Origin of the sequence: Alteromonas portus, assembly GCF_005117025.1 — a bacterium.
GTDB lineage: Bacteria > Pseudomonadota > Gammaproteobacteria > Enterobacterales > Alteromonadaceae > Alteromonas > Alteromonas portus.
The window spans coordinates 1-115,343 of record NZ_SWCO01000009.1; the positions used below are offsets into that span (position 1 = coordinate 1).

Here is a 115,343-nt window from a genome sequence, read left to right on the forward strand (position 1 = left end):
AAAGGTAGTAGAGACTTACTTCAGGAGGCTTGCTGTTTTGCTTTTCCCCCGAAGCGGATGCGCATTTTAGGGAAATGAGCGCTCACGTCAACAAGTATTTTGAAAAAAACCTTATTTTTCGATCGTTTGCATAAACAATGTGCAATACGTTCATAAAAACCACTAATTCACCGCGCTTTTCACGATCTATAAGGTTAGTTAATTGGTAAGTCACGCTGTGTACTATAAATTAATAGAACAGTATTTGAACGTGTACGTGGATTATTGAGGGGTTGGCATGAAGGTTTCTGAATTTAAAACCGCTGGAAAACTCATAACGGGTCTTGGCGCTATAAAAGCCCTCACTGATGAAATGTCGAGATTATCCATAAAGGAATGTGCCATCGTTACTGACAAAGGCGTCTCTTCATCTGGTCTTCTTGATCAACTACTCACACTATTACCCTGTTCACCCATACTTATTATTGATGACATTCCACCAGAGCCTGAAGTAAATATCATAGAAGATAAGTTAGCGATACTTCGAGAGAAGCAAGCAGACGGAATAATTGCTCTTGGTGGAGGTAGCGCTATTGATAGTGCAAAAGTACTTGCAGCTACATACGACCATACTGGCCCCCTCAGTGAACTCTTCGGAGAAAATACGCTTTCGAAACGCCTTTTGCCGCTTATTGTTATCCCTACTACCGCTGGTACAGGTTCAGAAGTTACCAACATTGCTATCTTGTCAGATCCGAAAGCACAGATGAAAAAAGGAATTGTTAGTCACTGCCTGTTACCCGATGTTGCTATTGTTGCACCTGAGATGACAAAAACGTGCCCACAGTCCATTACAGCAGCAAGCGGTATAGACGCATTCGTTCACGCGCTTGAAGCTTATACAAGTGTAAATGCTAGTCCGATTACCGATGCTCTGGCAGAGAAAGCACTGAAGCTTATCTTTAATTCATTACTTCACGCTTATAATAATGGTGAGAACTTATCAGCACGTGAAGATATGGCCACCGGCAGTTTAATGGCGGGTCTTGCGTTTGGTAATGCAGGCGTGGGGGCAGTACATGCCTTAGCTTATCCATTAGGGGGACGGTTTCATTTGTCACATGGCATGAGTAACGCGGTAATGCTACCTCATGTATTGAAAGTAAATGCGCCGTTCTGCCAAGACAAACTTTATTGTGTGGCTAAGCTTTTGAAGTTATGTGAGCGCCACCACTCAAAAGAGGAAGCAATTAAACTATTATTAGTTGCTATAGAAAAACTGTGTCGCGATGTAGGCATTCCCGCTTCACTCACCCACTTCAATATTCCACCGTCTTGTGTAGGTGAATTAGCAGAAGAAGCGAGTAAAGTAACTCGCCTTCTTCGCAACAACCCCAAACAATTGAGTATTGAAGAGATTGAAGATATCTATCGGCTTGCTTTTTAACGTGGTCTTACCCACCTATTTCAATTCAGCCTTAGTTAACGCTTTTATACTTGCCGTGGTTATAATGGGCACACAGTAACAACATCATAATAGTAGTAATTTTATGAGTGAACTTTTTAGTGCCCTTTCTCGCGCATTAGCCCCCTATTACACCGAAATGAGCATTATGCTTATGGCCACTATTCTAGTGGTGTACGGCGACCTGATTAACGGCCATTTAAAACGCATTCTTGCACCATACCATTTCATTATTCGCGTTAGTTTGTTTGTAGTGCTGTGTGCTTTCGGCTATGGCGCACTAACTTTGTATGGTGCACCTTTTTTAAAACACACCCTAGCCTACTTGCCTTGGCAGTACCAAGGTGCAGGCTACGTGGCTTCGTTTCTGCTGATTGGCTTTTTGGCGGAAAGGCGAAGGTATGTTTAGCAGCTTTTTTACTCTGTCTTAGTAAAACTAAGCGACCGTTTTACTATATTGCTCTATGTACTTTTTAGGTGGTAGATGCATGACCTTTTTAAAAGAGGTAGAAAAGTAGGCGGCTGTTCCAAAGCCAACATCTAAGCATGTATCTAAAATACTGTTCCCCTCAAGCAGTAGTGGGATGGACTTTTCAATTCTGAAGCGTGAGAGAAATTCGCTGAAATTGTATTCAAACAATTCAGACATTCTTCTATTCAGGCTTCTTGGGCTTATTAAAAGTTGTGAAGCAGCCTGGTCTCTGTTGAATGCTTCATCTTGATAGTTCTTTTCAAGAACAGCGATGAAGTTTAGATAAAATGCCATATCCTTCTCGTTATCAAATTCTGGAATTATTAAGCACCCGAATTTGAAAACGGGAAGCGCACTTTCATCTTCTTCTTTTTCTTTTGCTTCTCTGACCGACAATAAGTGTTCAACACGCAGTATTATTTCTTCATTTGAGGCTGGCTTTGCTAAGAAGTAATCTACCTTTTCCTCTAGCGCTGCTTTCTCCAGTTCAGCTCCTGTTTCAGCAGTGAGCATTAATATCGGAATGTTTGCGTAGCTAGGGTTTTGGCGAATAGCCCTAGTTAAACCAAGTCCATCCATTTCGTGCATCATTTGATCCGTTATTACCAAGTCCACCAAGTAATGTTGCATTACATCTAATGCTTGGACACCATTTCGCGCGACTAGACAGCGATATTTCTCTGAGAAAAGGTCAAAAAGGTAAGAACGGAATTCTCTGCTGTCATCAACAATTAATAGCGATTTCTTATTTGTTTTAGCATCCGCTGGCAAAAGATCTTCAGCGTGGGAATTCACAAAAGCAATATCATCAACCGGCAGCGTTACGGATACTTTTGTTCCGATACCTTTTTGGCTTTGAAGCGCAATCTCTCCTTGGTTTAACTCTACCAGGGTTTTAACCGTAGCCAATCCCACACCGTTTCCATCTAATTTTGTGTTCCCCCTAGCAAACCTTTCAAACACTTTGCTTTGCAAGTTCTCTTCTATCCCCTCACCATCATCATTTACAATAATCTTTAGCGCCTTGCTATCCTGTATTGCGCTAACTTTTATCGTGCCAAGTTCAGGGGTAAATTTGATAGCGTTTTGCACTAGGTTAGCTACTATTTTTTCAAGGCTACCACTAATGAGAGAGACTTCTTTTTTAACCTTTATACGAACTTCTAGATTTTGTCTTTTTTGTTTAGCCAAAGGCTCTAAAGACAACACAATAAAACGGATATTTTCGGGCGAATAGGATTTGTAATAATCCTCCGCTTTAAAAGCAGTAGGAACATTTTGGCTCATTTGGTTAATTAACTGCTCTACCCTTTTCATATTGTCTTGGACACAGATTAACTCTTTCCTCGCCCCTATATCCGCATCAGATATTTTTTCTAACGAGCCATTAATGACTTGAATAGGCGTTCGAAGCTCGGAGGTGATTTCGTTAATGAAACGTTCTTTACTACGCAGCATTTTTTCAAATTTAGAGTGACCATCTGTTATTTCGTACCGCGTTAGATAAGCGTATAGGGTGGTGGATTGAAATTTTTCATAAAGCTTACTGACAATACCTACTTTCCATAAGAAAAAGAGCACGATTAAAATCGCCAAATATAAAGTGATGGCCAAGTAAGACGTCCAAAACGGCGGGGCTATCTCGAATTGTATTGTTACTATTTTTGAAGCATCTTCATTATGCTTGGAGGCTACTTTAAGAGTATGAGAACCAACATCTATGTCTCCTAATGTTAAATTCATCGCTGTTCTATTGTGGGAAACCCAAGCATCATCGTCTAATTTAAACTCAACACCTGCATTCTCATCATACAAATCGCTAATAACAAAGTTGAACGTCACTTCTTCAAAACTATTGTCAAAATAAAAGTCTAGGGTTTCAGGAAAGTAATGAATGTGCTGTCCTTTTTCATCAAGCCACTTAACGTACGTCAGAATAGGTGGTTCTGCTTTGTCAGATAGTATTTCAAGGCTCGAAATTAATGTGTTTTCGTCAAGTAGATAACTGTACTTGTCTCCTTTTACTAGTACTTTTTCACGAAGTATATCGAAGCTTTTATACTCAAAGTCCGTATCGAAAAGCCCGTACTTTCTTCCAACATTGAAGGCTAATTCTCTGGTTCGAGGTTTTATAAAAAGTCCCATATTTGAAGCGACCCAGAGATTTCCACTCTCTGTAACAATTGCCCCGCGAATGAACCTTAGCTTATCTAGGCCCTGAATAGTTGTGCTGTTGACTAAGCCACTTTTTTTATTAATTTGTTTTAGACCTGCTCCAGATGTACATAGTAGATAGGCGTTTTCAAGCTCAACCAAACATTGTAGCCCGAACCAGTTCCCCTCTTCCGCCTTGACTGTCCTCCAATTGAACTTTGACAATTGAAAGTGTACATCATCAAACACATCAAATGCGGCAAGCTCTCCTCCGCTCAGTAGTGCACTGTAGACAATTTTCCGGGGAGCCTTAAATATATCCTTTATGGCCTCATCTTGTATGAAGTAGTAATTGGCACTTGTACCATCGTCAAAGTAAAAATAGAAAGCGCCTTTGTGAACTTCGACCGAGTGTATGAAATCCCTGTTACATAAGTCTGATGGCTCCAGTTCTACAAGACGTGCAAAAAGATCTTCTTGCCATGACGTACAATGCAGATCTTTGCCTATGATTGTTTCACTCAACTCTCCATTGCTTTCATTTATCGCATATAGACCATTTTCAATTCGAACTAAGGTTTCAGTTTCACCAATCACAGATCTTTGAATATTATCCCTTAAAACACTCCCTTTAAATGACACTAGGTTTGTCGATGACTTCGTTCTAGGCAGAGTAATTAATCCCAGTTGTGAGGAGGCAATAAGTAAAGAATCATGAGGGCCAACAGCTATTTTGGTTACTGAGCGAATCGCCTCAGATGTTAGAATGGGACTCATGAATGGAGGTGCTAATAACTCATCTTCTTCAAGAATCAATAATCGTCCATCAGAAACCCAGATTTTATCTTCTTCCGTTTTAATTACATCATTGATGTAAGTACCACTTACTCCCTCTGTAGGAATGTAACGCTCCTTACTTCCAAGAATATAAAGCCCCTCTGGTCCTCCGATGTATAATTCATTGTCGATTACCTTTATGAAGGTCGCGCTAGACAACATGGGAAGCTTGTCTCTTAGCACATACTCATCAATAGTCGAATGGGTTTCTGATATTGCAACATAGCCTTTATTTGACGCTATATGCACTTGGTCTTTCTCGGCGAAAAGTGAGTAAACACCGTTTAACGTCAAAGTTGATAGCCGGGAATTCAATTTTGTTGAATTACCTGAAACTCTGTCTGTTTGTATGACATTATCTATAATGGAAAAATAGAGGTTTTTTGAGGTCATGGTCATGGCCCAAACAGAATTCGACCAATCTTTGTCTGCAAAAAATTGCTCGGCTTCTTTTGTTCTCAAATTAACTCTGAAAACGCCTACGCCATACTCAACGACCCAAAGTTCAGTGCCAACCAAATGGATATCAGAGATAATCCCTGTCGTTTTAGTAGATGTGTTGAATTGTAAGCGCTCAGACTCCTTTCCTATCACTTCGAAAACGCCGTTTTCTGCTGCTATATATACTGCCCTGTTGGAGACCTCTATGTCGCGAATAACACCTGACGGAATTCCATCGAATGAAGTTCGCCCTTCTAGATTCAAGCCAATGCCTTGGCTCACTTTTGGAACAATCAATAAGCAAACTAGGAGAATTAGGACACAAGAATAAGTTTTCTGTAGATATCGATGAGCTGTCTCAGTAGCCATATCTTACATCCTTGTATAACGGTAATTTCTAAGTGCTCACTGGAGCAGGAAAATCAAAAATATAAAGAGGAAGAGACATGAATATCGAACAAAAAACAAACATTCAAGAGCTTACAGAAGAAGATTATACTAAAGTATATGCAGGTACTGGATTACCACTATCGGATGAAGAGCTCTATTCTATTTTGCCAGTTGGTCCAATAAAACCCAAAAAACCTGATGTGAATAATTAACATCTAAACCAACAACCACTTCATCCCAGCATTCTCGGCGGCTTGCTGGTCGTAAATAAAGTCGCCTACATACAGGCAGTCTTCAGGTTGAAGCTGCCATGTGTTCGCCACCATCAATAATGCGGTTGGGTCGGGTTTGGCCGGGGCGTCTTCGCGGGTAAGCACGTAATCAATAGGTATGCTGTTATTGGCCACCTTTATCGCCGTGGCTTGTCGGCAGTTGCGGGTAACTATTGCCATGGGTAAATTGTGTGCCTGCACCTTTTCTACCATGGCTTTGCCAATGGGTAACCATTTAGCGTTTTCTGCATCATTTAGTTCATGCTGCAAAATAGTGTTGTGGGCGTTGGCTTTGGTTTCTGCGCACGCAATAGCGTCTATAAAGGTAAGAATATCTTCGTTTTGTGGGCAGCCTATGTCGGCGCGCATTTGCGTGAAGTTAAGGCTAGACTCTACCAGGGTGCCGTCTAAATCGAATATTACACCTTTAATACCGGTTAAATTCATCTGCTCTACACTCACGCTTTCCTCGTCCTTTTACTTCACTGTTATTTAAAAATTTGGTTAACGCCCACTTAATTGAGTACAGCGCAGATCTTACTCATTAATTTTACCTCTCATATAATGCCATGAATGTGTTAAGCCTTCTGTTACGTTTGCTTAAGGCTTTTATACTCTGGGTTAAAAGTCATTGTAATGATTTAAGTTTACCCCACTGATACCTTGCATTAGCATAGCCGCTCTTTTTACTCGGCTACTTTTTGCCCTTTCTAGTTCGATCGAATTTTTGGCAGGTAATTTATGGGTGTTTTTGCTGCGCTAGGTACAGCGCTTTGTTGGGCAATTGCTGCGCGCTTATTTCGTGGTACGGGTAACGCGTTTTCGCCGCTGACTATGAACTTTTGGAAAGGCTTAATTTCAATTGCCATTTTGGCCGTTGTGCTACTTTTCGTTCAGCCAACCGGACTTACCACCAGCGCAGTGTTGTGGCTATTGCTTAGCGGCCTAATTGGCATAGGCATTGGCGACACCTGTTTTTTTAAAGCTTTGCAAAGCATTGGCGATAGCCAAGCGGTACTGGTAGCCGAAACCCTTGCACCTTTATTTACCGCACTTTTTGCTATGGCCTTTATTGGCGAATGGATTACCTGGCAGCAGTGGGTTGGCGTGGCTGTAGTGCTTTTTTCGGTGGATATGGTCATAAAGGCGCGCAAACGCAGTTCTACTCATGTGTTTGCTACCAGCGGTTATTTGTATGGTGTGGGGGCGGCTTTATGTCAGGCTGTTGGTGCGGTAGTGAGCCGCGACATTTTAAGTACTGGTGACGTCGACGCTGCCAGCGCAGCATTTTTGCGCCTAGTGGGTGGTATGGTGTTTGTAGTGCCGTTGATAGCCTTAACAAAAACACGCTATATGCCCGTTATTAACTACCAAAGCGACAACGGGAAACGGATATGGCCCGCCTTTGTATTAGCCACATTACTTGGCACTACCGCCGCAATTTACTTACAAATGTTTGCATTCGCCTATGCGAAAGCAGCTGTGGTCCAAACTCTTATTGCTACAAGCGCGTTAATGTCGCTAGGCGTTGCATGGGTACTTGGTGAACGGGCAACTAAAGCGACGATTGCATGGTCTGCCGTAGCGCTGGTTGGCGTTGCTATATTAGTTAGCTTTGGCTCACCTGTGCATTAAAGGAATATTTCATATTACTTTTAAGGTAAATGTTACGTTCACAAACAAAATACAAGAAAGGATACAAAAAAACGGTAAGTTTTAAGGGCGTCGTGTAGTAGTTCGTAACTCAAATCGATATTATAACGAAAAAACGAAAACGTTATCCCTTATGGTTCGAAGGTTATATTTAACAGTCTTATCTCTTTTTTGTGTGCTATTCGCTGCTTCTGCATTGGCGAATAGTAATATTGATGCCGTTATCGAAAAAGTTCGCTCGCCCTCGTACGATTGCCCAAGTCAATCGTTGCTGCCAGAACTAGAACAAACGCTCACATTAGAAAGCCTCACACCCCAACAACGTTTTGCTTTGACCGTAGCCAAAGGGCAGTTTTTAATTTGTCGCGGCAAGTATGAAGAAGCAGAAAAGATGCTGCTTAAAGCCATAATGCAAAGCAATATAGATGAAAGCTCGTACGCGTTTGCATCGGCTATTTATCAAATTGGCTTCACTTATGATGCAAGAGAAAACCCGGCGCGCTGTAAATACTACCAACAGGCCCAAGATTTATCTTCACCAGAGCGTCATAGCGATATTTTTACCAGCTCTTCGCTAGGGCTGATTAACTATTGTTCAGAATCTTCATCTCCCGAGATTAAGCTAGGTAAAATGTTTGGCGTGCTTAAACGCTATTCCGACAACGGTAGCCCGGGCGAGTTGGCGCATATCCACAACGCTATCGGTCTTCTCTATGGTAACCTAGAGCAGCACGCGCTGGCCGCCGAGCAGTATTTGAAAGCACATAAAATGGGCCTACTTGTTTACAAAGGTAGCAATAAGGTAAGTATTATTATTAGTGCCATTGTATCGCTGCTAAGCAGCGGTCAAATCGACAAAGCCTATCAAAGTATTTTAGAGCTAGGTGCACTGAATAGCGAAATCAACACGCCGCTCAGTAATTTTTTGTATCAATATGCACTGTCTATCTACCATAGAAAAACGCGTGATTATAATAATCTAGCCTATACCCTTCCTGATCTGGAAGAGGCGACTGCAAATATCTCTAGCTCCCTCGGTCATAAACTGGTTGCTTGGCACAAAGCCGAACTATGTTTACATAACAAAGAGCTCACCTGTGTAAAGCAATATTTAGCTGACATTGGCGCATTAGACAAAATCGTCATTCCAAAAGTCTTCGAGACAAACCTAGATTACTTAAGTTTTAACGTTTCCATGTACCTAGCGTTAAAAGATATTGCTCTAACTAAGGAAGCGCACAACATCTACTCTAAAGAGGTCACGAAGCGACGGGAAGTGGCGCAAGATACCGCTTTAATTGTTGGTGCAGCTAATCTTTATACACGTATTTATGATCTTGAGTCAGCCATTGAAAAAGCCGAAGAACAAAGAAGAAATACCTTATATACCGCTATCCTAGTTTTTTTACTGTTTGTTATTATTACTGGATACGTTTTACGTAAAAAGCACGTTGCACGCAAAGCTATCGACCCGGTAACACTTTTACTTAACGCCGATTCAGCCATCGCACGCATTAATAAACTAGATGCGCCTAAAAAAGGGCGCGCCATTGCTATTGCAATATTTGACATTAGCAACCTACGAGAGATAACGCGTAAAATGGGCTCTACGAAAGGCGATTTTGTATTGCGGCAAATTGCGCAAACATTTCAAAACGTTATCCGAGGCAACGATATTCTGGGCCGCTTTGGAACCGATCAATTCATTTTATGCCTTCACAATATTGAAGAACGAAGCGCGCGACAGTTCTTTGACCGAGTACAAAGCGCGCTAGAAAGCACCTTTGAGAGCGACACCAATGATGACTATTTGGTCGTTGAGTCTCAAATGAGCGTATTTATTGCCACCGAAAAAATTACTGGGCTAAACGACATACTCGATGACATCGCCGTGTCGATTGATATGGGTAACCGCTCAGGCAGCAATTAGTCATTAAGCAATAGACAACGCGCGGCCTGTTACTTATCACGCCGCGCTTAGCTATTTTTTCTACATTCTCCCGCCAGCGTTATTTCATCGACATTGGTCGTAAAGGGCTTTAGCAAAACCAATTCTGTTTTACAGTGGTATAAGCAACGAACAAGGTAAATATAAACATACTGTTTACTGCCACAACTACAGGAAGGTTTAGTGTGACACCAAAGGTTATTTTCTTCGATATTAACGAAACACTTTTAGACATGCAGGCTATTAAAACGGGTCTAGCGTCGGTGTTAAACGGCGATGAGACACTGGTAGATTTATGGTTTGCTAATTTGTTACATCACAGTTTGGTAGATATTGTGTCTGGGCAATTTCACGATTTCATTGATATTGGCGCCGCAGTACTTACTATGGTGGCTCACAGTAAAGGAATAACGGTTGATGAAGCCACCGCCAAAGATACCATCAAACAGCACATCACCCGATTGCCCGCCCACGACGATGTAATTCCCGCATTAAAAGCGCTGCAAAGCGCAGGATTTACTTTGGTCGCGCTTTCTAACTCTTCAAAAGCAGGCTTAGATGCTCAGCTTGAATATGCCAACATCCGCCCGTATTTTTCTCATGTACTAAGTGTAGAAAGCGTTCGAACTTACAAGCCTCACGCTGCGGTTTATCACTGGGCCTGTCAACAGGCTAACGTTAAGAACGAGAACGCTATGATGGTGGCAGCTCATGGTTGGGATGTCAGTGGCGCGAAAGCGGCAGGTATGCAGACTACCTTTGTAGAGCGTTCGGGCAAAATGATGTACCCGTTAGGTCTTGCTCCTGATCACAGTATTAGTTCGCTTCATAAACTAATACCTTTAGTGACTCAGTGACTAGCCTCTTCTTTCCATGCTGTTAAAAACAAAAAAGTCTTACCGTGGTAAGACTTTTTGGCTTCTAAACATTTAGCGATTAAAGCTTTGCTAACTCTGAATGGTTAGCTTTGAAGCCTTTCGTGCTACATGAATTGCGTTTAGTTTCTAATGCACTTAATTGACGTTTAAGCCATGATTTTTGAATACCTGACTTTGCTACGTCCATTTCAGTGCTTACGCGAGTGATTTCTTTTCCGACGTTTACGCATGCTTTCTTGTTCGGTTCAAAACCACCATTAGCCAAAACTGATGAAGAAAACATTAGAGCCGATAGCGCTATTAGCGTTTGCTGTTTCATAAGAGTCCCCAACTACTCGTTATTATCCCAGGTTAGTGTCATACCGTAAGAATGAGCATATATTTGCTCTCAAATCTGTAAGGAATATAGCAGGCCTTTTTTTGTTATTAGGTACAGCAAACTATACGTAGTAATAAAACTTTGACTACTTTGCCACCACTATCACACATAAACCGTTGTCTTTTATATTATTATGGCGACAACGCTTCACCTTACCATTCCACTTACGTATTGATTTTTATATTTTTACGCACTTCCAAGTAAGCCTATCCATAGTATCGGCTTCAGCAACAGCATTCTGAAGCAACGCTACCTACTCGTTAAGCCATGCTATTAAAACACCTAAACTTTTCTGTAACAAGAAAAGTTATAACAATCACTTTACAGTTTTTAGGACAAAATTTGCATTCTGTAAGTATTTACTCACTATTCTTACAAGCGACTACCTGCCGAAAGCTTCTCTACAGTTTGCATTACCGCTTTGCCCATATCATCTAAACTCAATACTTGCTTAGCCACCCCTTTTTCAATGGCGACCTTAGGCATACCAAATACTATGCAACTTGCTTCATCTTGACAGAATGTCTCGCACCCGGCGTTAAATAACTCTTGAAGACCGATGGCGCCGTCACTCCCCATTCCTGTTAACAATACGCCTATTGCGTTGTTACCCGCGCTTTTGCATAGCGAATTAAACAGTACATCCACAGAGGGCTTATGACCCGATACCCTAGGCCCGTCGGTAAGTCTTATTCGGTAATCAGCTCCACTTCTTTCAATTTCCATGTGCTTATCGCCTGGTGCAAGATACGCCTGTCCAGGAAGCAAACGCTCTCCGCCTTTAGCTTCTTTAACCTGCATTTGACAGACAGAGTCTAACCGCCGTGCATAAGTAGACGTAAATCCAGCAGGCATGTGCTGAGTGATCACCGTGGCAGGAGCGTTAGCAGGGAAGGTTCGCAGCACCTCTTTTATGGCTTCAGTACCGCCAGTCGAGGCGCCTATGGCAATGAGTTTTTCTGTGCCCGAGTAACTTATTTTATTTACAGAGGCTGCCTTAGCAGGCGACGCTTTCTTTACTCTTGAACGAGCGGCCGTTCGAATTTTGTCAACGATTAACTCGTGATATTCCGCCATGCCCTGTGCTACACCAATTTTGGGCTTGGCAACAAAATCAATTGCCCCTAACTCTAAAGACCTTAAGGTGGCGTCCGCCCCTTTTTCTGTCAACGTAGAAATCATGACCACAGGGGTGGGCCTGGCATTCATAAGCACTTCAAGAAAGCGTAAGCCATCCACTTTCGGCATCTCAATGTCTAGTGTTATGACATCGGGAGACTTCTCAAGCACTAACTTTTTGGCTACAAACGCATCTGGCGCCGCACCCACCAGCGTCATGTCTGGCTCACTTTTAATGATTTCACTGAGTATTTGGCGAATAAGCGCTGAATCATCAACTACCAACACTTTTATTGTCATGACTAGTCCTCAAATAAATCTACACTGCCGCTTGGCGCTTGCTTCGATAGCTCCCAGCGGTGCTGGCTTTCTCGCTCAATAATTGTTGCGTTGTTGAGTTCGTGAATACGCTTCATTAATACGTTGCCGTTACTTGGAAAAAAGTACACTTTGCGAGCGTACACATCACACAAATCGCTCGCTAAAATTGGTATGCCCTCAGTTTCTAGAAACTGGGTTACAAACTCAGCATTAAATTTACCCACGTCATTTTGAACAAAAGAGGGCACTACCTTCCCTCCTCCAAAAACCTTTGCTTTAAGTCGTTCTTTTTTCGCGCCCACTTTAACAAGCTCGTTTATAAGAATTTCCATAGCGTGCACACCATATTTTGCTGCCATTCCCTGCGCTTGCTCGAATTCGCCTGCCGACTTATTCACAGTAGGCAGCATAAAGTGGTTCATACCGCCAATCCCCGTATGGGCGTCGAACAAACACGCAGCCACGCAAGAACCGAGTACCGTGACTAGCATTTTGTCTTGTGTAGTTACAAAATACTGGCCGGGTAACAGCTTTACCGCTTCTATAGAAAAGCGCTTGTCGTAGTAGCTTATAGGCAGTTCAAAATTGGTCGACGCCACTGTCTCTCCTAATCGACGGGGCGATAAATGGTTTTCCCCACCGGTCTCACAAGATTAGTATACATATTGAAATTTTCAGAATGTCCGGCCATATATAATCCCGTTGGCTTCAGCATGCCGACCATTTTTTGTAGTACTTTTAGCTGCGTTGGCTTATCAAAATAAATCATCACATTTCGGCAAAATATGACGTCGAGCGGCCCTTTCACGTCCCACTTCGCATCGGTGAGATTCAGCTTCTTGAACTGCACCATGTTACGTAATTCGTCCACCACTTTAACTTTGCCTTCATTAGCCCCTTTTCCTTTGTGAAAGAACTGCCTTTGTCGATGTTGGGGTATTTTCGCAATAGACGCTAAGGGGTAAACACCGGCCCTGGCTTTAGCCAGAACTTTGCTGTCTATGTCGGACGCAATAATTTTTACCGGCGTTTTAAAACTTCCGTACGCTTCTGCCACTACCATTGCAATTGAGTAGGGCTCTTCGCCGGTAGAACTAGCTGCGCACCAAATAGTGGTAACGTTATGCTGGCTAAGATAATCAGCCAGGGCAGTAAAGTGATGCGGCTCGCGAAAAAAAGAGGTTAAGTTTGTGGTTAGCGCATTGATAAACTGCTCTAACTCCGACTCGGACGTGTTTACTAAAGCAAGGTATTCATTAAAACTGCGCAGATTTCTTGCCCTAATTCGCCGCGCTAGCCTGCTGTATACCATCGCTTCTTTTGCGTCAGATAAGTTTATTCCTGCTTTTTTAAATAGCATTTGCTGCACGTTTTTGAAGTCCGCCTTTTCAAAGGCGAACTCCCTCGTGCTATCTTGCCTAGAAACAACCGTAGTCATCAGAATGATTCCCACTCTGCTTCGTCAGGCATAGCTGGCGTGAGTGCCTTAGCCTGAGACGCTCGCTGCACATGTGCTGTAGGTAGGCGCTGAGGTTGACGAAAATCACCGTGAGTAAGTGCCGCTATATGCTGCTGGTCATTGTTTAGCCCTTTGCCTACTTCAAAAACAGAAACCCGCTCGTTTAACTGCAAAGACTGCTGCTTAAGACTATCTGCTGCTGCCGCAGCCTCTTCTACCAAAGCGGCATTCTGCTGAGTCATTTCATCCATTTGAATTACGGCTTTACTCACCTCTTCAATACCAGCGGCTTGCTCGGCTGACGCCGCGGCAATTTCTGACATAATGTCGTTCACTCGTTTAATAGAGGTCACCACTTCAGCCATAGTCTCACCGGATTTCACTACCAGCTGGTTACCGCTTGCAATTTTACTCACCGAGTCTGAAATTAACTCTTTGATGTCTTTTGCGGCTTCTGCAGAACGCTGCGCTAAGTTACGGACTTCAGAAGCAACAACGGCAAAACCACGCCCCTGCTCCCCTGCTCGCGCAGCCTCTACTGCGGCGTTCAACGCCAGAATGTTGGTTTGGAAAGCAATCCCGTCGATAACACCGATAATGTCTGAGATTTCCTGAGCAGAGTCATTTATCTGCGTCATCGTGTCCACCACTTCACTGATAACCTCTCCGCCCTGAGAGGCAATTTGACTTGCCTGCGCTGCAAGCCCATTGGCTTGCTCGGCATTCTCGGCGTTAAGCTTAACGGTTCCAGTTAGCTCTTCCATGCTCGACGCTGTTTCTTCAAGACTTGACGCTTGTTGCTCTGTGCGGCTCGATAAGTCTGCATTTCCAGTCGCAATCTCCCCCGAAGCAACATTGATGGTTTCTACCGCTTCATTAATGCTGGTGATAGTACCTCGCATTTCATTAATGAATTGGTTGATTGCTTCACCCAAGACAGCAAAATCTCCGTCTAATGCATGGTCGATATTAACGGTGAGATCGCCCTCTGTAAGCTTAGTCATTACGTGTTTAATTTCATCTACAGCTTGAGTTCGGCCGGTTATATCGGTAGCAAATTTGACGACGCGGAAGGGCTTACCGTTATGGTCTAAGATTGGGTTGTAGGTAGCTTGGATGAAAATCTCTTTGCCGTTTTTGCCAACTCTGCGGTACTCACCAGAAGAGTAGGTGCCGCTACGTAATGCATCCCAAAAGGCAGCATATTCTGGGCTTGCGCGGTGAGTTGGGTCTACAAACATACTGTGGTGCTTACCTTTAATTTCTTCTAGGGTATAGCCCACCGTATTTAAGAAGTTTTCATTGGCATCTTGAATGATACCGTCCATGTTAAATTCAATGACCGCCTGAGACTTTCCAATGGCGGCTAACTGCCCTTCAAAATAGGCATTTTTCACCTTTTGTTCGGTAATGTTGCTGGCGTATTTCACCACTTTTACAACATTACCACTCATATCTAAAATGGGGTTATAGGTTGCCTGGATCCATACGTCAGACCCATCTTTAGCAATACGATGAAATTCCCCTGAGTAAAATTGCCCTTCAGCTAACTTTTTCCAAAAGGCCCGATACTCTTCAGATTCACGCTCTTGTTTGGTAACAAATATACGGTGATGTTTACCCTGGATCTCGTCTAGTGCATACCCAACCGTGGCCAAAAAATTATCGTTTGCGGTCACAATGTTGCCGTTCGGGTCAAACTCAATAACTGCTTGCGATTTACTTATTGCGTCTATCTGCCCGGTGTTAAAAGCATTCTGCAGCTTTTGTTCAGTGACGTCAGATGCATATTTCACCACTTTTGTTGGCTTGCCAAACTCGTCGAAGATAGGGTTATAGGACGCTTGGATCCAAAGCTCACTGCCATCTTTTTTTACCCGTTTGAATTCGCCTGACTTAAACTCACCTTTCTTTAAGTCACGCCAGAAAGCCGAATACTCGGGGCTCATTTTATAATTGGGTTCAACAAACATACTGTGATGCTGACCTTGAATTTCACTCAAGTCATAGCCTGTTGTAGCGCAAAAGTTTTCGTTGGCGTGTTGGATAATACCGTCTAGATTAAACTCAATAACCGCTAACGATTTATCGATGGCGTTAATCTGACCTTCATAATCTGCGTTCTTACGCTTTTGCGCTGTGATGTCGGTAGCAAATTTAACAACGCGTACAATATTACCTAATTTGTCATAGATAGGGTTGTAAGAAGCTTGGATCCAAATTTTGTCACCGTTTTTTGCTACGCGGCAATACTCACCGCTACTGCGTTCGCCATTTCTCAGCCCTTCCCAAAACTGGTTGTATTCGTTAGACACGCCATAATCCGGCAATACGAATAGGCGGTGATGCTTTCCTACAATATCCTCTTTTGAATAACCCGTTACTTTAAGAAAGTTGTCGTTAGCATTCTCGACTATGCCTTCCGGAGTAAATGAAATAATAGCTTGGCAACGGTCTAACCCATCGAGTAAGCTCGATTTATGCTGTAACTCTTGATCGTTTATCCACTCCACCATTGTGCCAAGCTTTTCACCTTCCACGCTTTTTATCGTGGTCAAGTTCAATGTAAAAAGTAAGTCTCCTACAGGCAGTAGAAAGGTATCGCTACTATTACAGGTGTTATACCGCTGACTTAATTCACTGCTATTTGCGAAGAAGCCTGCAATCGAGGTGCCGGTAAAATTTTGAAGGTTGATGTTTGGAAGCGAGCGTGAAAACTGCGCTTCATATTCTGCCGCAAGCTGTTTGAATGCTTTATTAGCAAACGTGATTGTGCCTTCTGCATCGACCAACATTAAGCATGCGGTACTTTCACTTAATGCTTGCTCTTGAAAGCGTGAAAGACTTTGCGCAGCCACCAATTCTTCATTGTGAAATATATTAAAAACACCCATAGCATCACCTATTTTCTGTAGCGCTACGTGTTGGAGCGCTGAATAAAACGTCAAGTAATAAAAAAGGCGAATTCCCTTTCTAAGAATTCGCCTTTAGTTAACTAGAAAGACTCCCACTCATCGTTATGTGGCACTTTTGGAGCTAACTTCTTATTCGTTTTTAGCATGGCCACTGAAGCCAATTTTTTGTCTCTATCTTCTTGCGGTACTTTTTTTGGAACCGCCTGTGCGATATCCGCTTTACCACCAATGTTAAACGTCGATACACGCTCGGATAAATTGCCCGCCTGCTGCTGTAAGCTTTCTGCAGCCGCCGCCGCTTCTTCTACCAGCGCTGCGTTTTGCTGCGTCATTTCATCCATTTGTACTACCGCTTTACTCACCTCTTCGATGCCTGAAGCCTGTTCAGAACTCGCCGCCGCAATTTCCGACATTATGTCGTTTACCCGCTTGATAGAGGTCACCACCTCTTCCATTGTTTCGCCAGACTGATTGACGAGTTTATTGCCCCCATCAATTTTGTTCACCGAGTCTGAAATAAGCTCTTTGATCTCTTTTGCCGCTTCAGCAGAGCGCTGGGCCAAGCTTCGTACTTCTGACGCAACAACGGCAAAGCCGCGTCCCTGCTCCCCCGCTCTTGCTGCTTCAACAGCGGCGTTTAGCGCAAGAATGTTGGTTTGAAATGCAATGCCGTCAATAACACCAATGATGTCTGAGATCTCTTGAGCCGACTCGTTAATTGACGACATAGTGTCGACGACCTGACGAATTAACTCTCCGCCGCGCGAAGCGATATCGCAGCTTTGCGATGCTAAACTGTTAGCTTGTTCCGCGTTTTCAGCGTTGAGTTTTACTGTACCGGTAAGCTCTTCCATACTCGACGCCGTTTCTTCTAGGCTTGACGCCTGCTGTTCAGTGCGACTTGAAAGATCAGAGTTTCCTGTGGCTATTTCAGATGAAGCAGTATTAATGGTTTCTACTGCTTGGTAGATGGAACCAATAGTGCCAGACATTTCGCCAACGAACTGATTTATAGCATCGCCCAATACTTGGAATTCGCCTTCAAATTGCTCATCAAGTTCAGCAGTTAAGTCACCACCAGATAAACGGGTCATCACATCGCTGATAGACCCTATAATACGGCGCATATCATCTATAAAGCGGTTGATTGATGTGCCAAGCTCCCTAAACTCACCGTCAAACTCATGCTCAATACGGCAATCTAAATTACCCTGCACCAATTCATTCATGGCGGTTTTGATATCGCTTATAGCCTGCTTTCTACCGGTGATATCAATGGCATACTTCACTACGCGATGGGGTCTGCCGTTTTGATCCAAGATGGGGTTATAAGATGCCTGGATCCACACCTCTTTTCCGCCTTTGCCTACACGCTTAAACTCGTCAGTGAACTGCACGCCCTGGCGTAACTGTTCCCAGAACTGACTATATTCAACACTGCGCTTGTACTCATCATCTACAAACATACTGTGATGCTTGCCAACAATTTCATCGAGGCTGTAACCAACCGTATTGATGAAGTTTTCGTTGGCATTAAGAATTTTTCCTTCTAGGTCAAATTCAATAACCGCCTGTGCTTTGTTTATTGCTTCAATTTGCCCTTCAAAATATGCATTACGTAATTTTGATGCAGTAATGTCAGTGGCGAATTTCACCACGCGAATAACCTTACCTTCACCATCGAAGACTGGGTTGTAAGTAGCTTGGATCCAAATTTCCTTACCCATTTTGTCAAAGCGACAAAACTCGCCGTTTTGAGGCTTGCCTTCTCTAAGGTCACGCCAAAACTGCGCGTACTCTTCAGAGCGAATGTACTGGTTATCGCAGAACATCTTGTGATGATTACCCACAATTTCGTTAAGACTATAACCAAGCGCATTCAGAAAGTTATCGTTAGCATTTTGGATAACACCATCAGCATTGAACTCTATAACAGCTTGCGCATCGTTTAATACATTTAACATAGTACTTTTGATGAGCAACTCAGACTGGTCGACCCACTCAACCATAGTGCCTATATTTTTGTTGTCTTGGTCGAAAAAGGGCGTAAGCGTGAGTTTGAAGTTCAAATCGCCAATACTAATTGTAGAAGTCATTGTCGATTTTAATTCAGCAAGGATATTGCGCTGATGTGAAGGATTTCGATGAAATTGGTCGATATTCTGACCTTCCAAATTATCAGCAGAAAAACTGGGAAGGACAGCCTGTAATTTCTTTTCGTTCTCTTTGAGCAGAGTTTTCACAGACTGATTAGCATAGATGATGTTTCTATCCGCGTCGGCCATCATGATGCAGCAGGTTGTAGCATCAAGCGCCTGCTTGTTTCTCAATGCTTGGTTTACATCCGTTGCCTTCGTGAAGTCTTCTAACCACGTCATAATTCCCATTTCTTCAGCCCTCAACCGCTTGTGTTTTCGTTTCAACTAAACCCAGTTCATTACTAGTAATTAAGCTCTCAATATTCACTAGAATAACCATGTGCTCTTCTACATCTGCTAACCCGTGAAGGTATTTACTATCAAACGCCACACCGAATTCAGGTGGCGGCAGCATGTCTTCTTCGGATAGGCGAATTACGTCAGAAACCCCGTCAACGACAATGCCAACGATACGGTCGTGAACGTTTAGCATGATGACGATAGTAAAGTCGTTGTAGGTGGCTTCACCCACGTTGAACTTAATGCGCAAATCCACAATAGGCACAATGTCGCCACGCAGATTAATTACACCTTTAATAAAGCTTGGTGCGTTAGCTATCTTGGTGACTTGCTCATAGCCGCGAATTTCTTTCACCGTCGTGATATCTAGGGCGTAGTGTTCCTCGCCCAACACGAAACTTAAAAACTCATTCTCTTTCGACGCACTTACGGCTTGCTGCAGGGCTGCTTCGCTCATAGTGAAACCTCTTCATTCGGAATAGTGGTACAATTTGCCGCTACCGAGTCGGCATCTAAAATCATGGCTACCTTGCCATCCCCCATAATGGTGGCGCCGGCAATTCCTGCGACCTTTTTGTAATGTTGCTCTAAGCTTTTGATCACGACCTGCTGCTGCCCCACTAAAGAGTCCACCAGCACGCCATAGCGTTTCTTGCTGCTTTCCAGAAGCACGACTATGCCTTTGGTTGGTTCAGTAATGCCGTCGTCAACCTGCATAAGGTGGGTCAGCGACACTAATGGCCAATACTGATCTCTAATCCATAGCACTTTGTCATTGCCGAGTGTTTTTACTTGAGAAGCGGTGGGCTGAAAGGATTCGATAACATTAAGTAGCGGAATGACAAAAATTTGGTCGCCTACCGAAACACACATGCCATCTACAATGGCAAGCGTAAGAGGTAAGTGGATATAAAACGCTGAGCCCTCACCCTGCGATGATTCTATTTCAATGCGTCCGCCAATCGATTCTATGTTTCTGCGAACTACATCCATACCTACGCCACGGCCCGATACATCGGTAACCTCAGCTGCGGTAGAAAAACCCGCTTGGAATATAAGCTGCCAAATTTCACTGTCTGGCATGTCGGGCGTAACTGCCAGTCCGTTTTGGGTGGCTTTCTCTAAAATGCGGGCTTTGTTCAAGCCTGCCCCATCATCAATAATGCCGATGATAATGCTGCTGCCTTTCTGCTCTGCACTTAAAATAACCGTACCGTTTTCCGATTTACCTGCCTCGAGGCGCTTTTCAGGGCTTTCGATACCGTGGTCGATACTGTTTCTGACTAAGTGAGTGAGCGGGTCGACCAGTTTTTCGATAAGGCTCTTATCGATTTCAGTGTTGCCACCTTGAATAACTAAGTCGACTTTTTTACCCAGTTTTGACGATAGGTCGCGCACAACGCGAGGGAAACGATTAAACGTCATATTCACCGGCAACATACGCATAGACATCACCGATTCTTGAATTTCACGGGTATTGCGCTGAAGCTCATCTATTGCAAGCTGCAAGCGTTCACCTACTTGCCCTTCAACCTCCTGGCCTACGTTAGAAAGCATGGATTGCGTGATAACGAGTTCACCGACTAAGTTAACCATTGCATCAATTTTGGTAGTGTCTACGCGAATTGATGCGGCTTCTTTTGCTGCTGCCTTTGGCTTAGTTTTTACCGGCTTCACAATGGGCTGTTTTGGTGGGACAGACTGGGTGACCTCTGTTTTTACGGGAAGGTTTTCTGGTTCGAAGAAACCGAAACCTTCATCAACCTTGCTGGTGTCACGGTTTGTTTCTACGTCAGCGTGTGCTTCACTAGATGTCGCTTCATCGTCAAATAGCCCAAAACCTTCTATATCGTCTGCGCCATTTTCACATTGCGCTTGGGCCTCAGACTCATCTTCATCAAAGAATCCGAACCCCTCAATCTCATTCGCTTCATCTTCAGCGTTTTGTTCAGGAGGCTCCTGAGCATCTTGCACCGGCTGCCCTGATGCACTTGCAAGCGTGTCTTCGAGTACTTTAATACTGGCATCAATTTGTTCTTGAGGGAGTTCTGTTTGCTCTTTATAAGCTGATAAGGTGTCTTTGAGTACATCAAGGGTTTGTAGAAAAATATCAACAATATCTGCAGTAACTTGGATTTCTTGGTTACGCGCTTTGTCGAGCAGGTTCTCCATGACATGGGTAAGATTCATTAAAGCGTCGAAGCCAAAGATACCGCTGCCACCTTTTATGGAATGCGCCGCTCTAAAGATACTGTTCAACTCTTCGGGGTCGGGAGCATCCACGTCCAAGGTCATGAGCAACTGCTCCATGTCTTGAAGGTGTTCATCACTCTCATCAAAAAACACACCGTGAAACTGGTTTACATCAATGGTCATGATTGACTCCCATTCGCCCTATTCAAACCAACGCTTAACTAACCTAAAACTCGCTTCATCACATCTAGCAGCTTATTCGGATCGAAGGGCTTCACCATCCATCCTGTAGCGCCAGCCGCTTTCCCTTTCGCCTTCATGTCGTCACCAGCTTCCGTCGTCAGCATGACAATTGGCGTTGAACGAAAGTTAGCCAGACCTCTTAAAGACTTAATCAGCGTGAGGCCGTCCATACGAGGCATATTTTGATCGGTAAGTACGAAATCGAAACGCGCCCCTTGGCATTTGTCTAACGCATCTTGTCCATCTTGGGCCGTAGTTACATTGTAATTTGCTGACTTCAGGGTCATTTCAACCATCTGGCGAATAGACACAGAGTCGTCCACAATCAGTATGCTTTTGCTCATAATTCAATCACCTTTGAATTGTCAAAATTGTTCTTACGTTGCTTTCTGGATGTTTTTCTTGCTGCTAAAAAAGTTCGACGTCGCCTGCATCCATGGAAGTGGCAGAAACTGGGTTGTGATCCGCTTGGCCTTTTTCTGTCAACGAGTGTTGGTAGTTTTCTAGGTTTTCTCGCACTCTGCTTGCGCTTTCAGGGCTCAGCGTCGTCAGCTGTTCTATAACGAACTCGATGATTTCACGAGTGTAAGTAAGGTTTTGCCCGTTTATATCGCCAAACTGCAACCCCCTAATGGCCGCTGCAGTTGAGTCTGCCAACTGCTGTCTGATGGCCTCGAGTTCGCTCGCGCCTTGTATATCTGATTCTGCTTTTTTGATAATGCCTCTAAGCTGTTCACTAATCGTTTCTTTTGCGTTAACTACGTGAGAAATGTCTTGAGACGCAACGACTTCGGCGGTTTCCGTTAGTTTGTCGATAAGCGATTTAATGTTTTCTATTTGGGTTTTTATTACATCGCTGAACTGGGTAGAGCGGGTTGATAGCGCACGGACTTCATCAGCAACAACGGCAAATCCGCGACCGGCCTCACCAGCACGTGCAGCTTCAATGGCAGCGTTAAGTGCTAATAAATTGGTTTGCGAGGAAATATCATCAATTCCGCTTAACGCTTCAATGACGGTGGGCATTGCCTGCTGTATGGTTTGTACTTGGGTTTCTAACGCTCTTGTAGAGTCGGTCATTTGAGTAGTTGACGCTATAAAATGCGTTAGTGTGGAATCAGTATCAGAAGCAAATGTGCGCATTTTATCGGCATAAGCACAGTCGCTGTTATCATCGTCTTTAAGCAGATTGTTGATACTGGTTTCTTGCTGCCCAAGCAACGTTTGAAGTGAAATAAACGATTCGCTCAACGTGGCTACTGCATCGCTTTGCGTGGAGAAAATATCGGAAATATTCGAAGATGTAACAGTGAGAATGTTGCTTGCTTCAGACACTGCAACTTCCAATGACTCGCTATTTACCGAGACGTTTTTTACAGAAGGTTGGTTAACAGCAGTTTGATTCGGTTTGTTATCGACATCAGCCTTAGGATTGTTCGTTACTTTAAGTAAAACAAATAACAAAAAAACGACACATACTGAGCTAAGAGCAAGGCCTAAATGCGCAACGGATGTAAAAGATAAACTCCAACTCGCTAGCATCATCAAAAACGCGACGATGAACGCGTTACTCTTGCTAGAGAAAAAGTTATCTAAATAATTTGATGCAATGGCGACCACGTTTCCACCTCAATTGTAACTGCCATGTAAACAGCTGTACAAAACACGATCAAATTATGGTCTAATTTTCGCTCCCAACAATTATACTTTTGAATATTTTTGTTAACTTATTACTTTAATGACATTTGCGACACCCCAATATAAAGAGTGAGCGTCAGAGGTGAATATCGCGAAGGTATAAGGAAAGCGGTGAGTCGGTGAAAAAAACGGTGGGTTCGCTTTAAACGATAAAGAAACAGAAACCACTCAAAGCCGGCTTCCTGCACCTAAGGCCTCGAGTGTATCAAGTATTGCGTCAGAAATTTCTTCCAAAGGCTTAATAAAGCTAGCGGCTTTCATTTCTACAGCAACCTTTGGCATACCATACACCACGGAGGTTTTTTCATCTTGGCAGAAGGTGATAGAGCCTTTGGTATGCATGTTTTTCAACCCCTTTGCGCCGTCTCGCCCCATACCAGTGAGCAGTACCCCAACAGCATTTCCACCAGCATGCTCAGCGAGCGAGTCGAACATCACATCAACCGAAGGCTTGTGCCCTGACACTTTAGGGCCATCATCAAGGGTTAAGCGGTAGTCTGCGCCACTTCTTTCTACTTTAAGATGTTTATTGCCTGGGGCAAGATACGCGAACCCAGGCAATAAACGCTCTCCACCTTTTGCCTCCCTTACCGTTATTTCGCAAAGGCTATCCAGCCGTTTGGCATAGGTGGTAGTGAAGCCCGGTGGCATATGCTGGGAAATGACCGTAGCGGGCGCATTGCGAGGAAAATGCATAATGACATCCTTTATCGCTTCGGTTCCGCCAGTAGACGCCCCTATACCGATGAGTTTTTCGGTGCCGGTGTAGCGCATGGAAGCATGCTTAGTGCCGCGAGTTTCAGTTGGATGGCCTAACTTGGAGTGAGCTGCAGCTTTAATCTTTTCAATAATTATTGCTGCGTATTCAGCCATACCTTGGGCAACACCTAGCTTTGGCTTTGCTATAAAGTCCACGGCCCCTAGCTCCAATGCGCGCAGAGTTGCATCGGCCCCTCGCTCAGTAAGCGTAGAAATCATTACCACTGGGGTTGGCATTGCCTTCATCATAACTTCTAAAAAACGTAGCCCGTCTACCTTTGGCATTTCAATATCTAAGGTAATGACATCTGGCCTAAATTCTTGAACCATTCGCTTGGCTACGTATGCGTCTGGAGCAGCGCCAACCAATAATAACTCTGGGGCTTGCATCACTATCTCTGAAAGGATTTGACGAATTAACGCAGAGTCATCAACGACGAGGACTTTTATAGGCATGTGACTGTTCCGAAAATGAAATGACACCGGTTTTAGCTTGCTCAGAGAGTAGTACGCGATGCGCAGACTCACGCTCGTATAGCGTGGCATTGTTGAACTCTCGAATTCGCTTCATATAAACATTGCCGTCGGCGGGAAAATAATAAATTTTGCGTGCATAGGTAGACATCAAATCACTGCTTATGAGTGGGATATTGGCATTATCTAAATAGTCTAGAACGAACTCGGCATTTACTCGCCCGATGTCTTGCTGCACAAATCCGGGTAACACCTTTCCCCCACCGAACGCTTTGGCTACCAATTTATTACGACGAGCTCCTAATTGAACAAGTTGATCTATAAGCATGTTCATAGCGTGCACGCCATATTTTGTGGCTAAGCAAGCGTCGAGATTGGTAGTAAAATTAAGATCGGGCAACATAAAGTGATTCATACCGCCAATTTTCTTTTCTTTGTCGAAGATACACGCTGCTACGCAAGAGCCAAGAATGGTCACCAGTGCTTTGTCTGAGGCCGTCGCATAGTACTGCCCTGGCAGAATCTTAACCGCTTCTTTCTGGAGCCGGTTATCAAAATATCGTATGGGGTTTTCATCCTGACTCATACTGCAAGTTCCTTTAAACAACGGGCCGGTAAATTGTTTTTCCCATGGGAGAGACCAGTTCAGGATACATGGTGAAGTTTTCTGAATGCCCCGCGACATACATACCGTCAGCACTCATCAATTTCACCATTCTTGCTAAAATTTTATGCTGAGTGGGCCGGTCGAAGTAGATCATGACGTTTCGGCAAAAAATCACATCTATTGGTGCATCTAAACACCAGTTTGGTGACATTAGATTCAGTGGTTCGAACTGCACCATTTTTCTTAGCTCATCCACCACCCTTACTCTTCCAGTTTGCGAACCTTTACCTTTGTAGAAGAACTGGGTTTTATGATCGTAAGAAAGCTGACTAATACTGTTTTGGGCATAAACGCCTTGGCGGGCCTTCTGCAGTACTTTACTGTCGATATCTGTAGCGAGTATCTGCACGTTGGGAGTAAAAGTGCCAAATGCCGACGCAACAGTCATCGCAATACTGTAAGGCTCTTCACCTGTGCTGCTTGCCGCACACCAAATTCGCTTCGTTTGAGGGCGACTTCGAAGGTAATTAGCTAACGCTTCAAAGTGATGGGGCTCTCGGAAAAATGCTGTGAGGTTGGTAGTGAGCGCATTAATGAAATGTTCCATTTCATCTTTACAGCTTCCTACGTATGCCAAGTATTCTTTAAAGCTGTGTATCTCTAGCGCACGCAGCCGCCTTGCGAGGCGGCTGTAGACCATTGCATCTTTAGAGTCGGCTAAGTTAATGCCCGCTTGTTTGAATAGCAGGCTTTTAACCCGTTCAAAATCTCTTCGGCTATATGAAAATTCCCTTTGCGCTTCCGTGCTTTGCATTGCTGACATACACTAAAAGGCCTCCCAGTCCGACGCATCCGGCGCGGCTGGATTCAGTGCTTTTATCCGCTGTTTAGGCACTTCACGCTCTTTAGGTAATGCATTACTGCCATTTAACGAGCGTGCGGTAGAGGCCTGTTCGAGCTTTCGATTACTGCCTACTTTGAAAACTGATACCCGCTGTGCAAGTTCGCCTGACTGCTGTCTCATGCTGTCGGCAGCCGCTGCTGCCTGCTCTACTAATGCAGCATTTTGCTGGGTCATTTCGTCCATTTGAACTACCGCATTACTCACTTCCTGTATACCGGTGGCTTGCTCAGATGATGCCGCAGCAATTTCAGACATAATGTCGTTAACACGTTTAATTGCAGTGACAATATTAGCCATGGTTTCGCCAGACTTATTCACCAATACATTGCCATCGCCAATTTTATCAACCGACGCAGAGATTAGCGCCTTAATGTCTTTTGCCGCTTCGGCAGAACGCTGTGCCAACGTTCTTACTTCAGAAGCAACGACGGCAAACCCACGACCTTGCTCGCCCGCTCTTGCTGCTTCAACCGCTGCATTTAGCGCAAGTATGTTGGTTTGAAATGCAATGCCATCAATTACGCCGATGATGTCTGAGATGCGCTGGGCAGAGTCGTTAATTTCACCCATGGTATGTACCACTTGTTCAATAACCTTGCCGCCCTCAGACGCCACTTCCGACGCTTGGCTTGCTAATCCTTTGGCTTGGTCGGCGTTCTCTGCGTTCAACTTCACCGTACCCGTTAACTCTTCCATAGCAGAGGCTGTTTCTTCTAGACTAGAAGCCTGCTGCTCGGTACGACTAGATAGGTCGGCATTACCCGTAGCTATCTCGTTTGAAGCAGTATCGATGGTTTCAACAGCAGTGTGAATTTTCACTATGGTGTCGCGCAGTTCACCAATAAAGTGATTAATAGATTCACCAAGTACCTTAAAGTCGCCTTCTAATGGCTCCTCTATTGTTTTCAGTAAATCACCGTCTGTAAGGCTAGCCATAATAGACTTAATGCTTTCAACGGCTAACGTTCTTCCCGTTACATCTGTGGCGTATTTCACTACTCTAAACGGCTTGCCGTTTTGGTCTAAAATAGGGTTGTAAGAGGCTTGGATATAAACTGGTTTTCCCGATTTATCGAAACGCTTATATTCACCGCTTGCATAAACGCCTTGGCGCAGCTGCTCCCAAAATGCTGCGTATTCTGGACTGTTTTTAAAAGCAGGATCTACAAAAATACTGTGGTGCTTTCCTTTTACTTCATCAAGGGTGTACCCCATCGCCGCTAAGAAGTTGCTGTTCGCGTTTAAAATAACGCCTTCCAGATCAAATTCAATAACCGCCTGAGACTTACTAATGGCGTTTAGCTGGCCTTCAAAATAAGCGTTTTTCAACTTGTCTTCAGTGATGTTGGTCGCGTATTTTACCACCCTAAACGGGTTGCCATTCATGTCTTCTATAGGGTTATAAGAGGCTTGGATCCACACACTTTTACCCGTCTTACTAATGCGCTTAAATTCTCCTGAAAAGAACTTGCCTGCTTTAAGTTCAGACCAAAAACGCTGGTACGACTCTGACTGCCGGGTTTCTTCATCTACAAATAACTGGTGATGTTTACCTTTAATTTCGTCTAGGCGGTAACCCATAGTGTTAAGGAAGTTATCGTTAGCAGTAATGATGTTGCCATCTACATCAAATTCAATGACCGCCTGCGATTTACTGATAGCGTTAATTTGCCCTTCAAAATACGCATTTTTTAATTTGTCTTGGGTTACATCGGTAGCAAACTTAACCACTTTAAATGGCTTACCGGTACTATCAAAGATGGGATTGTAAGATGCGCGTATCCATATTTCTTTGCCGCCTTTTGCAACGCGTTTGTATTCCCCCTCGCTGTGCTCTCCGGCTTTTAAGCTTTGCCAAAAAGCGGCATATTCAGCGCTTAACTTATAGCTTGGGTCAACAAACATACTGTGATGCTGCCCTTTAATTTCAGACAGGCTATAGCCCATTGCGGCTAGGAAATTTTCATTGGCATTTAGAATATGCCCCTCAAGATCAAACTCAATTACAGCCTGTGATTTATTAATGGCAGTGATTTGCCCTTCGTAATCCGCATTTTTTTGTTTTTGCGCCGTAATATCAGAGGCAAACTTGATGATGTAATCTACCTCACCCTCTTCATCAAACACGGGATTATAGGTTGCTTGGATCCACACTTCTTCGCCTTGCTTGTTAATTCTGCAAAACTCACCACTGTGTACCTCTCCGCTTTTTAGCTTCTGCCAAAACAGTCTATACTCGTCGCTTTGTGCGTAATCACTGTCAACAAAAATACGATGGTGCTTTCCCACCACCTCACTTTCGCCATAACCCATGGCCGATAGAAAATTATCGTTAGCAGACAAGATTTCGCCGTCTGTGGTAAACGATATCACCGCTTGGCTTCGCATAATGGCATCGACCATACCTTTATTACGTCTGTTTTCAGTGTTGTCCTGCCACTGCGTAACAAAAAGCTGAGTACCGTTCTCGTCCATTGTAGTTACAGCTGAACTTACACAAAAACTATGTTCAGCAAGTGCCACATCCAGCTTGTCATCCCCTCTAGCATGCGTGATCAAATACGACGGGTTTTCTGATATGTTTGAACCAATAGTAATGTCATCTATGTGCTTGCCAGATAGTGTTGATTCACCATCGTTGACAGAAAAGTCCTTTGGGTAGGCTTTTGCCATACGCAGGAATGCGGGAGTGTGAAAGTGAATAACCCCCGACTTGTCGATAACCAACAAGTTTGAGGCACTGGCCTTTAGAATATTCGACTTCAATAGCGCGTCGTGCTTCGCTATTTTTAACTCTTCGCTGTTAAGAAAATTAAATACGCCCATAACTAATATTTCCCAATGTCAGGTGTTTCCGTTTAGTGAAGGACCTTGTAACTACGCGTCGTCTTTTACGCTTTCAGGTGCGACTAAACCCAGCTCTTCGCTGGTAATTAAACTTTCTATGTTCACCAGAATGACCATGTTTTCATCCACATCGGCTAAGCCGTGTAGATACCTGCTGTCAAAAGCTACGCCAAACTCTGGTGGCGGAAGTACTTGCTCTTCAGACAAGCGAATAACATCGGATACACCATCTACCACGATGCCAACAATGCGCTCTTGAATGTTCAGCATTATCACTATTGTGAAGTCGTTATACGTGGCCTCGCCTACGTTAAACTTAATACGCAAGTCCACGATGGGAACGATGTCACCACGTAAATTAATCACGCCTTTTATGAAGGCGGGTGCATTCGCAATTTTGGTAACTTGTTCGTACCCTCTTATTTCCTTCACTGTTGTTATGTCTAAGGCGTAATGCTCATCGCCAAGCACAAAACTCAAGTATTCTTTGTCTTGTCCGCCAGTAACCGCTTGATGCAAGGCAGTTTCACTCATGAAAGTAACTCCTCTATTTGGCTGGAGGTATAGGTTGTAGCAATGGAGTCTGCATCGATAATTAGTGCGACTTTACCGTCACCCATAATGGTTGCCCCCGCTATTCCAGCCACTTTGCGGTAATGCTCCTCTAGACTTTTAATGACTACCTGCTGCTGGCCCACTAGCGCATCAACCAAAATACCAAAGCGCTTTTTACTGCTTTCAAGTAACACCACAATGCCTTCAGTGGGAGAAAGTGCAGCCCCTTCTACTTCCATAAAGTCGTAAAGAGGGACCAAAGGCCAGTATTGGTCTCGAATATAAAGTACAGTGTCGTTGCCCAAGGTTTTCAGCTGTTGCTTTGTGGGCTGGAAGGATTCAATAATATTTAAAAGTGGGATCACAAAAATTTGCTTACCCACCGACACACACATGCCATCGACAATAGCTAGCGTAAGCGGTAAGTGAATGAAGAAAGCTGAGCCTTCGCCAGCGCTCGATTCAATATCGATACGTCCGCCGATAGACTCTATATTGCGGCGCACTACATCCATACCTACCCCTCTTCCTGATACATCGGTAATGGCTTCAGCAGTTGAAAATCCAGGTTGAAATATAAGCTGCCATACTTCTGAGTCAGGCATATCATCAGATACGGCAAGCCCATTACTTCGCGCTTTAGCAAGAATTTTGTCGCGATGAAGACCGCCGCCATCATCAATAATGCTAATAATGATGCTGCCGCCTTTTTGTTCGGCACTTAGAATAACCGTGCCCTTTTCCGGTTTCCCGGAAGCTGCCCGTCGTTCAGGCATTTCGATACCGTGATCAATGCTATTGCGCACTAAGTGCGTAAGTGGGTCGACAATCTTTTCAATTAAACTTTTATCAATTTCTGTGCTGCCGCCCTGTAGCACCAGTTCTACCTGCTTACCTAACTTACCAGCCAAATCTCTTACTAAGCGCGGAAAACGATTAAAGGTTGCGGTTAGCGGGAGCATGCGCATGGACATCACTGATTCTTGAATTTCCCGGGTGTTTCGCTGCAGCTCATCAATAGCAAGCTGTAGCCGCTCACCCACTTGACCTTCAACGTCTTGCCCAATCATAGACAGCATGGATTGGGTGATAACCAATTCGCCCACCAAGTTAACCATTGCATCGATTTTAGTGGTATCTACACGTATCGAGGCCGATTCACGGGCAGTGCTTTTCTTTGCAGAAGGCTTTGCTGCTTGTTTGGCAGGCGTAGGCACAGCGCCATTTTTTGTGGCCTGACCATCGTTAGTTGCAGTTGTTGAATTTGGTCGTCCGCTTACATTTTCGGCATTGCTATCGCTGGACTTATTTAGTGCAGTATTAATGTTGCTAGCTGAGGGTACGTCTTCAAAAAAACCAAAACCTTGGCTTTCCTCTTTTTTAGTGCTTTCGGCGTTTGCTGCCTCAGATTTTACTGCGTGAGAGGCAGTGCTATTGTTGGATGTTTCTTCCTCATCGAAGAACCCAAAGCCGCCGTCGTTTTGCTGTGATAACAAAGGCTTTTCACCGCAATTTTGGTCGGCTGTTTCAGGTACGTCATCAAAAAAACCAAAACCGTCGTCGTTGTCTTGCTTATTCTCATCAAGTTGACCGGAAACAGGCTCATCATCAAAAAAGCCAAAGCCATCGTCAGAATTGTCATTAGCCTGAGTAATTTCGTTGTCAAAGAAACCAAAACTATCGTCCTGTTCACTTTCGCTTTGTGCGCTCGCGCTTACTTCAGGTGCCTCATTATTACCAATTGAGTCAGCGTCTGTGGGTTGCCCGTTAATCACACCGTTAAGTATATTTATGCGCTCATCGATGCTTTCTTGTGGAATTTCAGTTTCATCACGGTAAGCGTTTAAGGTGTCTTTTAAAACGTCGAGGGTCTCTAAAAGCACGTTAACAATGTCAGCCGTTACATTGAGTTCATTGTTACGAGCTTTATCTAACAAGTTCTCCATCACGTGCGTTAAATTCATTAACGCATCAAAGCCGAAAATGCCGCTACCACCTTTAATCGAATGGGCGGCGCGAAAAATGCTATTTAGCTCTTCAGGATCGGGAGACTCGACGTCTAAGCTCATCAATAGCTGTTCCATATCGTCGAGGTGCTCGTCGCTCTCGTCGAAAAATACGCTATGGAACTGTTCAATATCGATGCTCATTCTGAATCCTTCCAGACTTAAAGTATGAGAAGTTGGATTTAACCTAAGACGCGCTTAGTAACATCAAGAAGTTTGTTTGGATCGAAAGGTTTTACCATCCAGCCAGTTGCGCCTGCTGCTTTACCTTTCGCTTTCATATCGTCGCCTGCTTCTGTGGTAAGCATTACAACTGGGGTCCTGCTATATGCTCCTAAGCTGCGCAAGTTTTTAATTAGGGTTAACCCATCCATGCGAGGCATGTTTTGATCTGTTAGGACAAAGTTAAACTGCTGGCTCTTACATTTATCGAGCGCTTCTTGACCATCTTGGGCTGTGGTCACGGTGTAGCCTGCTCCCTTAAGGGTCATTTCTACCATTTGACGAATCGACACCGAATCGTCGACAACTAAAATGTGTTTGCTCATATGCTCACTTCTCCAAAGTATGTCATTACTGACGGTGCTTCCTGTTCCTTTTTAGCTTAGAACAATTCAACTTCTCCCGCGTCCATAGACGTTGCTGATACTGGGTTATGATCATTTTTACCTTTCGCAGCGATCCCTTTTTGATACTCGTTTAATGCACTGACGAAACTCTCGATATTATTAGCATTCAGTGTCGCCAACTGCTCTAAAATGAACGTGATCATGTCTTTGGTATACTGGATATGCTGACCATTGATATCACCAAATTGCATTCCTCTAATGGCCGCGTTTATCGACTCATCAAGCTGTGAGCCTATATCTTCAATTTGTTTTGTTGTTACAAGATCCGCTTCTGCCTTTCTAATGATTTCGGCCAGTTGGTCACTAATGTGTGATTTAGCATTAACAACTTGGGATATATCTTGCGAAGCTACAAATTCTGCTGTGTCGGTGAGCTTATCTACCAAACTACGAATGTTCTCAACCTGGGTCTTAATGACGTCACTAAACTGGGTTGAGCGAGTAGATAACGCGCGTACTTCATCAGCCACAACCGCAAAACCTCGACCTGCTTCGCCTGCCCTTGCCGCTTCTATCGCAGCATTTAGAGCCAATAAGTTAGTTTGCGCGGCGATATCATCAATACCGCTAAGTGCATCTATAACTGTAGGCATAGCCTGCTGAATGGTTTGCACTTGTTCCATTAGATGCTTTGTTGATGAAGACATTTGCTCCGTTGAATCGATGAACTGCGTTAAGGTTCCGTCAGTTTCTTGTGCGAAAGTGCGCATGCGTTCTGAGTAAGATTGTGTTTGCGTACTATCAACGCTCAGTAATGCATCAATACATTGTATTTGCTGTGCAACAAGGGCTTTTAAGCTGCTAAAGGCATTGGATAAGGTTTCAACAGCGTCATCTTGGGTAGACTTGATGGACGATAAATTGCTGTCGCATGTGCTTAAAGACAGAGCAAGCTCGTCGCTCGCTTTTTTAATATCAGTATTACCCGCTTGTTCGCTTTGCCCTAGGGATTCGTTAATTGGATAGATCTCGTCAACTTCATCCGCACTTTTGCTATAAACGAAAGCACTAAAGACAACTACGCCTGTTAGTACCGCAAGCGCTGTGAGCGCGGACACAAAAAAGAACAAAGCCCAAGAAGCAGCTATGCCTACTACACAAAGTACATATATGCTCTTTAAAGCCCCTTGCTGCATTGAAGGTAAGTTATTAGATGACAAAAACACTCTCCTTGAAAAAACACTGCGACTTAACTTCAACAGTACTTTTTCATAATTAAGCACGTTACTTGGTTCACGAATTACAAAGCGCTGGGCACACTCAATGAGCGCCAATAGACAAAAAGCCTAGCGCAAAGGCAACATAACGTTGTTAGCTAAGCTGGGTAACAACGTTATGACTAACTGGCTTTGCACACATGAGATAAGCGTAGTACCCATTTTGAAAAGTAGGCAAGAACATGCATAAGTTTTTTATTAAAAAAAGCGCTCTTTGACTTTAACTGCGTCTAAAAAGCGCAAACTAGTACTTATCAGGCTTGTTTTCAGAGTATTTGGCTTCGTTCCACTATGCGACAAGTGCGCGACTATGCAGGGTGCTCTTTCTGAAATTAAAACATTCAAGTGTGCCTATGACGCACGCCACTCCCTAGTAATTTAGCCATACATGCAATTATTAATTTTTGATTTCGAAAGGTGCTTAGCACCGAATAATAGTGTAGGTGAAGACATATTGTTATTTCTATTCAATGTAATCGAGTCAGATAAGCGTAACGAATTAACTCCCTTTTTAAGTCAAGAAATGCGTCTGGCTTTTTGGCGTAAGCCTTTGGACTATATGCTTAAAAAATATAAGCCAGCTACGAATGAAGTATGGGTTATTGGAGACTGTGAGGAGTCTGAAATTAGTGCAGATAATAGTTTAGGCACGAAAACGGTTCAGATACTTCGAACGGGCGTTAAAAAGCCACTAAAAGCACAATTACATGTGTCTTCGCTTCAAGAGTTTGTAAGTTTGGTACAGATGTCGTAGCGCTTGTGTATCCGTCACTATCAATTACTGGGGGCGTTTATTGGCCTTTAAGTTCTGCTACATGCAGCTTAAATAGTGGAAACTATCTATTCAGTTTCGATTTCATCAATAAGCCCCACCAGGGGGCATTATCATGCTCAAATTCATCTATCTTGTGGATCTATTTATATGACGCTGGTCAATTATGGATCCAGACTATCAGCATCAGGCAAAGGTGTGTATTTGTATCCAGTCAATACCCAAACTCCATTCACATAAGTATAAGACCACTCCCTGGTTCCATCAGCTCTAGTCTGCTTGACTGTTTGCTTATCATCTTCTTCCGGTGCTGGATCAGGATTTGGGACACTGTTAAGAGTTTCAAAAGAACTTTCGGCTCCTTTATTAGACTCTCCTACACCTATACAGAAATGTTTCTTACTTATCAAAGTATAAGGTTCGTCAAGGTCAAAAGTGTTAGTGCTAATTGCTTCATACATTGCATCAATCAGCCCAGAACTAAGAGTAGGGGTGCCTTTTTCTTCTACCACTTCAGTACTACAAACCGTTTTTGCTAAAGTGGAACCAGGAAATGCAATAAATGAAACAACGAAGAGTGATACATAAGTACCTAATTTGACTACTTTTGGCGGCTTCGAACGTGCTCGATGGCTTTTATTCGATGATAGAAAATTATGAATATACTTTGGCATTATAATTAAAACTCCCTCTTAATTTAAATTGTGAAAATCCACAACTAAAGCCTAGTCGTAGCCCATGCAAAACGCATTAAATCAAACCTCAACGATTAAGTGCATGAAATTACTTAGATTAAAAATCAACAAGTGCACCACTCGCTAAGTTAAGTACCCTTTCGTATGCCCTTACGCGGAAACCTTTGTAATGGGAAAAAAATAACACTGCGTTTTCTATAGATGGAAACGGTGGAGCGGTTGTTGGACAGCAACCACTATATCTTTGGTCTTCTAGCAATAGCAATGTTAACCAACAATGGGAACTCACTCGAACAGAGGCAGATTCACCATTTACGAGCAATGCTGGAAACCCTGTTTCGATTTATACCGCGTTTGACGATGGTTGCGGTCATGGTAGTTATCCTGCGACCAATGTTATTGGCGGTAATACCGACTTTTCATCACGGTGAGTTGGTAGTGGCTCGTCATTAAATTTAACGGTTCAGATTAACGAAACCACTACGGTATCAGAAGTTGGCATAGCTTGGGATCGAGGCAATACGCAGGCATACACATTTGAAATATACGCACGCCCAGGAACTAGCGGCTCTTGGACGAAAGTCTTTGATGATGTGAGCAGGTTTTAGTCGCTATTTGTATCTAACTTGCTAGGAAGTGTTAAAAATAGTGTTGATGAAAAAGCGCCAATAGATATGCACACTGCCACTGCTGAGAAAACAAAAAACACCAGGTTTAGATTTACAGGAAGAAAGTCGATAATCGACGTGAAAAATTGTCCAGCGAAGGCTGCCATCGCAAAGAAAGAGAGATTTTTACCTCTATTTTCCTCGTGACTTATTTCTACAGTTGCATGATTGAGTAGTGGTATTGATAGGCCAAAGCCTGTACCCGCGAACGTCGCTGCTAGCATTATTGCCTGTATTTCACTAAAACTACCGAAAACAAACAACGCTGCGCCAAAGCAAAGAAATGAAAGCGAAAGTGTTCTTTTCTCTTTTATCGCTTTAACAAACCTAGGCAATAACGAAGCTGCAACCACAGCAATCAGTGATATATACGATAATATGTAACCGATATGCGCTTCCGAGTAGCCAAGCGCTTCAAGGTGTTGAGGTAAAGAGACGACCATACTGAAAAATAGCGCCATCGCGCATACAGCAAAGCTAAGGATGGATTTGATACCAGAAAAGCTAGACACAACGTCTTTCGCTTTATGATCACTAGTGAAATTTCCAGGCGTTAATATTCTTTGATTACCCGGTACGGAAAAAACAACTAGTAGCGCGCATACTGCTGCAATGCCATACAGTAAAAACGCCGCCTTCCAATGAGCCTGCGCTAGTACCCCTCCAATAAAAAGAAAGATTACGCCGCCGAGCTCGATAGCCATTCCTTGTTTGGCAATCATTTTTAAGCGCGCTTCCCCCTTGTACCATTGAGATATCAGCGCCGTTCCTGCAGCCATAATACCGGCAGCAAACCCGCCCAATATTATGCGATTTGCAGCAATGAGAAATTCACTGCTGAGCAACACAATAGATAGACCTAGCACGCAGTAACTCCATAAGCTAAATAGCAGTGTTTTTCTTGCCCCGTGTTTGTCTATCCAGCGCCCAAATAGCGGGGCAAAAATTATAGCTCCAAGTGCAGGCAGTGTGATGAGTAACGATGGATATTGAGTAAATTGTAGTCCTTTTGCGATGGCAATCAGCCCAGGTGCAACAGCTGCCCCAACCATAATTGTAAGGGTAGCGCATAAAAGCAATGCTAATTCACCGGTGCTCGAAAGATTATTAGAGGCCTTCATAAAGTGCTCCTTTGCTAGTTAAACAGGCCTGCAATGCTAACGTCTTGCTAGCAATCTTTTAAATGATATTATTCAACCTCGCTAATCTCGAAATGGCATAAATCATGAACTTCAAGCACCTTAAAACCTTTATTGAAGTCGCGCAGTGTAAGAGCTTTTCAACCGCTGCCACCCGCCTACATACCGTACAAAGTGCAATAAGCCGCCATATCAATGCGTTGGAAGAAGACTTAAACGTAACCTTGTTATTGCGCAATACCCGCACTGTTGAGCTAACTGAAGTGGGAGAAAACTTCCTGCTACATGCGCAAGCCATTGTTAAACATTGTCGTGACGCAAAAGAAGAAGCGAAGCTAATACAAAGCGGGCGCAAAGGTTTACTGAGAATTGGGTATCTTGGCTCTGCATGCGCTCACTTTCTTCCCGATTTGTTGCGGCGATTTTCAAAGCAGCACGAAAATGTAAAAGTTGAAATTAGTGAAATGACAGTTGCCGAACAGCTTCAGGCCCTTAGCGAAAACGCCATTGATATTGGCTTTTCCCGTCCTATTCCTGATGCTTACAAACCCCTGCTTGAAGAAAAGCGCGTGGCTTATGATCCAGTTCAAGCCGTTGTTTCAGATAAACACGAACTACACACGTTAAACGAAGTTTCACCCGACATTGTAGGGAAGTACCCACTAATATTATTTTCCCGAGCACATGCGACCAAACAGTTCGACAATATTATGGCCTTGTTTTACGAAAGAAACTTAAGTGTAGATGTGGTCAGTGAGCCCCACTCTATGCAGGCTTTACTAATAGAAGTGGCCAGTAGCAACTGTATTGCACTTGCTCCTAGCTGCATACAAAACTTACAGACAAACGGCTGCACGTTTATTCCGTTAAATCCAGGCATGCACGTAGAGCTATGTATGCACTGGTCTACTGAAGCATCGGCTACCACCAACGCTTGGTTAACTTGGTTCAAAGAGAACGAAGAGTCATTTCGGTTATAAATAAATTTATGCATTTTGAAGATAAATCAGTCACATTAATATCATTTCTAGTATAAATTAAGGGCGCGTACAATTTTTCTATCGATAAGATACGGGAGATTGTCTTGCAGCCCACATTTTCAGAGCTAACCAAAAAGCAGCTTTTTCTTTTAGCGTGCGCCGTTGCCGCTACTGCAGCTAACCTTTATTACACCCAACCTATACTGCCTTTAATAGGCGAAAGCCTAGGGGTTAAAGAAAGTGCGCTGGGCGCCATTCCTGCCCTTGCGCAAATAGGGTATGCCATAGCAATTATTTTCATATCACCTTTAGGCGATGTCGTAGTAAGGCGCAAAATCATTGCTCTTCTCTCGGTATTACTCTTTGTCGGAGCGAGCATCGCGTCAGTTTCCAGTCATATCATGATGCTTGGTGTAGCGTGCGTGTTAATTGGCTTAAGTGCCAATATTACTCAGCAGATCATTCCTCTAGTGGGGTCGATGATGCGTGGTGATAAAAAAGGCCCTGCTATTGCTACTGTTATGACGGGGCTGACTGTAGGAATTTTGCTCTCTCGTACCATTAGCGGCACTATAGCGACTCACTTCGGATGGCGCGCGGTTTTTATAATGTCTGCCCTTTTAGCTGGCTTAGTGGGCCTAATGCTTTACCTCATTTTGCCCAATCAGAAGCCTAACCTTTCTATGTCGTATACGGCGCTGTTAAAAAGCTTGCTGCAACTTTTTAAGAAATATAAGACACTTCGAAAGGCTACCTATACTGGCATGATTTGGTTTGCCGCTTTTAACGCACTATGGGCTACATTAGCGCTACACGTCAGCGAAGCTCCCTTTTATTTTAATGCTCAACAAGCCGGTATGTTCGGCATAGTCGCTTTAGCTGGTGTTGCAGGCGCCAAATTAGCGGGTAAATGGGTAAACCAATTAGGGGCAGCAAAAAGCGTTTCCTATTCAATTCTAATTATCGTCTCAGGGTTTGCCCTCTCAGTTTTCACCCAGAACATGCTTTGGGGGCTGGTTGCCAGTATCTTACTTATCGATTTTGGCGTGTTTAGCGCTCAAGTTGCCAATCAAGTCAGAGTGTTTTCCATAGACGCACAAGCACAAAGTCGTGTGAACAGCATATATATGCTGGGCTATTACATTGGCGGCGCTATAGGTTCATCTACTGGCGTGACGCTTTATTCTCTATTCGGGTGGAGCGGTGTTTCAGCAATTGCAGGGGCCGTTTTAATCATAAGCCTTTTCATAAATAGCTTTAGATAAATTCAAATTGGTAATACCAGTTGGTTTGAAGAAAAATACATCAAAACAAAAATAGCCTATATTTTCATTACCTTATACATAGTAATGAAAATTAATATCATTGTTGTTTTGATCTTATTAAATTATGCACTTACATTATGTTAACCAATTTTATACAAATTGGTATTAAATTGGTTATACCTTTTAATAATTAAGTAAGGATTTAATAATGAAAGTTGCCTTTACCCTACCGTGTGCATTGCTAGCTATTGCCGCTACTAATGCACACGCAGCAACCTTTGTGATGGAAAAAAATAACACTGCGTTCTCTATAGATGGAAACGGTGGTGCGGTTGTTGGCCAACAGCCCTACTTATGGAACACGAATCTCAACAATGTTAACCAGCAATGGGTGCAAATTAGTCATGGCGATGGCTATTACTCGTACAAAAAGCAAGATACAAACCTTTGCTGGGACGGTGGAAGCGGTGGCTCCAACGGCCAAGCTATAACTTTAGAACCTTGTGATGCATCGAATTACGATCAGCATTGGGAAAAAATAAAGGTGATCAGCGGTACAGAAATTTATCGCTTCCAGAAGCGCAACGCCTCTGGCTATTCGATTGACGGCGGGAACGGCGCAGCACGACAACAGCCGTTGTATCTATGGTCTTCTAGCAATAACAATGTTAACCAACAATGGGAGCTAACTCGAACAGACGCAGATTCGCCATCTACGGGTAGTAGTGGAAATTCTGTGACAATTAATACCGCTTTTGACGATGGGAGTGGCCATGGCAGTTACCCTGCAACCAATGTCATCGACGGTAATATCAACTTTTCGTCGCGCTGGGCAGGTAGCGGCTCACCAGTAAATCTAACGGTTCAGCTTAACCAAACCACAACAATTTCAGAAGTGGGCATAGCGTGGGGACGAGGCGATACACAAGCATACACATTTGAAATATATGCGCGACCGGGAACCAGCGGCTCTTGGACGAAAGTCTTTGATGATGTGAGTAGCGGCTCTACGTCAAATATCGAAGTGTTCGATATTGATGATATTGCAGCTCAACAAATTCGCATTAAAACATTTTCAAATACAGCAAGCTCTACATGGACAAACATAACCGAAGTTGAGGTCTATGAGGGTGGCTCTGTTACGCCTCCTATTTCAAATCCTTCGTTAGATCCAAGTGCGCCACCGTCATCTAATTTCGATTTGTCTCGTTGGTATTTAAGTATTCAGACTGACGATGACGGTAATGGAAAGGCAGATTCAATTAAAGAAGACGAACTTAACGATGGGTTTGAAGATGATCGCTTCTTTTATACGGCTAACGATGGGGGCATGACGTTTAGAAGCGAAATAGATGGGTATAAAACATCAACCAACACTAGCTATACACGCTCTGAGCTGCGAGAGATGCTTCGGGCCGGTGACACATCTATCGATACGCAAGGCGTTAATAAAAACAATTGGGTATTTAGCTCTGCCCCCTCTTCTGCGCAAAATGCCGCGGGCGGTGTTGACGGGAACATGAAGGCTACTGTTGCTGTTAATCACGTAACTACTACAGGTGATAGCGGGCAAGTAGGCCGTGTAATTATAGGGCAGATACATGCTGATACAGATGAACCTGTGCGCCTTTACTACAGAAAACTACCTGGGCACGACAAAGGTTCTATCTACTTTGCACACGAGCCAGGCAATGGCAATGCTGAGCAATGGTATGAAATGATTGGCTCGCGTTCTAGCTCAGCAAGTGAGCCTAGCGACGGCATTGCACTTAATGAAGTGTTCAGTTACGAGATAGACGTAACGGGTAATACCCTTACGGTTAAAATACTGCGCGAGGGTAAGCCTACGCTAACTGAGGAAGTGGATATGAGCAACAGCGGCTATGATGTTGCCGACGACTACATGTACTTCAAAGCAGGTGTTTACAATCAAAATAATACGGGTGATGGAGATGATTATGTTCAAGCCACGTTTTATGCACTTGATGTAACGCACGACTAGACTATATAAAAAATAGCCAGCTTCATTGCAAGCTGGCTATCTTATTTCATTAGTTCTTTACAGTTCAAAATGGCGCGAGTTACAACAGCGCGCTACTGAGTATTCCCCGGGTAGCACTCCAAAATAGATAAAGGCGTGTCGCTATGACATACGTATTCGAAATTATTCACCCCAGCTGGGCAGAAAAAACGGTCCCACTGTTTTAGCTGTGTGACTTCATCACCTACTCGTATCTCACCACAGCCTTCGGTAACTACACCTAAAAAGAAAGTGGTTCCTTCTCTTGAAACCTGGCTACTCACTGTGGCCCGCTTCACGGTAAAACATGGGGTATTTTCTGGCCCAATCAAAAGAGATAGGTTATTTCCCTTCCCATCATCGTTAATTACGCTGGGGTGGCAACGAAATTCAGTGTCTACCTCATCCTTTGCAACCGGGTCAAAATTAAACACGTCTAGCGCAGTTTCAATGTCGCGCCCCATAAAACGCGCTTGTTCGGGGATAACGTATCCACAGCGTTCGAACTCAAAGCGTACCGCCAAATCTGAAGGTTCCATAATTTCCAGCATTAAAATACCTTCACCAAGCGCATGGGGGCGCCCGCCGGGAATAAGAAAAACATCACCTGGTTTAACCGGAATTTTATCGAAGCAGCTTTCAATAGCGTCTATGTTCTGCGTTTCTATCCACTCTTTGAGTTGCTCTCTTGAAGGAGAGCGCTGAAAGCCCGCATAAATATAGGGTGTCCCAATACCTTCTCGGGTTTGTAATATCACGTACGCTTCGGTTTTGCCTCGCGGCATACCTAAACGTTGTTGCGAAAACTCGCGAGTAGGATGCGCTTGAAAGTGAAGACGGGTTGAGCTGTCTAAATATTTAACTAAAGGAATATCGTCAAGTGAGCGGGGCTCACCGTTTTCTTCACCGAGAAAATGAGCTTGTTTGGTAGCCAGTACATCTTTGAACGCCACCAGTTCATTATTTTCGTTAGGCACCATAGCTAAGCCTTCAGAAATATGCTCTCTTCCTACATTTCGAGCTTCCACCGTAGAGCCAATCCAGTCTTCCGGGAAACTTGAATCTTTGGGTTCAGCTTTACCCTCGATAGTGTCGAGTAGCTTGCCCCCCTGATAAGTGCGCCAAACACGGTTTGATGTAAATTTGATTATCGAATTCATAAAAGCTTTACCGTTGTTTAAATTGAAAAAATTGCACCTTGATGTTCGTTAAACGAACTGCACCGACTACACACTTTGGACCGTGGCGATTATTCCATTTATGCTCATGTAACTCATTACCAGCGCAAACGCGAATATCAATACCAATGTAGCGTTGGTGATAAAACCGAAAACGTGTGTCTTCATGACTTTACGTTTGTTACCCACATAGAAAATACTCGCCACAGTGGCTGGCAATATCAGCGCTCCAAACGCTTGAGACGCTATCATTACCGAAATAGGCTTGGCCTCGAAAATTGGAACCACTAGGCCTAGCAAGGAAATAATTAAAGCTATTATTCGGTAATGCGTGCGCTTAAGGTCGGTCTTACGTTTGTTGTAATCGTCTAATAGCCAAGGCAACAAGGCCACATTGGGAAACTGTGAAGATATGCCTGCTGCAATCAAACCAAGGGTGAAGATGGTGACTGCTACCTGGCCTGCAAGCGGCTCTAGCAAAGTAACCATTTGAGTGACGTGGGTTAATTGAATGCCCTGAGCGTAAAGCGCGCCAGTGCCAGCAGCCATGATAGACATACTGACTACAAACATGAGAAAGGCAGAAAACAGCGCGTCTTTTTTTTGTGTTTTCATGTCTTCTACCGTCCATTTAGCTTCTAAAACCAGAATTGAACGTAAGATAAAAAGGCCGGAAAATACAGTTGTACCTACCATTGAAGCCACAACTAAAAAGCTACTTTTGTCTGGGCCTGTATCTGGAATATTAGGCACTAGCCCTAACGCAATATCTGATAGGGGCGGCATCAGCATTATAAAGTTAACAAGAAAACACAGGGCCATAATGGCCACAAGTACGGCCAGAACTTGTTGGAAAACATCAGTCTTACCAACCAGAAAAACGAGATATACGAATGTGCTAAAAAATAGCGCAAAGTATATGGGCGCTATCCCACCCTCTATAAATTGTTTAGACCATTCAAAGCACACATCCGCAATAATTCCCATTACCCCCATTACGCTGCCGCAGACTTGGGTGGTTAATGCAACGATGAAAAATAAGCTTACTGCAGGGTGGATATGCTGCTTAAAGGCTTGAAGCGCCGTCAGTCCAGTTTGTAATGTGAATTTTCCAAAAAGCTGTATAAGGAAATAGGTAATTACACATGAAATCAAGATAGCCCACAAAAGCGACATACCGTAATCGGCGCCCGCTTTTGCCATGGCGGTGACACTTCCCGTGCCAACGGTAAAACCGAACAGAAATATCCCCGGCAAAAGGTTTTTTATTATTTTTGATAATGCTGTCATACCGCTTGTACCGCCAAATAACGCTAATTACAGGTGCAAAAAGTTATGCCCGCGCAGCAAGCGCACGTATTACACCGCGAATTTCAGCCAAGCCTTTTAGGCGGCCGATCCCCGAATAACCTGGGTTCACTGTTTTCCCAATGTCGTCCATCATTTGATGACCGTGATCAGGGCGTATGAAAATATCTTGTGACATACCACTTTCAGCACGACGCCGCTCTTCTTTAAGCAGAGCGTCAATGACCGCCACCATATCTACGTCACTATCTAGGTGGCTTGCTTCGTAAAAGCTACGCTGTTCTTTAGGGTCTCGTGTTACACCCCTTAAGTGGGAGAAATGTATGCGTTCACCGAATTGCTGAGCCATTTCAGGAAGGTTATTGTCAGGGCGACTACTATAAGTACCAACGCACAACGTCATTCCGTTAGAGGGACTGGGTTGGGCATCAAATAGAATATTTAAATCATCTGCCGTGCACACAATACGAGGTAGACCTAGCATGTCACGCGGCGGGTCGTCAGGGTGAATAGCGAGCTTGATGCCAGCCGCTTCGGCTCTGGGAAGCACCTTTTCTAAAAAGGAAAACAGGTTCTTGCGCAGTTGGTTGGCGTCAATATCTTTATAGTTTGCGAGCATGGCGCGAAAATCTTCAATGCCGTAGCTATCTGTCATGCGACCTGGTAAACCCGCAATAATGTTATTGGTAAGAGTTGAACGCTCTGCTTCGGTCATCTCTTCAAACACCCGCTTTGCTTCAGCTAACTCTTCTTTGCTGTACTCTTTTTCTGCGTTTTCCCGCTGCAAAATGAACAAATCAAACGCAGCAAACTTGGGTTGGTCAAAGCGCAATGCATAAGCCCCACTTGGCAGGCGATAATTTAAATCGGTACGTGTCCAATCAATCACCGGCATGAAGTTATAGCAAATGGTCTTGATGCCACACTTGGCTAAATTCTCCATGCTCACTATCCAGTTTTCGATATATTTTTCGTGCCCGGGTCTCGCAAGCTTAATGTCTTCATGCACAGGAATACTTTCAACTACCGTCCATTTAAGTGGGCTTTCATTGGGCTCACAGGTCTCGATAAGTGCTTTGTACGCCTTTATATCTTCAAGTTGCCAAACTTCACCTGTAGGAACACTGTGTAATGCACTTACTATATCCGTGGCGCCAGTTTGTCTGATTTCACTGATTGTTACCGGGTCATTAGGACCAAACCATCTCCAAGATTCACGCATATTTTATTTACTACCATTTAAAGACAAAAATTGACTGAGGGCTTTCTCGATACCATGTACGCTAATCGCGTTTACATTCGTGCTTACCTCACGCAAGAAATCACTATTTTGGAAAAAAGAAAATTTAGGCGCGTCAGCTATACAGATCAAAGCCTTGATGTTTTGTAGGTCTGAAGCATTGGGATTATCTGATGTGGATAGTGCTTCAACCCACTTGGTTAAATTATCGGATTGGGGGTCGCTAATTACTTTCCCTTGCACCGCTCGCTCAACAAAGCAAACCCATGAAGCGAGTGCAAACGCCATATAAGGTGCGCTTTTATCGCTTTTTATTGCATCTTCGATGGCGGGGAACCAACGTTGCTGGATTTTTTGAGAACTGTCGCTTGCTACTTGAAGTACCCGATATGGCAAACGCTTGTTCTGAAAACGCTTAAATACCTGTGCAATATAATCTAAGCCGTCTATATCAGCGGGGACATGTGTGACAGGCAATACATCTTTTGTAAGAGCGGCGTTGGCGAATACAGCCATATCTTTACGAGATATAGCTTCATGCACATAATCGTCACCAGCAAGGTAGCCCATAAGCGCGAGCATAGAATGGCTCGAATTGAGGAATCGCAATTTAACCTTTTCATACGGGTGAATGTCTTTAACAAATAGTGCGCCTGCTTTGTCAAAGGGCGGTTTCTTTCCGGCAAAGTTATCTTCAATAACCCATTGTGTAAAAGGCTCGGTAGAGACTGGAGCGGCATCTTTAACACCCAGTTCTTCCGCAACGCTCTGTATTAATGCATCATTCGTTGCTGGCGTCACCCTATCTACCATAGAAGCTGAAAATGCGACGTTCTGCTTAACCCACTCTAAAGCCTCTTTACTATGGTGGTGCAATATTAGCTCTACACCTTGTTTTAAAATCTCACCGCCCCCTTGCATATTGTCGCAACACAACACAGTAAAGGGCTGGCCATGCTGCTTTGCACGAGCAATACACCCTGCAGCAATAAAACCATAAATGGTTTTAGGCGCAGATAAAGACGCGAGATCGGCAGTGATATCAGGATGGGATTTATCAACTTCACCGTTTTTTAAGTAATAGCCTTTTTCAGTAATTGTGGCTGTTACTAAATCGGTTTGGTTACTAGATAAAGCGTTAATGACTTTTGAAGGTGCCTCTGGAGCCACAAGTACATCGCGAAGCGCACCGATAACTTGATAAGAGGTGGTTTCATCTATTTCAGATAAGGTATACAACCAGTCTTGGGGAGCGAGATTATCGCGCATGGTTGCAGAACGCAGGGAAACACCGGTAATACCCCACTCCATATTTCCTTCGTTCAATAGACTTTCACAATAAACCGCTTGATGCGCGCGATGAAAGTTTCCTGCACCAAAATGCACAATACCTGCTTTTACCTGAGATAGAGAATACGTAGGTTTTTTGACGGATGAAGGAAGGTTTCCCACTTCGGTCAAGTTAAGCTGCTTCATGTTCTGCCTTTCGATTACAGTAACCCTGAAACATAAGTGACATACCAATTACACTTACCAATTCAGAATTAAAACAATTTTAAAACCTTATGATTACGAAACAGTATTACCAAATAACATTTTAATAACAAGTAAATTTATACAAAAGTATAGAAAAGAACCTTGGAATTGGACTTACCAATTAAAAGGTGGGCATTTTTGGAATGCTTGATTATGAGGGGAAAAACTTTGTCAGAATTACTTCTTAGTCTTGAAGCTTTGTGTTGTCGGCGGTATCTACAATTTCATTGGTAGCTTGTTCTGCTAACTTTTCTCGTTCAGCTTTAGAGATGTAAGCTGGCTTATTACTTTTATGAAGTTTAGCCTTAGCTTTTTTATCTTTTTTCTTAAGTTTAGTGAAAATTTTCTTACGACGATTCATACCCTGCTCTTAAACTCTTTGCGCATATTGTTCTCATTATACGATGCGAAGCGCTAAAGCTGCCATACGAGTATTCGCAAATATGATTTTGACGCAACGCGCGGCGCCGCCGCAGGGGCACGTCAGCGTGTACCTGGTTCTTAAACCGCCGGAATCAAAAAAGCCCTGCATTCTCATGCAGGGCTCTCTGAATAATGGTGCCTCGACCCGGGATTGTAACGCGCGGTGCAGCCGCAGGGGCACGTCAGCGTGTACCTGGTTCTTCAACCGCCGGAATCAAAAAAGCCCCGCATTTTCATGCAGGGCTCTCTGAATAATGGTGCCTCGACCCGGGATCGAACCAGGGACACGCGGATTTTCAATCCGCTGCTCTACCAACTGAGCTATCGAGGCTGAAACTTGTTAGCGTTCTAGGCGCTTACTGCCTGTCCTGCTGTGGGTGCGTATTAAACGGTTTTCGCCTTCACAAGTCAACCGTTTTTCTCGCTTTTTTTGCGCTTTTATTACTGTTTGCGCATTGTTTGCTCAAAAAACGCTTTTTTGCTTATTTTTCAGGCGGAACATAGCCTTCAATCGTAGGTTCTACGTCGTCAAACAAGTAGGCCGACATTTTTTCTTCTAAAAACTTACGGGCATTCGGCTCCATCATATTTAGCTTATGTTCGTTAATCAGCATGGTTTGTTTCTTTTGCCATTCAGCCCATGCTTCTTTAGAAATGTTGTCGAAAATACGCTTACCCAGTTCACCCGGATAAAGTTGGAAATCTAAGCCGTCTGCTTCTTTTTGAAGCTTGCGACAAAATACCGTTCTTGCCATGTTATTTCCTTTCGTTCGCTATCTACTTAGCAATAAATAATGTGTTGGGCTTAGAACGCCTAACGCATTAACTGCTGAATAATCTTGGTTGTAGGTGCCGCTAAACCAACTTCAATAGGCTCGTTCAACGAAAACCAGCGATATACCGTTTCGGCTACGCGCTTTGTTGGAGCAGAGTTTACCACGGCCACTACCGGGGTGATATCTAAATGAAAATGACTAAAGGTATGGCGGAAACCTTCAAGCTCTCGGGTCTCGTCAACACTGATCCCCCGCTTATTAAGCTGTTCAATACCCTCTTCTATTGAAGACACCTCGATAAAACCATACAAACCGCCCCAAAGGCCTGTTGAGGGACGCTGCTCTAAATACACTTGGCTGTTAAACTGTGCCACCAACATATAGGTGGATTTTTCCGGTAGCGTTTTTTTCGGTTTTTTACCCGGGTAGTCGGTTTGCGCACCTTGAGCGTAGGCAATACAGTCGGCTTGAAGCGGGCACTCGTCACACTTTGGCTTGCTTCGCGTACAGATCATCGCGCCCAAATCCATCATCACCTGGGTATAGTTGGCACATCGTCCGCCTTCTGGATTGGTAGGCGTGTTTTTCTCAGCCACTTCCCAAAGTTGGTTTTCAACTTTTTTCTGTCCCGGCCACCCGCCTATTGCATAGTACCGGGCCAAAACACGCTTCACATTGCCGTCTAAAATAGGAAAGCGCATATTGCGAGACAGCGACAGTATTGCCCCTGACGTTGACCGCCCTATACCGGGCAAATCCATGACTTCTTCTAGAGTATAGGGAAACTCGCCATTGTATTTGTCTACCAACATATTCGCAGCTTTATGGAGGTTTCTGGCTCTTGCGTAGTAGCCTAGCCCCGTCCAATGATGAAGCACGTCGTCTTGAGATGCTTTCGCCAACTCATGTACGGTGGGGAATGACGCCATAAAACGTTCAAAGTAAGGAATAACCGTAGTAACTTGGGTTTGCTGCAGCATAATTTCCGAAACCCATACTTTATAAGGCGTTACGTTTTGCTGCCAAGGCAAATGCTTTCGCCCGTGTTTATCAAACCATGCGAGCACTCGCTCAGAAAAGCCACCGGTATATTGTTGTTCTGTCATAATTGTCTGTATGGGCATTTACTAAATATTCGTTTGTCATTAAAGCGTGGCCGCTTTCTGCATAGCAGACCATTCATTAAAAGGCGCGCTATGGTAGCATGTAACCAGCCAGTTTATTGTTAAGGAGCACACGTGTCTGTGCAGCACCCTGTTTTATTTTTCCCCGGTACGCTTTGCGACGAACGCGTGTTTTTGCCGCTTTGGCGCACCTTGCATATTGCGCAACGTCGCTATGTGCCACTTCAATGGGCTGCATCGCTCGAAGAAATGCTGGCACTAAGTGAAGATCGCATTCTAGATGACGAAAAAGTGCACCTTGTGGGTTACTCCATGGGCGGATTTATAGCGGCGTTAGTGGCACAACGCAATCCCGCCAATATAGCCTCGGTTACGTTAATCGGCTACAACCCAGAAGGCTTATCAAAAGAAGAAATTGCCAAGCGTAAGCAGTTAACCACTATGCTTAAGCAAGGACACTTTAAGCCCGATAACGATGCATACCTTTCACGGTTTATTCACCCTTCACGTTTGAACGATGAAGATATGGCTGGCGTTGTAAAATCAATGGCACAAGATTTAGGCAAAACAACATTGCTTAATCACACGCTAGCCACCACGCCACGAGAAAGTACCGTTAAAGCACTCGCAAAGATCAATGCTCCAGTGACGTTTATCACTGCACAGCAGGATGCAATTGCCCCTGCAGAAGCAATTCAGCAACTTAAAAGCGTGTTGCCTAAAGCAGGGTTCCATACCGTAAGTGATGCTGGGCATATGCTAGTACTTGAGCAAACTGACGCTGTGGCGTCTATTATTGCAAAACAAATTAGCGTATAAAATTACAGCATTTTTACCACGATAGCGTTGCATAAGCCGTGGGTAAGTGGATAATGCGCCACCAGAAAATTGGGTAAGAAAGGCATTGCAAATGAGGCAATTCAAAAGTCAGGCGGAAGCAGAAGCCGCTGGAGTATATGTAAGCAAGGTAAAAAGCTTCGTAAAACGCGAAGGTAGACTTACCAAAGCACAAGAAAAGGCGTTGGAGGATCACTGGCCAACTAAGGGCATTGACTACGCTGACACACCATTATCGCTGTCAGAGATTTTTGGCCGAAGTGCGCCTGTTGTAGTGGAAATTGGCTTTGGTATGGGCAAATCATTGGTTGAAATGGCCGCGAATGCTCCTGAAAAAGATTTTATAGGGATTGAAGTACACCGCCCTGGCGTTGGCGCATGCTTGTCTGATGCTAGCGAACAAGGCGTAGAGAACTTGCGCGTAATGGAACATGACGCGGTAGAAGTGCTTAAGAATATGATCCCAGATGGTTCGTTGTCTCGTCTACAGCTATTTTTCCCTGACCCGTGGCATAAAAAGCGCCACCATAAGCGTCGTATCGTTCAGCCTGAGTTTGTTGAGTTGGTTCGCACCAAATTAGCCATTGGCGGCTGCTTTCATATGGCAACAGACTGGGAACAATACGCTGAACACATGCTAGAGGTCATGACCAACGCCGACGGTTACACCAACACTGCAACTGACGGTAACTATGTGCCTCGTCCGGACTACCGTCCAATCACTAAGTTTGAAACCCGTGGCCAAAAGCTAGGTCATGGCGTTTGGGATTTAATATTCGAGCGTACTAAGTAATGATTCTATCTCCTCAAAGCCAACTGTTAGAACGAAATATCGCGCTTTTCGACGAAGGTCAGTGGGCATTTATCAATCCTTCTGACGCGTATTTTCTGGATGGAATTAAGTCGCAAGACGTTACGGTAATTCACCAGTATTTCGATATTTTTTCAGAGTGCGTGCGCGTAATACCTTCGGTATCCTTCGATAGTCGAGATATTACACGGACAGGTTTTGAGGTAACGCAGAAGGTTGGCAATCATACCCATATTTTTGCGCCTTTCTTAGCGTTAGAAAAATCCCACAGCGACGTGATGATTTTTTTACCTAAAGCAAAAACCCATTTTCAAATGTTACTGCGAATGGCCGCGAGTATGGTTGGCCAAAATGGTCGTATTCACGTTGTCGGCGAAAACAAAGGCGGTATTAAAAGTGCCGCTAAGTTAATGCAGCAATACGGCCCGACGCAAAAAGTTGATTCGGCCCGCCACTGCAGCCTTATTACCGTAATTGTCGAAGAGCCTCACCTTGCCTTTGAACCCGATGCTTGGCTTGATATGAATACTTATCACGTTGAAGGTACCGCATGGCAGGTAGCCTCTATACCTGGTGTGTTCAGCTACAAAGAGCTAGACGCAGGCACCGAGCTTTTACTGGAAAAACTTTCAACATCACTGAGCGGTGAAATTTTGGATTTCGCATGTGGTGCAGGTGTGATAGCTAGTTACATCATGCTCAAATATCCACATTTGAAGCTACACCTTACCGATGTGAGTGCACTTGCCGTTTACTGTAGCGCAATTACCCTTGCAGAAAATGGATTATCAGCAACACTTTACGCTGCCGATGGTTTGCACGGTTTTACTCAAAAAGTACAGCATATTGTTACTAACCCACCGTTTCATACAGGCATTAAAACAGACTACACCATCACTAAGCGCTTTATTTCTGATGCAAAGGCTAGCTTAAGTCGTGGCGGCACTATGCAAATGGTAGCAAACCGATTCTTGCCCTACCCTGGTTTGCTCGCTGAGCACTTCCAAACGGTTTATACCACGGCACAAACATCACAATTTTCTGTTTATCAGGCTGCTTTATAATTAAAAAAGCCATTAGCTTGTGCTAACTTAGCCTTCTACCTGTTGCTTATGCCATTGTGAATACATCACAATGGCACTTGGCGTTTACCGTACACTATATCTACGTATTACGAGTGCACTGCACGTACGCTCTTGGAGATCATCTGTGAATATTGTATTTGCTATTTCAGAAGTTGAAGAGTTGGTAAAAACCGGCGGCCTTGCAGACGTTGGCAAAGCACTCCCGCTTGCCCTAGATAGCATGGGCGAAAGTATCACCATTGTTATGCCTTATTACCAAGTACTTGCAGAGCAATTGAATCTGCCTACGGTAACTGAGCAACAAACGTTGTTTACTGAAAGCCAAGTGTATCACTTTGATATTCGCTACATGCAATGGCATGGCATTCCAGTTTATTTTGTAGATGCGCCCGATTTCTTCATGCGTGAGGGATTATACGCTAATGCTTTTGAAGCCTATGAAGACAATGGTGAACGCTTCAGTTTTTTCAGTGGCGCCGTCCTTCAAACGCTAAAAGCTATTGATAAAAAGCCTGATATTATTCACTGTCATGACTGGCATACGGCTATGCTGCCGTTTTTACTTACCCACGATAAATCTGGCTACTTTGACAGCACAAAAACCATATTCACCATTCACAATGCTGCGTTTCAGGGCGTACACAAGCTAGAAGCTATCCCGTTTCTTCGTCATCACCCTAACATTTTGGCGCAAGTACACGGCGGTTACATCAATATGCTTCAAAGCGGTATTGAGTTCGCGACGAAAGTAACCACTGTAAGTCCAAACTATGCAGGTGAATTACTCACCGACTTAGGTAGTCATGGCCTGCACGAGCGTCTTGTAAACCGTCAAGCCGACTTAAGCGGTATTTTGAACGGCTGCGACTACACACAATGGAACCCCGAGACAGATACATTTCTGCCTGAGAATTACAGTGCTGACAACCTACATCCCAAAACCACCTGTAAGCGGGTGTTACAAGAGAAGTCAGGGCTGCCTGAGAATGGCAATATTCCACTTATTGGAATGGTATGCCGTCTTACCGAACAAAAAGGTTTCGGCTATATACTGCCAATCTTAGATGACCTTATTAAACACAATATTCAAATAGTTATTGTAGGTACAGGCGATCCTAAAGTGTGTATGGATCTTGGTGAATTTGCCCAACAACATCCTAATCAGTTTGCATTCATAAATGGCTTTAGTTCTGAGCATGCCCATTTAGTAGAAGCCGGTGCTGATTTCTTTCTTATGCCTTCTCAATTTGAGCCATGTGGACTCAATCAAATGTACAGTTTGGCCTACGGTACCATACCAATCGTCCGCTCTGTAGGAGGGCTCAAAGACACGGTCATTGACTACAGCAACGACAACGATGGCACTGGGTTTGTGTTTGATGAGCCTACACCACACGCGTTATTGTCGTGTATTAGGCGAGCACTGTTGGCTTTTTACGAGGATACGGGCAAGTTCAGAACAATGCAGCTTCGGGGAATGCGAACTCGCTTTACCTGGGAAGCAGCTGCGAAAAGCTATCAGCAGTTGTATTTATCAGCGGTTAATTAGGCTGCATTTTTTGTTCTGTTTTACAGCGACATATACGCTTAAGGACGAATTTTTATAACAGGTGCGATTTACATTAATTATTGTTTATAAGCATCTTTCTTTTTGCACATTTTTGCGCCACTATTAAAAAACGGACGAGGTAAATGGACGAAACATTAGGCGGGTATGACGGATAAGGCAGTTAAGCTTTCTATTAAAAGCCTCTTTCTCTGGGTGGTAATGTCTATTGCTACCTTTTCACTTGCTGTCTTATCAACCCTTGCTGTCTATACGCAAATAAAAACCTATCGCCATGAGCTTGAGTCCAACGCTCTGATGCTCGCCAAACTGGTTGCCAGAAGTTCCGCCACCTACCTTTACGATGAAACGCCTGAACGTATTGAAGTGGCATTGAGTAACCTTATTGCCGCTGAGCATGTACTTAATGCCCATGTTTACAAAGCGAAAAGTGCAACGGCAGAGCCTGAGATTTTTGCCTCGTATAACAAGGAAGGGCAACTATTGTTAGGTGGCAAAGAAAGTCAGTTATCTTCTATGGTTCTGAATCCGCTATTAGCAGATAACGGGCATTACCTTGAACTCAGTGCCAAAGTATTCGATACAGAAACCAACATTCAGTTAGGTTGGGTGTATTTAAGGGTTTCTTCAGAAAACTTTAACCAATTGGTAGGAAAGTCAATTTGGCTTAATTTAGCAGTAGCCTTAGCGCTACTACTTATAAGCTTTTATTCCGCTGTAAGAATGCAGCGCGTTGTGACTGGCCCGGTAGAGGGCATAGCTAGTTTTTTACAGCGCACATCGCGACAACGTGATTATTCAGCCCGCGCCAATGGCTCTAGCATTAAAGAGCTTGATATTTTAGCTGACGCCGTCAATGTAATGTTGCTTCGCATGCAAGAGTATATGCAAAAGCAACGGCAGGCTGAAGAACAACATAGAAAGCTGAATGCCAGCCTTGAGGATATGGTAAGTCACCGCACTACCGCCCTTAAGGACGCAAACCAAGAGCTAATTCAAACGCTAGAAAAGCTGCATCAGTTTCAGCGACAAATTGTTCAGAATGAAAAGATGGCTTCACTTGGTGATATGGTTGCGGGCGTTGCTCATGAGGTAAACACCCCTATAGGTTTGGGCGTGACTGCATCGACAATGATGTTAGACCGATTGGCTGTTATTCAAAAAGACTTTGAAAATAAAACACTGAAAGCCAGTGCAATGAAGCGCTTCTTAGATGAAAGCAACGAAAACCTCAACATTATTTACCGTAACCTGAACAGAGCGGCCGAGCTTATAAGCAGTTTTAAGCAGGTAGCTGTCGATCAAACCTCAGAATCTAGTCGAAGTTTTTGCGTTGTACAGCTAGTTAATGAGATACTATTGTCATTACAGCCTCGACTCAAAAAATTAAAGCACAACATCAACGTAGATTGCGACCCTACCCTTAGCGTTGAAACGAAGGCTGGACCAATAAATCAAATCTTGATTAATTTGATCATGAATTCGGTTATTCATGGGTTTGAATCCATGGATGAAGGCACAATTGATATTCGTGCCGAAATAGTGAGTAGCAATAAACTCAAGCTTGTTTATACCGATAACGGAAAAGGTATTTCGCCGGAAATTCGCAAACGGATATTCGACCCCTTCGTTACCACAAAACGTGGGCAAGGCGGTTCTGGATTAGGAATGCATTTGGTATACAACTTAGTAACGCAAGCCCTCAATGGTTCAATATCGATTACCAGTGAGGAAGGCAATGGCGTAGAATTTGTAATTATCTTCCCCGTTGTTAATGCGAAAACATCAGAATAGTTGTATAAAGTATGAACTTTTCTTGATTTTTATTGGCTAACCCCAATACCTTAACAGTAAGAATATTCACAAGTTGCTTGCAATCAAGTACATGAATATTAAAATTTAACCAGTTAGTTGCTTAAATCGTATTTTAGAAAGAGTGTAGAACACCATGCAGACGCCAAATGTGTTAATTGTTGAAGATGAGGTGGTAACCCGTACCACGCTTAAGAGTTTATTTGAAGCGGAAGGGTATAATGTGTTTGAGGCCGAGAACGGTGATCAAATGCATGATTTCTTCGAGAATCACGCTATCAATTTGGTTATCATGGACATTAACCTACCGGGTAAAAACGGCCTTATTTTGGCACGTGAAGTTCGTGACCGTAAAAACGTTGGTCTTATATTCCTAACGGGTCGTGATAACGATGTTGACCGTATCCTAGGTCTTGAGATTGGTGCAGACGATTATCTTACTAAGCCGTTCAACCCTCGTGAATTGACTATCCGCGCGCGCAACTTACTATCTCGTACTACAAACTCTTCAGAAGATGACGATTTGCCAAGCCGTGTAAGCTTCAACGGCTGGACGCTTGACGGTGATAGCCGTTCATTGATTTCGCCTAACGGTAAAGAGTTCCGTCTACCACGCAGTGAATTCCGTGCACTTCACCTTTTCCTAAGCAACCCAGGTAAAATCCTTACCCGTGAACAGCTGATTATGGAAATGACGGGGCGTGAACTTCGTCCGAACGACCGTACGGTTGACGTAACTATCCGTCGTATTCGTAAGCACTTCGAGTCAGATCCAACAGACGAAGAATTGATTGTAACCATTCACGGTGAAGGTTACCGTTTCTGCGGTCAGGTTGACGGCTAAGCCGCTACCTGAACAAACGTTGAATTAAACAAAAGCCGCTTTATAAAGCGGCTTTTTTGTATTTTTATTTGTATCTAGAGCTTACGTATTTGCTGATTTGCAAAGGCGCTTCAAAGCAAGATGTAAAAATAAGTACATGCTTACTATCCGCGGCATAACAAAGTTATACCGCGGTATATCAAAGTAAATACGTGATGATTGAACACTTTCCTTCGAACTTGATGTTATTTGGCTATCGCCTTAAAACAAACCGAATAGCGGTAGTACTTTTCTTCCAATAAGAACGCTTTGTGTGTGCTTGGGCTCCACGAATCATCGCCGCCCACGCCCATATGGGCATGATCTATATACACAAATACACAATCTTGAGGTATTAAATCACAGGTGTGTTTTGCCTCATCTAACTGCGCTTGCCCATATTCACTTACACTGAAGTGGAACTGCCCGCTTGCAGTTACGCTGCCAAGAGCCAACGTTTTACAGTCACTTCGCAAACCATTGTCTGTAGGAAATATGTAGCGCGTTTGCGTATCGCCAATAGGTAACGTGTAGTGACCATAGCGCGCCGCCGCTTTTCTATCTGGATAGTTCTCAAATGGTCCCAGCCCTTGCCAGGTTACTGGCATATTCTCCTGCAATAGAGGCACTGCTATTTGCATACCAATACGCGGCATAGGCGGTAAACCATCATCTAATAGCACCTCTACCTCCACCGAGAGCTCGGCCTGCGCGTTAACGGCATAGATCCACTTAGTTGCCGCCACCAGCTTATCGGCATGGTGATATTTAAATAACGATGTTATGCGCACGTCTTGCGCGCCCTGCTCAACGTTTACGCCTGTACAAGTGCGTGTCCATTTGCCAATTCCAGCACGACGCCAGCGAGACTCCCACGCATTAGGATCGGGATTATCAACTTCGCTTACCCCAATGTCGTTATCTAGCGGCGCTCTGAAGAAATTATCTTCTAACGGCGCGCTAAGTGCCTCCTCTGCGTCTTGAAGCCACGAGGTTAATAGCCCGCTTTCACTATTAAAGCTAAATACGTTGTTTAACGCACGTACCAGCAGCATTCCGTCTTGAGCTTCAATTGATAACTCACTAGTGCTGTTAGCTATGTCGTTATCAGTAAAAGAAAACGACACTATTCCACGCTTATTGACCAGCGCTAACTGAGCGGTGTCCATAACATGCCCCGCATTAGCCCACGGGCAATCATTCGCCAGCACCACGTCAATATTTAAGTGGTAATCAGCGCCAGCTTTAAAGGTAATATTTGGCGTAAGACTTAGCGTTTGTGTTTGTTGCGGCGCTATATCGATTTCGCATTCGCCCGTTGCTTCAGCAATTGGTTTTCCGTTTTCTAGTACTTGCCAACGCAACAACTCATTGTCTGTGCGTCTAAACAGGTAATCACTACTTACTGTAAGCTCAAACTTGTTGTCTTTTTCAACCAGCGAAAAGCTTAAATGCTGCTGACAATATTTTGCTTCAAACAAGTGAGGGTGTGGCGTTCTGTCTGGGAACAGCAATCCATTAATACAGAACTGACGATCGTTATCGATATCACCAAAGTCGCCACCGTAAGCCCAGTAAGCTTCACCACTGTCAGTGTACTTAGTTAACCCTTGGTCAACCCAGTCCCAGATAAAGCCGCCTTGAAGACGCGGATACTCTTTAAATGCTTTCCAATATTCATCAAAGCTGCCCAAACTGTTACCCATAGCATGGGCGTACTCGCATAAAATAACGGGGCGGTTTTCACCCGGCATCGACAACCACTTTTTAATGGCCCATTTAGGTACAGCATCGTCCTTAACGTCGGTATCAACTCTTGCGTACATGGGCGCAATAATGTCGGTGGCCGTAGTATCAGCACCACCACCTTCATATTGCACAGGTCGTGATGAGTCAAATGACTTCGCCCAGCCATACATGGCGTCGTGGGTAGGCCCATGACCACACTCGTTACCTAACGACCAGATGATAATACAAGGGTGGTTTTTGTCTCGCTCGACCATTTGGGTGAAGCGCGCCATGTAAGCACCGGCCCAAAGTGGGTCGCGAGAAAGTCTTCCCATTGGGAACATACCATGGGTTTCGATATTCGCTTCATCTACCACATAAAGCCCATATTCGTCACAAAGCTCATACCAGCGAGGGTGGTTGGGGTAATGTGCAGTACGTACAGCATTGAAGTTGTTTTGCTTTAATAGCTTAATGTCTTCAAGCATGTCATCTTCGTTGATCGCATGACCTTTTAACTGATGATGCTCATGTCGGTTTACCCCGCGAATAAGCACGGCTTTACCATTAACCAATAGCTGGCCGTTTTTCATTTCAACGTTTCTAAAACCAACATTGTAGGCCTCAACATCGACGGCGTTGCCATGATCATCAATAAGCGACACCACAATGCGGTACAACTTAGGGGTTTCAGCAGTCCAGTGTTTGGGCTCTTTCACATTAAGCATTTGAAAAACCACATCATCCCAACCGCCCTTTTCATCAATACGCTTATTGTTAGTGCCGGTAATGGCTTGCTCGGTGACAGCGTTATCGCCATCAAAAAGCTGGATACCTACTTTAAATGTAGACGGCGCATTGATAGCTGTACGAACTGAAACCGTCGCGTCGCGGTAGCATGCGTCAAGGCTTGGCGTAACGAACACGTCCTGAATGTGATGTTGAGGTTTAGTGACTAAATTCACGTCGCGAAAGATACCGCTTAACCACCACATGTCCTGATCTTCTAAGTAGCTGCCGTCTGACCATCGGATCACCATAGCGGCTAGGCGATTCTCGCCTTCTACCAAGTAGCCAGACAAATCGAATTCGGCCGGTAGTCGACTGTCTTGGGAATAACCTACGTACTCACCGTTGCACCACAAGTGAAACGCGCTATTTACCCCTTCAAAGACGATATGATTGCGCTGTTTTAACTCATCCTTGGTAACGTTAAACGTAGTGCGATAGCAACCCGTTGGATTTTCGCTAGGAACCACAGGAGGGTTCACCGCGAAGGGATATTTCACGTTACAGTAAATCGGTTTGTCGTGACCTTGCAGCTGCCAGTTAGAAGGTACGGTAATGGGTTGCCAATTAGCAGACTCGTCATCACTTAATGTTTTAGAAAGCAGGCTTTCAGGTACGTTTGCTGGTGCTTCAAATAAACGGAAATCCCACTCGCCGTTTAAACTACGCTTTTGCGCGTTGGTATTCTGCAATGCGTCTTTTAGCGTTTTATATCCGTGATGTGGACTGTGGGCATTGATACGATTCCTCTGAAATACAACTGGGTTTTGCCAATCGTTTTGAGCCACTACTTGCGCAACATTAAGCATGTCATATCCTTTACTTTTTGGTTAAGCGCAATATAGCTAACTTTCATTAAATCCTTTATGCTCTAATCTTTCATGAATTTATCCAAAATTATCATTTTACAATTATGCAACTAAGCTTCAGAGACATTGTAGACATAGGCCCCAAGTGCTTTGAACGCTTTATTGATAGCAGTAACGCGCCAGAAATCAGTGACCTAGAGATTGAACTAGCAGGATGCTCTAACTTATCAGGCAACTATATCGTAGGTCGCGTTTCGCCCCCTAACCATACCTTGTTTTACAGCATTCACGGACAAGGAAAGTTTCGCGTCCCGTCAGGCGAGATGCAGTTAAATGAAGGGCAACTTATTATTTTACCTGCCGGGCAAAGTTTCGAAGTCACAATAGTCAGTGACCAATGGGACATTATTTGGGTAAACCTGGCAGATTCCGAGCGCTGGAAATCATTCAGTAAAAGTGAGGCTGTGGTGTTAGATAATGCCAAGCTAGAGGGCTTACATCACGCTATGGAGCTGCTTTATTTAGAGCGCGATGTGGATAGTCGAGGGGCGGCAATGCAGCTCGTGTCTAGATATCTGTATCGTATTATTGATGCCCCTTTGAGTAACGAGCCTTGTCACGATGAGAAAGAGCGACGCCAAGTAAACAGGCTACACGGCCTTTTTTCTGCGGTTGAAAAACAGCTTCAGTTTGATTGGGATATGAAAAGTTTAAGTGAGAAAGCGCATTATTCTGCCCCTCACCTTCACCGGCTGTGTTTGCAAGTGTTTGGACGAAGCCCCAAGCAGCACGTTATCCATTTGCGTATGACACGAGCCAAAAGCTTATTACTAAGCACACAGTGGCCCGTATCTTATATCGCCAGTTATGTGGGTTACGCAAATGTCTTTACGTTCTCGAAACGCTTTAAGAAGTCCACCGGGCTGTCTCCTTCAGCGTTTCGAGAAAGCGAGGGCTAACTGCCCGCTATTTTCATTTGGTCAATAAGTACAGAGCCGGTCTGTACACTACCACGCACATCTTTTTCAGCGCCAATTGCCACAATGCCTTTAAACATATCTTTAAGGTTACCTGCAATCGTTACCTCGTGAACTGGATATTGGATAATGCCATTCTCAACCCAGTATCCCGCTGCGCCGCGTGAGTAGTCACCTGTAACACCGTTAACGCCCTGCCCCATCAGTTCGGTTACAAACAAACCTGTGCCCATTTCTTTAAGCAACTCGGCGTCGCTATGGCCAGTATCGCCTACAAGCCAGTTATGAATACCACCAGCGTGGCCATTCGAGCGGGTGTTTAGTTTGCGCGACGAGTAAGTGGTATAAAGATATGTAGCCAATTTACCCGCATCTACAATGGTCATGTCAGAGCATGCCACGCCTTCGTTATCGAAGCTTGAGCTTGCTAAGCCGCCTTTAATGAACGGACGTTCTTCAATGTTAAGCCATTCAGGAAAAACTTGTTTACCCAAGCTATCTAGCAAGAAACTAGAGCGACGGTAAAGGCTACCACCGCTAATGGCCCCTACATAATGGCCAAACAAGCTAGATGCGATGTCGCGGTGTAAAAGCACAGGCACGTTGGCCGTGTTAATTTTACGGGCGCCTAAACGGTCTACGGTAGCTTTCGCGGCTTCAATACCAACAGCACTGGCTGATTGCAGCAAAGAAGCTTTACGACTTACCGTGTAAGCGTAATCGCGCTGCATGTCGTCATCTTGTGCGCCAATAACCATACAGCTTAATGAATAACGGCTGCTAGGATAACCAGCATTAATACCATGAGTATTGCCGTACACGCGCATACCTAAATTTGCGTTGTACGACGCGCCATCTGAATTAGTAATGCGCGAGTCGTAATTCATTGCCGCCGTTTCGGCTTCAATAGCAGTTTTAATGGCCTTTTCAGTATCTAACTCTTCAGGGTGATACAGGTCTAAATCAGGAAATTCTGTGGCGATAAGGTCGGCATCGGCCAAACCTGTACAAGGATCTTCACTGGTATAGCGTGCAATATCGACGGCTTTTTCTACCGCGAGTGTTAGCGCTGCTTTGCTCAGATCAGCAGTAGAAGCACTGCCTTTTCGCTTGCCTACGTATACGCTTATACCTAAGCCGCCGTCGTTGGTAAATTCAACGTTTTCAACTTCTTGCATACGTGAAGAAACGGCGATGCCCTGCACTTTAGACATGCTGGCTTCGGCTTGTGTTGCGCCTTTAGAAAGGGCTAATTTCAGTACATCATCTACGACATTTTGAATGTCGGCTAACTGCTGCTCAATTTGCATAGTAAGTTTCGCTGTCTTAATTCGACTGTGATAGTTACAATTTAGCTAAAGTGTAACACTAATGAGTTTGAAATGAGTGATCAGAAATACAATTCTCCTGAAGATCCTTACTTCGAAGATGCGCAAGCAGATGAGTTCGAAGAGGAAGAATTAATCAGTAAAACTGAGCTAAAGCGTCAAGCTAAAGAACTTCACAAGCTAGGTGAAACCTTGGTTAACTTAACCGATGCTCACATAGCCACGATCCCTATGGATGAAGAGCTAGCTGATGCGGTGGCTATTGCCCGCAAAGTGAATAAGAAAAAAGACGGTTACCGCCGCCAACTTCAGTTTATCGGCAAGGTATTGCGACAGCGAGACACCGCGCCTCTTGAAGAAGCGTTGGCTAAAATTACCCATCAGCATCAGGCGAGCAATGCTGCCTTCCACGCACTAGAGAAAGCTCGTGAAGCCGTAATTGAACAGGGCGACCCCGCTATTCAAAAACTGATTGAAGCGCACCCTGAACTTGACCGCCAAAAGCTGCGTCAATTTCACCGCCAAATTAAGAAAGAGCGTGAAAAGAATGCGCCACCTAAAGCATTCAGAGAGCTGTTTCAGTATTTGAAAGACGTTATTCATGAGGACTAACGGTCTACAATTACACTAATATCTACAGCAGAGTATCCTTCACCAGCCAAAGGGGAGATAGTGTGAAAATATTTTCTAACCCTAACGCAACACTGAAAAGCAAGTACGGTCAGTATCAAATTGCAGTGCTTGGTAACATTGTTGGTGTGTCGGCTGAAGGTATTGCTGATGCTTCAGCCATTGAACGCTATGCGCGGGATATGATGGATGTGATTAATAGCTTTGGTGGGGATCGCTGGGCATTTTTAGGTTTTTTGCATGGTTCGGCTCTTCTTACTAAAGCAGGTGAGACAGAACTGCAGCGTTCAATAGAATGGCGTGCTAAGCATGGAATGGCGCTTGGCGCGCTAGTTATCGGCGATACCACGGTGCAGCCTATTGTAAGGACGCAATTTCAGAGAATTTACGACAATGCAGGCCTTGAGCTAGGTATCTTCACTAACGAGGAGGATGCTATTGAGTGGCTTAATGAAAAAGGATTTGAAAGTTAGCCACGACTCATACCTGTTCGCATACAAAACTAGAAAAAGCCCATGAAGCCGCAATCGAACAGGGTGACCCCGCTATTCAAAAGCTGATTGAAGCGCACCCTGAACTTGACAGCCAAAAGCTGCGTCAATTTCACCGCCAAATTAAGAAAGAGCGTGAAAAGAATGCGCCGCCTAAAGCTTTCAGAGAGCTGTTTCAATGCTTAAAAGACGCCATGCTAGATGATTAAAAAGGCGCGTTCTCTGCAATGAATACACATGGCTTCCAAGAGGTGGAAGCCAGCTGTTGTGGCTTATCTTGCGAAGTACAAGCAGGAAGTCTAAACAATACCTAATTCAAAGCAACGTTAAGATGCTTCTACGCTTTTTTCTCGTTGGTTTCACTTTGGCAAGTAGTCTTAAAATGTCTATTTAAGAAGGCTATTGCACGATCGTGGTAGTCGCTTTGAGGCGTAAAATGATTACCGCCAGGTGCCACAATATGTTCGTACGGGTAAGCAAATTTGTTTTCCTCAAGCCGCTTTATAACTCTGTCCGACATTTCTGTAGACGGCCAAACATGATCGTTTTCACCAGATACTAGCAACACTGCCCCCTTTATATTCTCAACGCGAATCGCTGCATTTGCTGCTTCCTGCGCGCCTTGCTCAAGAGCAATGTTATGTGCCTCGCGAAAATTTCCGGTAAGCATTTTAGGAATAGCGCCATTTGGTATCTGAACAAAGGGGATGTCACGACCATTGTGCTGAAACGAAGCGGTAGACGCTCCTGTCCTAAAAGAGGGGCTTGCAAAAGAAACATGGCTCCCTGCGAACGCAACAGCACCGTCGATGTCAGGATATAATGATGCAAGCAGCAAAGCCAACTCAGCCCCCTTAGAGCCTCCCATTACGGCAACACACTGAGAGTCAATAAACGGCAATTGCTGGGCCTCTATTACTTTCTCGTAAATTGCATCTAGCGATATACGATCAAGTTCTTCAGGTAAACCTGGCATCTTGAAATACCCTACCGCGAGAACAGCGTAGCCCGCGTCTAAATACAGGTTTCGTTCAGATACATTAGATGGCTTTGTCATGCTGTTGCCACCTTCGCTGCCGCCAAAATAAACAAGCAGGGGGCGCGTTTGTGACTCATCTGTGAAAAGCTCTGTGTCTACACTGCCATAATTTACAATAGGTTTTGTGCTATCAAAAGAAAGTTGGATAAAGAGAACATATCCAACAACAGAGAATACTAGTAGCAGTGCTGCGAAACTAAGCCATTTTAATAGGCGGATAATCACCGATAATTCCTTTTATCTGGACCGAAAAAATGTAGTGGCTTACGCTTGTGTAAGCCACTAGCGTGGTGCAGTTATTAAGCTGTACCACCCACCGTCAACTCGTCAATTTTAAGCGTAGGTTGACCTACACCCACCGGCACGCTTTGACCGTCTTTACCACATACACCAACGCCTTTATCCAGGGCTGTGTCGTTGCCGATCATTGAGATTTTTTGCATAACCTCTGGACCGTTACCAATTAAGGTAGCCCCTTTAACTGGTGCAGTAATTTTACCGTTTTCAATTAAGTAGGCTTCTGCACTAGAGAATACAAACTTGCCAGACGTGATGTCTACCTGCCCACCAGCAAAGTTCGGCGCGTAAATACCTTTGTCGATAGACGCGATAATTTCCTGCGGATCGTGTTGGCCTTCCAACATGTAAGTATTCGTCATGCGGGGCATAGGTAAGTGCGCATAGGATTCACGACGACCGTTTCCGGTAGGTGCAACGCCCATAAGTTTGGCGTTGTGTTTATCCTGCATATAGCCTTTCAAAATTCCATCTTCAATAAGCACGTTATGCGCTGTTGGTGTGCCTTCATCGTCGACTGACAACGAGCCACGACGGTCGTTTAATGTGCCATCGTCAACAACCGTCACGCCTTTTGCTGCAACGCGCTGACCAATACGGCCACTAAATGTTGATGCACCCTTACGGTTAAAGTCACCTTCAAGACCGTGCCCTACCGCTTCGTGAAGTAATACACCTGGCCAACCGTTACCTAAAACTACAGGCATAGCGCCCGCCGGTGACGCCACAGCCTGCATGTTAACGCGTGCCATGTGAAGGGCATCTTCTGCCAAGGTTTCGTAATACGGTTTGCCGTTTTCGTCTTGTTTAAAGAACGAGTAGGCATAACGACCACCAGCTCCCGCTGAACCACGTTCACGTCTATCGCCTTGTTCTAGCAATACCGAGCAGTTCAAGCGCACTAGCGGGCGAATATCAGTAGCTAACGTACCGTCACTGCCCGCAACTAAAATTTCTTCATACACACCACTTAAGCTCACCACCACCTGATTGGCAGACGGCTCTTGCTTGCGTATATAGGCATCTACTGCTTTTAGAAGCGAAATTTTTTCAGCGTCTTGCATCGCAAGAATAGGGTTATTTTCGCTGTATCGCGCTTGCACTGGTTTGTGACCTAATGAAGCAACCTGCTGTGTGCCGCCACTTGGCGCTATACCGCGCGCTGCTTTGCACGCTTTGGTCAACGCTTCTTCACTTATTTCGTCGGAATAAGCGAACCCCGTTTTCTCGCCGCTAATAGCACGCACGCCTACGCCGCGCTCTATGTTATAGCTGCCTTCTTTAATAATGCCGTCTTCCAACACCCAACTTTCGTGCTGGCTTGACTGAAAATATAAATCGGCGTAGTCGGTATCGTGACGATGAATAGTCGCTAAAGCACGCTCTAGCTTAGTGATATCTAGCCCTGAGTCAGATAATAAATGACGCTCAACAGATTTAGACAAAGTGACTCCTGAATCGGTTATGTTCGGCAACCGGCATATTCTGTTTGATGGTTTCTCTTTCTGCAATATCTACTTTTACCGATACAAACCCTACATCGGTTTTACGTTCGGCAAGGGTCTCGCCCCAAGGCGACAGTACAATACTGTGACCGTATGTTTCGCGGCCATTTGCATGCACACCACTTTGATTTGCCGCTACCACGAAGCACTGCTTCTCGATGGCTCTGGCTTGCAATAACGCATGCCAATGGGCTTCTCCGGTGCGCTGGGTAAAGGCCGCGGGCAACACCAAAATATCGATATCGCCCATTGCAGTAAATAACCCTGGAAAACGTACATCATAGCACACCGAAAGACCAATGTTGCCTATTGGCGTTTCAACAGTAACTACCTTGTTGCCTGCTTCCGTTGTTGCTGATTCACGATAACTGCCTGTGTTGTCGTTGACCGATACGTCAAACATGTGAATTTTGCGGTAGTCAGCTAGCACATCGCCATTTGGGCCAAACAGCATGCAGGCTGCCGAAAACTTCTCTGGATTGTCAGTTTTGACTGGAAACGTACCCGAAACCAAATAGCACTGGTATTGTGCAGAAAGCGCTGACAAACGGCGCTGAATAATGCCTTCACCTTTTATTTCAGCCACGGCAAGTTGACCTTTGTCTTTACCGCCGAAATAGGCAAAACACTCTGGAAGCACGACTAAGCTGTCTTTTGCAATATCTGCCGATGCCATCTCATTTGCAACGGTGTCGAGATTTTCTTCTACGCTTGGCGCAGATGTCATTTGTAGCGCTACTAAATTAACCATCGATCACCTCCATTTTAAGCCTGCGCACGTCATCTTCCGTCAAGGGCCTGTCTTGTGAGTTATCTGGTACAGGCGTATTTTGCGCAGGTAAACTGATGTCTTTGCTGTTGCGTTCGACTTCGTCGAACTTAGGTTCTTTTATGGTGCCCGTAACGCGATAGTTCACATTAGAAATAACTTTCGCAGAGGTTAACACTTGGTCAATGGCAAGTGCGGCTAATGCAGTAGGCGGCGTAGCCAGGAAGTACACTAAAAACGGTAAGTTTCCGGTTACATTTGGCGCGAACGACACATTATAGTTTAGCGCTCCGGTGTTGAGGTCAGTGAAACCCGTAATTTCTATTTCACCCGCACCACCGTCAATTTCAGTATCGTCGGTATACGCTTTGCCATTAATAATGCTTAACGTGCCACCCATGTCATCATAGAAAAAACCCTTAGCAAAAACGTCTCTAAAATCCAGACTTAGCTTTCGTACTAACGAGTTTAAGCTAAATAGGGTAAAAATGCGTGAGCCTTTATCACTCAGTTCAGTTAGATACCCGTCTGACAGCGACCACTCTACATCACCGTTTAGCTGTTCAAACCCGAAATCCATTGGCGCGTTCGGCCAAGTGATATCAAACACAACGTTTGCACTGGAATCTTTTATACCCGATTCAACACCATACTCTTTTAGCATTTGCCCCACATCTGGCGACGTTAATGTCCCGTTTAACGCGCTTTGGATCTTGCCTCCCTTGTGCTTCCAATAACCCGTTGCGGTAACGTTGGTTTCATCAGATTTCACCAAAAGTTGTCGAACGGCTAAGCCGTTATCTTCCTTGGCGATGTCTAAGGTAATTTCACCTAGATCAATACCGTGCACGCCACAGGATTGACAATAAAAATAAATGGGCGGTAGCGTATTGGGGTCAATATTGTATGGCGACCCACTTTCCTTACCAGACACAGCACTATTGGTAGCTAACTCGACGTTGCTGTTCGAGCCGTCCGTTATCGCCACCTCTGTCTCAACAGGTTTCTCTAATGATAAGTAGTCGGCATTTATTTCAATGCCCTGCTCTTCTAAATCACTATTTATACGAATTGTCGCCCTTGCCTGAGGCGAGGTTAAGTCTAAAATCCAGTCTTTGTTGCGCTCCGTTGCGTTGAGTTCTGCATTTTTAATACTGTGGCCTGCGAAATTAAGCATGTCGGCTTTGGCAAATATGCGTGATGGCGTGCCGAACAAATTCGCTCTTTTACTCTCATTTTCATTGGATTGGGTTCTGGGTTTAGCGCTGGTTTTCTCAATCTCGGTACTGGTGTTTTCGCCTTTGCCAGAAAGCAACATATTTATAGTGGTAAACCATTCTTGTACATCGGCTTGAGCTAAGTTCGCACTGATACTAAAGCCTGTACCAATATTGGCTATATCGCTTTCTCCAAGCGCCAAATGTGCACGTGAAAACTGCATTTCTTTGTGCGGTAATACACCGTCAAAACGAATATCATCACCTAGTGAAGCTTCAACGTTTGATGCTTTGCCATCGCCTTTACTGGTAATACGCAGCGGTAAACTGGCGCCTGCCGGCGTATCGAAGGGAGCAGGAAGTAAGCTTTGTGTTGCCGTCATATCTGCAGTTAAGTTGGCAGAATAACTAAAGCCACTGTTTGAAAGCGACAAATCGACGTTAGTGCTCCAGTCACTTTCACCGTCTATGTATTCGGTAAGATCCGTATTCACATAGTTAGCCAACGGGTGTACATGCCATCGCCCATCTAACTCTACATGAAGGTCATACGTGTCGCCCTGCCTACCAGATAGCGACAAGTTCACCGGCTGTTTAAGAAAATGCGCCTGAAGTCCACTTGCATCTATATCGCCATTAACGAAAGACACGTCTCCTGATGCCTTATCAAATAGCATATTGGTGGTCGCAATTAAGACCGCGTTATCCGATAAATACGCTGTTCCCGATGCCACCACATCTTTGCCTTTAAACGGAATATCAAGCTTTATATCGGCAGATAGTGGCCCGCTAATTTGTACTTCGTCATTAAGTACTTTACCTAATGATTTTTTAAGGGATGAATCCATCATTAACGCGGTTAGTGCATCCCCTGTGCCGGAGCCAGTAGCATAAATAAGCAGGCGAGCCCCTGGACTAAAGCTTGGAATGACTGCTGACATATCACTGATTTTCATACCAGCAAGGGTCGCGCTAGGACTTTCCATCACTAATGCTTTGTTCACAAAATACAAAGACAGATCTAAGTTATTAAGTGCAGGCCAGTCTGGGGCGAAAAGAAAATCCCCTTGCTTAATATCTACATAAGCCTGAAAAACGCCCGTGTTATCTTCAAACGGGAAGTCACTCGTACGACCATGCCACAGCACACGTGCGTTTGAGATTTCACCTTCTCCTGTAAACGCACGGGTAAGGTATTTGTCGGTATTAGCTCCCATTAAAGAAGAGGGAAATAAACTGCTCACCTCATTTAGCGCTAATGGGCTAACATCCACATAAAGCGACATAAACCCAGTCGACGTGTTCAGTTTAAACTGCGGGTGAAGAGTAACGGCATCGCTATCAAACAGCATATCGCTGCCTTTTACGACCCACTGTTTATCTTCGCTATCATGCTGCTCTGGGTAGATATAAAACTGGGATTTAAGCTGGTTTATATTAATGTCTTTTTTGATCACGCCATTAGCGCTTAGCACGCTATTTTTACTTTCTAAGTAAACAGCGCCATTATTTTTATACCAAAAAAGGTCGGCATCAAGGGACGAAAGGCCTGGGATTTTGTCTGTTTTATCCCACTGGAGATCTATCACTTTAGCTGCTAAAGAAGGCTGGCCGTTGTGCCATTGAATCTGTAACGTGGCGAGTTCGCCTATTGGGTTAAGGCCGCGTATTTCTTCTTCACTGGTATCATCCATGAAAAGAGGTAACAGCAGTAAGAAGGGGTTAATTTGTACCGGCTTCATAGTATTTACCAGCACATCGCCGTTAGCATTTATACTGCCAATAAGGTCTGTAGTAAGGGTTTCGTTGCTCGAATTGAGCACCAATTGATCAACCCGCACATTCCAGCCACCTTGCTTGCTTTTATCATTAGGCAACACCTGAAGGCTACCACCGCTGATCCCCGTCACCGTTTTCTCGCGGCCGCTGCCCCACTCTAGAAGGCTCTCACTTAGTTCGGCTTGTACACTAGTCACTTCACTTTGAGAAAAGTTAGTCCATACTTCAAAGTTTGCACGGCTTTGCGCTAGCGGACGCTTCGTTTTAATAAGACCGCTTACCCATGGAGAGATATCGAGCTCTTCAGCTTTGGCATAAAATACGCCGTCGAATTTTTCTCGCGTGCCCGTTATGTCGATAATGAACGATGCGGAGTTTGCCGCTAAATCTGCAACCCTAAGCTGCCCTAAACCTTGGTGTCGCTCTTCATGGTTGTTCCACGACAAGCTTTCTATATCAAATGAATTGGTCTCATTAAGATGGGTAACAGATACCACACCATCTTCTAGCGAGAAGCTTTGTAGCTGTTCAAGAAAAAGGCGCTCAAGGGCTTTCACCACCGGAAAATTGTTTTTGTCACCACCAGAAAGACGATCGGCGTCAATATCGAGCTTAAGACCACGCAGTTCGAAACGTGTAGATGAAATAAGTTGATGTCTTAGCGATTCCCAAAAGTCTAGCTCAACGTAGATTTGCCTGATATCTAAAGCAACAGGAGAGGCGTCATTTTTAGCCAGCGACACCGAATTGAGCACAATACTGGGGCCGTTGCGCTGCCAAACAGCATGCACACTTTTAATGGATAGATTTACGCCATACTGCTCATTAATATAATTTTCCAACAGGTGTTTGTTGTGCTCAATATGCGGCAGAGCATAGCGTGCAGCGCTTAATATAAGCGCGAAAAGTACAAGCAATACGGCGAGTAGCAGCCAAAACTTCTTAAGCAGATAAGCGGCTACCGACGAAAAATTTGTCACATTTTGCCTTTGTATACGTTAATGCATTACATCATGACGACGTCGTACTTATCCTGATTGTACAATGTTTCTGTTTGAACTTTGATTTGTTTAGACACAAATACTTCCAGTTCGGCCAGCATATGAGACTCTTCCCCCATTAGCGCTTCCGCCACTTTTGGTGAAGCATAAACCACAAACTTATCTGCGTCGTAGGCCCGATTCACCCTTACAATTTCACGCATAATTTCAAAGCAAATGGTTTCAATGGTCTTTACCGTGCCTCGCCCTTTGCATACCGGGCATTCTCCACACAGTATATGCTCAATGCTTTCACGGGTGCGCTTACGGGTCATTTCAATAAGCCCTAGCGCAGTAAAGCCGTGAATATTTATCTTAGCTCTGTCCTTGTTTGTCGCCACTTCTAATGAGTGTAAGACACGTCGTTTGTGGTCTGGTTCAATCATATCGATGAAGTCGATCAGGATCATCCCTCCCAAATTACGCAGTCTTAACTGACGGGCAATCGCCTGTGTCGCCTCAATATTAGTGTTAAAAATTGTTTCTTCTAAGTTACGGTGGCCAACAAAAGCGCCCGTATTAATATCGATTGTTGTCATCGCTTCGGTCTGATCGATGATCAAGTAACCGCCAGACTTCAAGTCGACACGGCGTTCCAACGCTCGCTGCGCCTCATTCTCAACATCGTATAAATCAAAGATAGGTCTATCACCCGGGTAGTATTCGAGCTTGCCGTTCATTTCAGGCACGTACTCTTTGGTGAACTGATGAAGTTCGTTGAATGATAGTTTTGAGTCAATACGAATTCTGTCGAGCTCTGTGCCAACAAAGTCGCGTAGTACTCGTCGCGCTAGCGGTAAATCTTCGTAAAGCACGTTCGACTTACGCTTTTTCATTCGCGACTGGATTTTATCCCACAGCCTTCGTAAAAACGCGGCGTCTGACTGCAATTCGTTTTTGCCCACACCTTCGGCCGCCGTGCGCAGAATAAAGCCGCCGTTTTCATCGCAAAAGTCTTGAACCAGTGACTTTAAACGATCTCTTTCTGCTTCTTCTTCAATGCGTTGAGATACGCCCACGTGGGTTACCGATGGCATAAATACTAGATAACGACTGGGAATGGTAATGTCTGTGGTAAGGCGTGCGCCTTTGGTACCGATGGGATCTTTTACTACCTGAACTACTATATCTTGACCGTCTCGTACCAACTCGCGAATGTCTTGCTTTTGAATATGGCTGGCCGAAACTTCTTCAGCAATTTCATTGTGAATGACAATGTCAGAGGCATGTAAGAAGGCGGCCTTTTCTAAACCGATATCCACAAATGCTGCCTGCATGCCCGGTAATACACGACTGACCTTACCGCGATAGATATTACCCACCAAACCCCGTTTGGTGTGACGCTCTACGTGAATTTCTTGCAGTATTCCGTTTTCAATAAGCGCTACCCGAGACTCTGACGGGGTAACGTTAATAAGCAGCTCAGCACTCACGACACAACTCCAAATGCATTAAGTAATTGGCGGGTTTCGTACAGCGGAAGGCCTATTACAGCGCTTGCACTGCCGTTAATAGAAACCACAAACTCACCGCCAATACCTTGAATAGCGTAACTCCCTGCTTTGTCGGCAGGTTCTCCTGTCTCCCAGTATGCGTCAATTTGCTCATCCGTCAATGCTGCAAAAGTCACAGATGTGGTAATCACTTGGGTTTTATGTTGAGCCTCATCAAGCACACAGATAGCGGTAAGTACGTCATGGGTTTTACCTGAAAGCATGGTAAGAATACGCGTAGAATCAGCCTTATCTTCAGGCTTGCCAACACTTTGTCCGTTAAAAGATATTAGGGTGTCGCTGGCTAGAATGACCTTGTCTTCGGACATAGCTTGCTGAGCGACCAGCTTTGCTTTTACCGCTTGCGCTTTTTCAGTGGCTAGCCTTGCGACAAGTTCCATCGGCGTTTCATTCTCCTGTGGCGACTCATCAATGTCGGCAGGTTGTATGGTATGGGCGATGTTCATCTGCTTGAGCAAAGCGGTGCGTCGGGGAGAGGCTGACGCTAACACTACCGATTTTGTCATTGGCTTACCTTTGGTTTCATCGAGAACGTGTTCAGATTACGCAATTGAAAACTGTCTACGCGTGCGCCTTAGTAGCCAAAACACCCACGGCCAGAGCACCATAGATGTTATAACGGGCCACAAATAATCGACTTGGAAATAAATATCAGTGAGTAGATGCTGCACCCAAAATGTGAGCAAGTGATATAGCGCCGATAGCAGACCAATGATAATGGCCTGTTGCCAAACGGAGTAATTTCTTAGTCTTTGATAATTGGCAGCTAAAATATAAACACAAATGCTCAGTCCGAAGCTGTGGATACCTAACGTAGTGCCTACCAATACATCCATGGCTACGCCCGTTAAGAAGGCTACACCCACATTCACTCTGTGAGGCAATGCCATGCTCCAGTACGCTAATACAACCAGCACCCAGTCGGGGCGATACACATCCACTTGAGTAGGCAGTGGAACAATTTGCAATACAAGGGCGACTAAAAGGCTTATCCAAATAACGAGGTTACGTTTACGCATCTGAAGATCCTTCCCCGTTGTCAGTTGGCTTACTTACCTTTTCATCGGTGTCTGACTCAGACTCATCTGCTACCCCTTCGGCGTTCCATAACAGCAGTAAATGGCGAAGTCTGTCTAAATTCGCTAACGGCGTAGCAATGACACGCGCAAAAGGACGGCTTTCGTCTCTCACTACCTGCTTGACGGTGGCTACGGGATAGCCCTCTGGAAAAACCTTGCCTAGTCCTGATGAAATAAGCGTATCGCCTTCTTGAATATCTACGCTGTGCGGCACGTGTTCTAGATATAACTCATTTAATGCCCCGCTACCGGTGGCAATAAATCGAATATCATTACGCAACGAACGAACCGGAATGGCGTGTGTTACATCAGCAATAAGCAGCACTCGACTGTTGGTTGAGCCGACTTCCATAACTTGGCCAACAACGCCTTTATCATCAATGACTGGCTGAGATAGATAAACGCCGTCTATGGCACCCTTATTAATTACAACCTGCTGGCTATATGGGTTTTTATCTACTGCCATTAGCTCAGCAACCATTTTTTTAGACGCTAGACGCACGGGGGCTTGCAGCAGTTCGCGAAGCTGAGCATTTTCTTTGGCAATAACTTCGTACTGTTGGAGTTTTTCACTCATGAGTAACAGTTGATTATTCAGCTTTTGATTTTCCGCCAGCAACTGTTCTTGAGAGGTAAGGCGCTGGGCACTCTCACTAAGCATCAATCCAGGGAGGTTTGCAATATACTGCAGTGGGCTCATTAAAGAGTTGAGGTACACTCGCGTCGATTTAAAGCCGTCCATCTTGTGATCTACAAATATCAGAGTGACCGACAGCACAAGGGCCAGCGTAAGTCTGATATTTAAAGAAGGACCGCGAGTAAAAATAGTATCCATGATACAAATAAGGCAACCTTACGGTTGCCTTTCCTGTTTATTCGTAGCTAAACAGGTCGCCACCGTGAAGGTCAATCATGTCGAAAGCCTTACCACCGCCGCGTGCTACACAGGTTAACGGATCATCAGCAATAACTACTGGTATTCCTGTTTCTTCCATAAGTAGCCTATCTAGGTCTTTTAGAAGTGCACCACCACCGGTTAGCACCATACCGCGCTCCGAGATATCAGAAGCCAGTTCTGGCGGAGACTGTTCTAGTGCCACCATTACAGCAGAAACGATACCCGTTAGCGGCTCTTGAAGTGCTTCAAGAATTTCATTTGAGTTTAGCGTAAATCCGCGAGGTACACCTTCAGCAAGGTTACGGCCGCGCACTTCAATTTCGCGAACTTCTTCGCCCGGATATGCTGCACCAATTTCATGCTTGATACGCTCAGCAGTCGCTTCACCTATCAGTGAACCGAAGTTACGGCGAATATAGTTAATGATAGCTTCATCGAATTTATCACCACCAATACGGACAGAAGATGAGTAAACCACGCCGTTTAGTGAGATGATAGCAACTTCAGTAGTACCACCACCGATATCTACCACCATAGAACCTTGCGCTTCAGATACTGGCAAACCTGCACCGATTGCCGCAGCCATAGGTTCATCAATAAGAAATACTTCTCGTGCACCCGCGCCAAGCGCTGACTCTTTGATTGCACGGCGCTCTACCTGGGTTGAACCACACGGCACACATACCAGTACGCGAGGACTAGGGCGCAAGAAGTTATTGTCATGCACTTGCTTAATAAAGTGCTGAAGCATTTTTTCAGTTACGTAGAAGTCGGCGATTACACCATCTTTCATGGGACGGATGGCACGAATGTTACCCGGCGTACGACCAAGCATTCGCTTAGCTTCTGCACCCACTGCTGCAACACTTTTAGGTCCTGCTGCGCGCTCTTGACGAATAGCTACTACTGAGGGCTCGTTTAGAACAATACCTTGGTCTTTTACATAAATCAGCGTGTTAGCTGTTCCGAGGTCGATGGACAGATCGTTAGAGAACATGCCTCGAAGCTTTTTAAACATGAAGTGTGTATTCCTGTTTCTGTGTTAACGCGTATTTGCAAAGGTGAGATGGCGACGCTTTAACGTGAAGTCGATATTTATTCGCACACTTTAACAATGGGGGCAATTTTGGGCAAGTGATGGTATCACTTAGAGCCAAAATAACTACTTTATTAACAAGCAAAATTAGCGTCTGCCCCATAAAGGCATAATACATACGCGCTAATCATTTGATTCCTACGTTAGACCCAGTACTGACCTTGTGAAAATGGGAAGGTTCAAAAACAATTAGCTAAATATTCACTGTATTTGCAGGATGGCCTTCTCCATGCACTTTTGCTGCTGCGTCATGAACATTCCCATTGAATAGCTTCATTAATTATTAATTTGCTCTCGCTTGTAAATGATATTGTCGTTTCCTCTGTAAACACCATAGGTTAGCGTTGCGCTAGGGGGGTTGTCAGTTTCACCATCCCCATCCCAATCCCAAAGCAACCACGCGTCGGGAGTGTAAGTGACTGGGTAGTTACCAGCACCATTTGGTGACGATAAGCGCATGCCTTCGCTGGTAACATATGCACCTTCGCTTAGCGTTCCGTTTTCTGAAGAAATTAACTCACCTGATGCATCAATGATGTTAGCGTGTGCAAAGTCAGTACAGCTATCGTAAGCGTTTATTCTCCACGCCTGACCGTCCCAGTATTGGGTGCGAAGTGGTAACAATAGGGCTTCATCAGCTCCGCCGTAATTGTTTATCAAGGTTGCCCGACCATAAGCGAACGTCAAATCACTATCAATGGTCACAACGCAATCACTTGTACAAGAAATACCATTCACCGTTGCACCATCAACAAGAGAAGACGCAAACGTTAGCACTAGCGACGTATCCTCAAAAGGTCCGTCTGTATCTGTTGTTGAACTCCCCAAACGCGTAAATGTCACGTCGTTGTCAACGATACTCAATACGCCAGTAGCCCCGCTTTGCGGCCACGTCCCTGTATCATCATTAATTAGCCTGTCGAGCCGTGTTAGCGGCGCGCCGTAAGCAACCTCAAGCCCCATAACGTTCAACTTATCAAACCCGGCAAAGTAGTTCTGAGTAACTGAGCCCAAATGATTTGTGGCAGCAAGGGTATAGGTAACGCTAGGAATTGGCTGGCCAAAGTAAGTAAAATTATCATTTACACTGCACGCTGGGGTCACTTCACCAGATAAGGTAAAGTTTGAAGGCGCGAATCGGCCTACATTAGCCGCTAACCCCGTTACTGTAGAACTAGCAAGGTAATTGCTTGTAGCGGCGATACTTATTATTCCAACTTCACTGTAATTCAACGCTACATTTAATTCGCTCTCATTATCAAAGATCACACCGCTTTCAGCCCCTGCTAGAGTCCCGGTTGATCCACCTGCTGGTAGTGAAGTGGTAGGCGAAAGCGAAACGCTTCCAGAAAAATGCTCTGCCGTGCGGTTGTTTAGCAGTTGCGCATAATTATCGGGAATACCATCATCATTAGCGTCTTCACCATCAACCCACTGCACACTTTTTATTCCAAGAATAAAATCTTCACCTGTTAACTTAAGTAGTGAATCGTTAGCGCTGTTAGCATATCCATTGGGGTTCGTTGTATTGCCTGCATCGTCTAGTATATCCAGCGCAAAACCAAACGGCCTAACTATGAAAGTATTAGATGACCCAGAAATAGGACTTCGGTCAGCAATTTCAGCACTAAGCGATAGTTCGCCAGCGTCAGGGTACTGAATAGAAAAAATAGCCTGCGAATTATCGTCAAATTGCAGTTGGAATGTATCTGAACTTGTTCCTAGTTCATATTCATTGCCATTATTTTCAAAGACCAGTTTATTTGAACAGGTAGACGCGCTTCCACAGTTGTAATTCAACTCAACGTCTACGAGCTTGTTTCTAAGTAAGTCCGTATCTCCACATGCCTCAATAGCATACTGCTTACCATTAAAACCCACATCCGATGGCTTACCTGACAGTTGAGTGAGCAATGTTTCATTATTATCTGTGAGGTTTTTAAAGGTAAGACCATCAGCTTCAAAATTTATTTTACAGCTGTTGAGGTTAACTTCAGAACCCCCGATGAAGCAACGAAGCTGTGATGATGGTGTCTCGCCTGAAGTAGCAAGGGTGGGATCGCTTCCGTTTAGGCTATCTATTGTAAGAGATGTTTGTCCAATGAATGTAACGCTATCGCTGGGAGACCAAGTGTAGTTATTAGAGCTTGGCAATAAGCCAACTGTCGCACTTTGCGAATACAGCAAGTCGCAGTTGACATCTGCACATGCCTTTAATGTTACCTCTTTCGCTGCACAACTACTGCCACTGTTATCCGCTAACTCAAATCGATAGTGGTTTAATACTTCGATAACCTCTCGACCGCATATGCCCGGTATATTGTTTGGAACCGTCGTTTCTTGAACACTTAGCGCTGCTCGGGATTCTATACCGGCGCCGGCGGTAAACGAGCCCACGATAGTTTCGCCTGAAACATTCACAAACGTTATACTGCCCGTTGCAAGCACTACCGCATGTGGGTTAGAACCATCAATAACTACATCACCGTTAACATAGATAGCAAGATAAGCGCCGTCAGCCACATTTATGCTTGCGTTTACCATCGAAAAAATCGTTGAAACGCCTAAAGGGTTATCCCCCGGATCATCGATATAAATTCGCGTTGGCGCAATAACATTATAAATGCCCAACCCCATGTTGACGGTAGTTCGACTGAAGTAATAATCCCCGGCTAAATCCCCAGGAGCAATCTCTGGACCACTGTCGTCAATAGTAATGGAAGGTATAGCCCGAGCTTGAGATTCGCTTAGCGCATCAGTGTTTGAGGGAAAACATGCAACGGCATTTTCTCCACACTTTGGAAAAGTTGCAGCGGAGTCCGCATCACTATCAACACCCAATGTAGTTAATACACCTCCGTTATCATCAAATACTCGGCTATTTGCTCCCAAATAAATTTCACTGCCTCCGAAGGTAGCCAGAGCTCCGGGGAAGGCAACCTCACAGCTAGGGAATTCACCACTAAAAACAAACTCCGAAGTCATCGCAATGATACTGGCATCTTCTGGGTCATGATTTCGCTCATTATCAAGGCTTCTGTCCTCATCCACGCGAAGACCTAAGCGCGTGCTATTTACGCCACAGCTTCTCAACCAGCCCCCGTCGCCACCATTGCGACTAATTTTACTGGCAGCAACAAGGGGCGTTTGGGCATAATTATTTCTATAAAAATTATACGTACACCTGTCACTCCACCCCACTATTTGGTTATCGGCAAAGAACGCTTCCCAATCAACTTGCACCCCGTTGTCGTCAAAGAACACGCGGCCATCGCCTTCAGTGGTTGCCATATACGCCAGTGTCTCTGTACGCGTAACAGGTTCATAAAGCGTTTCCGACGCCTCTAGTGCAACAAAGTAAGCTTGGCTTAGCTGAGGAATAGGTGGTTGAGCATTGCTACCAATAGCGTCGTATTTTGCGGCCACCGTCAAATAGGGAAGAAGATATGTGTCAGGAGGGGCCTCCCCTCTTACATCAACTTGATTATTTACCGTTTGAAGCGAATGAAAAAATACCGGCTTTTCGCCAAAATCTGTTTGCAGTGGCACTTGTGCGTATCGTGCATCTTCTTCGCCAACTCTCAAAGGACCATTAGGTTCGTACCAAGGAGAGTTTACTGATGCTTGTATAGTAGTAGCATCTAACTCCATTTTTCCTACTTCAACAATGTCGCCGTCAGGAAATTCGTGAACACCATAAGCAATAGCTAGGTAATGGCCGCCCATGGTGATGTGAGGGCCATCTTCACCGGAAGGCTCAAGTGGTAGTGCTTCGAAACCCGTTCTGGTCACGTTGCGAATTTTAACGATTGCAGGGTTACCCCCCTGATTGGTTGAAAGCATAAACACGGCTGGAGGCTCGTCGTAAACCTGCGAAAAGCTTATGGTTGTCCACTCTGCTTTATTGTAGGTATTTTGAAGTTCGATGAACCTGCCTTCGATTTGAGGCACGGCTAGTACGGGCAGCGCTGGTATAAACAGCAGAAAAGCTAAAAAGAGACGAACAAGAGATTTACGGAAAGTCATTATTCTTCCTGCCTTACTTCAACAAGAACACGTTTGGAGGTTGCAAGTTGACCTGCGCTGCACTGCGCTTCGGCCCCCAATGCATAAACCCTAATTTCACCAGCGGCAACTTCAGGCTCTTCAACTTCGGTCTCCACCTCACAAGATAGCGTAATTACACAATTCTGCACATTAGCGGCATCTATAGTTACTGGTTGAGTAATTACAGCACACGCGGGGTTATTTCCATTAATGAGTCTAGAAATAGCGACTTCCATTCCGCTTTGGGCGGCTAAATAGGCACGAGCACCGTAATATTCAATGGATTGCTGCCGGATGTTAGATGAAATTTGGTTTGATAAAGCTATACCGAGCCCTAAAAGAACAATACTTATGATGATCGCCACAATCGTTGTAGAGCCTTTTTGACGAACAAGAGAACCATGCAATCCTACTGTACGCTGGCCGCTGCGATTAACGTTTAATTGGTGTGTTTTACTATGGCACATTAGGAAAATGCACCTCATGTACAACCGATATTTGTTCGTCATCACTGCTTTCTAACGTCATTTGTAGCTCAATTAAGCCATTTTGGCGTAAACCCGCGGTGACCACATTCGCGCTCCACGATGTCACATTAGTTCCAAGAACGCCTGACGTAGCGCCCTGTGTTCTTATTAAGCGTTCACCTTGGGCTGTAGACGTTCTACAAATTGTCACTTGCGTTTCAGGAACAAAGAAACGTTTTCCCGGAGAAGATTGTGTATTAGGGGCACTGAGTGTGATGTCATATTGATTATCGCTAGTCGGCTCGGAAGCGGCATCAGCGATAGCGTCTATTGTTCGCCCGTTATCATTCACGCTCTGCGGATTTGTCGGGTAGATAACAAGGGTATCATTCACACTCAATTGGCTATTGAACACCACAACATGCATTGGATTATTGAATGCATCACCCACGTAGGTGCCGCTTTCTTTGATGGGGTAATATGAAAGGCACCCTAAACTTGCATCGAATGACACAGAGTTGGGTACCACATTGCGCAGCTCTTTTTCCAGTCGCAAAATAATAAAGCGCGCGTCTGAAACAAGCCGAGTGCGCTCTGCGCCTGTTATGTAAATTTGGGCACTGAGTGAAATAACTTGCGCTACAGATACACTAATTACGCCTAAGATGGTGATCACTAAAATAAGCTCTATAAGCGTAAAACCGCGCTGACGCTGTGCTTTGCGTGGAAACATTAATAGCTCCCTCGATAAGCGCTGAAATTGTAGACTTGGCCGTCTGGAGCGGTAACTGCTATATCAATACGCTTGAAAGTTTGCCCATCAGTTGGCGTACTGTCATCTAAGTCACTGTCGTAATCTACCGTTACCGCAAAACCAAAATTGTTATAGTTACCGCCCACATTACTGACTACGTAGCCGTTGTAGTCGTCAACATCGTCATAGTCGTCTTCACTCGCCTCTTCAGGACCAAGGGTTGTTGAGCAATTTCCTTTAGTATTACAGGTTTCAAATGGCGGGCTTCTGTCGCTGTTTTCATCATAAGAGCGGCTTAGAATATCGTTCATTAACGACTGACCTAACTTAGCAGCTTTTACTTGGCGAAATGGCTCTGCCGTTTGTTCAGCTTGAGGCACAATAAGCGACAGCACTATTGTTAAGCTTATAGTGAATACAACAATACCAATTACTAGCTCTAATAAAGTAAAGCCTTCACTGCGTTTTCTGAAGTTAGGCAACACTGCGCTAGCACGCATAAATTGCCCCTTCGCTTTGCAAACACATGGCAAAGGTACTTATTTGAATTTTGCAGTTAGTTGAGCAGGCAATGTTGCTTGGTCTGCCGAACCCATCAAACTGAATTTGAGAAAAGCTATCGCCATTTTCATCTGCAGTTTGAAAAGTAAAGTCAGTGTTAGATGCGTTGACAACCTGATCGGCATCAGAAGCAGTGGAAAGAGGGTTTGCGCAGTCGTGCCCAGCGGGTGGAGCAATAACTGTATTCGTTATTTTCACACAACTGGTGTCTTGAACGTTTTGCATGGCACGAAACTGCATATTGCGCACAAGCTGAAGTGCTCTGTCGCGAAGCGCAATGGCTTCTTCGGTGTCGTTACCAAGAAAGCGAGGTGCGGCGGTTACCGCCAGCACCCCAATAACCAATATGGTTATAATAAGTTCTACTAGTGTAAAACCGTTTTTCTTCACATTACTGGACGCAAGTGTTGACTTCAATTGTCGGACGCTCACCTTCGGCTGTCGAGTTTGTATACTCTACAGTACATGCAGAGCCTGTAGCTGTTGGTGCTGTATCTGAGTATGTTCCAAATCCAGTGTAGTAGATTAAAGCGAAACCTGTACTAACAGCAGATACTGCATATTCATCAGGGAGATCAAGCAACGCTGTGATGTTTGCGGCTGTTTGGCCCGCCGGGTAACCATATACCAAAGAAACGGTTGACGAACCAACATCTACATTTTGCGATGCATCATTGCTTCCAGCTACGTCATTAATTAACGCTTTGCCATAAACAACAGATGAAGCTGACTCTAAAGATCCGGCGATACCCTGTAATACAGAGTCTCTTGCATCATCTTGAAGGTTCAAAAACTTAGGTGCTGCGGTTACCGCTAGAATACCCAGCAATACAATTACAATGATTAACTCGATTAGGGTAAAACCCTTTTGTGTTGATACTTTTTGCATAATCAAACTTCCTGAGTATTAATTAAAAAACAGTAACCTGGCCAGTGGCTGGGTTATAAGTGAAACCGTCGAAACTGGTACCGTCAGGCGTGCCGTCTGCAGGTGCCGAACTATTAGGTAAGCCCATAGACTCAACTAAGTAGTAAACACAAAGCGTGTTTGCACCAGAGTCATCTGAACGTACCGCGTATCTGAAGTCAGCAACAACCGTATCGTTCGTCGATGTGGTGTTGGTAGGTGCCGACTGTAGAATTAGGTCAAATGTGTTTTTGCACTCGGTATTGTTAACCGTAGAAATAAGTGTATTGCCAGTAGAACTGCCGGTAGGGTAGCCGATAGTGCCGTCTACACCCACTTGAGTTTGATCGTAGGTAATTACTGTGCCGTTGCCGTTGCCATTGTTGCCACTTGGGCGGCCTTCCACTTCCCACTGCGCTCTTACAAGTCCAACAGCGGCAGCAAAACCACCAGCAACACCTTCAACGCTGGCTTCGCGAGCTTCGTCAGTAACATCGATAAAACGCGGCAGCGCAGTAGCCGCAAGCAAGCCCAAAATAATTACAACAATGATAAGCTCTATAAGCGTAAAGCCTTGCTGTCTCGTGTTCATACCTTCTCCTAGATTACAAAGTAAGCGCATAACTCCGACGCTTAGTTAACTTTTTCTTTCTCTTACCACACCGCTACCCGCGTTATAGTCAAACCAAACCTTGTTTTGGATAGAAAATGCACATTGCAAATATCCATTTACGTATTTATCGCTTACCGATACGTCAGACGACATATCAAATTCTCTCAATGTCGCTAACGTGAACAGGTATTCACAGGCATTGCCTTGGTTCGCTTCAAGTCCTTCAGGCCAACCTTTTGCATTTACAAATACTTCTGCTGCGACTTCTTTTTGCTGCTTTACGCTACCGCTGGCATCAAAGTCAGTTTCGTAAATCAAAACCTTCGACTGCTTGGTCTTTATCCATTGCGCTCTAGCCAACATAACAACCCGTTGGAACTGAGCCACTGCGTTTTCTTTGTTAACTTTTTCTGCTTCTTCTATGATTGGCGTAGCGTGATACACGTAAGATGCAGCCATAACAGCGAGCACCAGCCCAATCACAATAAAGTTAAACAACCCTGCTTTAGTGCTAGCCACGTTTTACCCCACCTGAACAGGTGGAACACTTACCCGCCTTTTACCGCCGACATCATGTTCCACATTGGCGTAAATATGCCAAGCGCCAGTATCAATACCATCACCGCAACAAAACCTATCAAAATAGGCTCAATTTTGGCTGTTAAGCTTTTTAGGTCGAAGTCCACTTCACGTTCGTAATAATCGGCGCTTTCTTCTAAAAGCGGTTCAAGTCGACCTGTTTCCTCTCCTACAGCAATCATCTGCAATACAAGTGTAGAAAACAGTTCGCTATTTTTCGAAACTCTCAGCAAACTTTCGCCCTTTTCTATGCCCTGACGCATTTCTTTAATGCGCATCTGCATGTGAGCGTTATCTACGGCATCTGCGGTTAACGATAACCCTGCGGTTAACGGCACACCTGCGCGCAAGATCATAGAAAAACTTCGGCTATATCTTGAAAGTAATGATCGCTCAATAATACTCCCCACGACAGGCAACTTTAGTTTAAATTTGTCCCATTTAAGTCGTCCATTAGTCGAATTAACGTATTGTTTAGCCAAAAAAATTATTCCAATTAATACGATTAAGATTAACCACCAATAGTTAACAAAGAAGTTTGACGTGCCTATTAGCACGCGAGTCATGATGGGTAGTTCTGTGTCGAAACGCTCAAACATTTGAGTAAAAACGGGCACAACGAAAAGGTTTAAAATAAACATCGCAATAGCGAGCGCTATTAGTACAAACGTGGGATATCGCAATGCCGATTTAATGCGCTTTCGCGTTTCTTGTTCACGCTCAAAATAAAGCGCCAGTTGTAAGAAAACATCGTCTAATTTACCGGTATTCTCTCCCACAACAACGACTGAAATAGTCAGGCGGGTAAAGATTTTTTCGTACTTGGTCATGGCGGAAGACAGGCTTCTACCCTGCTCAAGCTGGTCAGCGATATCTTTTAAAATTTCTTGAAAGCGCTTGTGTGAAGCATTTTCGCTTAACCCTCTTATTGCACGAATAATAGGAATACCGGCTTTTAACAACGAGTACATTTGGCGAGAAAAGATGATCATTTCATCCAGTCCCACTTTAGGCTCAAAGAGACTCCCTATGGCAAAGCCATCATTAGCTTTCTCACCACTTGCCTTTTTAGTCTCTTGTATGGAAATCGGTATGATGTTTTTAGACAGTAGTGCCTGCGCAGCGGCTTGTGCTGACGCTGCCTCAATAACCCCTTTTTGAGGGCCGCCTTGAGTCGATTTACCTGCATAAGTAAACTGAGGCATTAGTGATTCACCACCTCAGGAACAAACTCCGCCACCTTGAATACTTCATCTAATGAAGTTTTCCCTTCGGCAGCATAATCCAAAGCCATGTGGGAAAGAGGAACAAAGTCTTTATTCGCTTTTGTCGCGTCGACAAACCCCTGCGTATTGTCATCTCGTAGCGCTTCCATCATGTCTTCGTTCATTTCCAAGAACTCAAAAACACCAATACGCCCTTTGTAACCAGTATGGTTACAGCTATTGCAACCTCTCCCTTTATAAAACGCTGCATTTGCTAACTCTGGTTTTAAGAAACCTACCCATGCCTGCTCTTGCGCACTCGGTGGTCGCTCTTCTTTGCAGTTTTCACAAACCCGACGAACAAGACGCTGAGCCAAAACGCCACGTAGTGAGGTGGCAACGAGGTAGGGCGCTGCGCCCATATCGATAAGACGGATGGCACTGGTGACCGAGTCGTTTGTGTGAAGTGTACTTAATACCAAGTGACCGGTTAGTGCGCCTCTAAGCCCTATCTCTACGGTTTCTTGGTCGCGCATCTCCCCCACCATGATAATGTCTGGGTCTTGACGTAACGTAGTACGCAAAATTGCAGCGAAATCGAGGCCTATTTTGGCATTCACTTGCACCTGGTTAATACGCGGTAGTCGATATTCGATAGGGTCTTCAGCGGTAATGATTTTTAAATCGGGTTTATTAAGTTCGCTTAGCGCGCCATAAAGCGTGGTGGTTTTACCTGACCCCGTAGGCCCAGTTACCAATATCATACCGTGGGGCCGGTTTATGGCGGCGCGAAATTTTTCAGCCATTGCATCAGGCATACCCGTTTGGTCTAACGTCAAAAGACCTGCTGATTGGTCTAATAAACGCATAACCACCGCTTCACCGTTAGCAACAGGCATAGTAGACACACGAACATCAAGCGTGTGCCCTTTCACTTTTATATTAAAACGCCCATCTTGGGGAATACGCTTTTCTGATATGTCCAAACCTGACATAAGCTTTAGTCTGAGCACCAGTGCCGAGGCAATTTTCACCTGGTTTAGCGTGTTTTCTTGCAATACACCGTCTACACGCTGCCTGATTCGCAGGATATTTTCATCCGGCTCGATATGTATATCAGAAGCTCGAACCTGAACAGCATCTTCAAATATAGAGTGAAGTAACTTCACCACTGTTGCATCAGAGGTTGTATCGTCGAGTGCAGAGAGCTCAAAGTCTGCTTCATCTGCGTATTCTTCGCCTAGCTTTTCCGCAAACGACGCAATGTCTTGCGTACGTCGATACACGGTATCAAAAGCTTCAAGAATTTGGTTTTCCTGCACAATCGCCAGTTCAATGTTACGGGGGGCCACTAGCGGCCCTAGCTGGTCTAGCCCACCTAAGTCTGTTGGGTCGCTCATTCCTAGCAACACTTCATCATCGTCAGCTTCGAGCACCAATGCGCGATAGCGCCTTGCATAGGTTTCAGGAATAAGCTGTGCTTGTTCAGGATCTATTCGGCGCTGTGTAATATCTAAAAACGGAATATTCAACTGCTGTGCAAGGAAGCGAAGCAATTGAGGCTCGCCGATAAAACCCAGATCAATCAGCGTATCACCTAGTTTTCGCCCAGATGAACGCTGTGCCGATAGCGCGTTATCAAGCTGTTCGCTGGTGATAATATTTTCGTGAACTAATAAATCGCCGAGGCGCATCTTTAATCGAGGACGCATTAAGGTTGCTCCTGTAAATCATTTAGGCGGGAACTGGCATATTGCGATGACGTAGAAGAAAGGCCCCCTATCGCAAGCGCTCTGGAATATGAAGAAATAGCCAAGCGTTTGTCTTCCAATGCATCGTAATTAACCCCCAGTGCCAGCCACCATTTTGCATTATTCGGTTGCAGTGATGTCATGGCGCTGAATGCCGAGATAGCTTGCGCTGGTTTATTAATGGTTTGTGCTGAAGTTCCCTTTAATATGAGATAGTCGATACGTTTTTCAGCTAGCGCTTTTGCATCTAGACTCTCTGGCATTAAGTTCAACGCTTCTTCAAAACGGTTTTCTTGCACTAAAATTTTTGCCATTAGTTCACGCCACACTAAAGACTCTGGGGACAGCACGACCCCTTCGGATAGCACTTGTAGTGCCTGTAAATTGTTGTTCTGCCCAAAGTAAAGCCCCGCGAGTTGTTTGCGAGCCTCGATGTTTTGTGGGTAAGTAGACAACGCAAGAGTGAAGTTCTTTTGTGCGTCTTCGAACATGCCAAAATTGTAGGCTTTCAGTCCAGCTTCCAGATGAGCATTACTTTGCTGCTGAGGCGATTTAGCCGCGACTTCCACCGCGGGCTTACGTGAAATTATGCTACCCGATGACGCCTCTTTTATTCCGTCACTTGTTTTACTGGTAGTTTGCTGCTGTTTCTTACTCGGCATTGAAACCGGCGAAGCCTCTTCTATAGAGCGAGCCCGCTCACTTTCAATAGTTTGCGCTTGAAGCGTTGTGACCTTAGAGGCTGAGTTTGAAACTGCGCTTTCAACAACTTGTGATTCTGTATTTTGACGTGAATTTAACGTGTTCTTCTCTTGTGTTTGTTGACGATATTCAGCCTCATCATCAGCTACCGTTTCATCAACGCTATTAAAGACTAATTCGGCCACATCAGAGGGCACTTCTTGATTGGCCATATCTTGCTCTGATAATGGTGTAGACTGCATCCCCTCAAGCAGAACCGAGTCGCTATTTTCACTCTGCACTTCGGCGCTTTCATTGGCTGATTGAGTTAATGAAGTAGGCTCTTTTGATAAGTTCGTTTTGGTGCTTGGTGTATCATTTTGTACAGTACCTTTTGCACTATCGGCTACCACCAATTCACTGCTGTCATAGCTATCTACAAGTGCACTAAACAAAAACCATCCAATAAGCCCTAGTGCGATTAAACCAATCAGCATTTTAGGCCACAGTGGGCGACTTGCTACTTGAACCGTAGGCGGCAACCCGAAGTCTTCACTTTGATTTCTTTCATCAAGCGATTTTAGCGCGTCATTTAAAATGCTCATAAACCTGGCGTTCCGTAAAAATGAAGCACGCTCGCTACAGCAAGCACCGCGATAGATAAAATAACGATACTTTGTCTGGGTACCAATCGACGCTTACAGTCATCGGTATCAAACACCGCATTTACTGTATGTTGCCAATTTGCTGATTCCTTGCCCTGACCGTAAGCACGAAGCAAAATTTTGTGGCAAACGATGTTGACTAACCGCGGAGTTCCACGGGTTACCAATGCAATAAATGCACGTAAACCTTTTGAGATTAACTGCTCGCTGCCCCCGGCAGTGGTTAGTCTGTGCCCTATGTAATAGTCCACTTCTGCAGAGGTCATGTTACGCAGTGTGTAGGAAAAACTAATGCGCTGGCGGATTTGTCTAACTTTTGGATTCGATAAGTTATTGTCTAGTTCGGGCTGACCGAACAAGACGATTTGAAGTAATTTACTTTTTTCTGTTTCTAAGTTGCTAAACAAGCGCAGCATTTCAAGCGCATCCCAGCTTAGCGACTGCGCTTCATCGATGATCAGTACCGCTTGGCGCCCTTCCTTTTTCAGCGTTAAAAGCTTATTTTCGATAGCACTGTGCAACCCCTGCTGCGGCACAGTTTCTTTACCAGTATCGATACCTAACTCATTGGCAAATGCTATACGCAACTCGTCGGGCGTCAGGTATGGGTTTGGCAGATAACAGGCGACAAACTTATCTGAAAGGTGGTTTATCAGTTTGCGGCACAAAAGGGTTTTGCCTGTACCCACCTCGCCTGTCACTTTTATAAACCCTTCAGACATACTTAGCGCAGACAATATCACTTTCAACGCTTCGTTATGTGGCGCTAGCGCACAAAAGAAATCCGTATTCGGCGTAAGCGAAAACGGCATTTCTGTGAAGTGATAAAAGCCTTGGTACATAACTAGTTTCTATACCATTGGTCAAGTAGAGACTGAGTGCGAAGGCGTTGTTTTTCCCACGTATCAGGCTGTACCACAGAAGGGCGAATAAGGATGACTAGTTCGCGCTTGCTCTGGGTTTTCGCTTTGTTCTTAAACGCATTACCGATAATCGGTATATCCCCTAACAACGGAGTTTTAGACTCTTGCTCGCTGGTAACTGTTTCCATTAAACCGCCAATCACCACAATTTCACCGTCGCGGGCGCGTATCACGGTGTCTGATTCGCGAATATTACTTTGCGCAAGCGGTAACAATATTTGTTGATCACCTACTTGGATAACCTTTGTCTGCTCCGCCGTTTCGGTTACAGACGGGTGAACATGCAGTATCACAGAACCACTTCTGTCTATTTGTGGTGTTACATCCAAAGCAATACCAGAGAAGAAGGGCGTGAGTTCGATGTCATTTTCATTTTCAGTACTTGTTGTACTTTGATCTTCACTAGTAGAAACGTCTGTAACGAAGTATTCGTCTTGCCCTACTTTAATCACCGCTTTCTGGTTGTTAGTAACCGTTACACGAGGGTTACTAAGCATTTGTACGTCACCCTGGGTTTGCAGCATATTAATAACACCATCAAAGTCGCCTCGGGATATGCGCAACGTTGATACCCCCCCGATATCGGTAGAGATAGTATTGCCAATTGCATTTACTGCATTAATAGCGGGGTCTATACCGGCTGCGGTGTTTGCGGCAAAATTAGAAGCAAGTGCGCCGCCACTAAATCCAAAATTTAGACTACCTGTTAAGCCGCTTGCTATTCGATCCCATCTAACGCCCTGTTGATAGCCATCGTTAAGTGTGACCTCAATTATACGTGCCTCAAGCACTACCTGGCGTTGCAGGCTTTCTTGGCTCTGATTCAAGAAATCTTTGACCACGGCAATTTCGCTTGGCAGCGCTCGAACCGTCACTAACCCGGCCTGCGGTGAAACCACAACCTGACGGCCTTCAGTGGGTGACACCAGTACTTTTAACGCTTCTTTCAAGTCACTCCAAAAGTCATTTTCACTGGTGGTTTGAATGTTTGAACCGTTTAGCTGCTGTATATTGTTACCGCCAAGACCACCTTGGCCACCAAAACCACCCTGACCGCCCAGAGCGTTACCACTGATATTATTGTTACCGTTAATACCGCCGTTGTTACCGCCGTTATTTTGATCTTGCTCGCTAACGCCACCCGCTATAACGCTTACGTTCGATACGCCAAAACGCTTGATCATAAGGAAGTTTACTGGGATAGATTCTGTCTTTAATTGAGACGGCATAACCTGGATGACCTTACCTTCTAAAAATACATCCAGCGGATACATTCTAGAAATAATCGTAAGCACGTCATCAAGCGCTACGTCTTTAAGCGTTAAGCTGATTTGCCCTGACACAGCTGGGTGTACGGCCACGCTATAAGGCGTATCTTCCACTAGCGCATCAAAGAAAGGGCGAACATCTACATTGTTGGCAGATACTGCGAACATTTTCTGAGAGGTAGGAGCCGGTAGCGATTGATAACGCGCTACTTCTGACAGCAGCTCTTGGTTTAACTGTGGCGGAGGTGTGGGCTTGCTAACTGGCACATTCTGCGAACGGTTGAGTTCGTCGCGAATATGTGGCTTAACTTCCTCGCCAACACCATAGGTTTGACAACCCGCGATAACAAACGCCGCAGCTAGGACCAGTGCGTTAGAAATAAGGCTATTTTTTAATTTCATATGCATACATTCTTAGTATTTTCTGCTGACGACCGTCAGTTATAATCACGTGTTTAGGGTGAATTTTAGACACAGTGAACTCGTTGAGCGTGTCACCCTCTCGATAAGATTTGCCAGAGATAATTGCGCTGTACCCAGAGCTTCGTTTGAAAATTGACTGCAACGCCAACTCGCCATCAACAAGATTACTCTCGCTTGCACTTATTCCTTTGACCAGAGCAGGTTTGGTTGGGTCGACTGCAGCAACTGCAGGCGTTAAAGCGCTCCCCATCACCACCAAACTTAGAACAACGAACTTCATAACGTTACCCATTCTCCTTAAAGCGAAATGAAAGTTGCATTATTACTTACTGTCGCTAACCCTAACGTAAGTGATGCATTGGGATACTCGTCAACGTTATAAGCAAAGTCAGTTACTATGACTTTTTCAGGTGCGGCTTGAAGACGCGCTAGATAACTGCGCAAATCGAAATAACTTCCTTCGATAATTAAGCGCATATTGTGGCGGTAAAACGATGCACTCTGCGATTCACCGTCACCAAATCGAATGATTTGAGTAGGCTCTACATTGAAGTTAACTAAACGTACGTTATTTTCTTCATTTAAAAGCGTCATTAGCAGCTCAGGCATTCTGTCTGCAGCCACGAAACCTTCATTCAACGAAAGCAGTGCATTGTCGACATCCAACAACGCTTTTCTTGCGCTATCCAGTTCCTGTTGCATACGCTGAGTGTAGTCAACGGTTAGTGCTTGTTGAATCGCGTCGCGTTGAATAACCAGTGCTTTGTATTCACTTTCTTTTCGAGTAAGGGTTTTATCTGCACCAGACATGCCATCTAGCGCGGGCGATATGCCGAACCAGAAAAACAAGTAAACAATAAGACCAAAGCTCACCCACAAGATAAGCTGCTTTTCTCTCTTTTCTAATGCAGAGAACTTATCAGAGAGCTGTTGATACTGATTCATCAGCTTCCCCTTCAAAATCGGTTGATAGTAAAAATTGCTTCACGCTTTCATCCCCGTCCACTTCGTCAAACTTCACTGACGAGAATGACTTGCCTTGGAAGAAAGGTGACTGCTGCAATTTTTTAAGCCAAACAGGTATCGACGACGGTGCTATCGTTTGCCCCGACAGGCGAATTTTCTGGGTGTCTATATTGATGCTAGTAAGCCAAAGATTTTGGTTGTGATAATCAGCTAAATCGTCCATCACTTCGCCATACTTGGTTGCGTCAAAAGACAGCTCTCCACTTTCTAAATAGGCAAGCAACTGCTTTCTGTTTTGAATCTTGGCATTCACTTGCTCAAGCTGCTGTTGCAGCGTTTTGGTATCTCGTTTTTTCTCTAGCGCGTTATTAAGCGCTTTAATTTCGTTATTAATTTGAGTAGTTAACGCCGTTTGCTGCTGTATTTTTTCTTGCTTCGAGGTTAAAAGCACGTTTAAAGCAACAACAGCAATAAGCATTACGCCAAACGCTAAGCCGTTCACCCACAACACTTTTGATAAAGGTAAGCGCTCTTTTTTCGGCTTAAGAGACGGATGGTAAAGATTTATGGAACGTTTCACTGTACATCCCTCGCGGCAACAAGCGCACTTGCCAAAGCAAAGTGACAAGTGGAGTCGACAACGTCAGCTAAATCAAGCTGCGGAACAAGTACATTCATTGCCGCAGGCTGGAAGGGCTTTAAACGTTCTATGACAGGTTCGCAATCGAACTGTGTTCTAAATAAGATCTCTTTAAGCGGCGGTTGTTTTAACTGTGATTCATAGAAATCCATTGAACGTTGGATTTCTAGACCAAGCATATCGCTTAACTGTGCTAAATCTTGTTGCGCATTGGCTTTGTTCACGAAGCCTCGTAAACGTCGTGATAACCAAATTGCACGAGAACGTACAATCATTAGAAACGGTTCGCTATTGGGCTCTTGAATAATCAGTAATCGCGCGTAATCATCGTCTGGCACCATTTCTGTTGCCAAGACTTCTTTGGCATGAATATGGGTAAGCTTAACGTTTTTCGCTTTTTCCATACTTTGCACTAAAGCAGAAAGTGGCGACTTTTCCGCGGCAAATACATCAATTTTCTTTCCGCCAGTTCTTGTTTGTACCGGGTAATCAACATAGTCCAAGACAATATTGTCTGAGTTAAAAGGTACAAGTTCACCTAGCGTCCAAGGCAATGCGGTAGTGATATCCTCATCTGGTAAATCAGGCTTTTCTACCTGCACCATGTGATACATATCTTGCGAAAGCACAACAGACACCCGACACCCTTCTTTTTCAAAATCACGCAATGCGTTGCAAACTTGCTTTTCGAAAGGTTGGCGATTGTCAAAAGGAACAGAGGTTACAGAACTTAAAACATAGCCACTGTCGCCATGACTAATAGCGGTAATATGCAGTTCTTTCGCACTCACAGAAACACCAACTGTGGGCGATGCAACGTTCTTCTGAGATGAGAATAAGCCAGATAGCATATGTCTACTTAATTCGTTAGTGTCGAGTATTATCTTATTATCAACAATACCTTAAGGTGCCAGATTGTGACATGGCGCTAACTCAAAAGTAGACTAATTATCTAAATAGAACAAATACCTACATAGGGGAATATTTATATTAATATGTATGGATATGAAGACCTTATTAGTCTTTTAAAGGCGTAACTGAACCACTTGCTGGGTAATAGTCGAAGTAAGTACCTTTACTTAAGCTGTAGCGGCACCAATAGTTGTCTTCATCGACATCTAACTCTGCGTAATACCTCGCGTGAATTTTAAAGCCATCTACGCGAAGCGGAGATGCAACAACTGATTGCCAAATTTTCTCACATCCCACATCAGACAAATCCGCTGTTGGCCACCCATTGTGATTCATACGTACTGGCGTTCGGTTTATTTCGCTGCCTGAGTCGTCATAGTGTATAAGCATGATCATTGTGGTAGGTTGACGGACTCGCCATTGCCAATGAGAAGAAACAACGTGACGTTTAAACGTATTGAACTGGTCTGTTAGCGCCTTTACCGTTGTATCTTCTTCACCGATGTGAAAAAAGTTTATTGCCAGGCCCAATGAAATGGCAAAAACCAATGCAATCGATGCTTTTATAAGGTTTTTAGTAGTATCTGAATCTTTTTTGTTGTTATTCATTCGTGCTTCCTCAGCCTAAACCGGAGTAATAAATCTCTATTTAGGGCCGGCTTTCTTCGCTGCACACATTACATTAAGTTGATATAACAACCAACAGGTGCCCTGCAACATTACTACGTTATCGGCATTTGAAAGGAAAATTAAAGTGTCTTAAAAGAACAGGTTAAACCCAACTAAAACGTAGGAGCTTATAACCCGTAATGGTATGGTTGTGTTAGCCTAACTTTTATAAACTACCTTTTGCAAAATTGTTACTCCCCAGAAATCGCTATCTTTCTCTTTTAGCTGCCAGCCTTTTTTTATCAATGCTTTTCGCGTGAAGTAGTTCGTCATACCATGTCCGAATAATACAACTCGAGGGTGATTACTGCTTATATCATCAATATGCGTGGCAAGTTTTTCCACCCTTTGCTTTGCACATTTGAAGCTTTCGAAGCGGCCTTTAGTTCCCATAAACCAAAGGGCTCTACTTAACAAAACCCAGTGCCAACTACGTAAAGTGAAAGGCAGCTTATAATAGGGAATATCCATTTCCTTTAGATATGGTAGCTCTTTATCTATTGAAGTTACGCCATAGTGAGCCGCGGTTAGCTTTGCTCTTAAAAGCGGACTCACGGCAATATAGCTATTGTTAAGATGCGTTATTTGTTTTGGTTGACTGGCGGGATCTAAGGGAGACTTATTGTAATTACGCACCCAGTTAGCATACTCTGCCGCATTCACTTTCTCGTTGTGAGCAGAAAGTGGCTTCCCATGGCGAATAAAAACCACTTCTTTTGGTTTACTGTTGCTACAAACATCCCTGTTCATTGTCACTTCACTTAATTCGAATTTGCGATTCTACAGGCCGCTAGAATTTGCCAATGCGCTAAATTTTTTTAGACCTGTTACTAACATGGCTTCATAGTTACTATTTTTAATAACAGGCCCAAAGTCACGATACTAGGCGCTAGCTAATACCGGATCGGCAGTTTGCTTTTCATTGGCAGACAAATTCACTTTCTGATCGATATATTGGGACAGCGCTACTTGTTGTTCTTCACTTAAACGCAGGCCATGCTTTGTTCTGCGCCAGATAACATCTTCTAGTGTACACGCCCATTCACACTCAATTAGATAGTCTACTTCCGCGCTGTACATGCCCGCGCCGAAGTCTACGCCCATATCGTCAGCTGAAGCTTTCCCTTTGAGGAATTTATAGCTTAATACTCCATATTGACGTGCATAACGCTCGGCGATGTTATTTTTTAGCCATGGAAATTCATTAGTCAGTTGCTTGACCAAGGCGCTTTGACTTTCAAATGCACCACCAGGCAGAGGCACTTCTTTTGTCCACGCCTTTTTCGCTTTAGGGAAACAAGAAACAAGCTTATCCACCGCGTGCTCAGCAAGTTTTCTGTAGGTAGTGATTTTTCCACCGAAAATGTTGAGCAACACTGGCTTACCCGTTTCACCTTTCAGTTCTACTTTATAATCGCGCGTGAGCTCTTGTGCGGACGCATTTTTTTCCTCTAATAACGGCCTTACACCACTATAAGAATGTACTATGTCACTTCGGGTAATTTTAGACTTAAAGTACGTGTTTACCACGTCTATCAGATATTCGGTTTCCTCATCTGAAATTGCAGCGTCTGACGGATTACCTTTGAAATCCTCATCCGTTGTTCCTACTAAGGAAAAATCTCCTTCGTAAGGAATCACAAACACTATGCGTCCGTCTTTGTTCTGAAGAATATAGGCCTCTTCCGTGTCGTATAGTTTAGGTACGATGAAGTGACTACCTTTTACCATACGCATGGCATTCGGATTGCTAACGTTCACTAAGCGATCTAAAAACGATACCGCCCAAGGGCCTGCAGCATTTACAATAGACTTAGCTTTAACTGTAAACGTTTTCCCTTGTGCTGTTTTTAGTTCAACACTCCACAGATTGTCTTGCTTTTCAGCTTTAACGCATTCTGTACGGGTAAAAATTTGTGCGCCTTGATCTTGTGCAGCCAGCGCGTTCAACACCACTAAGCGTGCATCGTCTACCCACCCGTCAGAATATTCAAAACAAGTGGTAATATCGCTAACTAGTGGGCTTTCGCTGGTTGTAGAAAGCTTACGCGAACGTGGCAGCATGTTACGTTTCGCTAAAGAGTCGTATAGAAATAGCCCGATGCGAATCATCCAAGCGGGGCGTAAGTGCTTTTGATGTGGCAAGCGAAAACGCAGCGGCCACATAATGTGGGGCGCCTTTTTAAGCAGTACTTCTCGTTCAGCCAATGCTTCTTTAACTAAACGGAACTCGTAATGTTCCAAATATCTAAGACCACCATGAATAAGCTTACTACTTGAAGAGGACGTTGCACCACCTAAGTCACCTTTCTCGCACAATGCAACTGAAAGGCCACGTCCTGCTGCGTCTAGCGCAACGCCAACGCCATTAACGCCGCCTCCAACGACTAGAACGTCTACTGTTTTTTCAGCTTCACTGTTGTGACTCATAGTTTGCCTCTGCTGGTCTTAACATTTTCTTTCGCTTAATTGTTGTCTATTTGACAACCAAAAAGAAAACATGTCAACACAAAACGAACATTATCGAACATTAAAGAAAGTTAAATGAACGTACCTCTTACCATTTTTATAGAATGAAAACGGACAGACAGAAGAGATAGTTGATGGCATGACTCATACTGAGTAACCCATGTCTTATAAAAATAAGCTACGCAGCGTAATGCAGGGTGGTGTCAGATAACTTGGGAAAAAATAAGCAAAGTTACGCGCTAAGCCCAGAATAAGAATAGTTAAGAATTATGACAAAGCTGTGATCATAGCAGCAGATGGACACTGCCATTGACGATCACGCTTTTACAAAAGTGATATTATTTTCTTTAATAATTTTGCTTATGCTAGCCGGCGGAGTTTTATCACAAACTAAGCAATCAACTTGTGAAATATGGCCTTGTTCGACCATAGCTCGGCGTTCGAATTTACTGTAATCAGCCGCAAGAATAACGTGTTGAGTATGTTCTAAAATAGCTTGTGATACTTTAACTTCTCTAAAGTCAAAATCAAGCAACGCGCCATCTGAGCTAATACCACTGATACCGATAATGCCATAGTCCATGCGAAATTGACTGATAAAATCACAGGTTGCTTCACCGATTATTCCACCGTCGCGGTAGCGCACCTCGCCAGCAGCAATAATTACTGAGAAGTCTTCTTTAGCCGACAAAATAGTAGCTACGTGAATGTTGTTCGTAACAACGTGAAGATTTTTATGGTTAAGCAACTTTGTAGCAATAAGTTCAGTGGTGGTACCTATGTTGATAAACAAAGACGCACCATCGGGGATCATAGCCGCTACGGCTTCTGCAATTTTCTCTTTTACTTCACTATTTTGTGTTTTACGTTCTTGGTAAGGCGTGTTTTCCCAGCTTCGGTTCAAACCCGCGCCGCCGTGGTAGCGACTGACCACGCCATTTTCAGCCAGCTGATTTAAGTCTCTTCGAATTGTTTGAGGCGTAACGTCACAAGCACTAACCAAATCATCAATAGACATAAAACCCTGCTGCTTTATAAGCCCAACAATTTTTTCGTGTCTTTGCGTTTGGTTCATCACTCATCCTCAAAAATAAAATTGAAGCAATTATACGTGCTTAAAGACGAAGTTCCCACGATAAAACGAAACGCAAATGTTCGTTTTCGAAAATATGCCGTTGTTAAACATCTGTAAATGATGCAAACTCTATGAAAATTATCTTCAGGAGTGACCTTATGGGACAACATATTCTTGCCATTGACCAAGGCACAACAAGCTCTCGCAGCATTATTTTCTCTCCGAAAGGCAGTATTGAAGCCATCGCTCAACAGGAATTTTCGCAAAAATATCCTAAGGATGGCTGGGTAGAACATGATCCAGAGGAAATTTGGGAAAGTGTTGTCACTACTTTGAAAGAAGTTTTTAATAAATGTAATTTAGCACCGTCTGATATTGCTTCTATTGGTATAACGAACCAACGGGAAACGACATTAGTTTGGAGCAAAAGCACAGGTAAGCCGATATACCCAGCGATTGTCTGGCAAGACAGACGCACCGCACAACTTTGCCGTGAGTTAAGCGAAGATGAGGCATTTGTGTCTTATATTACTGAGTCGACAGGACTGCTACTTGACCCCTACTTCTCCGCCACTAAAGTTGCGTGGATTTTAGATAATGTAGAGGGTGCGCGCCAACAAGCCGAAAACGGTGACCTACTTTTCGGTACGGTAGATACCTTCCTTATATGGCGCCTAACTGGTGGTACATCTCATAGAACAGACGCAACCAATGCATCTCGGACCATGCTGTTTGATATACACAATCAACAGTGGGATGAAAAACTATTAGAAAAATTCAATATCCCATCCTCAATGCTGCCTGAGGTAATGGACTGTGCCGCTGATTTCGGCGTAATTAAAGACGATATTATTGGTACCGCCATTCCTATACAAGGTGTTGCTGGAGATCAACAAGCTGCATTAGTTGGTCAAGCTTGTTTTGAAAAAGGCATGGCTAAAAGTACTTACGGTACCGGTTGTTTTATGATCCTTAATACTGGCGACGCACCGCTTCAGTCGAAAAATCGATTACTTACGACAGTCGGTTATCGACTAGACGGTAAAACTACATATGCGCTTGAAGGTAGTATATTCATGGCCGGCGCAACCGTTCAGTGGCTGCGCGATGGACTTAAATTAATTGATGATGCTGCTGAGACAGAAGCATTAGCACAGCGCGCAAGGCGAGATAACGGCGTATTTTTAGTTCCTGCATTCACAGGCTTGGGTGCGCCTTATTGGGACCCAGATGCTCGAGGCGCCATTTTAGGCCTAACCCGAGATACCGGGATCAGCGAAATTGTCGCGGCGGGCCTTCAATCGGTTTGCTATCAAACCAAGGACCTTCAAAAAGCAATGGAAAGCGACGGAGCACGCCCCACTACCATTCGGGTAGATGGTGGTATGTCGCGTAACGATTGGGTAATGGGCTTCTTATCAGACATCTTAGGGGCCGAAGTAGAACGCCCTGAAATTACTGAAACTACTGCGCTAGGTGCTGCGTTTCTTGCAGGATTACAGGCGGGCGTATTCAATAGTATCGATGATTTAACCCAGTGCTGGAAGAGTGATAGCGTTTTCACTCCGCGTTTATCCAAACATGAACGCGATCAAGCTTATGACGGCTGGAAAGCTGCTGTAGACCGTATCCGCTGTAGCTAATTTTCTCTTACATTTCTTATTGTTAATAAAGTGCGGTTATACACCGCACTTTTTTTATACAAAAAAATTTTTTATAACATTGTAATTACATTGTCATTTTGTGCTAGTATTGGATCTAAGGTAAACGTTTCACCTTTTACCTTAAATAATAAATGTTATATTTTTCATAAAGTTACAAATAATAAGCGAAGAAATATAACGTTAAATGTGTAAAAGTAATGTTAATAAGCTTGATCCGCACATACTAAAAACGTAATTTAAGTGCAAAGTACGTTAAAACGTAGCCTACTCACGGAGAAAACACAGTGACACACAAAATTAACACATCACAGTTAGGCCCTATCGCGAAACGCTCACTTTTAGGTGTTGCTATCGCCTCTGCCCTACACGCACCGGTTGCATTTTCACAAGACGCTGATACGCAGAATGTAAACGATGCACCTGTTGAAGTTATTGAAGTCCGAGGCATTGTAAGCAGTTTGAAACGAGCAATGTCTGACAAGAAAGAAAACCTTGCTGTTTCAGACGGTATTGCAGCGGAAGATTTAGGAAAATTCCCAGATTTAAACGTTGCTGAATCACTTCAGCGTATCACTGGTGTTTCCATCGACCGTAACGGTGGTGAAGGCCAAAAAGTTACAGTTCGTGGTTTCGGCCCACAGTTTAACACTGTACTTGTAAACGGTCGCCAGCTTGCTACTGACGACGCTGGCCGCGCATTTAATTTCGACGTACTTGCTGCCGATCAAATTACTGGTGCAAATATCTACAAAAGTGGCGTTGCCAACCTTCAATCTGGTGGCATCGGCTCTACCATCAACGTATCAACAGCTCGTCCGTTCGACTATGACGGTTTCCAAGCAGTAGGAAGCGTGAAAGGTGTGTATGAAACCCTTTCAGAAGAAACGTCTCCACAAGCCTCTTTCTTAGTTAGCAACACATTTGCTGACGATAAATTTGGTTTGCTACTTGCGGTATCTCATCAAGAGCGTCAGGTTCAAATTAACCGTATTCAAACAGCAGGTTGGCGTCCAGGTCTAACACTTTCTAACCGTGGCGATGGCGAAACGGCTGAGATTATTGCTACTGATGTTTATTTACCACGTAACTGGGACCAAGTTGTAGACCAGCAAGACAGAACCCGTACTAATGCATCGCTTGTTGCGCAGTTTGCGCCATCTGATGATGTAACCATTACCCTAGACGGTTTTATCTCTAAGTTTGAAGTTGATTCACAGGTTACTGACCTTGCATCATGGTTTGAACCAGACCGCGTAGGTTCTGCCACTATTTCTGAGTTTGGTACAGCTGTTCAATTTACTCAGGAAATTGACTTACACCAAGGTAGCGGTAACCCAGCATCTGACTTCGTTTCATCAACCCGTGGTGTGCGTGATGTAACTAACAAAGGGTTCGGTTTAAATGTTGATTGGCAGGTAACTGACGCCCTTTCAGCAACCTTCGATGTTTCAACATCTGAAGCGGAAAACGACGTTGCTGGCGAAGGTCGCTTTAACGTTGTGGGTATTATCAACAACTACGAGTTTGACAGCACAGGTGGTACACCTACTGTAATTCACGACGGTTTCGGCAATGGTCAATTACCTGATATTTCGCTTAACCGCCTTCACTATAACGACTTAGGTAACGTTGTTGCGTCTGAAGACGAAGTAACAGAATACAAAGCTGACTTCACTTACCTTGCTGACTCTGACGTTTTCCGTAAAGTTGACTTCGGTATTTTGCGTTCAGAGCGTGAGAAGTTCGTTTTCCAAGAGTTTGCGTCACAATGTGCATTCTGTGGTTATGGCACAGCAGCGCCAATCGATGAACTGAACATTCGTCCGTTCACCGCGAACAACTTCTTCAGCGGTCTGATTGACACTTGGTACACATACGATGGCGATGCATACCTAGATTACCTTGCTTCTCAAGGTGCGCCAGTAGTACCAACGCTTCAGCCTAACTATTACAACATCGAAGAAGACGTAACCGCGCTTTACGCTAACTTCGAATTTGGTTATGACATCGGTGATATGCCGTTAACCATGAACTTCGGTGCCCGTTACGAAGAAACCAGTGTTTCAGTTTCTGCCGTACAAGCACTTATCGCTGACGTTGTTCCTACAACTGACTTAACCTTGTTCTCGAATGTTTTCGCTCCAGCAGAAAACATCACAGGTTCATCTTCATACGCAAACCTTCTACCTAGCCTGAACGTTAAGCTAGAAGTACAAGAAGATATGATTGTTCGCTTCTCTCGCTACGACTCTTTGACACGTCCTACTATGTCTCAGATGTCTCCAGCGACCACTTTCAACGAGCCTCGTCGTCAAAACCTACAGGCAAGCGGTGGTAACCCTGACCTTAAGCCATTTAGCGCTGAAAACTGGGATCTATCATTTGAGTGGTATTACAGCGACGATTCTGTGTTCTCGTTTGCAGTGTTTAGCAAAGAAGTAGAAGACTTCATTGTTACACTTTCTGGCGATGAAACTTATACCATGACTAACCGTCTGCCAAATGACTATCGCTGTGCGGCTGAAGATTGTGCGGTGGGCGTATCGCTTGACCCACAAGACCCTGATCGCGACGTAGTGGCTGACACAGAAGAGCTTAATGGTGCAAGTGAAGTTTATACTGTTACCCGCCCTCAAAACGGCGAAACAGCGACAGTTAATGGTTACGAAGTAGCAATTACCCACGTATGGGATAACGGCTTTGGTGTAACCGCTAACGCGACTGTAGTTAACAGTGATGCGGAAGTGTCTGGTGATACAACGCAGACATTTGCACTAGCTGGTCTTGGTGATTCACAGAACCTTATCGTTTTCTACGAGCGCGATGCGTTCCAGGCACGTGTAGCGTTTAACAACCGTGAGTCGTTCCTATTTGCACTAGATAACACTGAAGTTGGTGGCGCTACAGGCGAGCCAATTACTACTGAAACCTACGGTCAGTGGGATGTAAGTGCAAGTTACGACATCAACGAGCACCTTACGGTATTTGTTGAAGGTATTAACGTAACGGAAGAAGAGCTTACGCAAGTAGGTCGCTTCCCAGACCAAATTTACTCAATTGAAGACAATGGTGCTCGCTACTCTGTAGGTATCCGAGGCTCATTCTAAGATTTGTGAGTGTTCTGGCAGGGGTAATACCCTGCCATTTATCCATAAGCCTATTGGCAAAACGAGTACGTTTATGGATAAATGTAGAAAGCAGTCATAATTTCATTTAAGCAGTGTTGTTTCATGAACCATTCATCTAATACATCTCAAAAACAGCGTATTGTCATCGTAGGTGGCGGCACTGCCGGCTGGCTTACAGCCGCTATCGTCGCAGCTAAACACAAGGTAGCAATGGGTGAATGTGGCTTAGACATCACTTTGGTCGAGTCCAGTGACATTCCTACTGTCGGCGTAGGTGAAGGAACGTGGCCAACAATGCGCAACACGCTGAAAGATATTGGCCTGTCTGAAAAAGAAGTATTTAGACGCTGTAGCGCTGCATTCAAGCAAGGCGGAAAGTTTGTTAATTGGGTAAATGGCGACGGTGACTTCTATTACCACCCGTTTACCGTTCCGCTAGGTTATGGTCGTGTTGAGATGGCCCCCTATGTAGGCGATATAGCAAATTTTGCCAACGCCACTAACTTTCAGCAGCATGTGTGTGAGCGTAATATGGCGCCTCGTACGCTTAACGAACAGGAATACAGCAGCGCACAATCTAACTACGCTTATCATCTGGATGCGGGTGCATTCGCTGACATGTTACGAGACTTCAGTAAGACAGAGCTAGGCGTTAAACACATTGTCGCTACTGTAGAAGACGTAGCTGCTACCTCAAACGAACACATTGAAAGCGTTACCCTTAACAACGGCATGGTTTTGAAAGCTGATTTATTTGTCGATTGTTCAGGTTTTCGCTCGCTATTGCTTGGCGAAACCCTCGGTGAAAGCGTAGTTTCTACAGACGGCGTGCTATTTAATAACTCAGCCCTTGCCCTTCATGTACCTCACGAAGAAGACTTCGAAATAAAGCCTTACACCCAAGCAACAGCGCAAGAAGCAGGCTGGATTTGGGATATTGGTTTATCGTCTCGAAGAGGTGTAGGCCATGTTTACTCCACCGAATTTACCACCGATGAACGGGCTGAAGAAGTGCTACGTCAGTACGTGGGTGATAAGCACGGAGACCTAAAAGCTCGCACAATTCGCTTCAACTCTGGTTATAAGAAGCGCATTTGGAAAGGAAATTGTATTGCTGTAGGCCTTTCAGCAGGCTTCGTAGAGCCATTAGAAGCAACGGCCCTTATGCTTATTGAGATTTCAGCGCGTTATATTGCAGAGCAAATGCCGTTGCCAGAATCAGCTATGCCTATCGTTAGCCAGCGCTTTAACAAGCAAATGAACTATCGCTGGCAGCGCATTATCGACTTCTTAAAACTACATTATATTTTCAATCAACGCAGTGAACCTTACTGGGTTGCCAATCGCGATCCTTCAACTATTCCCGACTCATTAAAAGAAGATTTGGAGATATGGAAGTACCGCGGCCCACAAATTGCTGATTTTTCAGCGGCAATAGAGCTATTCCCTGCCGCCAGTTATCAGTACGTACTATATGGAATGGGATTTTCTCCAGACTTTTCTTTGCAATCTCATTTCTACAACGAACGTGACCTAGCTGATAAGGTCATTCAGCAAAATCAGCTTATCACGCAGCAAAAACTGAGCAGCTTACCTAATCACCGCGACTACATTGAGCAATGGTTAGCGAGTTAACGAGAACTATAATATGCCAAAATTTGAAACTTTATCGGCTGATGCCCACAGCACGCTCACTATTGATGAGAGCAAACTTGCTAGCACTTATTCGAAGTTCCATCTTCTCAACATTGAGATAAAGGAAGCGGTTCAAGCATCTAGCGATTTCCCACTTTTTTTCAGCAAATCAACCGAAGCAAAGTATTGGACAATTTCAGCACTGTGCGGCCTGGCTCCCCAAGAAAACGTGTTTGAAACACAAGGTACATGGCTTGGTCATTATGCACCGCTTAGTCTTCGCACCTTACCTTTTATTGTGCGTTTGGGAAATGAAGGTCAGCAGCAAGAAGTATTGATTGATGTCGACTCGCCAGCTATTTCATCTCAAAACGGTGAAGCGCTTTTTTTATCTTCAAAGCGTCCGACTGCGTACTTGGATAACAAGAAGAAACTGTTAGAAGAGCGCGTAACCGCCATGCAGCAGACTGCTGTAATGATGAACCAAATAAGCGAGATGGGACTTATTCATTCTGTTGACTTGATTATAGAGTTCAAGGACAACACCAGCCAGCGCGTGGGCGGATTAGCGACAGTAAACGAACAGCGCTTGCAGAATTTAACAGCGGACGAACTGGCGAATTTAAACCAAAAAGGCCTACTTAACGTGCTGTTTAATATTCTTGGTTCTATTTTGCAAGTGAACCGCGTTATTCGTCTTCATAACACTAAATTTCCTGATCGCGCTGTAAACAACATTAAGTTCGAAACCAGCAAGTCATAACTGCCCTCTAGGAGTAAAACATGTTTTCCAGCACTATTCAGGTGTCTGTTTTTGTCTTTGTGACTGCTTTAATTGGTTTTCTTACCTATTTAAGTTGCCGCGGACAAAATAGAAATGCTCAAAACCAAAACCGCGAATACTTTCTTGCAGGCGGAGGTCTAGCTTGGTATTTCGTTGCGGGTAGTATCACGCTCACCAACTTAAGTACCGATCAGCTAGTAGGTATGAACGGTAACCAAATGGCCTTGTTAGCCCTATGGGAACTAGCAGCGGTTGTAGGCCTTTTCGTACTGGCAAAAGTATTTCTGCCCGTGTATTACAAATTCAAGTGTACAACCACAACAGAACTTCTAGAGCAGCGCTATCACGACAAGCATATCCGAGCGGTAATCAGTGCTTTGTTTTTCGCGGGTAGTGCACTCATTTTCTGCCCAGCGGTAATTTATTCGGGCTCGTTGTTTATGCAGTCTATGTTTAACGTTGAACTACCGCTCATGTACATTGCAGTTATCTTCGTTATCGTTGGTGCCCTGTACGCTATCTTCGGCGGTCTTCGCGCAGTAGCAGTGTCTGATACCTACTCAGGCGTGCTTCTTTTAACCATGGCAGTACTGGTGGTTATTCTAGCGCTTCAAGCCATCGACTATAACTTTGACGGCATCCCGCAGGAGCGCCTTACACTAATTGGCGATGATGAGTCTCCAATCCCGTGGCACACCTTGCTTACCGGTATGATTTTTATTCAAATGTTCTACTGGGGAACGAACCAGGTTATTACGCAACGCGCTATGGCTGCCCCTTCATTAAAAGAGGCACAAAAAGGTGTGTTCGCAGCTGCCGGTATCCGCTTACTCATTGTGCCTGCAATTATTGTTATTCCAGGTATCGTTTCATACAAACTATTCGGAGATATTGGCGATAGCGCCTACGGTAAGATTGTTGCCACTGTATTGCCCGATTGGCTTTCTGGCGTATTCGCTGCGGCCATGGCAGCTGCGGTATTAACCACGTTCAACAGTAACTTGAATTCAGCCACAGCACTTTATGTGTGCGACATTCACGAAAGCTATGTCAATAAAACACCTAACGTGCCTAAGCTAAGCGGATACGTGACTGTTCTATTGTGTTTGGTATCGCTTGCGCTTATTCCTGTATACCAACAAGCTGATAGTATTATTAACCTGGTTCAAAAGCTTTATGGCCTATTAAGCATGCCTATTCTTTCGGTATTTATCGTGGGTTTGCTGTTTAGAAACGTACACGCTTTTGCCGCCATTGGCGCGGTACTATTCGGTGTTTCTATTTATGCACTTATGAGCTTTGAAGCTTCACCCATGTATGCGCCATTTGGGCTTCATTATATACACCTTATGTTCGCAACCCTTATTGGCTGTGTCGCATTCGCACTTATTGTGAACCGCGTGGTGTTTAACCAAAAAGCAGAGTTTTCTTTAGAGCTTTATAAAAAAGAAGCTTAACATTTTAGAAACACGTAGAAGAAGGATGTCATTTGGCATCCTTTTTTGTTTTTAACATTTTATTTTAATATCAGTACATTTAAATTGGTCAGACTTCAATTACGCTGCAATGCAGACTAACATTGAAAGTTAAACGTTTACCCTAAAGATGTGGAATCGTCATAGTGAACGTGATTAAATATTCCTACAATAAGCAGCTAAGCTTCATTTAGATGTTTGTAAAAAATTAGCTAAGCCACCAAATTTACGTTTTTTTAACGCTGAGGTTTTTATGTCGTCACTTTCTCCCTTCGTGCGCCTGTCGAACGAAAAGGCTACTTTAATATTCGACTGCCAAGGTCGTATGCCCAAGGTTATTTACTATGGTGCGCCATTAAGTGACAGCACCACCCCAGAAATGCTAAGTGTTCTTAATACACGTCAAGAAGCTAAATGTGCGCCGGTTATCGAGCCACCGATTACACTAGTACCTACTCACGGTGAAGGTTGGACAGGTCAGCCAGGGCTAGAGGTATCGGGCAATGCAGATCAATGGTCGGCTGGCTTTAGCTTGGTTGATGTTAATCATAACGCGCAATCTGTCTCTTTTATTGCCGAAGACACGTACCGCGGTATGCGCCTTATTACAACTGCCGAACTCGATGCAGATACCAGTGTGGTTAAGTATGTTTCTCGCATTGAAAATAGCAGTGATACTCCACTTAACTTAACTTACTTAAATGCAGCAAGCCTTCCGCTTCCTACAACGGTTAGTAAAATTAAGACATTCGAAGGTCGCTGGTCAGCAGAGTTTCAGACCAAAGATCACGATCTCTTCTTTGGCAGTTATGTACGTGAAAATCGCCGTGGCAAAACCTCTCACGACACCTTTCCTGGCCTGATTGCATTCCCTCAAGGTACGGGGGAGCTTAACGGTGAGTGCTATGGTTACCACCTTGGTGCCTCAGCAAACCATAAGCTTCGCGCAGAGCTAATGGCTGACGGTAGAAGCTATGTTCAGTTCGGTGAATTACTCTTCCCGGGTGAAGTGGTACTTAATGCAGGAGAAAGCTATACGTCGCCAGTGCTTTATACTGGCTACGGCTGTGATGGCTTTTCTTCACTGTCGCAACAGTTCCACAATTTCATTCGCAGTAATGTGCTAAACCATACCGCTGAATCAAAGCCTCGCCCAGTGCACTACAACACATGGGAAGGAATTTATTTTGACCATAACGAAGATGAGCTTAAAGCCTTGGCTGATAAGGTAGCTCCACTAGGTATTGAGCGCTTCGTTCTAGATGATGGTTGGTTCAAAGGGCGCAGAAACGATAAAGCTGGACTTGGTGACTGGTTTGTAGATGAAGCCATCTATCCAGAAGGACTAAATGGATTAATTGACCATGTTACTGGTCTTGGCATGGAATTCGGCATTTGGTTTGAGCCAGAAATGGTTAACCCAGATAGCGACTTATATCGCGCGCATCCTGAATGGGCACTTCAAACTGAAAACAACCCTCATGTGCCATTTAGAAACCAATATGTATTGGATTTAACCAACCCTGAAGTGGTTGAGTACCTGTATAAAGTGATTACTGATGTACTGAAAGCCTATCCCAAAATAAGCTACATCAAGTGGGACATGAACCGCGACGTAAACCATCCAGGAAATCTTCAGGGCAAACCTGCTATGCACGGTCAAATGGCTGCGCTGTATAGTTTAATTGACCGCGTTAAAGCCGCCAAACCAGGCATTGAGATTGAAAGCTGCTGTTCAGGCGGCGGCCGTGTAGATTTGGGTATTTTGCCACATACAGATCGCTTCTGGACGTCAGACTCTAACGACGCACTAGACCGTTTGTACATTCAGCGCGGCTGCTCTTACTTCTTCCCATCAGAAGTAATGGGCGCCCACGTAGGTCCGCGTGACTGCCATATTACAGGTCGTAACCTACCTATTGAGATTCGTTCAGCAGTAGCTTTGTTTGGTCACATGGGCATAGAAATGGACCCACGTGAACTGACAGATCACGAACAAAAAGTGCTCTCCGATGCTATCTCACTTTATAAAAAGTATCGACATATTACCCACGGCGGCGACCTATTCCGCATGGACGATGACGGTATGAACGTGAAATTTGGTTACGTGTCGAAAGACAAGCAGGAAGGCATTTTTGCGTATAACAGCGTTACAGAAACCGTACGCACCACGCCGAACCGTTTCTACTTTGCGGGGCTTGATGTTAACAAGCAATACACCATCGAACGCGTATGGCCTGAAAAGCTAAAAGAATACACCCCGTCTATTTTGCAACAAACAGACGGGCAAGTGTTCTCTGGTGAAGTGTTAATGAAGTACGGTATGCAGCTGCCGGTACTTTTCCCTCAGACAGCGTTAATTTATACCGTTAAAGCGCTGTAGCGCATAAACACTTGATTTAAAGATGCGAAAAAGCGAGCTTTGCGGTGCTACACCGCAGCTCGTTTTTTTATTGCCTTTTTAATTTCCTTAAGTGTTTTAGCAAAGCGTTCATCGCTGTCTTCTTTTATCGTCTCAACAAGGTTTTGCGCTTCATTCACTTTGTCTGCGTTAAGAAGAAGTTCAGCTAAGCGCAACCGGGCCCAATTAGCTCCTGGTAAGCCTTTAGTATCAATGGTAGTAACTTGGTAGTCTTCCAAATAGCTCTTTAACGCATTAATACCTGAATCTGTGTATTCCCCACTTTCAACAGCAACTTGCCCTAGGCGATACTTTCCGTACATAAGATTGGATTTACGCTCTTGATACGTATCCCAAGCCTCAGTATCTGCTTTTGAAACGACAGCCAAATCTGTATCTGATAATGGCAACAATGTATCGTAAGACGCAGCATACTGCTCATCACCTAAATAAAAGCTACCTAGCTCAACCCTAGCGCGAATATGGGTACTATCATCTTCAATCAAAGAGGCGAAGATTGCCTCTGCTTCTGCCTGTTTATCTTTTTCTAAATAAACCTTGGCTGTAGCGAACTGCCCTTCTGTAACATCTAGTTTTGAGATTGTTTGCGCAAGTGTCGTGGCCTCATCCAAATCGCCACCAGCAATAGAGGGGGCCATTAGATGAAATTGCAATAAGGCTTGGTAGACAGCGACCTGTTCCGGGGCAATTTCTACGGCTGTTTCTAGACTCTTTTTAGCTTTTTTAGCATAGCCCAGGGCCGAGAATATACTGCTTGAAGCTTGGGCGCCCATTACGCTCGCGTGAGTGTGATAAGCCTTATAATTATCACTGTAATCCGCAATAAATTGCTCTGCAGCCTCTTCCGCATCATCTAAATCTATGTTCATAAGCGCAGAAATAAGCATGTTGTGCTGTTCTGGCGATTTGCTTTCAACGGTATCGAGGGTTTCTACAATGTAATTAAAGTCTTCTTTTTTGAAGTAGGTTTTTAGCGTTTCTACATCATCGGCGCTTGCTGTAGCAACCTTCTGTGCTGCTGCATGGCTTTGGGTAACAGTCATGGACGGTATTAATATGAAAGAGCAGGCACATAATGCTGACACAGTAAATTTACGCATTTTCACTTCCTTATGGTTGAGTTTATGGGATAGCCGAGATACCGCTTTAAAGCGCTTTTTACTATCGAGAGTTGGTAGAAGCAGTCTTACATTACGCCACAATGGGTTACGATAGAAAATAAATATGTAACAAAATAAAAAAGGATGCTGATGCATCCTTTTCTAAGCTTTTATTTTCCGTCCATTTCGAGGCCTAACGCCCAACGGTCGTCAAAGCCCTTCCAAGGCTCTGGCTTCTTACCGCCTACGGGGATTTGGGCGCTACTGCCACTCACGTTCAGGTATTCACAATCATCTTTTAAACCTTTTACATGGCAATTCATAAGCGCTAACGCGAAGTGCTCGTTGATAGCATTAAGCTTTTGTACTTCCCACGCAGGTTCAATGTAGCTTCCCAAATCAAACTCGCTGCCATAGGCTTCTTTTGGGGCAGGGTGAGGTGCGACATTATGACGCGCATTTTTAACGGTAAGCAGTTTAGAGCCTTCACTCCCAGTATTTTCGAATAACCATTTAATGCCGTTGTAACCAGAAATATCGTCGTTATCACCCGCTACATAAAGAACCGGCACCTTGATGTTATTTAGTGATTCAACATCAAATAGCTGATGTTGCCCACCCCATGGCGCCAGCGCAAGCGCTGCTTTCCATGCAGGAAGTACATCTTTGCTACTTTCTTCACCACCGGCGCACGTATTTAGCGCGTCTTTAATAAGGGCTGCCACTTTAGGGTCTTGTGTACCGGTAAAGGTTGCTGCTGTTTGATCGTTGAATGCATAGCAACCACCTACTGTACTAACTGCGCCGTACCCTCCCATTGAATAACCAATTACCCCTGCTTTACTTGCGTCGACATTATCTTTGAAAAATTCGTTATCGCTGATGCTGTTTAAAGTAAGTACTTGGTCTCGTGAGCGGTTTAGTAATGTGCTTGGAAAACCTGAGTACGGGTTTTCAGCAAAATTAACGTCTTTATTCGTAGAATCTGTGTGGTCGATTGCCGCTACTACATAGCCGTGAGACGCAAGGTGTTCACCTAGATAAAACATAAGAGTGCGGTAGCCGGTATACCCGTGTGATATGACAATTACAGGGTAACCAGAGTCTGACTTAGCAATCGGAACATCTCGGCTTGCATCACCCTCTATTTCAAATACTTGACCGCTGCGCGTTTCATTCACATAGGTTGCTGACTTAGCTGCGCTTGAAGCGGGATACCAAACCTCTAGAGTCAATTTACGTTCGACATCATTTCCAGCAATATCTTTCACTTTGTCAGCATAAGCCACTTCAATGGTGCGTACTCCAACAGTATGCTCGCCACTTTCACTCAGTGACGGCATGACATCTGCGGGGAACGGCTTATAAAGCGTTTGGGCAGCTGATACCGACGTAGATATAACGGCGGTTGCTGAGAACAGAGCAACTCCGCCGAAAAGCAGGGATAACGTTTTCATAATGATAGGCATTTTTTTAATTAAGTTAATAAATTAATAATACCTTTTAACGAGTGAGGAGCAAGATATGTGCTATTTTTAATGGTAATTAGGATCAATAAAAAGCAATGATTCAAAAAGGTAAAACGTATTACCCTCCCGTTCATTATATTTCCTTTAATGGGCGCAATTCATTTATCAATGTCAGTTATATTTTTAACCTTAAAATTAATGTTCGGCTTGTCTTAACAAGCCTCGCATTGTCATTGCTGTATTCGATTAGTTTGCTAGCAAAGGGACACAGGTATTTGGAAATAATGGCCAAAAGCTGCATCCACATGGCTTACTATCTTTATAGGTGCTTGTGAAACCAGCTCACGATTTCGTTATTTGCCGCTTCTTTATTTTTGATAAGCCCATGACTGTCGTTAGGATACAACACCAGTTTATGAGGAATATTGTATCGGACTAGTTCAGAGGCGAAGTCTTCGGAATGTTTGACGGAAACCCGCTTGTCGGCAGTTCCGTGTAAAAGCAAAATTGGCACATTTGGAGACAACTTATCAGCCCATTTTAGTACCGACCTTTTATCTAGTTCTTGTTGCTTATTTTCAAGATAGTTAGGAATTCGCTTTTCATACACTTTTTCCATTTCTGGACGATAGATTAAACCCTTAGCTAAATCCGTATTGCCAGCAATGGTAGCGATAGCTCTAATATTATTACTATGCTTTAGCGCCAAGTGTGTTTGCATACCACCTCGACTGGCTCCATACATACCAAGCCTATTCGAGTCAGCCCCACTTATCGCGGGTATCAAATCTAATAAGGCAGTAACATCTCTAACATCTTTTCCACCAAACTCATCTAACGTATCAGACTTGGTATGTGTTCCCCTATATTGACTTCCGACGATAACAAAGCCCTCTTTTGCTATAGGGAATAAGTTATGCATCATCGAGCCAAAAACTACACCGCCAAAATTACCATTCCCACCACGATTATAGATAAGTACAGGGAGTTTTTTATCAGCCCCCTTTGGTTTGATAACATACCCTTTAACCATGTGAGAATCGACTTCATATTCAAATGTGCTGCAGTCTAAACTACTCTTATAAAGGTCATATTTTTCTTGCGTAAACATTGAATCAAACCATGCAAGTTTTTTATTTACGGCCTCTTCGGTCTTTGTGCTTTTCTCGTATTTATTTTTCATTTGATTGCGCCAAGAACTATAGTCTGAAAATATCCAGCTAAAGCAGCTACGTTCGTTTTTGACCTGCTCATGCTTGAGTAAATTCGATGCCGAAGATAAAAATGACGGTACTAGCAAGGAAACCAAAAGTAGGTATCTTTTCATAACAAATCCTTTTTGTTTTGTATGAAGCATTCCATTATGTTTTAAATAGAAATTCAATTGTTATACAGGCACGTAAACCTTAGCCTATAAAATATCAGCGAAGCAAATTTATAAAAGAAGTACTCTTTTTAAAGACGTTATATGGCCTTTATGTTGCCAATGTAGCTTTCTGCTCTGAGCTAGCAGTATGGAATGAGTTTTCGAATCTATGGTTGCTGGATAAAAGCAAGCGTATGCAATTCAATGAAGAATTGCCAAACCTATTTAACATGTTCAAGCTTAGTAATTGTGTAACAATCAAAATTTAAGTGTAAGAAATAAAAAACCCAGCTTTTACACTGGGTTTAGTCAAATCTTTTGATAAAAAGTGATTTATATTTACACTTTTAATTTATACGTAAGCTAGAACGGTAGTGCTCACAAACAAGTTTATATATTATCACTCAACACAAACTTTTTCAATATAATCAAGATTTTGAATTTATAAAGCGAGTTGGACGTTACGTTTTGTGTAACATTTTAAGCTCAAAGTTAGATATCTAGGCACGAAACGTTACAGGTTAGATGCGCTAGAACATTCGTGTTTTTTCACTTCAGCATCATGGATTTGGTCAAAATTGAGAGATAAGTCATACTTGCTGATGGCTTTGATATCAAATCGCCTACCATCAGTTAACTCGACTTGCGCCTCTTTGCCCAAGTGAAACTCTATGATTTCCTTAGATAAGTAAGCAAAGTAAGCGTTATCTGGTAGTTTGGCATTTGCTTTAGCGATACAAGTTATCTCATTGCAAGTCATCAATATAACCTCTAAGTAGTATTTATCTTAAACAGTATATTGCTGGGCTGAGATAATAGTTACTGTACATTTAGCCTGATTTTATTGAGGCCAATCCCAATTAACATATCGTGCCAAAGTACCACCTAGCTCGTTAGAAGCATCGTGGTCAACTAAGTAATGATGATAGTTGTAACTCTTCCCTGTCGGTACATCAGTAAAGTGATTTTCCTCGTAGGGGTTGAATTCACCCATATCCCCAATAGTCTGATAGTCTGTGTTTATAGTCTTTAGCCACGTAACGAGTATCGTTTTAGCTCCAGTTTGCTCAATAAACTTTCTGCCTGAATCAAGCGATAGCCCTCCAGTACAGAAGTCATCAACCAACAGCACTGTTTTACCGCGCTTTACGGGTGGATTCGTGTAAACACCATTCTGATTCTTTTGGGGAGAGCGGTTTAGCTTGATAGTATTAATCTGAGTATGGTGATCAACAGCCTCTCTTCTTATTCGCGCATGTTGTAGTTTTGTTGCTGTTGTATGCCGAATTATCAGGTCATGGAGGTAAGCTTTACGAAAGCACTTCCCAAAAGTTCTCAAATCATCATCCATTTGCTGATTGCCATAACCTCGTTTGTGTCCTGGATAAGCAGTTACGTAATCAATACGTTGATGAATGCCCGTAAAGTATAGGCTTGTAACTAACGCTCCCAACCAAAAATCTACTTGTCCTCTCCCAAACTTAGCGGCTTCTCTCGCATGTTCAGAGTAATTCTTTAAGTCAGGTCGATACGTACTGAATGGAGCTAGTGCGTAATATTCAAAATCACCGTCAATAATTTCATGACTCCAGAAATGGTCTCTTAGACAGAGCGTGTCTATAAAACGGGCAACCTCTTTTGGTTCACTAAACTCAAAGCCGTAGTCAGTGTTGTTATTGAACCAAGTGGCTCTTAGAAACAATAAACCACCATTTATGGAAGTTCGCATGTCATCGTCACTGCTTCCTAGATAGACAACCTCATTACTTTGCCACCCCATTTTTTTGAGAACGTATTCTGTGACTGCTTTTTGCGGTTTTGAAGGAACAGCAGAGTCTCTTACTCGCGTAATGATTTCTAAATCGTCAAATTTTTCTTCTAGCGCATCGTAGAGATCACGTTTCGAACCATCTTTACTAGTTAGTACTCTCGGCTGATTCGCCAACAAAACAGGCTTTATTCCCCTCAATTTGAGATACGCCATTAGTTTTTCAACTTCTGTGAACACTTGTTGATCGATGTCACCTTGATTCAGCAATGTGTCAACTACGCTGAGAATAATTCCTTTTAACTTTGCCATTCACTGAGTTCCTTTATAAATCGAGCTTGAACTGTTCTTTTTTGGGATTTACAGGTTCTGATGAAGTTTTTGGGGGCTTGTTTTCATCAACCAGCGACAGGATGTACTCTTCAACGTCAGCAGTTTGATGTGGCACTTGGAAGACCATTCCTTTTTGATAAGACTCTATAAACTTCCTCTCTGGGTTGTTCTCATCAGAATCAGGTAAACAAAGCATCGCAATTAGCCTCCCATAGTCCTTTGCAAAATTCACAGTATGGGCAGTACCGCTTTTTATCTTCCACTCTAAGGGGATCAAACAATCTGAAAGTGCAGCTTGAATTCTGTTGCGCTGCACGAAGTTACTTGCACTGTATGATTGTCCAACTAGATACTCAGTTACGACCGTACCTCCATTAGCTAATATATCTGCCCTTAGAATCTCAGACCCTTTTGGAAAATTGGAGTCAATTCCCGTACCAAGAACTGCAACGGTAGGTATGCCAAACCGAAGAGATTCGTAGTGGACGCTTTGATCAATTCCTTCTGCTAATCCGCTGACAGTTACCAAATTTTTTTTATGTAGAATGGAGTGAATATATTTACTCAGCCAATACCCATCTTGGCTACATTGTCTACTTCCAACCAAAGCTACAGACGCTTTGTTTAAATTCTCTAGTGAACCTTGAACAAATAACCATAAAGGGGGCTTATCTATAGCTCTTAATTTCTCTGGGAATAAAGATTCTTGACTAAAGACTACCTGAACTTTGTCTTTTGCCAGTTTTTTTAACAGACTAATACCGTCAGCCCATAGCTGTTGTTGAAATGCCTTCCAAGAATGTTCAACCTCGTGCAGCGTAGGTTCTAATTTTATTCGCAGTGTTTTTGCAAATTCATCAGCGCTGGAGTTCTTGATAAAGGCTTTGAGGCTATCAACATTCCGCACCAGTTTATGCAGAGTTTTGAACCCAACGCCATGCAGTGATTGCAATGCACAAAATGCAACTCTCTCTGATTGCCAATACTCAATATCTTTTGTCTTATTATTTTCTGACATCGCGTTCCAATTGCTGCAAAAGCACATCCATTGACCGTATTTTAGGGGTAACACGCCCCTGATTCGAATGTATTTTATCTGCTTACAGGTTACACTTTATCTTATTAAATTCCCATAATATATCTGCAAGTTGCTCAGTGGTATCAGCGGGTTATATAAAAAACTCGCTATACGTAAGCAACCTTACCAGTGACACAAAATAAGTGAAAAGAACATGGAAAGCATTAAAAAAACAGAAGTATCAGATTTATCTAACTTTATCTGGAACGTGGCTGATGCCCTTTGGGGTGATTTCACTCACTCTGACTTTGACAGAATCATCCTCCCTTTCCTACTTCTTAGAAGGCTAGAATGCGTTCTAGCTCCGACCAAAGAAGACGTTCTCCAAGCATATGAAGAAGATAAGGACACTGGTGTTGATCTTGAGCTAATCCTCCCGCTGGAGTCAGGTAAGCAATTTTATAATACTAGTCAGTACTCGCTTGAGACAATTGGCAGCACTAACACCAAAGCCAACCTAGAGCAGTACATTAGTTGCTTCTCTTCAAATGTTAGAACTATCTTCGATGAATACAATTTCATCAACACTATCAACGAACTCGATAACGCAAAACTTCTTTACTACATCACAAACAAGTTTGCTGCTTTAGATCTTAGTCCAGAGACTGTATCTGATCGTGTTATGTCTAATACCTATGAGCAACTTATTCGTGATTTTGCTGCATCTGTTAATCAGAAGGCAGGAGAGTTCATGTCTCCCAGGGATGCGGTTCATTTAACAACACTACTAGTTTTGAATGCTGATGAAGAAATCTTTACTGAAAGTGGTGTTATTAGAACAATTTACGACCCAACGTGCGGTACGGGTGGGTTCCTCTTTGATGCAATTAATGAAATAAAATCAAGAGGCTCAACGGCTAAACTTGTCCCATACGGACAGGAACTTAACCCTAAAACCCATGCCATTGCATTAACGTCTTTGCTTATTCAAGACTTTGACATTACCAATATTAAACAAGGTAATACCCTAAGTGACGATAAGCTGAGTGGGAAACTGTTTAATTACGGTGTAGCTAATCCGCCTTTTGGCATCAAGTGGGACAAGGTGAAACAAGCTGTTGTACAAGAACATGAAAGTCTTGGTTTTGCAGGAAGATTTGGTGCTGGCCTACCTCGCGTTGGTGACGGTTCAATGCTTTTCCTTATGCACCTCGTGGCGAAAATGGAACGTCCTGAAAACGGTGGTGGTCGTGTAGGTATTATATTATCTG

93 protein-coding genes, 1 tRNA gene and 1 pseudogene (1 of these 95 running past the window's edge) are annotated in these 115,343 nt (G+C 44.1%); 27 read left to right on the plus strand and 68 right to left on the minus strand.

Features of this window, described 5'->3' with window-relative positions; genetic code table 11:
- The first annotated feature begins 277 nt into the window (after positions 1-277).
- Both E5672_RS15505 and E5672_RS15510 read left to right on the plus strand, forming a co-directional pair.
- On the plus strand, positions 278-1,426 hold the full coding sequence (locus tag E5672_RS15505; RefSeq protein ID WP_136783036.1) for an iron-containing alcohol dehydrogenase: 1,149 nt from the start codon (positions 278-280) through the stop codon (positions 1,424-1,426).
- Positions 1,427-1,529: 103 nt separating this feature from the next.
- Positions 1,530-1,853, plus strand: coding sequence for a DUF3392 family protein (locus E5672_RS15510; protein WP_136783037.1), 324 nt, complete (start codon positions 1,530-1,532; stop codon positions 1,851-1,853).
- A gap of 27 nt (positions 1,854-1,880) precedes the next feature.
- Here the strand turns inward: E5672_RS15510 and E5672_RS15515 are convergent, their stop codons facing one another.
- Positions 1,881-5,717 carry a hybrid sensor histidine kinase/response regulator transcription factor gene (locus E5672_RS15515; RefSeq protein ID WP_136783038.1) on the minus strand — a complete coding sequence of 1,279 codons (3,837 nt, stop codon included), beginning with the start codon at positions 5,715-5,717 and terminating at the stop codon, positions 1,881-1,883.
- A gap of 77 nt (positions 5,718-5,794) precedes the next feature.
- On the opposite strand from E5672_RS15515, the gene E5672_RS19895 reads away from it, so the two are divergent.
- Positions 5,795-5,950 carry a hypothetical protein gene (locus tag E5672_RS19895; RefSeq protein WP_167483154.1) on the plus strand — a complete coding sequence of 52 codons (156 nt, stop codon included), beginning with the start codon at positions 5,795-5,797 and terminating at the stop codon, positions 5,948-5,950.
- A 3-nt stretch (positions 5,951-5,953) separates the two neighbouring features.
- Here E5672_RS19895 and E5672_RS15520 read toward each other — a convergent pair whose 3' ends face one another.
- Complete coding sequence (locus E5672_RS15520) at positions 5,954-6,472, minus strand: HAD family hydrolase (protein WP_136783039.1); 519 nt, start codon at positions 6,470-6,472, stop codon at positions 5,954-5,956.
- 279 nt (positions 6,473-6,751) lie between these two features.
- Here E5672_RS15520 and E5672_RS15525 point away from each other — a divergent pair, with 279 nt between their 5' ends.
- The 3 genes from E5672_RS15525 to E5672_RS15535 all read left to right on the plus strand — a co-directional run bounded on the left by E5672_RS15525 (position 6,752) and on the right by E5672_RS15535 (position 10,468).
- Entirely contained in the window at positions 6,752-7,645 is an 894-nt protein-coding gene (locus E5672_RS15525) for a DMT family transporter (protein ID WP_136783040.1), read from the plus strand.
- A 151-nt stretch (positions 7,646-7,796) separates the two neighbouring features.
- On the plus strand, positions 7,797-9,593 hold the full coding sequence (locus tag E5672_RS15530) for a diguanylate cyclase domain-containing protein (protein WP_136783041.1): 1,797 nt from the start codon (positions 7,797-7,799) through the stop codon (positions 9,591-9,593).
- Between the two features lie 203 nt (positions 9,594-9,796).
- Positions 9,797-10,468, plus strand: a complete 672-nt coding sequence (locus E5672_RS15535) for a haloacid dehalogenase type II (RefSeq protein WP_136783042.1) — start codon at positions 9,797-9,799, stop codon at positions 10,466-10,468.
- A gap of 79 nt (positions 10,469-10,547) precedes the next feature.
- On the opposite strand, the gene E5672_RS15540 is transcribed toward E5672_RS15535, so the two are convergent.
- The 18 genes from E5672_RS15540 to E5672_RS20090 all read right to left on the minus strand — a co-directional run bounded on the left by E5672_RS15540 (position 10,548) and on the right by E5672_RS20090 (position 33,171).
- Positions 10,548-10,808 (minus strand): hypothetical protein, encoded by a 261-nt coding sequence (locus E5672_RS15540; protein WP_136783043.1) that lies wholly within the window; start codon positions 10,806-10,808, stop codon positions 10,548-10,550.
- Positions 10,809-11,240: 432 nt separating this feature from the next.
- Positions 11,241-12,287 (minus strand): protein-glutamate methylesterase/protein-glutamine glutaminase, encoded by a 1,047-nt coding sequence (locus E5672_RS15545; protein WP_136783044.1) that lies wholly within the window; start codon positions 12,285-12,287, stop codon positions 11,241-11,243.
- A gap of 2 nt (positions 12,288-12,289) precedes the next feature.
- A complete protein-coding gene (gene cheD, locus E5672_RS15550; RefSeq protein WP_136783045.1) occupies positions 12,290-12,907 on the minus strand; it encodes a chemoreceptor glutamine deamidase CheD in 618 nt (205 codons plus the stop codon).
- Positions 12,908-12,915: 8 nt separating this feature from the next.
- Entirely contained in the window at positions 12,916-13,746 is an 831-nt protein-coding gene (locus tag E5672_RS15555) for a CheR family methyltransferase (protein ID WP_136783046.1), read from the minus strand.
- On the minus strand, positions 13,746-16,661 hold the full coding sequence (locus E5672_RS20080; protein ID WP_136783047.1) for a methyl-accepting chemotaxis protein: 2,916 nt from the start codon (positions 16,659-16,661) through the stop codon (positions 13,746-13,748). Before E5672_RS20080 ends, E5672_RS15555 begins: the two co-directional genes overlap by 1 nt.
- A 101-nt stretch (positions 16,662-16,762) precedes the next feature.
- Complete coding sequence (locus tag E5672_RS20085; protein WP_136783048.1) at positions 16,763-19,069, minus strand: methyl-accepting chemotaxis protein; 2,307 nt, start codon at positions 19,067-19,069, stop codon at positions 16,763-16,765.
- Positions 19,070-19,073: 4 nt separating this feature from the next.
- Complete coding sequence (locus tag E5672_RS15570; protein WP_136783049.1) at positions 19,074-19,577, minus strand: chemotaxis protein CheW; 504 nt, start codon at positions 19,575-19,577, stop codon at positions 19,074-19,076.
- Positions 19,574-21,496, minus strand: a complete 1,923-nt coding sequence (locus E5672_RS15575; protein WP_136783050.1) for a chemotaxis protein CheA — start codon at positions 21,494-21,496, stop codon at positions 19,574-19,576. The genes E5672_RS15570 and E5672_RS15575 overlap by 4 nt, the downstream gene beginning before the upstream one ends.
- Before the next feature lie 38 nt (positions 21,497-21,534).
- On the minus strand, positions 21,535-21,900 hold the full coding sequence (locus E5672_RS15580; protein ID WP_039217225.1) for a response regulator: 366 nt from the start codon (positions 21,898-21,900) through the stop codon (positions 21,535-21,537).
- Positions 21,901-21,964: 64 nt separating this feature from the next.
- Positions 21,965-23,176, minus strand: coding sequence for a methyl-accepting chemotaxis protein (locus E5672_RS15585; protein ID WP_136783051.1), 1,212 nt, complete (start codon positions 23,174-23,176; stop codon positions 21,965-21,967).
- Positions 23,177-23,422: 246 nt separating this feature from the next.
- On the minus strand, positions 23,423-24,469 hold the full coding sequence (locus E5672_RS15590; protein ID WP_136783052.1) for a protein-glutamate methylesterase/protein-glutamine glutaminase: 1,047 nt from the start codon (positions 24,467-24,469) through the stop codon (positions 23,423-23,425).
- Complete coding sequence (cheD, locus tag E5672_RS15595; protein WP_136783053.1) at positions 24,444-25,073, minus strand: chemoreceptor glutamine deamidase CheD; 630 nt, start codon at positions 25,071-25,073, stop codon at positions 24,444-24,446. The genes E5672_RS15590 and cheD (E5672_RS15595) overlap by 26 nt, the downstream gene beginning before the upstream one ends.
- 13 nt (positions 25,074-25,086) lie before the next feature.
- A complete protein-coding gene (locus E5672_RS15600) occupies positions 25,087-25,917 on the minus strand; it encodes a CheR family methyltransferase (protein WP_136783054.1) in 831 nt (276 codons plus the stop codon).
- Positions 25,918-25,920: 3 nt separating this feature from the next.
- Positions 25,921-28,824, minus strand: a complete 2,904-nt coding sequence (locus E5672_RS15605; RefSeq protein ID WP_136783055.1) for a methyl-accepting chemotaxis protein — start codon at positions 28,822-28,824, stop codon at positions 25,921-25,923.
- A 51-nt stretch (positions 28,825-28,875) separates the two neighbouring features.
- Positions 28,876-29,379 carry a chemotaxis protein CheW gene (locus tag E5672_RS15610; RefSeq protein WP_014947935.1) on the minus strand — a complete coding sequence of 168 codons (504 nt, stop codon included), beginning with the start codon at positions 29,377-29,379 and terminating at the stop codon, positions 28,876-28,878.
- Positions 29,376-31,550 (minus strand): chemotaxis protein CheW, encoded by a 2,175-nt coding sequence (locus E5672_RS15615; RefSeq protein ID WP_136783056.1) that lies wholly within the window; start codon positions 31,548-31,550, stop codon positions 29,376-29,378. Before E5672_RS15615 ends, E5672_RS15610 begins: the two co-directional genes overlap by 4 nt.
- Before the next feature lie 38 nt (positions 31,551-31,588).
- Complete coding sequence (locus E5672_RS15620; protein ID WP_071816745.1) at positions 31,589-31,954, minus strand: response regulator; 366 nt, start codon at positions 31,952-31,954, stop codon at positions 31,589-31,591.
- Positions 31,955-32,010: 56 nt separating this feature from the next.
- A complete protein-coding gene (locus E5672_RS20090) occupies positions 32,011-33,171 on the minus strand; it encodes a methyl-accepting chemotaxis protein (protein WP_420809578.1) in 1,161 nt (386 codons plus the stop codon).
- A gap of 469 nt (positions 33,172-33,640) precedes the next feature.
- Here E5672_RS20090 and E5672_RS15630 point away from each other — a divergent pair, with 469 nt between their 5' ends.
- Complete coding sequence (locus tag E5672_RS15630) at positions 33,641-34,006, plus strand: hypothetical protein (RefSeq protein ID WP_240692253.1); 366 nt, start codon at positions 33,641-33,643, stop codon at positions 34,004-34,006.
- A 182-nt stretch (positions 34,007-34,188) separates the two neighbouring features.
- Here the strand turns inward: E5672_RS15630 and E5672_RS15635 are convergent, their stop codons facing one another.
- A complete protein-coding gene (locus tag E5672_RS15635; RefSeq protein WP_136783058.1) occupies positions 34,189-34,698 on the minus strand; it encodes a hypothetical protein in 510 nt (169 codons plus the stop codon).
- Between the two features lie 625 nt (positions 34,699-35,323).
- Positions 35,324-36,508, minus strand: a complete 1,185-nt coding sequence (locus E5672_RS15640; protein WP_136783059.1) for an MFS transporter — start codon at positions 36,506-36,508, stop codon at positions 35,324-35,326.
- 104 nt (positions 36,509-36,612) lie between these two features.
- Here E5672_RS15640 and E5672_RS15645 point away from each other — a divergent pair, with 104 nt between their 5' ends.
- The 3 genes from E5672_RS15645 to E5672_RS15655 all read left to right on the plus strand — a co-directional run bounded on the left by E5672_RS15645 (position 36,613) and on the right by E5672_RS15655 (position 40,773).
- Complete coding sequence (locus E5672_RS15645) at positions 36,613-37,506, plus strand: LysR family transcriptional regulator (protein WP_136783060.1); 894 nt, start codon at positions 36,613-36,615, stop codon at positions 37,504-37,506.
- 104 nt (positions 37,507-37,610) lie between these two features.
- Positions 37,611-38,771 (plus strand): MFS transporter, encoded by a 1,161-nt coding sequence (locus tag E5672_RS15650; protein ID WP_136783061.1) that lies wholly within the window; start codon positions 37,611-37,613, stop codon positions 38,769-38,771.
- Between the two features lie 208 nt (positions 38,772-38,979).
- Positions 38,980-40,773 carry a polysaccharide lyase family 7 protein gene (locus E5672_RS15655; protein WP_240692254.1) on the plus strand — a complete coding sequence of 598 codons (1,794 nt, stop codon included), beginning with the start codon at positions 38,980-38,982 and terminating at the stop codon, positions 40,771-40,773.
- A 92-nt stretch (positions 40,774-40,865) separates the two neighbouring features.
- Here the strand turns inward: E5672_RS15655 and E5672_RS15660 are convergent, their stop codons facing one another.
- The 8 genes from E5672_RS15660 to mutY all read right to left on the minus strand — a co-directional run bounded on the left by E5672_RS15660 (position 40,866) and on the right by mutY (position 48,358).
- Positions 40,866-41,951: a class I mannose-6-phosphate isomerase gene (locus E5672_RS15660; protein WP_136783062.1), complete on the minus strand. Its 1,086-nt coding sequence runs from the start codon at positions 41,949-41,951 to the stop codon at positions 40,866-40,868.
- Between the two features lie 66 nt (positions 41,952-42,017).
- The gene (locus E5672_RS15665; protein WP_136783063.1) at positions 42,018-43,259 is read right to left on the minus strand and encodes an Nramp family divalent metal transporter; all 1,242 of its coding nucleotides are present in this window, start codon (positions 43,257-43,259) and stop codon (positions 42,018-42,020) included.
- Between the two features lie 43 nt (positions 43,260-43,302).
- The gene (uxuA, locus tag E5672_RS15670) at positions 43,303-44,499 is read right to left on the minus strand and encodes a mannonate dehydratase (protein WP_136783064.1); all 1,197 of its coding nucleotides are present in this window, start codon (positions 44,497-44,499) and stop codon (positions 43,303-43,305) included.
- 3 nt (positions 44,500-44,502) lie between these two features.
- On the minus strand, positions 44,503-45,993 hold the full coding sequence (locus E5672_RS15675; RefSeq protein WP_136783065.1) for a mannitol dehydrogenase family protein: 1,491 nt from the start codon (positions 45,991-45,993) through the stop codon (positions 44,503-44,505).
- A gap of 244 nt (positions 45,994-46,237) precedes the next feature.
- Entirely contained in the window at positions 46,238-46,414 is a 177-nt protein-coding gene (locus E5672_RS15680) for a DUF2986 domain-containing protein (RefSeq protein ID WP_136783066.1), read from the minus strand.
- A 317-nt stretch (positions 46,415-46,731) separates the two neighbouring features.
- Positions 46,732-46,807, minus strand: a tRNA-Phe gene (locus E5672_RS15685).
- A 151-nt stretch (positions 46,808-46,958) separates the two neighbouring features.
- Complete coding sequence (locus E5672_RS15690; protein WP_014947929.1) at positions 46,959-47,231, minus strand: oxidative damage protection protein; 273 nt, start codon at positions 47,229-47,231, stop codon at positions 46,959-46,961.
- A gap of 59 nt (positions 47,232-47,290) precedes the next feature.
- Positions 47,291-48,358, minus strand: a complete 1,068-nt coding sequence (mutY, locus tag E5672_RS15695) for an A/G-specific adenine glycosylase (RefSeq protein ID WP_136783067.1) — start codon at positions 48,356-48,358, stop codon at positions 47,291-47,293.
- A 132-nt stretch (positions 48,359-48,490) separates the two neighbouring features.
- Between mutY and E5672_RS15700 the strand changes: the two genes are divergently transcribed.
- The 6 genes from E5672_RS15700 (at position 48,491) to arcA (ending at position 55,332) form a co-directional block, all read left to right on the plus strand.
- Positions 48,491-49,195 (plus strand): alpha/beta fold hydrolase, encoded by a 705-nt coding sequence (locus tag E5672_RS15700; protein ID WP_136783068.1) that lies wholly within the window; start codon positions 48,491-48,493, stop codon positions 49,193-49,195.
- Positions 49,196-49,286: 91 nt separating this feature from the next.
- Positions 49,287-50,006, plus strand: a complete 720-nt coding sequence (trmB, locus tag E5672_RS15705; RefSeq protein ID WP_136783069.1) for a tRNA (guanosine(46)-N7)-methyltransferase TrmB — start codon at positions 49,287-49,289, stop codon at positions 50,004-50,006.
- Positions 50,006-51,088, plus strand: coding sequence for a methyltransferase (locus tag E5672_RS15710; RefSeq protein WP_136783070.1), 1,083 nt, complete (start codon positions 50,006-50,008; stop codon positions 51,086-51,088). Before trmB ends, E5672_RS15710 begins: the two co-directional genes overlap by 1 nt.
- 145 nt (positions 51,089-51,233) lie before the next feature.
- Positions 51,234-52,658 carry a glycogen synthase GlgA gene (gene glgA, locus E5672_RS15715; protein WP_136783071.1) on the plus strand — a complete coding sequence of 475 codons (1,425 nt, stop codon included), beginning with the start codon at positions 51,234-51,236 and terminating at the stop codon, positions 52,656-52,658.
- 165 nt (positions 52,659-52,823) lie between these two features.
- Entirely contained in the window at positions 52,824-54,470 is a 1,647-nt protein-coding gene (locus tag E5672_RS15720) for a sensor histidine kinase (RefSeq protein WP_136783072.1), read from the plus strand.
- A 154-nt stretch (positions 54,471-54,624) separates the two neighbouring features.
- On the plus strand, positions 54,625-55,332 hold the full coding sequence (arcA, locus tag E5672_RS15725; RefSeq protein WP_014996957.1) for a two-component system response regulator ArcA: 708 nt from the start codon (positions 54,625-54,627) through the stop codon (positions 55,330-55,332).
- Positions 55,333-55,556: 224 nt separating this feature from the next.
- On the opposite strand, the gene E5672_RS15730 is transcribed toward arcA, so the two are convergent.
- Entirely contained in the window at positions 55,557-58,676 is a 3,120-nt protein-coding gene (locus tag E5672_RS15730) for a beta-galactosidase (protein ID WP_136783073.1), read from the minus strand.
- A 104-nt stretch (positions 58,677-58,780) separates the two neighbouring features.
- Here E5672_RS15730 and E5672_RS15735 point away from each other — a divergent pair, with 104 nt between their 5' ends.
- Positions 58,781-59,635 carry an AraC family transcriptional regulator gene (locus tag E5672_RS15735; RefSeq protein WP_136783074.1) on the plus strand — a complete coding sequence of 285 codons (855 nt, stop codon included), beginning with the start codon at positions 58,781-58,783 and terminating at the stop codon, positions 59,633-59,635.
- Here E5672_RS15735 and pmbA read toward each other — a convergent pair.
- Positions 59,632-60,963, minus strand: coding sequence for a metalloprotease PmbA (gene pmbA, locus E5672_RS15740; RefSeq protein WP_136783075.1), 1,332 nt, complete (start codon positions 60,961-60,963; stop codon positions 59,632-59,634). The two genes, E5672_RS15735 and pmbA, sit on opposite strands and share 4 nt — an antisense overlap.
- Before the next feature lie 72 nt (positions 60,964-61,035).
- On the opposite strand from pmbA, the gene yjgA reads away from it, so the two are divergent.
- From yjgA to E5672_RS15755, 3 genes and pseudogenes are all read left to right on the plus strand, one after another.
- Positions 61,036-61,593, plus strand: coding sequence for a ribosome biogenesis factor YjgA (gene yjgA, locus E5672_RS15745; RefSeq protein ID WP_136783076.1), 558 nt, complete (start codon positions 61,036-61,038; stop codon positions 61,591-61,593).
- 62 nt (positions 61,594-61,655) lie between these two features.
- Entirely contained in the window at positions 61,656-62,084 is a 429-nt protein-coding gene (locus tag E5672_RS15750; RefSeq protein WP_136783077.1) for a hypothetical protein, read from the plus strand.
- 20 nt (positions 62,085-62,104) lie between these two features.
- Positions 62,105-62,311 (plus strand): annotated as a pseudogene (locus E5672_RS15755) (dual-action ribosomal maturation protein DarP); the annotation flags it as partial.
- Positions 62,312-62,439: 128 nt separating this feature from the next.
- On the opposite strand, the gene E5672_RS15760 reads toward E5672_RS15755, so the two are convergent.
- The 30 genes from E5672_RS15760 to E5672_RS15905 form a co-directional block, all read right to left on the minus strand.
- Positions 62,440-63,366, minus strand: coding sequence for an acyl-CoA thioester hydrolase/BAAT C-terminal domain-containing protein (locus E5672_RS15760; RefSeq protein WP_136783078.1), 927 nt, complete (start codon positions 63,364-63,366; stop codon positions 62,440-62,442).
- 74 nt (positions 63,367-63,440) lie between these two features.
- On the minus strand, positions 63,441-64,883 hold the full coding sequence (gene tldD, locus E5672_RS15765) for a metalloprotease TldD (RefSeq protein ID WP_136783079.1): 1,443 nt from the start codon (positions 64,881-64,883) through the stop codon (positions 63,441-63,443).
- Positions 64,876-65,694, minus strand: a complete 819-nt coding sequence (locus E5672_RS15770) for a carbon-nitrogen hydrolase family protein (protein ID WP_136783080.1) — start codon at positions 65,692-65,694, stop codon at positions 64,876-64,878. Before E5672_RS15770 ends, tldD begins: the two co-directional genes overlap by 8 nt.
- Positions 65,687-69,688 carry a YhdP family protein gene (locus E5672_RS15775; protein WP_136783081.1) on the minus strand — a complete coding sequence of 1,334 codons (4,002 nt, stop codon included), beginning with the start codon at positions 69,686-69,688 and terminating at the stop codon, positions 65,687-65,689. The genes E5672_RS15770 and E5672_RS15775 overlap by 8 nt, the downstream gene beginning before the upstream one ends.
- A 26-nt stretch (positions 69,689-69,714) precedes the next feature.
- On the minus strand, positions 69,715-71,181 hold the full coding sequence (gene rng, locus E5672_RS15780) for a ribonuclease G (RefSeq protein ID WP_136783082.1): 1,467 nt from the start codon (positions 71,179-71,181) through the stop codon (positions 69,715-69,717).
- A complete protein-coding gene (locus E5672_RS15785) occupies positions 71,178-71,768 on the minus strand; it encodes a Maf family protein (RefSeq protein WP_136783083.1) in 591 nt (196 codons plus the stop codon). Before E5672_RS15785 ends, rng begins: the two co-directional genes overlap by 4 nt.
- A 36-nt stretch (positions 71,769-71,804) precedes the next feature.
- Complete coding sequence (gene mreD, locus E5672_RS15790; RefSeq protein ID WP_136783084.1) at positions 71,805-72,281, minus strand: rod shape-determining protein MreD; 477 nt, start codon at positions 72,279-72,281, stop codon at positions 71,805-71,807.
- Positions 72,274-73,176, minus strand: a complete 903-nt coding sequence (gene mreC, locus E5672_RS15795; protein WP_136783085.1) for a rod shape-determining protein MreC — start codon at positions 73,174-73,176, stop codon at positions 72,274-72,276. The genes mreD and mreC overlap by 8 nt, the downstream gene beginning before the upstream one ends.
- A 37-nt stretch (positions 73,177-73,213) precedes the next feature.
- Positions 73,214-74,257, minus strand: a complete 1,044-nt coding sequence (locus tag E5672_RS15800) for a rod shape-determining protein (protein ID WP_012516782.1) — start codon at positions 74,255-74,257, stop codon at positions 73,214-73,216.
- Between the two features lie 354 nt (positions 74,258-74,611).
- Positions 74,612-78,361 carry an H-type lectin domain-containing protein gene (locus tag E5672_RS15805; RefSeq protein ID WP_136783086.1) on the minus strand — a complete coding sequence of 1,250 codons (3,750 nt, stop codon included), beginning with the start codon at positions 78,359-78,361 and terminating at the stop codon, positions 74,612-74,614.
- Complete coding sequence (locus tag E5672_RS15810; protein ID WP_136783087.1) at positions 78,361-78,849, minus strand: agglutinin biogenesis protein MshP; 489 nt, start codon at positions 78,847-78,849, stop codon at positions 78,361-78,363. Before E5672_RS15810 ends, E5672_RS15805 begins: the two co-directional genes overlap by 1 nt.
- Positions 78,839-79,582, minus strand: a complete 744-nt coding sequence (locus tag E5672_RS15815) for a PulJ/GspJ family protein (protein ID WP_136783088.1) — start codon at positions 79,580-79,582, stop codon at positions 78,839-78,841. The genes E5672_RS15810 and E5672_RS15815 overlap by 11 nt, the downstream gene beginning before the upstream one ends.
- A complete protein-coding gene (locus tag E5672_RS15820; RefSeq protein WP_136783089.1) occupies positions 79,582-80,103 on the minus strand; it encodes a type IV pilus modification PilV family protein in 522 nt (173 codons plus the stop codon). Before E5672_RS15820 ends, E5672_RS15815 begins: the two co-directional genes overlap by 1 nt.
- Complete coding sequence (locus E5672_RS15825) at positions 80,093-80,554, minus strand: type II secretion system protein (protein ID WP_136783263.1); 462 nt, start codon at positions 80,552-80,554, stop codon at positions 80,093-80,095. The genes E5672_RS15820 and E5672_RS15825 overlap by 11 nt, the downstream gene beginning before the upstream one ends.
- Before the next feature lies 1 nt (position 80,555).
- Positions 80,556-81,053, minus strand: coding sequence for a type II secretion system protein (locus E5672_RS15830; protein WP_136783090.1), 498 nt, complete (start codon positions 81,051-81,053; stop codon positions 80,556-80,558).
- 22 nt (positions 81,054-81,075) lie between these two features.
- Positions 81,076-81,663, minus strand: coding sequence for a prepilin-type N-terminal cleavage/methylation domain-containing protein (locus E5672_RS15835; RefSeq protein WP_136783091.1), 588 nt, complete (start codon positions 81,661-81,663; stop codon positions 81,076-81,078).
- Positions 81,664-81,708: 45 nt separating this feature from the next.
- Entirely contained in the window at positions 81,709-82,203 is a 495-nt protein-coding gene (locus E5672_RS15840) for a hypothetical protein (RefSeq protein WP_136783092.1), read from the minus strand.
- 29 nt (positions 82,204-82,232) lie between these two features.
- Positions 82,233-83,468 (minus strand): type II secretion system F family protein, encoded by a 1,236-nt coding sequence (locus tag E5672_RS15845; RefSeq protein ID WP_136783093.1) that lies wholly within the window; start codon positions 83,466-83,468, stop codon positions 82,233-82,235.
- On the minus strand, positions 83,468-85,180 hold the full coding sequence (locus tag E5672_RS15850) for a GspE/PulE family protein (RefSeq protein WP_136783094.1): 1,713 nt from the start codon (positions 85,178-85,180) through the stop codon (positions 83,468-83,470). The genes E5672_RS15845 and E5672_RS15850 overlap by 1 nt, the downstream gene beginning before the upstream one ends.
- Positions 85,180-86,505, minus strand: a complete 1,326-nt coding sequence (locus E5672_RS15855; RefSeq protein WP_136783095.1) for a tetratricopeptide repeat protein — start codon at positions 86,503-86,505, stop codon at positions 85,180-85,182. Before E5672_RS15855 ends, E5672_RS15850 begins: the two co-directional genes overlap by 1 nt.
- On the minus strand, positions 86,502-87,407 hold the full coding sequence (locus tag E5672_RS15860) for an ExeA family protein (RefSeq protein ID WP_136783096.1): 906 nt from the start codon (positions 87,405-87,407) through the stop codon (positions 86,502-86,504). The genes E5672_RS15855 and E5672_RS15860 overlap by 4 nt, the downstream gene beginning before the upstream one ends.
- Positions 87,408-87,409: 2 nt before the next feature.
- Complete coding sequence (gene mshL, locus E5672_RS15865) at positions 87,410-89,158, minus strand: pilus (MSHA type) biogenesis protein MshL (RefSeq protein WP_136783097.1); 1,749 nt, start codon at positions 89,156-89,158, stop codon at positions 87,410-87,412.
- On the minus strand, positions 89,142-89,459 hold the full coding sequence (locus tag E5672_RS15870) for an agglutinin biogenesis protein MshK (RefSeq protein WP_240692256.1): 318 nt from the start codon (positions 89,457-89,459) through the stop codon (positions 89,142-89,144). The genes mshL and E5672_RS15870 overlap by 17 nt, the downstream gene beginning before the upstream one ends.
- A 17-nt stretch (positions 89,460-89,476) precedes the next feature.
- A complete protein-coding gene (locus tag E5672_RS15875) occupies positions 89,477-90,124 on the minus strand; it encodes a type II secretion system protein M (protein WP_136783099.1) in 648 nt (215 codons plus the stop codon).
- Positions 90,099-90,725: a PilN domain-containing protein gene (locus E5672_RS15880; protein WP_136783100.1), complete on the minus strand. Its 627-nt coding sequence runs from the start codon at positions 90,723-90,725 to the stop codon at positions 90,099-90,101. Before E5672_RS15880 ends, E5672_RS15875 begins: the two co-directional genes overlap by 26 nt.
- Complete coding sequence (locus E5672_RS15885) at positions 90,722-91,636, minus strand: agglutinin biogenesis protein MshI (protein ID WP_136783101.1); 915 nt, start codon at positions 91,634-91,636, stop codon at positions 90,722-90,724. Before E5672_RS15885 ends, E5672_RS15880 begins: the two co-directional genes overlap by 4 nt.
- A 166-nt stretch (positions 91,637-91,802) precedes the next feature.
- Positions 91,803-92,306, minus strand: coding sequence for a hypothetical protein (locus E5672_RS15890; protein ID WP_136783102.1), 504 nt, complete (start codon positions 92,304-92,306; stop codon positions 91,803-91,805).
- Positions 92,307-92,525: 219 nt separating this feature from the next.
- Complete coding sequence (locus E5672_RS15895; RefSeq protein ID WP_136783103.1) at positions 92,526-93,116, minus strand: phosphoglycerate mutase family protein; 591 nt, start codon at positions 93,114-93,116, stop codon at positions 92,526-92,528.
- A 132-nt stretch (positions 93,117-93,248) separates the two neighbouring features.
- On the minus strand, positions 93,249-94,796 hold the full coding sequence (gene glpD, locus E5672_RS15900) for a glycerol-3-phosphate dehydrogenase (RefSeq protein WP_136783104.1): 1,548 nt from the start codon (positions 94,794-94,796) through the stop codon (positions 93,249-93,251).
- A gap of 355 nt (positions 94,797-95,151) precedes the next feature.
- Positions 95,152-95,910: a DeoR/GlpR family transcriptional regulator gene (locus tag E5672_RS15905; protein ID WP_136783105.1), complete on the minus strand. Its 759-nt coding sequence runs from the start codon at positions 95,908-95,910 to the stop codon at positions 95,152-95,154.
- A gap of 158 nt (positions 95,911-96,068) precedes the next feature.
- On the opposite strand from E5672_RS15905, the gene glpK reads away from it, so the two are divergent.
- The 6 genes from glpK to E5672_RS15935 all read left to right on the plus strand — a co-directional run bounded on the left by glpK (position 96,069) and on the right by E5672_RS15935 (position 106,979).
- A complete protein-coding gene (gene glpK / locus E5672_RS15910; RefSeq protein WP_136783106.1) occupies positions 96,069-97,553 on the plus strand; it encodes a glycerol kinase GlpK in 1,485 nt (494 codons plus the stop codon).
- Between the two features lie 305 nt (positions 97,554-97,858).
- On the plus strand, positions 97,859-100,681 hold the full coding sequence (locus E5672_RS15915; protein ID WP_420809577.1) for a TonB-dependent receptor: 2,823 nt from the start codon (positions 97,859-97,861) through the stop codon (positions 100,679-100,681).
- A gap of 123 nt (positions 100,682-100,804) precedes the next feature.
- Positions 100,805-102,337, plus strand: coding sequence for a tryptophan halogenase family protein (locus tag E5672_RS15920; protein WP_136783107.1), 1,533 nt, complete (start codon positions 100,805-100,807; stop codon positions 102,335-102,337).
- Between the two features lie 13 nt (positions 102,338-102,350).
- The gene (locus E5672_RS15925) at positions 102,351-103,100 is read left to right on the plus strand and encodes a SapC family protein (RefSeq protein WP_136783108.1); all 750 of its coding nucleotides are present in this window, start codon (positions 102,351-102,353) and stop codon (positions 103,098-103,100) included.
- A 20-nt stretch (positions 103,101-103,120) separates the two neighbouring features.
- A complete protein-coding gene (locus tag E5672_RS15930; RefSeq protein ID WP_136783109.1) occupies positions 103,121-104,578 on the plus strand; it encodes an SLC5 family protein in 1,458 nt (485 codons plus the stop codon).
- 271 nt (positions 104,579-104,849) lie between these two features.
- Positions 104,850-106,979, plus strand: coding sequence for an alpha-galactosidase (locus tag E5672_RS15935; RefSeq protein WP_136783110.1), 2,130 nt, complete (start codon positions 104,850-104,852; stop codon positions 106,977-106,979).
- Between the two features lie 47 nt (positions 106,980-107,026).
- On the opposite strand, the gene E5672_RS15940 is transcribed toward E5672_RS15935, so the two are convergent.
- The 6 genes from E5672_RS15940 to E5672_RS15965 form a co-directional block, all read right to left on the minus strand.
- On the minus strand, positions 107,027-108,118 hold the full coding sequence (locus E5672_RS15940; protein ID WP_240692257.1) for a tetratricopeptide repeat protein: 1,092 nt from the start codon (positions 108,116-108,118) through the stop codon (positions 107,027-107,029).
- A 170-nt stretch (positions 108,119-108,288) separates the two neighbouring features.
- On the minus strand, positions 108,289-109,575 hold the full coding sequence (locus E5672_RS15945; protein WP_167483155.1) for an alpha/beta hydrolase family protein: 1,287 nt from the start codon (positions 109,573-109,575) through the stop codon (positions 108,289-108,291).
- Between the two features lie 331 nt (positions 109,576-109,906).
- Positions 109,907-110,914, minus strand: a complete 1,008-nt coding sequence (locus E5672_RS15950) for an alpha/beta hydrolase family protein (RefSeq protein ID WP_136783113.1) — start codon at positions 110,912-110,914, stop codon at positions 109,907-109,909.
- 553 nt (positions 110,915-111,467) lie between these two features.
- A complete protein-coding gene (locus E5672_RS15955; RefSeq protein ID WP_136783114.1) occupies positions 111,468-111,713 on the minus strand; it encodes a hypothetical protein in 246 nt (81 codons plus the stop codon).
- An 81-nt stretch (positions 111,714-111,794) separates the two neighbouring features.
- On the minus strand, positions 111,795-113,033 hold the full coding sequence (locus tag E5672_RS15960) for a phosphoribosyl transferase (protein ID WP_136783115.1): 1,239 nt from the start codon (positions 113,031-113,033) through the stop codon (positions 111,795-111,797).
- A 13-nt stretch (positions 113,034-113,046) separates the two neighbouring features.
- Positions 113,047-114,072, minus strand: coding sequence for a DNA-processing protein DprA (locus E5672_RS15965; RefSeq protein ID WP_136783116.1), 1,026 nt, complete (start codon positions 114,070-114,072; stop codon positions 113,047-113,049).
- Positions 114,073-114,286: 214 nt separating this feature from the next.
- Between E5672_RS15965 and E5672_RS15970 the strand changes: the two genes are divergently transcribed.
- Positions 114,287-115,343: the 5' portion of a type I restriction-modification system subunit M gene (locus E5672_RS15970; RefSeq protein WP_136783117.1), read on the plus strand. Its footprint extends 932 nt past the window's final position; 1,057 of the gene's 1,989 nt are visible here — the first part of the coding sequence; the start codon lies at positions 114,287-114,289; its stop codon lies off the right edge, out of view.

What these genes read in the sequence shown, in the direction of transcription:
- glpK (WP_136783106.1), top strand. Translation starts at nt 96,069, where the DNA reads ATGGGACAACATATTCTTGCCATTGACCAAGGCACAACAAGCTCTCGC.
- E5672_RS15530 (WP_136783041.1), top strand. Translation starts at nt 7,797, where the DNA reads ATGGTTCGAAGGTTATATTTAACAGTCTTATCTCTTTTTTGTGTGCTA.
- E5672_RS15655 (WP_240692254.1), top strand. Translation starts at nt 38,980, where the DNA reads ATGAAAGTTGCCTTTACCCTACCGTGTGCATTGCTAGCTATTGCCGCT.
- E5672_RS15690 (WP_014947929.1), bottom strand. Translation starts at nt 47,231, where the DNA reads ATGGCAAGAACGGTATTTTGTCGCAAGCTTCAAAAAGAAGCAGACGGC.
- E5672_RS15720 (WP_136783072.1), top strand. Translation starts at nt 52,824, where the DNA reads ATGACGGATAAGGCAGTTAAGCTTTCTATTAAAAGCCTCTTTCTCTGG.
- E5672_RS15940 (WP_240692257.1), bottom strand. Translation starts at nt 108,118, where the DNA reads ATGCGTAAATTTACTGTGTCAGCATTATGTGCCTGCTCTTTCATATTA.
- E5672_RS15770 (WP_136783080.1), bottom strand. Translation starts at nt 65,694, where the DNA reads ATGGTTAATTTAGTAGCGCTACAAATGACATCTGCGCCAAGCGTAGAA.
- E5672_RS15610 (WP_014947935.1), bottom strand. Translation starts at nt 29,379, where the DNA reads ATGAGTGAAACTGCCTTGCATCAAGCGGTTACTGGCGGACAAGACAAA.
- E5672_RS15855 (WP_136783095.1), bottom strand. Translation starts at nt 86,505, where the DNA reads ATGAGCATTTTAAATGACGCGCTAAAATCGCTTGATGAAAGAAATCAA.
- E5672_RS19895 (WP_167483154.1), top strand. Translation starts at nt 5,795, where the DNA reads ATGAATATCGAACAAAAAACAAACATTCAAGAGCTTACAGAAGAAGAT.
- E5672_RS15515 (WP_136783038.1), bottom strand. Translation starts at nt 5,717, where the DNA reads ATGGCTACTGAGACAGCTCATCGATATCTACAGAAAACTTATTCTTGT.
- E5672_RS15785 (WP_136783083.1), bottom strand. Translation starts at nt 71,768, where the DNA reads ATGACAAAATCGGTAGTGTTAGCGTCAGCCTCTCCCCGACGCACCGCT.
- E5672_RS15885 (WP_136783101.1), bottom strand. Translation starts at nt 91,636, where the DNA reads ATGCTATCTGGCTTATTCTCATCTCAGAAGAACGTTGCATCGCCCACA.
- E5672_RS20085 (WP_136783048.1), bottom strand. Translation starts at nt 19,069, where the DNA reads ATGGGAATTATGACGTGGTTAGAAGACTTCACGAAGGCAACGGATGTA.
- E5672_RS15665 (WP_136783063.1), bottom strand. Translation starts at nt 43,259, where the DNA reads ATGACAGCATTATCAAAAATAATAAAAAACCTTTTGCCGGGGATATTT.
- E5672_RS15815 (WP_136783088.1), bottom strand. Translation starts at nt 79,582, where the DNA reads ATGTTTCCACGCAAAGCACAGCGTCAGCGCGGTTTTACGCTTATAGAG.
- E5672_RS15870 (WP_240692256.1), bottom strand. Translation starts at nt 89,459, where the DNA reads ATGAAGTTCGTTGTTCTAAGTTTGGTGGTGATGGGGAGCGCTTTAACG.
- E5672_RS15905 (WP_136783105.1), bottom strand. Translation starts at nt 95,910, where the DNA reads ATGAACCAAACGCAAAGACACGAAAAAATTGTTGGGCTTATAAAGCAG.
- E5672_RS15805 (WP_136783086.1), bottom strand. Translation starts at nt 78,361, where the DNA reads ATGACTTTCCGTAAATCTCTTGTTCGTCTCTTTTTAGCTTTTCTGCTG.
- E5672_RS15555 (WP_136783046.1), bottom strand. Translation starts at nt 13,746, where the DNA reads ATGACTACGGTTGTTTCTAGGCAAGATAGCACGAGGGAGTTCGCCTTT.
- E5672_RS15955 (WP_136783114.1), bottom strand. Translation starts at nt 111,713, where the DNA reads ATGACTTGCAATGAGATAACTTGTATCGCTAAAGCAAATGCCAAACTA.
- E5672_RS15730 (WP_136783073.1), bottom strand. Translation starts at nt 58,676, where the DNA reads ATGCTTAATGTTGCGCAAGTAGTGGCTCAAAACGATTGGCAAAACCCA.
- E5672_RS15895 (WP_136783103.1), bottom strand. Translation starts at nt 93,116, where the DNA reads ATGAACAGGGATGTTTGTAGCAACAGTAAACCAAAAGAAGTGGTTTTT.
- E5672_RS15605 (WP_136783055.1), bottom strand. Translation starts at nt 28,824, where the DNA reads ATGGGCGTATTTAATTTTCTTAACAGCGAAGAGTTAAAAATAGCGAAG.
- E5672_RS15510 (WP_136783037.1), top strand. Translation starts at nt 1,530, where the DNA reads ATGAGTGAACTTTTTAGTGCCCTTTCTCGCGCATTAGCCCCCTATTAC.
- mutY (WP_136783067.1), bottom strand. Translation starts at nt 48,358, where the DNA reads ATGACAGAACAACAATATACCGGTGGCTTTTCTGAGCGAGTGCTCGCA.
- E5672_RS15645 (WP_136783060.1), top strand. Translation starts at nt 36,613, where the DNA reads ATGAACTTCAAGCACCTTAAAACCTTTATTGAAGTCGCGCAGTGTAAG.
- E5672_RS15945 (WP_167483155.1), bottom strand. Translation starts at nt 109,575, where the DNA reads ATGAAAACGTTATCCCTGCTTTTCGGCGGAGTTGCTCTGTTCTCAGCA.
- E5672_RS15960 (WP_136783115.1), bottom strand. Translation starts at nt 113,033, where the DNA reads ATGGCAAAGTTAAAAGGAATTATTCTCAGCGTAGTTGACACATTGCTG.
- E5672_RS15640 (WP_136783059.1), bottom strand. Translation starts at nt 36,508, where the DNA reads ATGAAGGCCTCTAATAATCTTTCGAGCACCGGTGAATTAGCATTGCTT.
- E5672_RS15845 (WP_136783093.1), bottom strand. Translation starts at nt 83,468, where the DNA reads ATGCCTCAGTTTACTTATGCAGGTAAATCGACTCAAGGCGGCCCTCAA.
- cheD (WP_136783053.1), bottom strand. Translation starts at nt 25,073, where the DNA reads ATGAGTCAGGATGAAAACCCCATACGATATTTTGATAACCGGCTCCAG.
- E5672_RS15545 (WP_136783044.1), bottom strand. Translation starts at nt 12,287, where the DNA reads ATGACAATAAAAGTGTTGGTAGTTGATGATTCAGCGCTTATTCGCCAA.
- E5672_RS15505 (WP_136783036.1), top strand. Translation starts at nt 278, where the DNA reads ATGAAGGTTTCTGAATTTAAAACCGCTGGAAAACTCATAACGGGTCTT.
- E5672_RS15540 (WP_136783043.1), bottom strand. Translation starts at nt 10,808, where the DNA reads ATGAAACAGCAAACGCTAATAGCGCTATCGGCTCTAATGTTTTCTTCA.
- E5672_RS15835 (WP_136783091.1), bottom strand. Translation starts at nt 81,663, where the DNA reads ATGAACACGAGACAGCAAGGCTTTACGCTTATAGAGCTTATCATTGTT.
- E5672_RS15630 (WP_240692253.1), top strand. Translation starts at nt 33,641, where the DNA reads ATGCAATTATTAATTTTTGATTTCGAAAGGTGCTTAGCACCGAATAAT.
- E5672_RS15890 (WP_136783102.1), bottom strand. Translation starts at nt 92,306, where the DNA reads ATGAATAACAACAAAAAAGATTCAGATACTACTAAAAACCTTATAAAA.
- E5672_RS15800 (WP_012516782.1), bottom strand. Translation starts at nt 74,257, where the DNA reads ATGTTTAAAAAGCTTCGAGGCATGTTCTCTAACGATCTGTCCATCGAC.
- mshL (WP_136783097.1), bottom strand. Translation starts at nt 89,158, where the DNA reads ATGAAATTAAAAAATAGCCTTATTTCTAACGCACTGGTCCTAGCTGCG.
- E5672_RS15820 (WP_136783089.1), bottom strand. Translation starts at nt 80,103, where the DNA reads ATGCGTGCTAGCGCAGTGTTGCCTAACTTCAGAAAACGCAGTGAAGGC.
- E5672_RS15930 (WP_136783109.1), top strand. Translation starts at nt 103,121, where the DNA reads ATGTTTTCCAGCACTATTCAGGTGTCTGTTTTTGTCTTTGTGACTGCT.
- E5672_RS15600 (WP_136783054.1), bottom strand. Translation starts at nt 25,917, where the DNA reads ATGTCAGCAATGCAAAGCACGGAAGCGCAAAGGGAATTTTCATATAGC.
- mreD (WP_136783084.1), bottom strand. Translation starts at nt 72,281, where the DNA reads ATGCGTAAACGTAACCTCGTTATTTGGATAAGCCTTTTAGTCGCCCTT.
- E5672_RS15675 (WP_136783065.1), bottom strand. Translation starts at nt 45,993, where the DNA reads ATGAAGCAGCTTAACTTGACCGAAGTGGGAAACCTTCCTTCATCCGTC.
- E5672_RS15875 (WP_136783099.1), bottom strand. Translation starts at nt 90,124, where the DNA reads ATGAATCAGTATCAACAGCTCTCTGATAAGTTCTCTGCATTAGAAAAG.
- E5672_RS15925 (WP_136783108.1), top strand. Translation starts at nt 102,351, where the DNA reads ATGCCAAAATTTGAAACTTTATCGGCTGATGCCCACAGCACGCTCACT.
- E5672_RS15615 (WP_136783056.1), bottom strand. Translation starts at nt 31,550, where the DNA reads ATGAGCATCGATATTGAACAGTTCCATAGCGTATTTTTCGACGAGAGC.
- E5672_RS20090 (WP_420809578.1), bottom strand. Translation starts at nt 33,171, where the DNA reads ATGCAGCAAGGGGCTTTAAAGAGCATATATGTACTTTGTGTAGTAGGC.
- E5672_RS15635 (WP_136783058.1), bottom strand. Translation starts at nt 34,698, where the DNA reads ATGCCAAAGTATATTCATAATTTTCTATCATCGAATAAAAGCCATCGA.
- uxuA (WP_136783064.1), bottom strand. Translation starts at nt 44,499, where the DNA reads ATGCGTGAATCTTGGAGATGGTTTGGTCCTAATGACCCGGTAACAATC.
- E5672_RS15965 (WP_136783116.1), bottom strand. Translation starts at nt 114,072, where the DNA reads ATGTCAGAAAATAATAAGACAAAAGATATTGAGTATTGGCAATCAGAG.
- E5672_RS15935 (WP_136783110.1), top strand. Translation starts at nt 104,850, where the DNA reads ATGTCGTCACTTTCTCCCTTCGTGCGCCTGTCGAACGAAAAGGCTACT.
- E5672_RS20080 (WP_136783047.1), bottom strand. Translation starts at nt 16,661, where the DNA reads ATGGGTGTTTTTAATATATTTCACAATGAAGAATTGGTGGCTGCGCAA.
- E5672_RS15590 (WP_136783052.1), bottom strand. Translation starts at nt 24,469, where the DNA reads ATGCCTATAAAAGTCCTCGTCGTTGATGACTCTGCGTTAATTCGTCAA.
- arcA (WP_014996957.1), top strand. Translation starts at nt 54,625, where the DNA reads ATGCAGACGCCAAATGTGTTAATTGTTGAAGATGAGGTGGTAACCCGT.
- E5672_RS15920 (WP_136783107.1), top strand. Translation starts at nt 100,805, where the DNA reads ATGAACCATTCATCTAATACATCTCAAAAACAGCGTATTGTCATCGTA.
- E5672_RS15860 (WP_136783096.1), bottom strand. Translation starts at nt 87,407, where the DNA reads ATGTACCAAGGCTTTTATCACTTCACAGAAATGCCGTTTTCGCTTACG.
- E5672_RS15570 (WP_136783049.1), bottom strand. Translation starts at nt 19,577, where the DNA reads ATGAGCGAAGCAGCCCTGCAGCAAGCCGTAAGTGCGTCGAAAGAGAAT.
- glpD (WP_136783104.1), bottom strand. Translation starts at nt 94,796, where the DNA reads ATGAGTCACAACAGTGAAGCTGAAAAAACAGTAGACGTTCTAGTCGTT.
- mreC (WP_136783085.1), bottom strand. Translation starts at nt 73,176, where the DNA reads ATGGATACTATTTTTACTCGCGGTCCTTCTTTAAATATCAGACTTACG.
- E5672_RS15580 (WP_039217225.1), bottom strand. Translation starts at nt 21,900, where the DNA reads ATGAGCAAAAGCATACTGATTGTGGACGACTCTGTGTCTATTCGCCAG.
- E5672_RS15950 (WP_136783113.1), bottom strand. Translation starts at nt 110,914, where the DNA reads ATGAAAAGATACCTACTTTTGGTTTCCTTGCTAGTACCGTCATTTTTA.
- E5672_RS15660 (WP_136783062.1), bottom strand. Translation starts at nt 41,951, where the DNA reads ATGAATTCGATAATCAAATTTACATCAAACCGTGTTTGGCGCACTTAT.
- E5672_RS15850 (WP_136783094.1), bottom strand. Translation starts at nt 85,180, where the DNA reads ATGCGTCCTCGATTAAAGATGCGCCTCGGCGATTTATTAGTTCACGAA.
- E5672_RS15575 (WP_136783050.1), bottom strand. Translation starts at nt 21,496, where the DNA reads ATGACCATTGATGTAAACCAGTTTCACGGTGTGTTTTTTGATGAGAGT.
- trmB (WP_136783069.1), top strand. Translation starts at nt 49,287, where the DNA reads ATGAGGCAATTCAAAAGTCAGGCGGAAGCAGAAGCCGCTGGAGTATAT.
- E5672_RS15620 (WP_071816745.1), bottom strand. Translation starts at nt 31,954, where the DNA reads ATGAGCAAACACATTTTAGTTGTCGACGATTCGGTGTCGATTCGTCAA.
- E5672_RS15735 (WP_136783074.1), top strand. Translation starts at nt 58,781, where the DNA reads ATGCAACTAAGCTTCAGAGACATTGTAGACATAGGCCCCAAGTGCTTT.
- E5672_RS15525 (WP_136783040.1), top strand. Translation starts at nt 6,752, where the DNA reads ATGGGTGTTTTTGCTGCGCTAGGTACAGCGCTTTGTTGGGCAATTGCT.
- E5672_RS15830 (WP_136783090.1), bottom strand. Translation starts at nt 81,053, where the DNA reads ATGCAAAAAGTATCAACACAAAAGGGTTTTACCCTAATCGAGTTAATC.
- E5672_RS15710 (WP_136783070.1), top strand. Translation starts at nt 50,006, where the DNA reads ATGATTCTATCTCCTCAAAGCCAACTGTTAGAACGAAATATCGCGCTT.
- E5672_RS15810 (WP_136783087.1), bottom strand. Translation starts at nt 78,849, where the DNA reads ATGTGCCATAGTAAAACACACCAATTAAACGTTAATCGCAGCGGCCAG.
- pmbA (WP_136783075.1), bottom strand. Translation starts at nt 60,963, where the DNA reads ATGCAAATTGAGCAGCAGTTAGCCGACATTCAAAATGTCGTAGATGAT.
- E5672_RS15680 (WP_136783066.1), bottom strand. Translation starts at nt 46,414, where the DNA reads ATGAATCGTCGTAAGAAAATTTTCACTAAACTTAAGAAAAAAGATAAA.
- yjgA (WP_136783076.1), top strand. Translation starts at nt 61,036, where the DNA reads ATGAGTGATCAGAAATACAATTCTCCTGAAGATCCTTACTTCGAAGAT.